At 68.0% G+C, this 88,923-nt stretch carries 69 protein-coding genes, 6 tRNA genes and 1 pseudogene; 35 read left to right on the top strand and 41 right to left on the bottom strand.

What is annotated here, in order from left to right; all coding sequences use genetic code 11:
• Window positions 1-737: 737 nt before the first annotated feature.
• Together AC6EUH_RS15660 and AC6EUH_RS15665 are read right to left on the bottom strand one after the other, a co-directional pair.
• On the bottom strand, window positions 738-1,586 hold the full coding sequence (locus AC6EUH_RS15660; protein WP_056431498.1) for a cytochrome: 849 nt from the start codon (window positions 1,584-1,586) through the stop codon (window positions 738-740).
• A gap of 107 nt (window positions 1,587-1,693) precedes the next feature.
• Window positions 1,694-1,765 (bottom strand) — tRNA-Val (locus AC6EUH_RS15665).
• Between the two features lie 327 nt (window positions 1,766-2,092).
• Here AC6EUH_RS15665 and AC6EUH_RS15670 point away from each other — a divergent pair.
• The 6 genes from AC6EUH_RS15670 (at window position 2,093) to AC6EUH_RS15695 (ending at window position 3,079) form a co-directional block, all read left to right on the top strand.
• Window positions 2,093-2,165: transfer RNA gene (locus AC6EUH_RS15670), tRNA-Gly, on the top strand.
• Between the two features lie 45 nt (window positions 2,166-2,210).
• Window positions 2,211-2,281: transfer RNA gene (locus AC6EUH_RS15675), tRNA-Cys, on the top strand.
• 38 nt (window positions 2,282-2,319) lie between these two features.
• A tRNA-Val gene (locus tag AC6EUH_RS15680) sits at window positions 2,320-2,394 on the top strand.
• 57 nt (window positions 2,395-2,451) lie between these two features.
• A tRNA-Gly gene (locus AC6EUH_RS15685) sits at window positions 2,452-2,524 on the top strand.
• Window positions 2,525-2,562: 38 nt separating this feature from the next.
• Window positions 2,563-2,637, top strand: a tRNA-Val gene (locus AC6EUH_RS15690).
• A 172-nt stretch (window positions 2,638-2,809) separates the two neighbouring features.
• Window positions 2,810-3,079 carry an antitoxin gene (locus tag AC6EUH_RS15695; RefSeq protein WP_056431495.1) on the top strand — a complete coding sequence of 90 codons (270 nt, stop codon included), beginning with the start codon at window positions 2,810-2,812 and terminating at the stop codon, window positions 3,077-3,079.
• Between the two features lie 296 nt (window positions 3,080-3,375).
• On the opposite strand, the gene zapE is transcribed toward AC6EUH_RS15695, so the two are convergent.
• On the bottom strand, window positions 3,376-4,413 hold the full coding sequence (gene zapE, locus AC6EUH_RS15700; protein ID WP_499739223.1) for a cell division protein ZapE: 1,038 nt from the start codon (window positions 4,411-4,413) through the stop codon (window positions 3,376-3,378).
• Between the two features lie 266 nt (window positions 4,414-4,679).
• Here zapE and AC6EUH_RS15705 point away from each other — a divergent pair, with 266 nt between their 5' ends.
• The 3 genes from AC6EUH_RS15705 to ybaK are packed head-to-tail and all read left to right on the top strand — an operon-like array spanning window position 4,680 to window position 6,617.
• Complete coding sequence (locus tag AC6EUH_RS15705; RefSeq protein ID WP_499739224.1) at window positions 4,680-5,597, top strand: sulfurtransferase; 918 nt, start codon at window positions 4,680-4,682, stop codon at window positions 5,595-5,597.
• Between the two features lie 21 nt (window positions 5,598-5,618).
• On the top strand, window positions 5,619-6,077 hold the full coding sequence (locus tag AC6EUH_RS15710; RefSeq protein WP_056431486.1) for a SufE family protein: 459 nt from the start codon (window positions 5,619-5,621) through the stop codon (window positions 6,075-6,077).
• A 42-nt stretch (window positions 6,078-6,119) separates the two neighbouring features.
• On the top strand, window positions 6,120-6,617 hold the full coding sequence (gene ybaK / locus AC6EUH_RS15715; RefSeq protein ID WP_056431483.1) for a Cys-tRNA(Pro) deacylase: 498 nt from the start codon (window positions 6,120-6,122) through the stop codon (window positions 6,615-6,617).
• Between the two features lie 78 nt (window positions 6,618-6,695).
• Here the strand turns inward: ybaK and AC6EUH_RS15720 are convergent, their stop codons facing one another.
• Window positions 6,696-8,051: an alpha/beta hydrolase family protein gene (locus AC6EUH_RS15720; protein ID WP_499739225.1), complete on the bottom strand. Its 1,356-nt coding sequence runs from the start codon at window positions 8,049-8,051 to the stop codon at window positions 6,696-6,698.
• Window positions 8,052-8,238: 187 nt separating this feature from the next.
• On the opposite strand from AC6EUH_RS15720, the gene AC6EUH_RS15725 reads away from it, so the two are divergent.
• The 9 genes from AC6EUH_RS15725 to AC6EUH_RS15765 all read left to right on the top strand — a co-directional run bounded on the left by AC6EUH_RS15725 (window position 8,239) and on the right by AC6EUH_RS15765 (window position 18,755).
• Entirely contained in the window at window positions 8,239-8,727 is a 489-nt protein-coding gene (locus tag AC6EUH_RS15725) for a hypothetical protein (protein WP_056431480.1), read from the top strand.
• Window positions 8,728-8,741: 14 nt separating this feature from the next.
• Window positions 8,742-9,257, top strand: a complete 516-nt coding sequence (gene msrB, locus AC6EUH_RS15730) for a peptide-methionine (R)-S-oxide reductase MsrB (protein ID WP_499739226.1) — start codon at window positions 8,742-8,744, stop codon at window positions 9,255-9,257.
• A gap of 298 nt (window positions 9,258-9,555) precedes the next feature.
• On the top strand, window positions 9,556-10,965 hold the full coding sequence (locus AC6EUH_RS15735) for a DUF6421 family protein (protein ID WP_499739227.1): 1,410 nt from the start codon (window positions 9,556-9,558) through the stop codon (window positions 10,963-10,965).
• Window positions 10,962-11,720 carry an SDR family oxidoreductase gene (locus AC6EUH_RS15740; RefSeq protein WP_499739228.1) on the top strand — a complete coding sequence of 253 codons (759 nt, stop codon included), beginning with the start codon at window positions 10,962-10,964 and terminating at the stop codon, window positions 11,718-11,720. Before AC6EUH_RS15735 ends, AC6EUH_RS15740 begins: the two co-directional genes overlap by 4 nt.
• 88 nt (window positions 11,721-11,808) lie before the next feature.
• Window positions 11,809-12,897, top strand: coding sequence for a threonine aldolase family protein (locus tag AC6EUH_RS15745; protein WP_499739258.1), 1,089 nt, complete (start codon window positions 11,809-11,811; stop codon window positions 12,895-12,897).
• Between the two features lie 72 nt (window positions 12,898-12,969).
• Window positions 12,970-13,617, top strand: a complete 648-nt coding sequence (locus AC6EUH_RS15750; RefSeq protein ID WP_056431465.1) for a DUF3000 domain-containing protein — start codon at window positions 12,970-12,972, stop codon at window positions 13,615-13,617.
• A gap of 86 nt (window positions 13,618-13,703) precedes the next feature.
• A complete protein-coding gene (locus AC6EUH_RS15755) occupies window positions 13,704-15,077 on the top strand; it encodes an HRDC domain-containing protein (RefSeq protein WP_499739229.1) in 1,374 nt (457 codons plus the stop codon).
• A 271-nt stretch (window positions 15,078-15,348) separates the two neighbouring features.
• Complete coding sequence (locus tag AC6EUH_RS15760; RefSeq protein ID WP_499739259.1) at window positions 15,349-16,593, top strand: thiolase family protein; 1,245 nt, start codon at window positions 15,349-15,351, stop codon at window positions 16,591-16,593.
• Window positions 16,590-18,755, top strand: coding sequence for a 3-hydroxyacyl-CoA dehydrogenase NAD-binding domain-containing protein (locus tag AC6EUH_RS15765; protein WP_499739230.1), 2,166 nt, complete (start codon window positions 16,590-16,592; stop codon window positions 18,753-18,755). Before AC6EUH_RS15760 ends, AC6EUH_RS15765 begins: the two co-directional genes overlap by 4 nt.
• Before the next feature lie 112 nt (window positions 18,756-18,867).
• Here the strand turns inward: AC6EUH_RS15765 and AC6EUH_RS15770 are convergent, their stop codons facing one another.
• The 12 genes from AC6EUH_RS15770 to AC6EUH_RS15825 form a co-directional block, all read right to left on the bottom strand.
• Window positions 18,868-19,215 (bottom strand): VOC family protein, encoded by a 348-nt coding sequence (locus AC6EUH_RS15770; protein ID WP_499739231.1) that lies wholly within the window; start codon window positions 19,213-19,215, stop codon window positions 18,868-18,870.
• A 109-nt stretch (window positions 19,216-19,324) separates the two neighbouring features.
• The gene (locus AC6EUH_RS15775) at window positions 19,325-20,908 is read right to left on the bottom strand and encodes an ABC transporter ATP-binding protein (protein ID WP_499739232.1); all 1,584 of its coding nucleotides are present in this window, start codon (window positions 20,906-20,908) and stop codon (window positions 19,325-19,327) included.
• A complete protein-coding gene (locus tag AC6EUH_RS15780) occupies window positions 20,890-21,642 on the bottom strand; it encodes an energy-coupling factor transporter transmembrane component T (RefSeq protein ID WP_499739233.1) in 753 nt (250 codons plus the stop codon). Before AC6EUH_RS15780 ends, AC6EUH_RS15775 begins: the two co-directional genes overlap by 19 nt.
• Before the next feature lie 13 nt (window positions 21,643-21,655).
• Window positions 21,656-22,522: an ECF transporter S component gene (locus tag AC6EUH_RS15785; RefSeq protein ID WP_499739234.1), complete on the bottom strand. Its 867-nt coding sequence runs from the start codon at window positions 22,520-22,522 to the stop codon at window positions 21,656-21,658.
• A gap of 62 nt (window positions 22,523-22,584) precedes the next feature.
• Window positions 22,585-23,616: a nucleoside hydrolase gene (locus tag AC6EUH_RS15790; RefSeq protein ID WP_499739235.1), complete on the bottom strand. Its 1,032-nt coding sequence runs from the start codon at window positions 23,614-23,616 to the stop codon at window positions 22,585-22,587.
• A 72-nt stretch (window positions 23,617-23,688) separates the two neighbouring features.
• Complete coding sequence (locus AC6EUH_RS15795) at window positions 23,689-24,666, bottom strand: aldo/keto reductase (protein WP_499739236.1); 978 nt, start codon at window positions 24,664-24,666, stop codon at window positions 23,689-23,691.
• Between the two features lie 137 nt (window positions 24,667-24,803).
• Window positions 24,804-25,022 (bottom strand): helix-hairpin-helix domain-containing protein, encoded by a 219-nt coding sequence (locus AC6EUH_RS15800; protein ID WP_056431439.1) that lies wholly within the window; start codon window positions 25,020-25,022, stop codon window positions 24,804-24,806.
• A gap of 67 nt (window positions 25,023-25,089) precedes the next feature.
• On the bottom strand, window positions 25,090-25,647 hold the full coding sequence (locus AC6EUH_RS15805) for a hypothetical protein (RefSeq protein ID WP_056431436.1): 558 nt from the start codon (window positions 25,645-25,647) through the stop codon (window positions 25,090-25,092).
• Between the two features lie 124 nt (window positions 25,648-25,771).
• Window positions 25,772-27,745, bottom strand: coding sequence for a 1-deoxy-D-xylulose-5-phosphate synthase (gene dxs / locus AC6EUH_RS15810; RefSeq protein ID WP_499739237.1), 1,974 nt, complete (start codon window positions 27,743-27,745; stop codon window positions 25,772-25,774).
• Between the two features lie 131 nt (window positions 27,746-27,876).
• Entirely contained in the window at window positions 27,877-30,690 is a 2,814-nt protein-coding gene (locus tag AC6EUH_RS15815; protein ID WP_056431430.1) for an aconitate hydratase, read from the bottom strand.
• Between the two features lie 171 nt (window positions 30,691-30,861).
• Window positions 30,862-32,220: a class I SAM-dependent RNA methyltransferase gene (locus AC6EUH_RS15820; RefSeq protein ID WP_499739238.1), complete on the bottom strand. Its 1,359-nt coding sequence runs from the start codon at window positions 32,218-32,220 to the stop codon at window positions 30,862-30,864.
• A complete protein-coding gene (locus AC6EUH_RS15825; protein ID WP_200913058.1) occupies window positions 32,217-34,193 on the bottom strand; it encodes an APC family permease in 1,977 nt (658 codons plus the stop codon). The genes AC6EUH_RS15820 and AC6EUH_RS15825 overlap by 4 nt, the downstream gene beginning before the upstream one ends.
• 224 nt (window positions 34,194-34,417) lie before the next feature.
• On the opposite strand from AC6EUH_RS15825, the gene AC6EUH_RS15830 reads away from it, so the two are divergent.
• On the top strand, window positions 34,418-35,089 hold the full coding sequence (locus tag AC6EUH_RS15830; RefSeq protein ID WP_056431422.1) for a potassium channel family protein: 672 nt from the start codon (window positions 34,418-34,420) through the stop codon (window positions 35,087-35,089).
• Window positions 35,090-35,815, top strand: a complete 726-nt coding sequence (locus AC6EUH_RS15835) for a potassium channel family protein (protein ID WP_056431419.1) — start codon at window positions 35,090-35,092, stop codon at window positions 35,813-35,815.
• Between the two features lie 60 nt (window positions 35,816-35,875).
• Here the strand turns inward: AC6EUH_RS15835 and AC6EUH_RS15840 are convergent, their stop codons facing one another.
• The 4 genes from AC6EUH_RS15840 to dut all read right to left on the bottom strand — a co-directional run bounded on the left by AC6EUH_RS15840 (window position 35,876) and on the right by dut (window position 38,565).
• Window positions 35,876-36,655, bottom strand: coding sequence for a DUF3159 domain-containing protein (locus AC6EUH_RS15840; RefSeq protein WP_056431416.1), 780 nt, complete (start codon window positions 36,653-36,655; stop codon window positions 35,876-35,878).
• Entirely contained in the window at window positions 36,652-37,146 is a 495-nt protein-coding gene (locus AC6EUH_RS15845) for a hypothetical protein (RefSeq protein ID WP_056431413.1), read from the bottom strand. Before AC6EUH_RS15845 ends, AC6EUH_RS15840 begins: the two co-directional genes overlap by 4 nt.
• A complete protein-coding gene (locus AC6EUH_RS15850; protein WP_499739239.1) occupies window positions 37,139-37,867 on the bottom strand; it encodes a DUF3710 domain-containing protein in 729 nt (242 codons plus the stop codon). Before AC6EUH_RS15850 ends, AC6EUH_RS15845 begins: the two co-directional genes overlap by 8 nt.
• A gap of 167 nt (window positions 37,868-38,034) precedes the next feature.
• Complete coding sequence (dut, locus tag AC6EUH_RS15855; protein WP_056431407.1) at window positions 38,035-38,565, bottom strand: dUTP diphosphatase; 531 nt, start codon at window positions 38,563-38,565, stop codon at window positions 38,035-38,037.
• Between the two features lie 120 nt (window positions 38,566-38,685).
• On the opposite strand from dut, the gene AC6EUH_RS15860 reads away from it, so the two are divergent.
• Complete coding sequence (locus tag AC6EUH_RS15860) at window positions 38,686-39,168, top strand: DUF3093 domain-containing protein (RefSeq protein ID WP_056431404.1); 483 nt, start codon at window positions 38,686-38,688, stop codon at window positions 39,166-39,168.
• Here the strand turns inward: AC6EUH_RS15860 and AC6EUH_RS15865 are convergent.
• Window positions 39,165-39,464 (bottom strand): DUF4193 domain-containing protein, encoded by a 300-nt coding sequence (locus AC6EUH_RS15865; RefSeq protein WP_056431401.1) that lies wholly within the window; start codon window positions 39,462-39,464, stop codon window positions 39,165-39,167. The genes AC6EUH_RS15860 and AC6EUH_RS15865 overlap by 4 nt on opposite strands.
• A gap of 357 nt (window positions 39,465-39,821) precedes the next feature.
• Between AC6EUH_RS15865 and sepH the strand changes: the two genes are divergently transcribed.
• On the top strand, window positions 39,822-41,216 hold the full coding sequence (gene sepH, locus AC6EUH_RS15870) for a septation protein SepH (RefSeq protein WP_499739240.1): 1,395 nt from the start codon (window positions 39,822-39,824) through the stop codon (window positions 41,214-41,216).
• Between the two features lie 62 nt (window positions 41,217-41,278).
• Here the strand turns inward: sepH and AC6EUH_RS15875 are convergent, their stop codons facing one another.
• From AC6EUH_RS15875 to AC6EUH_RS15885, 3 genes are all read right to left on the bottom strand, one after another.
• Complete coding sequence (locus tag AC6EUH_RS15875; protein WP_499739241.1) at window positions 41,279-42,529, bottom strand: alkaline phosphatase family protein; 1,251 nt, start codon at window positions 42,527-42,529, stop codon at window positions 41,279-41,281.
• 1 nt (window position 42,530) lies between these two features.
• Entirely contained in the window at window positions 42,531-43,274 is a 744-nt protein-coding gene (locus tag AC6EUH_RS15880; RefSeq protein ID WP_056431391.1) for a DUF5998 family protein, read from the bottom strand.
• A gap of 172 nt (window positions 43,275-43,446) precedes the next feature.
• A complete protein-coding gene (locus AC6EUH_RS15885) occupies window positions 43,447-46,137 on the bottom strand; it encodes a bifunctional acetate--CoA ligase family protein/GNAT family N-acetyltransferase (protein WP_499739242.1) in 2,691 nt (896 codons plus the stop codon).
• A gap of 67 nt (window positions 46,138-46,204) precedes the next feature.
• On the opposite strand from AC6EUH_RS15885, the gene AC6EUH_RS15890 reads away from it, so the two are divergent.
• The 3 genes from AC6EUH_RS15890 to AC6EUH_RS15900 all read left to right on the top strand — a co-directional run bounded on the left by AC6EUH_RS15890 (window position 46,205) and on the right by AC6EUH_RS15900 (window position 50,478).
• Window positions 46,205-48,733, top strand: coding sequence for a DNA gyrase/topoisomerase IV subunit A (locus AC6EUH_RS15890; protein ID WP_499739243.1), 2,529 nt, complete (start codon window positions 46,205-46,207; stop codon window positions 48,731-48,733).
• Between the two features lie 706 nt (window positions 48,734-49,439).
• Window positions 49,440-49,874 carry a hypothetical protein gene (locus tag AC6EUH_RS15895; protein WP_056431383.1) on the top strand — a complete coding sequence of 145 codons (435 nt, stop codon included), beginning with the start codon at window positions 49,440-49,442 and terminating at the stop codon, window positions 49,872-49,874.
• 85 nt (window positions 49,875-49,959) lie between these two features.
• On the top strand, window positions 49,960-50,478 hold the full coding sequence (locus tag AC6EUH_RS15900) for a DinB family protein (protein WP_056431380.1): 519 nt from the start codon (window positions 49,960-49,962) through the stop codon (window positions 50,476-50,478).
• A 45-nt stretch (window positions 50,479-50,523) separates the two neighbouring features.
• Here AC6EUH_RS15900 and AC6EUH_RS15905 read toward each other — a convergent pair whose 3' ends face one another.
• From AC6EUH_RS15905 to AC6EUH_RS15920, 4 genes are read right to left on the bottom strand one after another with little or no spacing between them, the layout of a single operon-like run.
• Window positions 50,524-51,516, bottom strand: coding sequence for a GNAT family N-acetyltransferase (locus AC6EUH_RS15905; RefSeq protein WP_499739244.1), 993 nt, complete (start codon window positions 51,514-51,516; stop codon window positions 50,524-50,526).
• A gap of 21 nt (window positions 51,517-51,537) precedes the next feature.
• Window positions 51,538-55,140 (bottom strand): thiol reductant ABC exporter subunit CydD, encoded by a 3,603-nt coding sequence (gene cydD, locus AC6EUH_RS15910; protein WP_499739245.1) that lies wholly within the window; start codon window positions 55,138-55,140, stop codon window positions 51,538-51,540.
• 6 nt (window positions 55,141-55,146) lie between these two features.
• Window positions 55,147-56,196, bottom strand: coding sequence for a cytochrome d ubiquinol oxidase subunit II (gene cydB, locus AC6EUH_RS15915; protein ID WP_056431371.1), 1,050 nt, complete (start codon window positions 56,194-56,196; stop codon window positions 55,147-55,149).
• A gap of 37 nt (window positions 56,197-56,233) precedes the next feature.
• The gene (locus AC6EUH_RS15920) at window positions 56,234-57,829 is read right to left on the bottom strand and encodes a cytochrome ubiquinol oxidase subunit I (RefSeq protein WP_499739246.1); all 1,596 of its coding nucleotides are present in this window, start codon (window positions 57,827-57,829) and stop codon (window positions 56,234-56,236) included.
• Between the two features lie 356 nt (window positions 57,830-58,185).
• On the opposite strand from AC6EUH_RS15920, the gene AC6EUH_RS15925 reads away from it, so the two are divergent.
• Together AC6EUH_RS15925 and AC6EUH_RS15930 are read left to right on the top strand one after the other, a co-directional pair.
• Window positions 58,186-58,572 carry a BlaI/MecI/CopY family transcriptional regulator gene (locus tag AC6EUH_RS15925; protein ID WP_056431365.1) on the top strand — a complete coding sequence of 129 codons (387 nt, stop codon included), beginning with the start codon at window positions 58,186-58,188 and terminating at the stop codon, window positions 58,570-58,572.
• Window positions 58,573-58,578: 6 nt separating this feature from the next.
• Window positions 58,579-59,568, top strand: a complete 990-nt coding sequence (locus AC6EUH_RS15930) for a M56 family metallopeptidase (protein ID WP_056431363.1) — start codon at window positions 58,579-58,581, stop codon at window positions 59,566-59,568.
• Window positions 59,569-59,670: 102 nt separating this feature from the next.
• Here AC6EUH_RS15930 and AC6EUH_RS15935 read toward each other — a convergent pair whose 3' ends face one another.
• Both AC6EUH_RS15935 and AC6EUH_RS15940 read right to left on the bottom strand, forming a co-directional pair.
• Window positions 59,671-61,191: a M20/M25/M40 family metallo-hydrolase gene (locus AC6EUH_RS15935; RefSeq protein ID WP_499739247.1), complete on the bottom strand. Its 1,521-nt coding sequence runs from the start codon at window positions 61,189-61,191 to the stop codon at window positions 59,671-59,673.
• A gap of 164 nt (window positions 61,192-61,355) precedes the next feature.
• Complete coding sequence (locus tag AC6EUH_RS15940; RefSeq protein ID WP_499739248.1) at window positions 61,356-63,464, bottom strand: DNA gyrase/topoisomerase IV subunit B; 2,109 nt, start codon at window positions 63,462-63,464, stop codon at window positions 61,356-61,358.
• A 238-nt stretch (window positions 63,465-63,702) separates the two neighbouring features.
• On the opposite strand from AC6EUH_RS15940, the gene AC6EUH_RS15945 reads away from it, so the two are divergent.
• Window positions 63,703-63,924 (top strand): DUF7455 domain-containing protein, encoded by a 222-nt coding sequence (locus AC6EUH_RS15945; RefSeq protein WP_082492737.1) that lies wholly within the window; start codon window positions 63,703-63,705, stop codon window positions 63,922-63,924.
• A gap of 158 nt (window positions 63,925-64,082) precedes the next feature.
• Here AC6EUH_RS15945 and AC6EUH_RS15950 read toward each other — a convergent pair whose 3' ends face one another.
• The 4 genes from AC6EUH_RS15950 to AC6EUH_RS15965 all read right to left on the bottom strand — a co-directional run bounded on the left by AC6EUH_RS15950 (window position 64,083) and on the right by AC6EUH_RS15965 (window position 69,704).
• Window positions 64,083-65,420, bottom strand: a complete 1,338-nt coding sequence (locus AC6EUH_RS15950) for an RNA polymerase sigma factor (protein ID WP_056431356.1) — start codon at window positions 65,418-65,420, stop codon at window positions 64,083-64,085.
• Between the two features lie 356 nt (window positions 65,421-65,776).
• Window positions 65,777-67,210 carry a DUF4192 family protein gene (locus tag AC6EUH_RS15955; RefSeq protein WP_499739249.1) on the bottom strand — a complete coding sequence of 478 codons (1,434 nt, stop codon included), beginning with the start codon at window positions 67,208-67,210 and terminating at the stop codon, window positions 65,777-65,779.
• A 187-nt stretch (window positions 67,211-67,397) separates the two neighbouring features.
• Window positions 67,398-68,729, bottom strand: a complete 1,332-nt coding sequence (locus AC6EUH_RS15960; RefSeq protein WP_499739250.1) for an MFS transporter — start codon at window positions 68,727-68,729, stop codon at window positions 67,398-67,400.
• A 36-nt stretch (window positions 68,730-68,765) separates the two neighbouring features.
• The gene (locus AC6EUH_RS15965; protein WP_056431346.1) at window positions 68,766-69,704 is read right to left on the bottom strand and encodes a proteasome assembly chaperone family protein; all 939 of its coding nucleotides are present in this window, start codon (window positions 69,702-69,704) and stop codon (window positions 68,766-68,768) included.
• A gap of 290 nt (window positions 69,705-69,994) precedes the next feature.
• On the opposite strand from AC6EUH_RS15965, the gene AC6EUH_RS15970 reads away from it, so the two are divergent.
• The 4 genes from AC6EUH_RS15970 (at window position 69,995) to AC6EUH_RS15985 (ending at window position 75,571) form a co-directional block, all read left to right on the top strand.
• Window positions 69,995-71,521 (top strand): leucyl aminopeptidase, encoded by a 1,527-nt coding sequence (locus tag AC6EUH_RS15970; protein WP_499739260.1) that lies wholly within the window; start codon window positions 69,995-69,997, stop codon window positions 71,519-71,521.
• Between the two features lie 251 nt (window positions 71,522-71,772).
• Window positions 71,773-73,158, top strand: a complete 1,386-nt coding sequence (gene lpdA, locus AC6EUH_RS15975) for a dihydrolipoyl dehydrogenase (RefSeq protein WP_056431338.1) — start codon at window positions 71,773-71,775, stop codon at window positions 73,156-73,158.
• A 126-nt stretch (window positions 73,159-73,284) separates the two neighbouring features.
• Window positions 73,285-75,072, top strand: coding sequence for a 2-oxoglutarate dehydrogenase, E2 component, dihydrolipoamide succinyltransferase (sucB, locus tag AC6EUH_RS15980; protein ID WP_056431335.1), 1,788 nt, complete (start codon window positions 73,285-73,287; stop codon window positions 75,070-75,072).
• Window positions 75,073-75,220: 148 nt separating this feature from the next.
• Window positions 75,221-75,571 (top strand): hypothetical protein, encoded by a 351-nt coding sequence (locus tag AC6EUH_RS15985; protein ID WP_056431332.1) that lies wholly within the window; start codon window positions 75,221-75,223, stop codon window positions 75,569-75,571.
• A gap of 36 nt (window positions 75,572-75,607) precedes the next feature.
• On the opposite strand, the pseudogene AC6EUH_RS15990 reads toward AC6EUH_RS15985, so the two are convergent.
• A pseudogene (locus AC6EUH_RS15990) lies at window positions 75,608-75,958 on the bottom strand (VOC family protein); the annotation flags it as partial.
• Window positions 75,959-76,120: 162 nt separating this feature from the next.
• Between AC6EUH_RS15990 and AC6EUH_RS15995 the strand changes: the two are divergent.
• On the top strand, window positions 76,121-76,549 hold the full coding sequence (locus AC6EUH_RS15995) for an OsmC family protein (protein ID WP_056431323.1): 429 nt from the start codon (window positions 76,121-76,123) through the stop codon (window positions 76,547-76,549).
• A gap of 95 nt (window positions 76,550-76,644) precedes the next feature.
• Here AC6EUH_RS15995 and AC6EUH_RS16000 read toward each other — a convergent pair whose 3' ends face one another.
• Window positions 76,645-80,304, bottom strand: a complete 3,660-nt coding sequence (locus AC6EUH_RS16000; protein ID WP_499739251.1) for a S41 family peptidase — start codon at window positions 80,302-80,304, stop codon at window positions 76,645-76,647.
• Between the two features lie 74 nt (window positions 80,305-80,378).
• Here AC6EUH_RS16000 and AC6EUH_RS16005 point away from each other — a divergent pair, with 74 nt between their 5' ends.
• A complete protein-coding gene (locus tag AC6EUH_RS16005) occupies window positions 80,379-81,281 on the top strand; it encodes a TIGR01777 family oxidoreductase (protein WP_499739252.1) in 903 nt (300 codons plus the stop codon).
• Window positions 81,282-81,385: 104 nt separating this feature from the next.
• Here the strand turns inward: AC6EUH_RS16005 and AC6EUH_RS16010 are convergent, their stop codons facing one another.
• The 5 genes from AC6EUH_RS16010 to AC6EUH_RS16030 form a co-directional block, all read right to left on the bottom strand.
• Entirely contained in the window at window positions 81,386-83,152 is a 1,767-nt protein-coding gene (locus tag AC6EUH_RS16010) for a serine/threonine protein kinase (RefSeq protein ID WP_499739253.1), read from the bottom strand.
• Between the two features lie 145 nt (window positions 83,153-83,297).
• A complete protein-coding gene (locus AC6EUH_RS16015) occupies window positions 83,298-84,638 on the bottom strand; it encodes a dipeptidase (RefSeq protein ID WP_499739254.1) in 1,341 nt (446 codons plus the stop codon).
• A 3-nt stretch (window positions 84,639-84,641) separates the two neighbouring features.
• Window positions 84,642-85,088, bottom strand: a complete 447-nt coding sequence (locus tag AC6EUH_RS16020; protein WP_056431306.1) for an exonuclease/endonuclease/phosphatase family protein — start codon at window positions 85,086-85,088, stop codon at window positions 84,642-84,644.
• Entirely contained in the window at window positions 85,085-86,533 is a 1,449-nt protein-coding gene (gadC, locus tag AC6EUH_RS16025) for a glutamate/gamma-aminobutyrate antiporter GadC (protein WP_499739255.1), read from the bottom strand. Before gadC ends, AC6EUH_RS16020 begins: the two co-directional genes overlap by 4 nt.
• 172 nt (window positions 86,534-86,705) lie before the next feature.
• On the bottom strand, window positions 86,706-88,007 hold the full coding sequence (locus AC6EUH_RS16030) for an APC family permease (protein WP_499739256.1): 1,302 nt from the start codon (window positions 88,005-88,007) through the stop codon (window positions 86,706-86,708).
• Window positions 88,008-88,175: 168 nt separating this feature from the next.
• On the opposite strand from AC6EUH_RS16030, the gene lipB reads away from it, so the two are divergent.
• Complete coding sequence (gene lipB, locus AC6EUH_RS16035; RefSeq protein WP_499739257.1) at window positions 88,176-88,844, top strand: lipoyl(octanoyl) transferase LipB; 669 nt, start codon at window positions 88,176-88,178, stop codon at window positions 88,842-88,844.
• Window positions 88,845-88,923: the final 79 nt, after the last annotated feature.

The raw sequence follows: 88,923 nt of genomic DNA on the forward strand, positions 1-88,923 counted from the left end.
ACCACCACGTGATCCACAAAGAGCAATGGACCATCCAAATCCGCACCGGTATCCCCTGGTTCATCCCGCCCCCGCACGTCGACCCGCGCCAAAAACCCCGACGCAACAACTACTTCCACCCCGCAAACCTCAACACCGCCGCCTGATACCGGCAGTGGTGTCAGGTGAAGCCGATCTGTCCTCAGGCTCTCCCGCAGGCTTCAGGGACTCCACTTGCGTCGGCACGGCATCAGCTGGGGTCATCAAGGCGTTCTGACGGGGCCAGCAGATCATGCGCGGCACACTCGCACGTGAAATGGGCGGGCCACGAGCGAAGGCCAGTGCGGCACACTCGTACGTGAAATGGGCGGGCCACGAGCGAAGGGCACGACGGCAGCAGGCTGCGTGCGGGCGCCGGGCGGCTTCGTCACGTTAGGAGGCGGCGATGGCGCCCAGCACGGTCAAGAAAAGCGAGCGACCCGTGCGGTCAAGAGACGCGAGCTACCCACCGGGGCCGGGAGCCGGAATGGGATGAGTTTCGCAAAAGCTACGGGCTGCGGCTGAATGTGTTGCAAAAATTGCCCGGGGCTGCGGAAGATTCCCGCCGCTTTGGGATGCCGCCGATGCCGGCACACCCCGCGCCACCCTCGACACGCCTCGTGCCAGTGTTCAGCACTCCGCGCCATGTCCAGTACACCGAGCGCGCATCCTCGGCACGCAGCGTATGGTCTACGGCCCGGCGGGCGGCCGTGTGGGCCCTACCGGGTGAGAGGCGGTGGCGCCAGAGGAAGCAACGCCGTTCCGGCGGCAACGGTGTCGGCGGACATCTCCCACACCCTCCGCAGGGCACAGAACTTCCACCAGTGGTGCTTCAGGACCTCCGGGTTGGCACGCAACGGACGGACCTCGGTCTGCCCAATTGCGACAGCCAGCAAGATTGGGGAATCGCCGTGCTGCCAGGCTTCCCACTCCCCTGCCACCGGATCCACGAGGCTTTCCTCTGCCTTCATTCCGGCCACCAACTGCATGACCACTTTGTCATCCAGCGGTTTGACGGTGCCGTCGCGGCTGGTCCCCTTGGTTTTGTAATCGATAAGGCATATCCGGCCGTTGATCCTGGCGACGAGATCCAAGGTGCCGGCGTACCCGACGGTCTTGTTCCAAACCGTGATCTCCGGGGCGATCGGTTCCACTTGGAAGAGGTCCCACCACTCGTCGAAGCGGGCAGCGAAGGCTTCTTCACCGTTGGCGGCAAGAGCTTCGCGGGTTTCCTTCATCTGATGCGGACGGCCCAACGCACGCAGGGCAACCTGCTCGCAGTAGTTGTGCACACGATCCCCGCGCTTCGCAGCGTCGTCGCGGTAGGTCTCCGCTGCCTTGGCCGCACGGCTCACCGCTTGGCGTACTTTGGCCGGGCTGCCCAGGATGCCAGGGAGTGTGGGGTCCTGGGCCAGGCTGTTGGCGCCCATGTATCCGAACCAACCGTCCAAACCGTGGGGCTGTTGGCCGATCACGGTGGTGATGGAGGGAACGGAGAACTGCTCTGACGTGGAGCGCGCATACATCCGGCCATATTCCGTGGCATGGGCAAGAAGTGGGGCGGTCATGGGAAGACTCTTTCACGGGGGTCTGACAGTGGAGAAAAACGGCAGTCCGGCTGCACTAACAAGAATGGTCCGCCCCGCTCGGTGAGCGGAACGGACCATTTATTGGGTGGGCGATACTGGGTTCGAACCAGTGACCTCTTCGGTGTGAACGAAGCGCGCTACCACTGCGCCAATCGCCCCAATGCCATTGAATGCTAGCCCACCCCGGCGGAATATAGAAATCGAGGTGCCACGCCGCGCTTGCGTCACCAATTGAGTCCTCCGCCCGACGCCCTGATCACCCTGCCAAGCGACTTGGGTCGCCGGAGGACCCCGGTGGCGACGCCCGAAAAGGCAGGCTAATTACAGGGGTGTAGTTTGCAAGAACCGCTAGAACTCAAGGATGCGAGGGTCTCGGCCCCCGCCGTCCTCGCCCCGATTTGTAAGTTCCCAGAACCTCCTATAGAGTTCTTACTCGTTGGAACGCGAGGAAATGCCGATTGCGGCGGGGAATTGCAGACAATATTGCGGACGTAGCTCAGCTGGTAGAGCACCACCTTGCCAAGGTGGATGTCGCGAGTTCGAATCTCGTCGTCCGCTCGCAGGACACTGTCACGGTATGGTTCTTCGGAATCCTATCTACACGGTGGGTTGGCCGAGAGGCGAGGCAGCGGCCTGCAAAGCCGTATACACGGGTTCGAATCCCGTACCCACCTCGGTGAAAACCCTGGTTCCGGTTTAGGTCGGATGCAAGGGGCGATTGGCGCAGCGGTAGCGCGCTTCCCTGACACGGAAGAGGTCACTGGTTCGATCCCAGTATCGCCCACCAAAGTAAGGCAACTTACTTGATGCAGTACCACCGGCCCAGCCGGCATGGACTAAAAATGCGGACGTAGCTCAGCTGGTAGAGCACCACCTTGCCAAGGTGGATGTCGCGAGTTCGAATCTCGTCGTCCGCTCTCTTCATGACAACTCCACACCGGATCCTTCCGGTTGCGGGCGATTGGCGCAGCGGTAGCGCGCTTCCCTGACACGGAAGAGGTCACTGGTTCGATCCCAGTATCGCCCACCACAAAAGCAGCTCCCCCGGAGCTGCTTTTTTGTGCCCTGCGGGTCCTTCTACCCTGTTCGCCTGAAGCGATTTCTTTTACCCTCTGGGCGGACACCCTTGGCACCCCCGCCACGTCCCGCTAGGGTGGAAGACGCTAGGAGCGATCTGGCTCCGCGACCGAAGGGAGGTGCCCGTGGGTTTACTTGACGATCTAAAGGGCAAGGCTCAGCAAGTTATTGGTGGCAACGAAGGAGCCATCAAGGACGGCATCGAGAAAGCCGGCGACTTCGTCGACTCCAAAACCGGCGGAAAGCACGCCGACAAGATCGATGCTGTGCAGCGCGGCGCTTCCGACTTCGTGGACAAGGCGAACGACCGGCCGAACGCGGCCCCCGTCGCCGAACAGCCTCCCGTCGCCGGTGAGCACCCCGTAACCGGGGAACCCCGCCAGCCAGGCCTCTGACCCAGATACGTCAGCGAGGTGCCGGTCCCGCCGAGAGGCGGCGCCGGCACCTCCGGCGTTTAACGGCACGGCACGGCATTTATCGGCACACCGCACGACGCCGAGGATCGCTGAGCCGCGCCTTCAATCAGCCGCCCCGCGCCGCCCCATACGCACCGCCGCCCAGCCACACGAATCCGCTCCGCCTAACGGCATGTCTAACGAAACAACGCGGGGTCACTCATCGTCCATCCGGTGCAGCAGGATGGGCCGTCAGTGACCCCGCGATGTTGTGAACTCCGCGTTGGCTATGAACGTCAGGAGGGTTCGTGGTTCTGGCCCTCACGGGCCAGGGCGGTGAGGCGCGAAACGGCGCGGAAGTACTTCTTCATGTACCCGCCGGTCATCATTTCCTCGGTGAACAGCTGGTCGAACGGCACACCGCTGGCCAGGATCGGCACGTCCTTGTCGTAGAGCCTGTCCGCGAGAACGACGAAGCGCAGCGCGACGGCCTGCTCGGTGATGGTGTGGACGTTCTTCCAGACCACACCCTCGATGCCGTCGAGCAACTGGCGGTAGCGGCTCGGGTGGACGCCGGCCAGGTGGTCGATCAGGGTGCTGAACTCATCGCGCGCCACCGTCTTGCCGTGGAATTCGCTCTGCATGTGGTGCGTCAGCTGCTCGTTTGGCAGCGGCTGCGGCGCGGCGGGCAGGCCGCGGTGGCGGAAGTCCTCGCCGTCGATCCGGACGACGTCGAACTGGTCCGACAGCACCTGGATTTCACGGGCGAAGTCGACGGCGGCAAACCGGCCGTCGCCCAGGGAACCCGGCAGGGTGTTGGACGTGGCAGCAAGCTTGACGCCGGCGTCGGCCAGTTCGCGCATGAGCCGCGACATCAGCACGGTGTCGCCCGGATCGTCGAGCTCGAATTCGTCGATGCAGACCAGCTTGTAGTGGCTCAGGGCCTCGACGGTCTTGCGGAAGGACAGCGCCCCCACCAGGTTGGTGTACTCAACGAAGGTGCCGAAGGCCTTGGGGCCGGGGGCGGCGTGCCACAGCGAGGCGAGCAGGTGGGTCTTGCCGACGCCGAAGCCGCCGTCGAGGTAGATCCCGGCCCGGGAGGTGTCCTTCTTGCCGAAGAGTCGCTTGAAGAGACCGTCTCCGTCGCGTGCACCGACATTTGCCGCGAATCCCTCCAGCGCTTTGACCGCGACGGCCTGGCTGGGTTGGGACGGATCCGGCCGGTAGCTGGAAAACGACACCTCACCGAAGCGCGGCGAGGGATAAAAACCGTTGAGGAGTTCATCCACTGAAACTGCCGGGGTGCGGGCGGCGAGCTGTTCGATCTGTACCAAGGTGGTCCGTTCTGCTGGTCTCTTGTCCCCAGAAAGAATACCGGCAATGCGCGGGCCGCTTGTCGGTCCACCGCCTCGCGGCGTGGACTCGCGGCGTGGACTCGCGGCGTGGACGGGAGGACTTCACGTGACGAAGGCCATATTTCCGAGTGTGAACCCGGTGGAACAATCCGGGCGGGGCGTGGTTAGTGTTGGAGAAGGCCCGGCGCCGTTGTGCGATTCCTCCATGGCCCGGCCTCCTGACCGTTTCAGTGAAAGGCCATCAAATGCCCTACCCCGTCGAGCAGAACGAGAAGTTCGCCGCGTACGCCCACCCCGAGCGGCTCGTGTCCACCGAGTGGCTGGCTGCCGCGATCGACTCCGGCGCCCTCCAGGACGGCAAGCTAGTGGTGGTGGAATCCGACGAGGACGTGCTGCTTTACGAGACCGGCCACATCCCGGGAGCCGTGAAGATCGACTGGCACACCGACCTGAACGACGAGGTCACCCGCGACTACGTGGACGGCGCGGCATTCGCCGCCCTCGCCGCGGCCAAGGGAATCTCCCGGGACAGCACGGTGGTCATCTACGGCGACAAATCCAACTGGTGGGCAGCCTACGCGCTGTGGGTCTTCACGCTGTTCGGTCACGAGGACGTCCGGCTGCTCGACGGCGGCCGGGACAAGTGGATCGCCGAAGGACGGGCTATCACCACGGACAAGACGGCCACCGCGGACGGCGACTACCCCGTCGTCGAGCGCAACGACGCCCCGATCCGCGCCTTCAAGGAAGACGTGCTGGCCCACTTCGGCAAGCCGCTGATCGACGTCCGCTCCACCGAGGAGTACACGGGCCAGCGCACGCACATGCCGGCCTACCCCGAGGAAGGCGCCCTGCGCGGCGGGCACATCCCCACCGCGGCGTCCATCCCGTGGGCGCGTGCGGCTGCCGAGGACGGCACCTACCGCGACCGCCCCGAACTTGAGGCACTCTACCTCGGCGAGGCCGGGCTGAAGGAAGGCGACGACGTCGTAGCGTACTGCCGCATCGGCGAGCGTTCCAGCCACACCTGGTTCGCGCTCAAGTACCTGCTCGGCTTCGAAACGGTCCGCAACTACGACGGGTCCTGGACCGAATGGGGCAATGCAGTGCGCGTCCCCATCGTCAAGGGCGCCGAGCGCGGCACGGTTCCGGCCGCCAGGTAGCCCGGGCGTAAGCTGGAAGAGATGAATACTGTTGCCCTTCCCACCGCACTGGCGGAAATTGTTGACGACTTCCAGGCCGTCACCGAGCCCGAACGGCTCCAACTGTTGCTCGAGTTCTCCCGCGAACTCCCGGAACTCCCGGAACGGCTCAAGGACCACCCGGAGCTGATGGAGCAGGTGGTCGAGTGCCAGTCGCCGCTGTTCCTGACCATTGAAACGGAAAAGTCCGACGGCGGCGCGGCCGACAGCGTCCGGCTCTTCTTCAAAGCACCGCCGGAGGCCCCCACCACCCGCGGCTTCGCGGGCGTGCTGCACGAAGGCCTCGACGGGCTGAGCCCGGCGGAGATCCTGGCCGTCCCGGATGACATGCCGGAACTGCTGGGACTGACCAGGGCCATCACTCCGCTGCGGATGCGCGGGATGACCGCGATGCTGGGCCGGATCAAGCGCAAGGTTGCTGCCCTCCCGCAGCACTCCTGACGGATACCCGGTCACTTAGGCAGCTGGACAAAACGGAACCCCATGGCACGCAAACAGGCGTCACAAGGAACCCCGGCAACCGCCGTACTGGCAGCCGCCGGGGTTCCGTTCGTCGCGCACCCCTACAGCCACGACCCTGCTGCCGCCAGCTACGGACTCGAAGCGGCGGAGGTGCTCGGCGTCGACCCGGCCCGGGTGTTCAAAACCCTGATGGTCGACGTCGACGGCCGGCTCGCCGTCGGCGTTGTGCCGGTGAGCGGGAACCTGGACCTCAAAGCGATGGCGGCCGCACTGGGCGGCAAAAAGGCAGCGATGGCGGACCCGGCAGCAGCCGAGCGCCGCACCGGCTACGTGCTGGGGGGCATCTCACCGCTGGGACAGCGGCAGCCCTCCCCCACCGTCCTGGATGACAGCGCCCTTGGCCTGGACACGATCCTCATCTCGGGCGGACGGCGCGGCCTGGACATCGAGCTGAGCCCGGCGGAACTGATCCGCCTCACCGGCGCACGCACGGCACGGATCGGCGCCGGCAGGAAGTAGCCGGCGGAACTAACAGCCGCCAAGCGCACCGAGTGTGCAGCACACAGCAGTGTTGCCGGAAAACACTGCCGCGAAGTGTCAACTCGGCGAGACAGGGGCCTCGGGGTTCGGCGACTCGGGATCAGGGGCCTCGGGGTTCGGCTGGCCGGGATTCGCGCGGGGTGCCAGCTGCTGACCGAGCCAGGCCGTGACCAGCCGCTCCCAGCGCTCCGGATCCACGTTCCATTCCTTGGTGTGCCGGGCGCGGTCGAAGGTCTCGAAGGTGACCATTTCCGGGTTTTTCTCGGCCAGGGCCGCGGATGGGCCGTAGGGGACGTATTCGTCGTCGACGCTGTGGATGATCAGGGTCGGCGTCCGCAGTTCCACGGCACGGGAAACCCAGTCCATGGCCTTCAGGTCCACCGGCGCGGCGAGGCCGGTCAGCCGCCGGCCCAGCTTGTGGCTCATCATCAGCTGCCCGTACCTGCCCACTGCCGACGGGATCCGGTTGAGCTCGGCGTGGTGCGCCAGCACGTTCACCCAGTTGATGACGGGTGCGTCCAACACCATGGCCCGGATCAGGGGGTGGTAGTGGGACAAATCGGCGGTCTGGAGGCAGATGGCCCCGCCCATGGACCAGCCGAAAAGCACGACTTCCCGGGCACCGTGCTCCAGCGCAAAACCGATGGCCGCCTCGACGTCGCGCCACTCGGTGGAGCCCAGGCCGTAGCGCCCGTCCTGTGCCGACGGCGCGAGCCCGTCATTGCGGTAGGTGATCACCAGGCTGGACATGCCCAGGTCACGGGCGGTCCGGACGGCCCGCAGGCATTCCTGCCGGCTCGCGCCGCGGCCGTGCACCATAATCGCCCAGACGCCCGATTCCTGCGGGGTCCGGACGAGCCACGCCGGTGCGGTCCCGCCGTCGACCTCGATGTCCACGTCCTCCGATGGCAGGCCGATGCTGGCGGGGTCGGGGTACGCGGCCCCGCTCCAGTATCCGCGGCGTGCCGTGCTGAGGTCCCCGCTGTAGACGGCTTCGACTTCGCGCTGGACGGTGCGCTCGGCCGGCGAGTAGGACACGATCCGGCCGATCCGGGCGTGGCCCCGGCCGCCGTCGAAGAAGAACCCGTAGACGCCCTCGACCGTGGCCTCGGGGGTGGCCGCGAGGATGAGCTGCAGCCCGTGCGCGCCCCGGATGACCGCGAGCACTTCCTGGTCCTCCTCCCTGACCCGGGCGGGAGTGATCACCCGGCGGGCAAAATAGAGGGCCAGGGCTGAGGAGCCGGCAGCCAGCAGACCGGCCGCGGCGCTCCCGCCGATGATGCCGGCCACCGCCCACTTGGCGCTGCCCGGAACGGAAACTTCGGCGGCGGAGTTCGCGACGGCGCGGGCGGCCTTTCCATGGGCGGTGGAGATCCGCTGCGGGTCCGGCAGGAGGCGTGAGGAGGAAGCCATGGCACCATTCTTACCGAACACCCGGCCCGGAGTGGCATCCGCGGGCGCCACGGACCCCGGCGGGCAGTTCCTGCTGACGGCCACCGCATGCTCCGGAGCTGCCGTGCGGAGCCGGCAATGCGGGGCCGTGCGGGTAGTCGGCGCCCCAATCCGTGCGGGTGCCCCGGCGCGCGACTAGGCTGGGGGCATGAGTGATCCAATCGTCATTTTGACAGAAGAGCCCCTCGGCGCGGACGACCGTGTCAACATCGAAACCCTGCTTGCCGGCGGTGATGCGCCGCTGGTGGTCCTGGTTCCGGCAAGCACGGAGCGGCACCTCCTGGTGGATTTCCTGGAGAACCTCTCCCTGCTGGAAATCTCCAAGGCCTTCCGTGAACTGACGGCACACTCCGATCCCGCAGGGGAACGCGCCGAAGCCGCTGAAACCCTGGCCGCCTCGCTCGCGGCACTGGCCGGCCTCGGCAGCGGTGTGACCGGCGAAATCGTCGAGGGAAAGGCCGTCGACGGAATGGTCGCCAGGGTACGCGAACTCGGCGCCGGACAGGCCGTCGTGATCACCCGCCCGCACGCTGTTGCGGACACCTTCCACACCGACTGGGCCACCAAGGCCCAGGACAAGTTGGGCCTGCCGGTCCTGCATCTGTACGCCGGTTCGGGATTTATCGGCGACTCCTGAGCGTTAGTCCAACTATGAGCATCTTCAGTAACAAGCCCAAAGTCTCACCCGTAGCCTCCCCCGCCGGGACGGCAGCCGACAGTGCTGCCGGACAGGCGGCTCACCCGCAGGTCGAAAATTCGCCTGTCGAGAAGTCGGAAGAGCAGTGGCGCCAGGAACTGACGCCTGAGGAGTACCGGGTCCTGCGCCAGGCCGGGACGGAGCGGCCCTACACCGGCGAGTACTGGGACACCCACACCGCTGGCGTCTACCAGTGCCGCGCCTGCGGCACAGAGCTGTTCACCAGCCGTGAGAAGTTCGATTCGCACTGCGGCTGGCCCTCCTTCTGGGCACCGCTTGCCGAGGGCACCGTCAAGTACATCCACGACAGGACCCTGGGCATGGAGCGGGTCGAAGTCCGTTGCGCCGCGTGTGATTCCCACCTGGGCCACGTGTTCGAGGGCGAAGGCTACGGAACCCCGACCGATCAGCGCTATTGCATCAATTCCGTCTCACTGAAGCTGGTCTCTGCCGGCGACGCCGGCAAGTAGCATCCGGGCCTGGCGCCCCCGGCGTCCCCGGGCCCGTCCACCGGGCGTCAGGGTGAATCACGTGGAGGGCCCCCGCCGGCGCCGCATCAGCGGCTGCCGCGGGGGCCTTCTGCCGTCCGGACGCAGAACACCCGGAGCGCACCCACGCCGCTGCTGGAGCTGGCACAGGCTGCACAGCCCACTTGCCACAGACCTTCTTATGCTCAGGCCAATTTTGCATTAGGAACCCTGATCTCTTGCTAGGCTCGATTTAGCAACAGACGAGCGACGCTCCCAGCACAGAGAAAGGTGCCCGCTGATGACCACCACCGCTTTCACCACCACCGCCCAGATCCCGGCCAGCTCCGCGGAATGGCTGCAGGTCAAGGCCGCAGCCACCGCCTTGCAGGCACTCCAGGTCCAGGACGGCTCCGTTCCGGAGACCGCCGACCATAAGGCGGCTGACGGGTACGTCCGGACCATCACGGCGGCCATCCAGGCCCTGGCACCGTCCTTCCCGCACGACGCCGACTACCTCTCCCTCCTCGTCGCTGACTTCGGCCGCTGGGCCGACGGCGGGTTCGGCGTGCCCGACTTCCTGGACTCCCTGCAGGCGTTCCAGCCGCAGCGGCACCGGGTGAACGGCTTGCAGCACCTCGTGGTCTTCCCGATGTACACCCAGAACGGCAGCAGCAACCGCCTGGTCGAAGCCGTGCTGATCGAGGTCATCTGGCCCGAGTTCATCGCCGGCCTGGAGGAGGGCGAATACTCCAACAAGCTCTTCGTCCCCATCCGCTTCCTGGACTTCACCCCCGGCTACGACACCAACTCCGCTGTGCTGTTCCCGGAAACCGTCGCCGTGCGCGAAACGCCCACGTTCACGTGGGGCGCTATCTTCGCCGACCGTGAGGCAGCCCGCTTCCGCCGCGTGCTCCGGGCCGCCGCGGACATCACCTCGCTGCAGCTTCCCGAGGACGCTGCCGGCCTGCTCGAGGACCAGGAGCTGACCGAGGAAACCTTCGTGATGTGGGACCTCATCCATGACCGCACCCACATGCGCGGCGACCTGCCCTTTGACCCGTTCATGATCAAGCAGCGCATGCCGTTCTTCCTTTACTCACTGGAGGAACTCCGCTGCGACCTGACCGCCTTCCGCGAGTCCGTCAAGATCGAAAAGGATGAAGACGCCGATCCGGAGGCACGCCGCCACGCGAAGCTGGTCCAGTACGCCGTGATCTTCGACCGGATCTTCCGCTTCGCCATCACCGGCAGCCGCGTCCGCAACTACGACGGCCTCGGCGGCCAGCTGCTCTTCGCCTGGATGCACCAGCACCACGTCCTGCACTGGACCGACAGCAAGCTCAGCATCGACTGGGACGAGGCGGCCGACGTCGTGGTGGAACTCGGCGCAAAGATCGAGGAGCTGTACTGGCGCTCGATCGACCGCCCCAAGATGGCCCACTGGCTCGCCGCCTACGAGCTGATCTCCGGGACCGTCACGCCCAACCCGGCCTCCGTCTGGGCCAAGGGCCCGGACGCACTGCCCCTGGCCGGCCCGCCGCGCGGGCTCACCGACCAGGTGCTCGACGACGAGTTCCCCCTCTCCATGTTCTACGAGGCGCTCGAAAAGAAGATGCGCCCCGTCATCGAATCCACGGCCGGCATCACGGGCACGACCGATACGGGCACGGCGGGCACCGCCACAAACGCCGCAATGAACGCCGGATGAGCGCCGGACGCGCACTGAACGTGGTGGTCACGGGCGGCAGCGGCCCTTCGGGGATCGCCGCCGCCCGGGCCCTGCGCAACGCCGGGCACACCGTTTTCACCGTGGGTTCGGACAGGCCCCGGATTGAGGCCGCCGCCGCGGAAGCCGGCAGCGGCGTCACACCGCTTGTGTGCGACCTCGCCGACCTCGCGGAGGTCCGGTCGCTGCACGCGAGCGTGCATGCCATGCTGGCCGGAACGGGAGGGACCCTCGACGGCGTCATCCACCTGGTGGGCGGCTGGCGCGGCGCCAAGGGCATCACGGACCAGAGCGACGCGGACTGGGAGTTCCTGGAACGCGGTGCCATCACCACGCTGCGGAACGTCACGCGGGTCTTCTTCGACGACCTCGCAGCCTCCGACGCCGGGCGCTTCGCCATGGTTTCCTCCACCGCCGTGAGCAAGCCGACGGCGGGCGGCGCCAGCTACGTGGCCGCCAAGGCCGCCGCCGAGGCCTGGACCCTGGCCGTCGCCGACGGTTTCCACCGCGGGCAGTCGGGACACAAGCAGGATCCCGTCGAACAGCACAGCGCCGCGGTGATCTTCGTGGTGAAGGCCCTCGTGGACCCGGCCATGCGGGCCAAGTCCCCGGAACGGACCTTCCCCGGCTTCACCGACGTCGAGGACCTGGCCGCTGCCGCCGTCGGGCTCTTCGCCTCCCCCGCGGCGGACGTGAACGGCCAGCGGCTGCTGCTGGGTACCGAACCCAAAGGCTGAACCCGGCAACAGACTTAGCCACTGACCCCATGCACCACACTTAGCCGTTGGGCCCGGACCTCCTTAGACTGAAAGCGTGAGCAAATCGATGACAAGCACAGTTGAAACTGCCCCTACCCGCACCGCAGCGCGGCTCCACGATCCTGCCGTCCGCGGCTTTGCCTCGGACAACTACTCGGGCGTCCACCCCGAGGTGCTGGCTGCCCTGGCCGCCGCCAACGAGGGCCACCAGGTTTCCTATGGCGAGGACGACTACACCGCCCGGCTGCAGCAGCTGATGGAGGAGCATTTCGGCGAAGGCATCGAATGCTTCCCGGTCTTCAACGGCACCGGCGCCAACGTGCTCTCGCTGCAATCCCTGCTGCCGCGGTGGGGGGCCGTGGTCTGCGCCTCGACCGCCCACATCAACATGGACGAGAACGGCGCCCCGGAGCGGATCGGCGGCATCAAGCTGCTGCAGGTCCCCACGGCAGACGGCAAACTCACGCCCGAGCTGATCGACAGGGAAGCGTGGGGCTGGGGCGACGAGCACCGCGCCCAGCCGCTGGCCGTGTCCATCACCCAGACCACCGAGCTCGGCACCTGCTACACGCCGGACGAGGTCCGGGCCATCGCGGAGCATGTCCATGCCAAGGGCATGAAGCTGCACATGGACGGCGCCCGCCTGGCCAACGCCGCCGCCCACCTGAGCGTGCCGCTGCGGGCCTTCACCCGCGACGCCGGCGTGGATATCCTCTCCTTCGGCGGCACCAAGAACGGCCTGCTCTTCGGCGAGGTCGTGGTCGCCCTGAACCCGGCAGCAGCCCAGGGGCTGATCTACCTGCGCAAAATGAACATGCAGCTGGCTTCCAAGATGCGCTTTATGTCCGCCCAGTTCATCGCCCTGCTCGAGGGTGACCTCTGGCTGCGCTCCGCCGCACACGCCAACGCCATGGCGGCGCGGCTGCGGGCCGGCGTCGAGTCCATCCCGGGTGTGGAACTGAGCCAGAAGACCGAGTCCAACGGCGTCTTCGCCGTCCTGCCGGCCGGTGTAGCCGACCGGCTGCGGAAGTCCTTCCGCTTCTACGACTGGAACGAGGCGGCCCGCGAGGTCCGCTGGATGTGTTCCTTCGACACCACCGAGGAAGACGTTGATTCCTTCATCGCTGCGATCAAGCGCGAACTCGCTGCCGGCTGAGCACTGCACGGCTTCCCCTGCCCGGCGGCGAGCCTGCCGGGCCGGGGACCGTCCCTTGCATACTCTTCCACTGTGAACGCAATTGACCAGGTTCCGGCAGATTTTCTTTTTGCCTTGGGGACCCTGCGGCAGGCACGAACCAGGAGCGAGCTGCGCCTGGAGGAGATTCCGGCGCCCGCGCGGTTGGCACCGTTCGCCGTCGCGCTCGGGGCGGAGGTTGTCGCCCCCGGCGGACCTGCCCTCTCCGGCGCCGCCCACGGCCCGGCCGCCGCGGCCCTGGCCCGTGCGTCCGGAAGCGACGACGTCGAACTGGCCACCGGGCGTTTCATCCTGCTCCACGACCCCGACGGATCCGAGGTGTGGGAAGGCGAATTCCGGATCGTCACGTACATTCGCGCCCAGCTGGAACCGGAAATGGGCAACGACGCCATGCTCGGCTCCGTCGCCTGGACCTGGCTCGTCGAAGCCTTGCAGAACCACGCCGCGCCGTACCGCTCGGCCGGCGGCACCGCCACGCGGGTGCTGTCCGAAAGTTTCGGAACCCTGTCGGAGCGGCCCGACTCGATCGACATTGAACTCCGGGCATCCTGGACGCCCGCCACGCCGGACATCACCTCCCACCTCGAGGCGTGGTCGGATATGGTCTGCACCTTCGCAGGCCTTCCGCCGCTGCCTGAAGGCGTCATCCCGCTGCCGCGCTGGCGCCGCGGGCTGGCCTGAGCCGGGCCCCGCGAACGCAGACAATCGGCCCGGTTTTGGCGAATGCGCGGCCCGCAACACTGTGTTGTCGCTAAACTAAAGTCATCATGACCCCTCATATTCCGGAAATCACCACCGCGGGCGCGGCCGCCAACACAGCACCAACCAACGCCGAGGCCACGGACGCCACAGCCCACATCGCGGTGGACGGCTTCGACAGCCTGGTCCCCGAGGTCATCGACCTCGACGCCCCCCGTGACGGCGTGCCGCTCGTCATTGAAACCCAGTCCGGCCTGGAACGGTGCGCCGCAGCCCTCGCCGCAGGCCACGGCCCCGCGGGGGTGGACGCCGAACGCGCCTCCGGATTCCGGTACGGCCAGCGCGCCTTCCTGGTCCAGATCCGGCGCGAAGGCTCCGGCACCTGGCTCATCGATCCGGAACCCTTCGGGAACCTGGACATCATCAACGACGCCCTGCGTGGTGTGGAATGGATTCTGCACGCGGCCAGCCAGGACCTGCCCTGCCTGTCCGAACTCGGCATGTGGCCGGACAAACTCTTTGACACCGAACTCGCCGCCCGCCTCGCCGGGCTTCCCCGCGTGGGCCTCGCCGCCGTCATCGAACAACTCCTGGGCTTCGGCCTCGCGAAGGAACACTCCGCCGCCGACTGGTCCACCCGGCCGCTGCCGGAGCCGTGGCTGCGGTACGCCGCGCTCGACGTCGAGGTCCTCACCGAACTGCGCGAGGAACTCATCGAACTTCTGGTCGCCGACGGCAAGCTGGACTACGCCGAACAGGAATTCGCTGCCATCCTCGAAGCCGGCCAGGCGCCTCCTCGCGTCGACCCGTGGCGCAAAACCTCGGGACTGCACCAGATCCGTGACCGGCGCCAGCTGGCTGCGGTCCGCGAGCTGTGGATGGAGCGCGACTCACTGGCCCAGAAGCGCGACGTCGCTCCCGGCCGGCTCCTCCCCGATTCCGCCCTCGTCGCCGCGGCCAAGGCCATGCCCACCACCGTGCCCCAATTGCTGGGCACCAAAGGCTTCCACGGCCGCGCGGCCCAGCGCGAGGCGCCGAGGTGGCTGCGCTGCATCAGCACAGCCCGGGCCTTGGAGGAACTCCCGCCCCTGCACCTGCCCACGAACGCTCCCCCGCCTCCGCGCGTATGGGCCGACCGGGACCCGGAGGCCGCCGCGAGGCTCGCCACCGCCCGGCCCCTGCTGCAGGCCAAGGCCGAGGAGCTGAACATGCCGGTGGAGAACCTGCTGACGCCGGATTACCTCCGCCGTGTCGCCTGGCGTCCGCCGGCCGAGACCAGCGAGGAAGGGATCGCTGAGGAACTGGCCAACCTCGGGGCCCGCCAGTGGCAGATCGAACTGGTCGCCCCGCTGATCGCCGAGGCCTTCGCGAACCCGCAGCCCCTGCCGGCCAAAGAAGCCAAGCCCGCGCCCGCCGGAACGGCCCCGGACACTGCGACCTAAGCCGCCCTGCTCCAACCCCAGGAAGACTCCCCCGCCGGCACGCATCTCTCTGCCGGCATAAGGCTCCAGACGGCGCGGCGCCGGACTCCTTGCCAGCTATGTTACTGACGAGTAACATGGTGTCTGATGTCGCCCGGATCCGTGCTGCCCTTGGCTCCCAGAGCCCTGGGCCCGGAACCGGCACCCATGTCTCGATGAGGAGTACCACGTGAGCGAACGCCCGAGCAGCGGAAGCAACAGCAGCGCAACCCCCAGCAGCGCAAGCGCCAGCATCGGAAGAGCCAGGACCGTGCGCGAGGTCGTCTTCGTCGACGGCGTCCGGACCCCGTTCGGCCGCGCCGGCGAGAAAGGCATTTACGCCGGAACGCGCGCCGACGACCTCGTGGTCAAGTGCATCCGGGAACTGATGCGGCGCAACCCGTCCCTCCCCGCCGATCGGATCGACGAAGTGGCCATCGCGGCGACGACCCAGACCGGCGACCAGGGCCTGACCATCGGCCGCACCGCCGCCCTGTTGGCCGGGCTGCCACGCACCGTGCCGGGCTTCGCGATCGACCGGATGTGCGCCGGCGCCATGACCGCCGTGACGACGACGGCGAGTGGCATCGGCTTCGGCGCCTACGACGTTGTGATCGCCGGCGGCGTGGAACACATGGGCAACCATCCCATGGGTGCCGGCGCCGACCCTAACCCCCGCTTTATGTCCGAACGGATCGTGGACCCGGCCGCCCTGAACATGGGCAACACCGCCGAAAACCTGCACGACCGCTTCCCCGCCATCACCAAGGACCGCGCTGACGCCTACGCCGTTGCTTCCCAGGACAAGCTGGCGGCCGCCTACGCCAAGGACCAGATCCAGCCGGACCTGGTGCCCGTCGCGACAATGAAGCCGGGCCAGGGCTGGACCGTCAACACCGTGGATGAACCGCCGCGCCCGGGCACCTCGGTGGAGGACCTCGCCGCGCTGCGCACCCCGTTCCGCGCGCACGGCCGGGTCACGGCCGGCAACGCCGCCGGCCTCAACGACGGCGCCACGGCCGCCCTGCTGGCCTCCGCCGACGCCGCCAAGGAACTTGGCCTGCCGGTCAAGATGCGCCTGGTCAGCTACGCCTTCGCCGGCGTCGAACCGGAAGTCATGGGTATCGGCCCTGTCCCGGCCACCGAAAAGGCCCTCAAGAACGCCGGGCTCGGCATCGAAGACATCGGCCTGTTCGAAATCAACGAGGCTTTCGCCGTCCAGGTCCTCAGCTTCCTGGACCACTTCGGCATCGCCGACGACGACCCTCGGGTCAACCGCTACGGCGGGGCGATCGCCGTCGGACATCCACTCGCCTCTTCCGGGGTCCGGCTGATGAACCAGCTGGCCCGCCAGTTCGAGGAGGACCCCACGGTCCGCTTCGGCATGACCACCATGTGCATTGGCCTGGGCATGGGTGCCACCGTCATCTGGGAGAACCCGAACCACGCCGACTACGGCACCGAATACACCACCAACAAGACTGGAGCCGCAGCATGAGCGCCGCCGATTTCCACAAGCTTGCCGAGCTGTTTCCGAACGAGACGGTGACGCACTCCTACGTCCAGGACATCCAGTTGCCCGCCGTCAACGGCACGAGCCCCGGCACCTTCGCCTTGGTCACGCTGGACAACGGCCTGGACCACTCCAAGCCCACTACCCTGGGCCCGAACACCCTGATTGAGCTCGGCACCGTCCTGGAAGGCCTGAAGGAGCGTGCAGCGCGCGGCGAGATCGCGGGCGTTGGCGTGACCGGCAAGCCGTACTTCCTGGTCGCCGGCGCAGACCTGTCCACCGTCAAGTCGGTCAGCGGCCGTGAACAGGGCCTTTGGATGGCCCAGCTCGGCCACGACGTCTACTCCACCCTGGCAAACCTGGGCGTCCCCAGCTTCGCCTTCATCAATGGCCTCGCCCTGGGCGGCGGGCTGGAAATCGCGCTGCAGTCCACGTACCGCACGGTGTCCACCGCTGCCGGGGCGCTGGCCCTGCCCGAGGCCTTCATCGGCCTGATCCCGGGCTGGGGCGGCGTGTACATCCTGCCCCGCCTCATCGGCCCGGAAAACGCCCTCAAGGTCATGATCGAGAACCCGCTGAGCAACAACCGCACCCTCACCGGGCCGCAGGCGTTCAAGCTGGGCGTGGCGGACGCCATGTTCGAGCCCGCGGACTTCGTCGAACAGTCCGTCGCGTGGGCCGCGCAGGTCATCGCCGGCGCCGTGACGCCTGAGCGCGCCAACGCCGTCGACCCCGCCGATCCCGGGGTCGCCGCCCGCTGGGCCGCCGCCATCGCTGCGGGCCGGACGTTCGTGGCGGCCAAGACCTCCAACGCCTCCCCTGCACCGGCCAAGGTCCTCGAGGTGATGGAAGCCAACCGCACGCTGACACAGGCCCAGTCCGCGGAGCTGGAATGCGAGACCCTCGCGGACCTCATGCAGACCGACGAGTTCCGCTCCACTGTCTACGCCTTCCTGGACCTCGTGCAGCGCCGGTCCAAGCGGCCCGCCGGCGCCCCGGACCGCAAGCTCGCGCGCCCGGTGACCCGGATCGGCGTCGTGGGTGCCGGCCTCATGGCCAGCCAGCTGGCCCTGCTCTTCGCCCGCCAGCTCAAGGTGCCTGTGGTGATGACGGACATCGACCAGGCCCGCGTGGACAAGGGTGTGGGTTACGTGCACGCCGAAGTGGACAAGCTGCTGCAGAAGGGCCGGATCAGCCCCGATGCCGCCAACCGGACCCGGGCGCTGGTCACCGGGTCGGTGTCGAAGGAGGCCTTCGCCGATGCCGACTTCGTCATCGAGGCGGTCTTCGAGGAGCTCAATGTCAAGAAGCAGGTGTTCAAGGAAGTCGAGGCGATCGTTGCGCCGGAGTGCATCCTCGCCACCAATACCTCCTCGCTGTCCGTCACCGCGATGGCCGAGGACCTGGAGCACCCGGAGCGGCTGGTCGGCTTCCACTTCTTCAACCCCGTGGCCGTGATGCCGCTGCTGGAAATCGTCCGCGCCCCCAAGACCGACGACGCCGTGCTGGCCACCGCGTTCGAGCTCGCCAAAGGGCTCAAGAAGTCCGCCGTGCTGGTCAAGGACGCCCCGGCGTTCGTGGTCAACCGCCTCCTGCTGCGCCTCATGGGCGAAGTGACGGCCGCCTTCGACGAGGGCACCCCGGCCGACGTGGCGGACAACGCGCTGCGCCCGATGGGCCTGCCCATGACGCCGTTTGTGCTCGGCGCCATGGTGGGACTCCCCGTCGCACAGCACGTCCAGGAATCCCTCCACACCGCGTTCGGGGACCGGTTCCCGGTCTCGCAGAACCTGCAGAAGCTCATCGACAACGGGGTGAAATCCATCTGGGATCCGGCCTCGGTGACGGCCGGCAAGCCCGTGATCCCTGCCGAAACCCTGGCGCTGATGTCCTTCGGCGATTCGCCCTCCACCGCCGAGGAGGTGCTGCGCCGCACGCAGGACGCCCTGGCGGAGGAAATCGGCCTGATGCTGGACGAAGGCGTGGTGGCCGGCCCGGAGGACATCGACCTCTGCATGATCCTTGGCGCGGGCTGGCCGATGTTCCTCGGCGGCATCACGCCGTACCTTGACCGGGTGGGAGCCTCCCAGCGGGTCACGGGCAGGAAATTCCTGGCGCCCGGTGTGGCGTCCGAGCCGGCCGCTTAGCAGCCGAACATTGAAGCGCCGCCGTCCCCGCCGCCAGGCAGGGACGGCGGCGTTTTCGTCTATCGGGCCCGTCCCCTTCAGCGCCTGGCACGGCGATGACCCCTGGCCGCGGTCAGCACTCGCAGATCATCAGCACATTGCCGTCGGGGTCTTTGACGTTGAACCACTGGCCGTCCCGGATTTCGGTGACCTCGGAGCCGGCGCCCAGCAGGTGGATGTGGGCGGCCTGGATGTCCGCAGTGTTGAGATGGAACGCGGGAACTTTGAAGACAGCGTCGGCGGAGAAGATCTTGCTGTCTAGGACCAGGCCCGCCCCGTTCATCGGCAGTACATAAAGATGTCCGAAGAGAATTTCGCCGTCCGCCGGGACACCGAGCAGGCCGCAGTACCAGTCCCGGGCACTGGCGATATCGCTGACCGGGACGAAAACGGTTCCAATTTCGGGCGCTATGGGGTTCATTAGCGGCTCCTCCTGATCATCTGCCTGCACGTTACGGGAAACTCCCAGCAATATACCTTCGCCGCCGATCTTCGGTTAGTCACAGGCGACCATCAGATCTCCCGGCGTGTCAGATCTCCCGCAGGCTCCCGCCGTCGAGGGCCAGGACGCGGTGGGCGGTGGCGCGCGCGTAGGCGAGGTCGTGGGTGACCAGGACGATTCCGGCACCCCGCGCCGCCGCGGCGGCAACGGCATGCTGCAGCCGTTCGAGGCCGTTCCGGTCCAGTCCCACGGTCGGCTCATCCAGGGCGAGGACTGCAGGCGTCCGGGCCAGGACCGTGGCCAGGGCGAGCAGCCGCTGCTTCGATGACGGCAGTTCGGCCGGGTGCGTCTGGGCTGCATCTGCGAGCCCGACGGCGGCCAGCGCCTCGAGCGCCCTCCCGGCCGCGGTTTCCCCGCCGGCGAGCCGACGCAATCCGAAGCCGACCTCCCGCAGCACCGTCCGTTCGAAAAGCTGGTCCCGGGGCTGTTGGAACAGCAGCCCGACCGTGCAAGCGACGCGTCCCGTCGGGATGCCGGCGATGCTTTTTCCCGCAAGGAGCACCTCGCCGGTCTGCGGTTGCAGCAGTCCGTTGAGGTGGCGCAGCAGGGTGGACTTACCGGCGCCGTTGGGTCCGGTGACTGCGACGATCTCCCCCGGCCGCACGGTCAGGTTTAGGTTGTGCAGCACAGGTGCCGGCCGCGCCGTCCCGGCAGAGCGCTTGGTGGTTCTTGTGGTGGTTCCGTAGCCAAAGCCGACTCCCCGCAATTCCAGGACCGGGGCGGCGGGGGCTGCCGGGGCGGGCCGCGTTCCCGGCGACGCGGCACCCCTGCCTTCGGCCACAATCCCGGCGTCGCTGAAAGCGGCGCCCTCCTCCACCTCGGCCGGCGGGCCTTCAGCCGTCACCGTGCCGCCGTCCAGCACGATCCAGTGCCCGGCGCTGCGGGCCAGGGCGTCAGCCCTCTGGCTCAGGAGCACAACGGCGGTGCCGGCGTCGAGCAGCCCGTCCACCAGGTTCCGCAGCTGAGCGGCCCCTGCCGCGTCGAGGGAGGCCAGCGGTTCGTCGAGCACCAGCACCCCGGGCTCCGCGATGACCGCGCAGGCCACCGCCAGGCGGCGCAGCTCGCCGCCGGAGAGCTGCGCCGGGTTCCGCCCCATCAGACCGGACAAGCCCGTCCCTTCGGCAGTCCGGGCCGCCTGCCGAATCATTTCGACGCGGGGCACACCACGGTTTTCCAGTCCAAAGGCCAGCTCTTCCGCCACCGTGGAGCGCACGGAGGACAACATGGCACCGGCGTCCTGGGGCACGTAGCCCGCCCGGCCGGACCATGCGGCAGGGTTGATCCGGGGATCATTACTATTGCCGTGGAACTCCACGCGGTCCGCGCCGAGCGCCAGGCTGCCGCGCAGGACCCCGGAGTGGCCGGCCCGCAGCCAGCCTGCGAGCAGCTTGCCGAACGTGGTCTTGCCGCTGCCCGAGCCGCCCAGTACGGCGGTCAGGGTTCCAGGCAGGGCGGAGAGCTGCACATTCCGCAGCGCCTGGCCCGCGTCGCCGTGGAAGCTGAAGCTCGCGATCCGCGCGGCGGCAGCGGGCAGGGCGGCCGCGGGCAGGGCGGCGGTGGCGGGCTGCCGGCTGGGGGCATGGCTGCCGTCGTTCACGAGGCCACCGGCCACGCCGTGATCAACCGGAGCGCAACGGCCGCTGCGGTCAACAGGACAGCCGCCGCACGGAAGACCCGTTGCCCTGACGAATCCTGCAGCTGCCGGTAGCTGGTGCGAGGGCCGGGCGTACCGAAGCCGCGCGCCTCAAGGGCTTGCGCCCGGACGCCTGCATCTTCGACCAGGCCCAGCACCAGCGGCACGGCCTGCAGCCGGACGGCGGCAAGCCGGGACAGCAGCCCGCGCCCGACCACCAGTCCGCGGGCCTCCTGCGCCGCCCTGATGGCGGCGAGCCGGCCGGTCATGGCCGGCAGGAGCGTCAGCGCGGAAGCCAGGACGAAGCCCACCTGCGGCGGCAAACCCCGCGCGGCCAGCGCAGCGACCAGGTCAGGGGCGCTGACGGTGAAGGAGAAGAGCAGCAGCACCAGCACGCAGGCGCCTGTCCGGGTGCCCGCCTCCAGGGCGAAGGACAATCCTTCCGCCGTGACCCGGGCCGGCCCCCAGGCAGCCAGGACAGTGCGGCCCTCCGGGAAGAAGAGCCCGTGCAGCATCAGCAGCGACAAGCCCAAAGGCACCAGGACCGCAACTGCCGCAGCGAGCACACGGCGGCCGACGCCGGCACCGACGGCCAGCAGTGCTGCCGCGAGGGCGACCGCGACGGACAGCGGCCAGTGGCCTGCCGCCGTCGTGATCACCGCGGTGCAGCCGGCCGCCGTCAGCGACGTCAGCGGGTGAAGGGTGGAGGGCATTGTTGCTTCCGGCTCAGGCTTCCGGCTGGGTCTGCGGCTGACTCTCCGGCGTTGCCGGGCTCATACCGGCCAGCACCCGGAACGTGCGGACGAACGCGAACTGGAAGGTGGTGCGCCGCGGCAGCGCATAGACCAGCAGGGCGGCGATGGCGAAGACGATGGCCTTGTCCATGGGGTCCGAGATCAGCGCCTGCTTGGTAATGGCGGCGAGGAGGGTGTCGCCCATGGCGCGGAACGCGCTGACCACTGCTCCAGTGCCAAGGCCCGCGGTGCCGCCGAAGACGAAGGCCGCGATGGGGGCGGAGACGACGCCGGCGAGGATGCCGGTGACGAAGCCGGCCACGGGTGCGAGGTAGAAGCGGCGGAACAGCCCGCCGCGGGCGGCCAGGCCGGCCAGGAAGCCGATCAGCGCCGCCCCGGCGGCGAAGGGCAGCACGGTCGGGTTGAAGAAGGACCACACAATGGTGCTGAGGGCGCCGGTGGCGGCTCCTGCGGCGGGGCCGGCGAGGACGGCGATCAGCACCGTGCCAATTGCGTCGACGTAGAACGGCAGTCCGGTGGCGCCCATGAGCTGGCCCAGGACGACGTTCAGGACCAAGGCCACCGGCATCAGCACCAGCGTGGGCGTGGGGAGGGTAGGAAGCGCCGCCGCGATCAGCAGGACGGCGCCGAGCAGGAACCCGCCGAGCGCCACGAGCGCCGCGAAGCTGGCCGGGCCGCTGGCGATGTCCGCGGGCTGGGTGAGGACCAGGAAGAGGTAGGTGGCCACGATCGCGGCGGCGCCGCCCAGTTCCAGCAGGCGGCGGTTGCGCTGTGCCTTAGTTTTGCCGGCAGCGGAACCGGCGCCGGTGGCAGGGAGGAGCAGGGACTGCAGTGACATGGGGATGGTCCTTCGATGGGAGCTGCAACATCCGCCTATGTCACCTCGGCGCAGCTACCATCCTAACCAGTAGCGGGCGCCCCGGCGGACGTGATCCGCCGCGCCAGTGCGCCGACGGAGGAAATCAGCTCCCCGAAACACTGCTCCGGATCGTTCGAGGCGACGATCCGGGCATTGGGCGGCAGGCCCCAGAGACCGCGGAAGTCCGCCACCGTGGTGCCGATCAGCAGCGGCGAGGCGGTTTCGACGTCGACCGTGGCCAGGCGGGCCGTGAACGGGGTGCGTCCCACGGCGGCGCAGGCCGCGAAGGCGTCATGCATGTGCGCCACGTAACCCTGATCGTAGAGCCGGTGGAATTCCATGTAGAACCGGATGGCGTCGGACAGGCAGGCCACCAGCGGGCTGGTGGAGGCGCTGCGAAGGCCCTCCGGCTGATCCGGCAGGACCAGTTCCGGCCCGGCCCCGGCAGCCTCGCCGAGGCGCCGGAGGTGTTCGGGCAGCATCTCGATGCGCTCCGTCGTTTCCAGCGCGCACACCAGCGGCAGTTTGTCCTCCGGCAGGCCGCGGTACGCGGCGAAGACCTCCTTCGCCGCGTGCGGGTCCACCGAGGTGTTCCATTCCGCCGTCGGCGTCGTGTTGCCCTGGTAGTAGAAGCTCCCGCCCATGATGACGAGGCCCTTGAGCAACCGCGGCAGCTCGGGTTCGCGGCGCAGCGCGAGGGCGAAATTGGTCAGTGGGCCGGTGACGAGCCCGGTGATCTCCCCCGGGTGCGCCCGGACTTCGTCCACCCAGACGTCAACGGCGTGCCGCGGCGAGATGCCGGCGGCCGGTGCCGGCAGCTCGGCGTAGCCGATCCCCTGCGGCCCGTGGGTCTCCTCCGTGGTGACCAGCGGGATTTCCAGCGGCACCTCTGCTCCGACTGCCACTTCGACGCCCTGCCGGCCGCAGAGCTCCAGCAGCGCCAGGTTGTTGAGTGCCACCTGCCGGGCGCCGACGTTCCCGGCCGTGCACGTGATCGCCTGGAGGTGCACCTCGGGCCGGGACAGCACGTAGACCAGGGCCAGTGCGTCGTCGATTCCGGTGTCGACGTCCATCAGGATTCTCCGGCGTGCAGCAGGCACGTCAGGCAGGGCCCCCGGGGTGGGGGCCGTTGAGGACAGCTCCATCTAGAACAGCGCGACCTTCGGCGTGCGCGGAAACAGGTCGTTGAGCTCGGCACGTTCCGCGGCGCTGGGGATCCAGGCCACGGCGGCGGCGTTCTGGCGGACCTGTTCGGGCCTGGTGGCGCCGGCGATGACGCTGCTGACCGAGGGTTGTGCCGCGAGCCAGGAGAAGGCCACCTGGATCTCGTTCAGGCCCCGTTCGGCGGCGAAGGCGCTGAACGCGCCCAGCTGGTCCCAGTCGGCGTCGTGGACCAGGTTGGTGCGGGTGTGGCTGAGGCGCGAGCCCTCGGGCGCGGTGTCCTTGGCGTACTTTCCGGTCAGCAGGCCGTTGGCCAGCGGGAAGTAGGGCAGGACGCCCAGGCCGTAGGCTTCGGCGGCGGGCGTGACCTCGAGTTCAGCGCGGCGGTCCAGCAGGTTGTAGTGGTTCTGGCTGGAGATGAAGCGCGCTCCGCCGCGGGACCGGGCGACGAATTCGGCCTCGGCGATCTGCCAGCCGGCACGGTTGGAGTGGCCGATGTAGCGGACCTTGCCGCTGGTGACGAGCTCGTCAAGGGCGTCGAGGGTCTCCTCGATCGGGGTCAGCGGGTCGGGGGTGTGGAACTGGTAAAGGTCGATCCAGTCCGTGCCGAGCCGGCGCAGCGAGGCTTCGGCAGCTTTGATGATGTACCGGCGGGAGCCGCGGGCGCCGAAGTCGTTGCCGTTGGCCCCGCGCATGTCCATGCCGAACTTGGTACCGATCACGGCGTCGTCGCGGCGGCCCTGGAGTGCCTTGCCCAGCATGGTCTCGCTGAGGCCCGGTTCCTTGCCGTAGGTGTCCGCGACGTCGAAGAAGGTTATGCCGGCGTCCAGGGCCGCATGCACGACGGCGTCGGTCCCCTCCTGCGACTCGGTGGCCGTATTGGCCCGGCCCAGGTTGTTGCAGCCAAGCCCTACGACGGAGACGGTCAGTCCGGAATTTCCCACACGGCGGTATTCAGTCATGGGGTTCAGCCTATAACGGCCGGGAGCAGCTCCCGGGCAGGGCCGGCGCCTGCGGGGCGGGGCCGTTCCGGCAGCCCGCGTTGGGCCGGCAGGCGGCGTTTTTCCGGCTGCCGGACCGGCCGTAGGGTGCAACGCGATCAACCCGCGGGCAGTTCCAGCCCTCGTTCGTCCAGGGCATCCTCGAGTTGGGCAAGGGTCCGCGGGCAGATACCGTGCATCCCGGCAAGCCGGCGCCGGCCAAGCTGCACGAGGTGTTCGAGGGTTTCCACCCCCGCGTGCGCGAGCGACTTGCGTGCCGGCGCCGCCAGCCCCGCCGGGAGCGGAGTACTGCCAGGTTGAGACGATTTGCGCGTCATTGCGTTGCCTTTCAGTCGGTTGCCCCCAAACTGATGCGAGCCGTGCCCGGCTCCTAGCAGGTGTTACCTAGAGCGTGAAGCTGTTGGCCGGCTTCGGTGAGTGCTTGAGCTTGAAGGACGTCTCGCCGAACGCTGCGGCGCCGATGCTCAGCTTGGTGAAGTCGAGGTCCTCGCCGCGGATGCAGACCTTGATGGCGTTGACGGCCTTGTTGACGTCCGGGGTAAGGATGAAGATGTTGAGCTTGGCATCCGAGAATTCCGAGCGGTCCACGATTCCGAGCCCGCGCCAGGCAAGGTGGCTGATCAGCGCGTCCTTGGCCTTCTCCTCGAGGTACCGGTCCCGGGAGGTCCCGTCCTTGGTTTTCAGGGCATACTGGGCCACCACCCAGAACTGTTCCCCCTCTGGAATTTCGGCGTACCCGTCCTCGGCGCACTGCACGGCAAAGGCATCCATGAGCCGCTCCGCGGCCTCGGCGTCGGCGGCGTCGGTCTCTTCCGTTGCGCTCTGATGCCCAACGACGCCGTGATTCATGACGAATTCGTTGAACTCCTCGTCAATCCAGGCTTCCCTGAACTGCAGGGTGCCTTCTTCATCACGCTTATAGACCCGGATAATTCCGCTCATGCCCGTCCTCTCCTGAACCATTCGCGGACTGTGCCGTCGAACGGTGGCTCTTGTGCCTTGACGGCCTGGTAAACCTGGTCCGGTGCCGCGGCGATACGATCCGCCACGTCTGCGCCGGGTGTCCTCACTGAATCGGCAGGCTGCCGGTGCTGGGGTGCGCCTGGCCCGGAAGGGGCCGCGCGAACGGCACCTTGGTCCCCAGGACCTGCGCCACGACGTCGTGCGTGATCTGCTGCGCGGTCAGGCCCACCCGCTCCAGGACCTGGCTGCGGGATCCGTGGTCCAGGAACTCAACCGGGAGGCCCACCTCGTTCAGTGCGGTGTCCACCCCGGCCGCCCGCATTTCCTGCCGGATCCGGGACCCGACGCCGCCGGCGCGGACTCCGTCCTCGATGCAGATGACAAGTCGGTGGTGGGAGGCGAGGGCGACGACGGATTGGGGAACCGGGAGGACCCAGCGCGGATCCACGACGGTGGAGCTGATGCCCTGCGCGCCGAGCCGGTTGGAAACGTCCAGGGCGAGTTCGGACATCGCCCCGACGCTGACGATCAACACGTCGTTGTCGCTGGAGCCAGCCGGGCGGCGCGCCAGCACGTCCACTCCGTCGCTGAGCCGCTCGATGGCCTCCACCTCGGCCCCCACTGTGCCCTTGGAGTAGCGGATCACGCTGGGGGCGTCCTCAATGGCGACGGCTTCACGCAGTTCCTCGCGGAGCCGGCTGGCGTCGCGGGGCGCCGCGAGGTGCAGCCCGGGCACGATCTGGACCATGGCCATGTCCCACATGCCGTGGTGGCTGGCGCCGTCGGGCCCGGTCACGCCTGCCCGGTCCAGGACGATCGTGACGCCGGCCTTGTGCAGGGCAACGTCCATCAGGAGCTGGTCGAAGGCGCGGTTCAGGAACGTCGCGTAGACCGCGACGACGGGGTGCAGTCCGCCGAAAGCCATGCCGGCGGCGGAGGTGAGGGCGTGCTGCTCGGCGATGCCGACGTCGAATACCCGCTCCGGGTGCCGCGCCGCGAATTTATGCAGCCCGACGGGGATCAGCATGGCGCCGGTGATGCCCACGATGTCGTGGCGTTCGTCCGCGATGTCGGCGATCTCGTCGGCGAAGACGGACGTCCAGGACTTCGCGCCGCCGGCCTCGGTGGGTTCGCCGGTCTCGGGGTCGATGATCCCTACGGCGTGGAACTGGTCGGCTTCATGGGCGCGGGCAGGCGCGTAGCCGTGGCCCTTTTCGGTCATGGCGTGCACGATCACAGGACCCGCGTAGTTCTTGGCGGTGGCCAGTGCGGCCTCCATGGCCTGGAGGTTGTGGCCGTCCACGGGACCGATGTACTTCATCCCGAGGTCCTCGAACATGCCCTGCGGGGCCCACCAGTCCTTGACGCCCTTTTTCATGGCGTGCAGGCTGCGGTAGGTGAACTGGCCCGCGGGTCCGCCGTTCTGCAGCTTCCTCCGCCACCAGTCCAGGGTGCCTTCGTAGGCGGGCGCGGCGCGGAAGGAGTCGATGGTGGGGCGCAGCGAGGCGAGGTAGTCCGCGAATCCGCCCACGGTGGGCGCGTAGGAGCGGCCGTTGTCGTTCACGACGATCACAACGCGGCGTTTCTTGTCCGCCGCGATGTTGTTGATGGCCTCCCAGGCCATGCCGCCGGTGAGGGCGCCGTCGCCGACGACGGCGATCACGTACCGGTCGCCGTCGCCGGTCAGCTGCCGGGCGCGGGAGATCCCGTCCGCCCAGGAGAGCGAGGAGGAGGCGTGCGAGCTTTCGACGATGTCGTGTTCGGATTCGGCGCGGTCCGGGTATCCGGACAGGCCGCCCTGCTGGCGCAGGGTGCTGAAGTCCTGGCGTCCGGTGAGGAGCTTGTGCACGTACGACTGGTGGCCGGTGTCGAAGACGATGCTGTCGCGGGGGGAATCGAAGATCCGGTGGACCGCGATAGTGAGTTCGACGACGCCGAGGTTGGGGCCCAGGTGCCCGCCCGTCTGGGAGACGTTGCCGATCAGGAACTCCCTGACCTCGGCTGCCAGCTGATCCAGCTGCGCCTCGGACAACTTGCTCAGGTCCTGCGGATTCCGGATGGTCTCCAAGATTCCCAACGGCCCCTCCTTCGGGTGGTAGACATGCCTTTTAACTCTAACGCCTCCGGAGAAGCCCTGGTGCCGGAACGGGAAAGCCCCGGTCCGTCGGTGACGGGCCGGGGCTTTCTCGTTGGGCTGCTCGGTCTGCGCTAGCTCGCGGAGATCTGGCGCAGCACGTACTGCAGGATGCCGCCGTTGCGGTAGTAGTCCGCCTCGCCCGGGGTGTCGATGCGCAGGACCGCATCGAAGGACGTGACGGTGCCGTCAACAGCAGTGGCAGTGACCTTAAGCGTCTTCGGCGTGGTGCCTTCGTTCAGGGCAGTGACGCCCTCAACCGCGAAGGTCTCCGTGCCGGTCAGCCCGAGGCTGGCAGCGTTCTGGCCGGCCGGGTACTGCAGCGGCAGGACACCCATGCCGATCAGGTTGGAGCGGTGGATGCGCTCGTAGCTTTCGGCCACGACGGCCTTGACGCCCAGGAGTGCGGTGCCCTTGGCTGCCCAGTCACGGGACGAGCCGGAGCCGTACTCCTTGCCGGCCAGGACCACCAGCGGGATGCCGGCTGCCTGGTAGTTCTGCGCGGCGTCGTAGACGTATGCCTGCGGGCCGTCAGCCTGGGTGAAGTCGCGGGTGAAGCCACCCTCGACGCCGTCCAGGATCTGGTTCTTGATCCGGATGTTCGCGAACGTTCCGCGGATCATGACCTCGTGGTTGCCGCGGCGCGAGCCGTAGGAGTTGAAGTCCTTGCGCTCCACACCGTTGGCCAGCAGGTACTGCCCGGCCGGGGTGTCCGACTTGAAGGAACCTGCCGGGGAGATGTGGTCCGTGGTGACCGAATCGCCAAGCTTCAGCAGCACGCGTGCGCCGGTGATGTCCTGGACGGGTTCCGGCTGCGCCTTCATGCCCTCGAAGTACGGGGGCTTCCGGACGTACGTGGACTTCGGATCCCAGGCGAAGGTGTCGCCGGCCGGGGTGGAGAGTGCCTTCCAGCGGTCGTCGCCTTCGAAGACGCCCTCGTAGCCGCGGGCGAACATTTCCTTGTCGATCGAGGAATCGATGACCTGCTGGACCTCGACCGGGTTCGGCCAGATGTCCTTCAGGAAGACGTCGTTGCCGGCCTCATCCTGGCCCAGGGCGTCGTTCTCGAAGTCGAAGTCCATGGTTCCGGCCAGGGCGTAGGCGATGACCAGCGGCGGGGAGGCCAGGTAGTTCATCTTCACGTCCGGGTTGATCCGGCCTTCGAAGTTGCGGTTGCCGGACAGCACGGCGGTGACCGAGAGGTCGTTGGCCTGGATGGCCTCGGAGATCTCGGCGTCGAGCGGGCCGGAGTTGCCGATGCAGGTCGCGCAGCCGTAACCGACGATGTAGAAGCCGAGCTTCTCCAGGTACGGGGTCAGGCCGGACTTGTTGTAGTAGTCGGTGACCACCTTGGACCCGGGAGCCACGGAGGTCTTGACCCACGGCTTAGAGGTCAGGCCCTTGTCGACGGCGTTGCGGGCCAGCAGCGCGGCGGCCAGCATCACGGACGGGTTGGACGTGTTGGTGCAGGACGTGATCGAGGCGATCGAGACCGCACCGTGGTCCAGCTCGAACTCGCGGCCGTCCGCGGTCTTGACGCTGACCTTGTTGGACGGGCGGCCGTCGGACGCCGGGCCGTGCGCGTGCGGGGCCTCGTCCGTGAGGTGGCTAGCGGAGCCCGTGAAGGACGGAGCGTCGGAAGCCGGGAAGCTTTCGTCGATTGCCTCGTCCACGCTTCCGTCGGCCAGCTCTTCCTTCACGTAGTTGCGCAGGTCCTGGCGGAACTGGTCCTTGGACTCGGTGAGGATGATGCGGTCCTGCGGGCGCTTCGGGCCGGAGATCGACGGAACAACCGTGGACAGGTCCAGCTCGAGGTACTCGGAGAACTTGATCTCGCGGGAAGGATCGTGCCAGAGGCCCTGTTCCTTGGCGTAGGACTCGACGAGGGCGACGTTCTCTTCGGACCGGCCGGTGAGGCGCAGGTAGTCGAGGGTGACGTCGTCGATCGGGAACATCGCAGCCGTGGAGCCGAACTCCGGGCTCATGTTGCCGATGGTGGCGCGGTTGGCCAGCGGCACAGCCGCGACGCCTTCGCCGTAGAACTCCACGAACTTGCCCACCACACCGTGCTTGCGCAGCTGCTCGGTGATGGTCAGGACAACGTCGGTGGCGGTCGCGCCGGCCGGGATGGACCCGGTCAGCTTGAAGCCCACGACGCGCGGGATCAGCATGGAGACGGGCTGGCCCAGCATTGCTGCCTCGGCCTCGATGCCGCCGACGCCCCAGCCCAGCACGCCCAGGCCGTTGACCATGGTGGTGTGGGAGTCGGTGCCGACGCAGGTGTCCGGGTAGGCCCGGAGGGCTCCATCAACTTCGCGGGTCATCACGGTGCGGGCCAGGTACTCGATGTTGACCTGGTGCACAATGCCGGTTCCCGGCGGGACCACCTTGAAGTCGTCGAACGCGGTCTGGCCCCAACGCAGGAACTGGTACCGCTCGCCGTTGCGCTGGTATTCGATCTCCATGTTGCGCTCCAGTGCGCCGGAGTTGCCGAAGGCGTCGATCTGCACGGAGTGGTCGATCACCATCTCGGCAGGTGCCAGGGGGTTGACCCGCTTGGGGTCACCGCCGAGTTCCTTGACTGCTTCACGCATGGTGGCAAGGTCCACAACGCAGGGCACGCCAGTGAAGTCCTGCATGATCACGCGCGCCGGCGTGAACTGGATTTCAGTGTCGGGCTCGGCGCTGGGGTCCCAGCCGGCCAGTGCTCGGACGTGATCGGCCGTAATGTTGGCGCCGTCCTCGGTCCTCAACAGGTTTTCAAGCAATACCTTGAGGCTGAACGGAAGGTTTTCTGCACCTTCAACGGAGTTCAACCGGAAAATTTCGTATTCGGTACCGGCTACATTAAGTTTGCCTTTTGAACCGAAGCTGTCCACAATGCTCATCGCAGGACTCCTCTCGCAACAGTTTCATCTTTGTCGCGCCGCAGACCCCTTGCTAGTTAGGGGGTCCTAACTAATGCTTGGCCTTGTTCGCACAAGGATCAGTACAGGGTGCAGGAGGTCAGCCGTGATTACGGAGCGCGACGTCGGACTACTCCGCCCATCCTAGTGGCCTCAGCCCCGGGGAGTCAGCAGCGCCACAGTCTCCATGTGGTGAGTGTGCGGGTACAGGTCAAACGCCCGCAGCCCGTTCAGTTCCCAGCCGGACTGCTGGAAGTAGCCCAGATCGCGGGCAAAGGACGCCGGATCGCAGGACACATAGGCAACGGCCCGGGGGCCGGCGGCGACCAACTGGTTCACAACGGCCTTGCCGGCGCCGGCCCGGGGCGGGTCCAGCAGGACGGCGTCGAACGTGCGTGCCTTGTCGCGCAGGACCCGTTCCACCCTGCCCTGGACGATTTCGACCTGGGACGCGTCATGGAGGTTCTTGCGGGCGTCCCGGCTGGTGCCTGGCGATCCTTCCACGGACAGGACGGACCCGGTGACGCCCACGGCGTCCGCGAGCGGCCCGGTGAAGAGGCCCGCCCCGGCGTAGAGATCCGCCACGACGGCGCCGGCGTCAAGGTAACCGCCGTCCCGCAGGAAGCCGGTGACGGCTCCGATGAGGGTATCCGGGGCGTCCCGGTGGATCTGCCAGAAACCGTCGCCGGTGACGCGGTAGTCGTGGCCGGCGGCGGATTCCTGCACGTAGGTGCGCCCGCGCAGCCGCAGGACTTCGCCCTTGACCGGGTCGAAGCTGGCCACCGAGACGTCGTCGGGCAACTGGGCGAGGACCGCGCTGAGCCGCTTCGCGCGGGTTCCCGCGGCCGGGACCAGGAGCACCAGCGGGCGGGAGCCGTTCGCCGGCGCGGCCACCTCAATGCGTTCGATGCCCTCCAGGTCGATTTCCCAGAGCCCGAGCGCGTTGATCGCGTCCACGGCCAGGGGCATGTCCCGGACCGGGAGGACGGTGTCGGAACGGTGCGCATGCATGCCGAGCTTTCCGGCCGGGGTCACCGCGAAGCCCGCGCGGGTCCGCCAGGCGAGGCCCGCCGCCGCAGGCGTTCCGGGCTCCCCCACCGCTTCCACGATGACTCCCTCCCCCTCCAGGAGGTCGACGCCGGCCAGGCGGCGCAGCTGTTCCGCCAGCACCTCGGCCTTGAGGCTGCGCTGGCGCTCCAGGGAAATGTGGCCGAGTTCGGCGCCGCCCACGGGCGGGTGGCGGTGCGACCAGGAGCGCACGGAATCCGCCAGGTCCCAGAAGTGTTCCACCCGGTCGGGGGAAGCCGCCAGGACTTCCACGACGTCGCCGCGCCAGAACTTGGCGTCCGGGCCGGACTCCGTGAGGCGGACGCGGACCTTTTCGCCGGGGATGCCGTGGCGGACGAAAATCACGCGTCCTTCATGCCGGGCCACGCAGTGTCCGCCGTGGGCGACCGGACCGACGTCGACGGTCAGTTCTGTGTGGGTTTGCGTCTGGGTCTCGGAGCTCATTGGATGTCCTGCAGTCTCTTGGCTTCTTCGGATGATTTCAGCTGCCACGGCACACTGGCCACCATGACGCCCGGCTCGAAGTGCAGCCGGGTCTTGATGCGCAGTGCGGTCTGGTTGTGCACCAGTTGCTCCCACCACTTGCCCACGACGTACTCGGGGATGTAGACGACGATCAGGTCGCGGGGCGAATCGCGCCGCATGTTCTTGATGTACTCCATGATGGGCGTCACCGTTTCGCGGAACGGGCTGGCCAGCACCGTCAACGGTACCGGGATTTCCAGCTTCTCCCAGTCCGCGACCGTCTGCTCGGTCTCTTCGGTGCTGATGTCCACGGTGATGGCGTCCAGCCGGGAGGGCCGCGATGCGCGGGCGTAGGCCAGCGCCCGGAGCACCGGCTTGCGGACGTGCGAGACAAGCAGCACGGCGTGCACGCGGGTGGGCAGGGCACGCGGCGAGGTGTCCTCGTCCACCGCGAGTTCCTTGGCCACATTGTCGTAATGCGCCCGGATGCTCCACATGATCAGGAACAGCACGAACATGGCCAGCAGCGCGATCCAGGCGCCCTGCTGGAACTTGGTAATGAGGACGATCACCAGCACCAGTGAGGTCATGCCGAAACCGATGGTGTTGATGGTGCGGGACTTGACCATCCGCCGTTTCGCTGCCGGGTCCTTCGCGAGTTTCAGCTCCCGGCCCCAGTGCCGGATCATACCGAGCTGGCTCACCGTGAAGGAGATGAAGACTCCCACGATGTAGAGCTGGATGAGCTTGGTGACGTCCGCGTTGAACGCGATGATCAGCACCAGGGCCCCGGTGGCCAGGGCCAGGACGCCGTTGCTGAAGGCCAGCCGGTCCCCCCGGGTGCGCAGCTGGCGCGGAAGGTAACCGTCCTGGGCCAGGATCGAGCCCAGCACCGGGAAGCCGTTGAACGCCGTGTTGGAGGCGAACACCAGGATCACGCCGGTGGCAGCGACAACGATGAAGAACGGGATGGACGCTGCGCCAAAGATGGTCTGGGCAATCTGGCTGATCGCCGGACTCTGGATGTAGCCCTCCGGCAGCGGCTGGCCGTCCAACAGGAACTCGGTGGCCGGGTCCAGCACGATGTGCACTTTCGTGGCGTTGGCCAGGTAGATGATCCCGGCCAGCATGGAAGCGGCGATCACACCGAGCAACAGCAGGGTGGTAGCGGCGTTTTTGCTTTTGGGCTTCTTGAAGTTCGGCACACCGTTGCTGATGGCCTCAATGCCAGTCAAAGCGGCGGCGCCGGAGGAAAACGCGCGGAGCAACAGGAACGCGCCGGCGAGGCCGACGAGCCCCTCGTCGAACCCGGGCGCCGGGACAATCGTGAAGGCAGCCGAGGGCGCCTGGCCCAGCTGGCCGGTGGCGGCCTGGAAGACGCCGACGGCCGTCATGCCGAGGATGGCCGCCATGAAGATATAGGTGGGTACGGCGAAGACGCTGCCGGCCTCCTTGATGCCGCGCAGGTTCACGAGGGCCAGGATCACCACACCGATGGTCGCGATGGCGGCCTGCTGGCCATGCAGTGCCGGCACCGCGGTGGTCAGGTAGGTGGCGGCGGAGGACATCGATACGGCGACGGTCAGCACGTAGTCGACCAGCAGTGCGGAGGCCACGGTGAGCCCGGCGTACTTGCCCAGGTTCTCGTTCGCGATCTCATAGTCGCCGCCGCCGGAGGGGTAGGCGTGGACGTTCTGCCGGTAGGAGGCGACCACGGTCAGCAGCACCACCATGACGGCCAGGCCCACCCACGGCGAGAACGCCACGGCACTGACGCCGGCCAGCGCCAGCGTCAGAAGGATTTCATCGGGCGCGTACGCCACGGACGACAGCGCGTCAGAGGCGAAAATGGGCAGGGCGATCCGCTTGGGCAACAGGGTGTGGGCCAGGCTGTCGTTCCGGAAGGGCCTGCCTACCAGCACCCGCTTCACGGCATTGAATATTGTCGGCACCACACAAAGCTAGTCCCATTCGGAGCCGATGTCATGACGGCGGCCGTCCCTGCCGGCTGGGGCAGACTTGTTGGTGGCCGCGCCCGCTGCCGGGCGGGTGGCCGCGCGCTGCGGCCAAGCAGGTTAAGGCGCAGGTTGCGGGGCTGGCTCCGCGCCCGGCAGTGGCCGGTATTGTTTTACGCAGCAGCAGCTGTTAAGGCAATACAGGAACAAAGGAGGCACGGTTGGCGCACTTCGTGATCATGGGTTGTGGCCGCGTGGGGGCAACCCTGGCGCACACCCTCGAGGACGCGGGCCACTCCGTGGCCATCATCGACCAGGATGACCGCGCGTTCCGGCGGCTCCGCGCGGGCTTCACGGGCCGCAAGGTCACCGGCGTCGGATTCGACCGGGAGACCCTGAAGCAGGCCGGTGTCGCGGACGCTTACGCCTTCGCGGCCGTCTCCAGCGGCGACAACTCCAATATCCTGGCCACCCGGGTGGCCCGCGAAACCTTCCACGTCCCGCACGTAGTCGCCAGGATCTACGATCCGGGCCGAGCGGAGATCTACCAGCGGCTAGGCATCCCCACGGTCGCCGCCGTGCGCTGGAGCGCCGACCAGGTGCTCCGGCGGATCCTTCCCGAACAGCACCTTGCCGGCGACTTCCGGGACCCCTCGGGCCGGCTGGTGCTCGCCGAGGTGGACCTGAACCCCGAGTGGATCGGCCACCCGGTGACGTCGATCGAGAAGGCCGCCGGCATCCGCGTCGCCTACCTCACCCGGTTCGGCGAGGGCATGCTGCCCGTGGCCGGCACCCTGTACCAGGACGGAGACACGGTGCATGCCATGCTCGCCGTGGACCGGAGCACCGAAGTCGCCCACATTCTGGCCAAGTCCCCCGCCAAGGAGTCCTAAGTGAAAGTCGTCATTGTCGGGGCGGGAAGCGTCGGTTCCTCGATCGCGCGCGAACTGTTGGCCCACAAACACGAGATCCTGCTGATCGACCTGAAGCCGGAAGTGATCGGGCGCAGCGGCCTGCGCGGCGCCCACTGGCTGGTCGGCGATGCCTGCGAACTGAGCACGCTCCAGGACGCGAAACTGGAGGACGCCGACGTCGTGGTTTCCGCGACCGGCGACGACAAGGTGAATCTGGTGGTCTCACTGCTCGCGAAGACCGAATTCGGCGTCGGACGGACGGTGGGCCGGGTCAACAACCCCAAGAACGACTGGATGTTCGATGACTCCTGGGGCGTCGACGTCGCGGTTAACACCCCGCAGCTTATGACCGCCCTGGTCGAGGAAGCGGTGGAGATCGGTGACCTGGTCCGCCTGCTGACCCTGCAGACGGGGGTGTCATCCCTCGTCGAATTCACGGTCCCCCATGATTCGCACGTGATTGGGCTGACGGTGGGCAGCATCGACTGGCCGGAGGATTCGACCCTCGTGGCGATCCTGCGCGACCAGGCGCCCATCACCCCGAGCCGCGACGACGTGATTGACGGCGGGGACGAGCTGTTCTTTGTGACCACGATTGCGGCCGAGGATGAGCTGCGCGCCCTCCTCTCTTCCGAATCGGCGGAGGACGAGGAGCCTGACCACGACCAAGCGGCCGTTGCCGCCGACGACGGCTTCGACGGCTGACTCGCTTGCGCTGTCAGTTGGAGTGGTTATTGCACCTTGATGACCACTCCAACTGACAGGTCAACTGGTTTTGGCGGCCGGAGCGGGCCGGGTCAGCAGCCAGGCGACCCAGATGCCCAGGATGTACAGCGGCGCGCCCATCAGGAGCCGCGTCGTGGCGAGGGCCGCGAAGCCCGGCTCGCCCATGAAGTACAGCGGGACCTGGACCACTAGCCGCAGGGCCAGCACCGCGATGATCACCCAGGTGCCGAGCTGGTAGGCCTTGACCCTGGCTGGATTCTTCCGCCAGTCCAGGCCTTCATTCCGGATGAAGCCGAATATCAGCCCGGCGAAGGGCCAGCGGACGGCAATCGAGATGGCCATCGCCACGATGTAGGCGGCGTTGGTGAAGAACCCCGGGACGTAGAAGTCTTCGGCCTTGCCGGTGCTGTTGGCGAGCCACGCGGAGATCCCGACGCCGGCAATCCCCGCCAGTGCCTGCGTCAGCGGTTTGCGCTGGACCAGCCGGACTACGGTGAACACGGCGGCCGCGGCCAGCGACAGGACCAGCGCCAGGGGCAGCTCGCGGGTGATCGTGAAAGCGACCAGGAACACCAGGCCGGGAAGGATGCTCTCGGCAATGCCCTGGATCCCGCCGGCACTTTTGAGCACGTCGATGTTGCCGTTGCTGGAACGGTGCAGCCCGGCCTTGGCTGCGTAGCCTTCGGCGAGCTCCGCGACGGTCGGCTGAGCTGCCGCGGGCTGCTCCGCTGGGCCGTGCCCGGCCGAATCCTGGCCCGCTGGCCCCTGTCCGGCTGAACCCTGTCCGACTGCTGGTTCGGGCTTCTCGGGCAAGGTCATTGCTCCTCCTGGCGGGAGAGTATTTCGTAGCGGGGATTGAACATGGTGGGCAGGCCGTCACGGACGGTGACCATGCCCTGCAGGCGGAGTTCGGTGCCGGCGTCGACTCCGGGGATGCGGCGGCGTCCCAGCCAGACCACCCGGAGCCGGTCTTTGGGACCGGAAGGCCGCTGGCGCCGGGAGCCTGCGGGCTGGGCTGCGCCGGGCTGCACTGCGCCGTTCTGGGCTCCGCCGGCGGTCTGGACTGTTGCGGGCCGGCCGGCGGCTGATCCTGAGGGGACCGCCACTGCCCCGGCGCCGCGGGTCCTGGCCCCTTGTGGCTCGTTGCCCGGCGCATCGTGGTCCACGACGACCGCGGTGAAGGCAGCCACCTGGCTTGCCGGGGCGTAGGTGACCGACTCAATGAAGCCACGGCACACTACCCGGCCGCGGTCCGGGAGCTCCCTCACGGAGACGGAGGAAACCGGATCCTGGCGGGGGGCATCAGCCAATCTGGGTAATCTCCGGTCCACGTTCGGGCCGTTCCAGATCCGGGGCGGACTGCGGCGCGGGCACGGCGTTGTCCTTCGGCAGACGCAGTTGCAGTAGGTCCCGCGGCGGCATCGGGTTCTCCCCGCGGACCACCACGATCTGCCGGAACAGCGCCTCAAGCCCGACGGCCGCGTCGCGGTCCACAGCGGCCTCGCCGCCAAGCACGCCGCGCAGGAACCAGCGCGGACCGTCGACGCCGATGAAGCGGGCCACGCGGTAGCCGTGGCTTCCGTCGGCGCCGCTGGCCGGGAGCTTGGCGAGCAGTTCGGTGCCGAAGCCACCCTGGACTTCCTCGACCTGGCCGCCCTGGCTGCCGACCGACTGGCCGATCTGCTCACGGATTTCGTCCCACAGGCCTTCGGAGCGGGGAGCCGCGAAGGCCTGGAGCTGGAGGCTCGAGCCGTTCAGGTCCATGGTGACGGCGACGACCCGCTGCGTGGCCTCTTCGACCTCGAGCCGGAGTTGCAGACCTTCCGCGGGAGCGATCAGGAGCGCGCCGAGGTCCACGTAGCCGTCCTGATCCTCAATTTCCGACACGTCGAAGGGACCCGTGGCGCCGCGGCCGGGAGCAGCGGAGGAAGTCCCGGCAGAATCATCGACGGTAGCGTCGGCAACTGGCTCCCGGGTTTCCCCGGAGTCCGTCGGTTCCTGCTTGGTTTTCCTGCCACGCCCAAAAACCATGGGGTTCTCTCCTTAGTTGTGATCTTGTGCCGCAGCGTCGTCCGCGACCGCGCGGCGCCTGCCGTTTTATGCTGTCTCTTGCAGCAACAACGGCCGTCCGATACGTCCTGTACTAGGTCCTGCTCATAAGTCCCTGCGTAAATACTGCGGGTGGTGCGGGCTGCCGGTCAGACCGGCGCGCCGAAACCGCCGGTGGATCCGAAGCCTCCGCCGCCGCGAACCGAGTCGCTGAGCTCCTGGACCGGCAGGAAGCGGGCGTACTCCACGCGCTGAATTACCATTTGTGCAATTCTATCGCCGCGCTTGAGTTCGATCGCCTCCCGGCGGTCAGTATTGAGCAGAGTCACCGCGATTTCTCCGCGGTAGCCGGCGTCGACGGTCCCGGGGGCGTTCACCACGGTCAGGCCGTGCTTGGTCGCGAGCCCCGACCGCGGGTGGATCAGGGCCACAAAACCATCGGGCAGGGCAATGGAAACACCTGTGGGGACCAGTCTGCGCTCCCCCGGTTCCAGCACTACGTCCTCGCGGGCGCGCAGGTCCGCGCCGGCGTCGCCCGGGTGCGCATACGACGGCGGTTCCAGGCCGTCGTCGAGCATCTTCAGTTCCACCGTCAGTGTGGCGGTCCCGTATTCCACTTCCGCTGCGGGCGCGGTCTCTTGCTGTGCCGCGGGCTTTGCCGCAGTCGTTTCTTCAGTCACAGTCCCTCACTCTAACGCCAGCACGGAAGATCGGCCTAGCCGCGGCCGGCGGGCTCGGACCCCCGCGGCCGCTTCCGCTGCCAAGGTGAAATAGCCCGGGAAAAGTGGAAAGCTGGGCCTATGCCCGAATCCAGTGCAGCAGTGCCTGCCCCCAACAGCACCCCCAGCGACGCCGTTTTGTACAACGAGAAGCTTTGGCCCAATGCCTGGATCTGGCTGGTGGCGGCGGGACTGTCGGGTGCCGGGATCTTCGTGTTCGCGCCCATCAGCATGACTGCAGGCCTAACAGCGGCCGTTGTCCTGTTCGCGATCATCGCCGTGCTTCTGGTCCTCTCGACCCCCACCATCACTGTCACCGGCTCCACGCTGCGCATCGGCCGGGCCAGCATCGACCGCCGCTTCGTGGGCACCGCATCGGCTTTCCGCGGCAAGGAGGCGACGGCGGAACGCGGCACCCGCCTCAACGGCCTGGCTTTCCTGTGCATCCGCGGGTGGATCGATCCGGTGGTCCGCATCGAAATCACCGATCCGTCCGACCGCACGCCGTACTGGCTCACGTCCTCCCGCCACCCGGACGAACTGCTCGCCGCCCTGAAGGTTTAGCCCTCACAGTCCTTGCAGTACTTGAGGCCGTCCTTCTCGCGGGCGATCTGCGAACGGTGGCGGACGAGGAAGCAGGAGGCGCAGGTGAATTCGTCGGCCTGTGCCGGCAGGACCCGGACCAGCAGTTCCTCCCCGGACAAGTCGGCGCCGGGGAGCTCGTAGCCTTCGGCAAGGTCCGATTCGTCTTCATCGACCACTGCGGACGGCTTTTCCGTGCGGCGCGCTTTCAACGCGTCAAGGGAGTCCTCACTGAGGTCCTCCTCGGTCTTGCGCGGCGCATCGTAGTCTGTCGCCATTATTTGTTGCTCACACTCCGCATTCGTTCCGTTGGATGGCCGCTCCCTGGTAGTCCTGCCGGGCGGTGGCCCTGGACCTCCTGAGGCGGTTCTCCCGTGTCAACGCCGGTCACGCGGTTTTTGTGCCCGATGTCGGGTCATTTTTGCTTAAGCCTCCGGTGAACGCCAGAGTCCTCTGGTCCGTGACGGCAGGCTCCGGCCGCCGTGTCCGGGGACGGGCGCCCGCCGGATCCGCTGATCAGCCGAAAAGCGGCGCAAATTCGCGGAAAATCACGGCGCGCCCTCCCTCCTCACCGGAATTGGCCCGCATCGGTGGCAGAGTTTCGATTGTTAGTAATGCCAGGGTGGAGGATTTGTATGCAGGATCTACGGCTTGTAGGCGTCCACGACGACGGGGAGCATCTCCTGTTGAGCGGCGCCGGCGGCGAGATGTTCCAGCTGCCAATCGATGAAGCACTGCGGGTGGCAGCCAGCCGGACAACGGCCAAGGCCGCCTCCGTCGCGGCCGCCGCGCCCATTGCCATGTCCCCGCGCGATATCCAGGCGCGGATCCGCAGCGGCTCGACGGCGGCAGAGGTGGCGGAGCTCTCCGGGATTCCGCTCGCCAAAGTCCAGCGCTACGAGGGTCCTGTGCTCGCCGAGCGTGAGTACGTTGCCCAGCAGGCCCGCAAGGTGGAGGTGGCCGCCCCCGCCCCCGGCCACGACGTGTACCGTTCGGTGTTCGGTGACCACCCGGCGTCACTCGGCGACATGGTGGCCCACCGGCTCAGTGCGCACGGCATTGAAGCCTCCTCTGTGGAATGGGACTCCTGGCGGCGCCCCGATGGCAGCTGGAACGTCGTGGCGCGCTTCGAGGCCAAGCCTGGCGGCCCTGCCGGAATCGGTGAGGAACCGCCGGCCATGTGGACGTTCAGCCCGGCCCGGAAATCCCTGCAGAACGCGAACCGCTGGGCGCAGCAGCTCAGCGAACTGGAGCCCCTCGACGGTCCCGTCCCCGCGCGCCGGCTCACGGCCGTCTCGGACCGACCCTTTGATTTTGAGACCGACGCCGATGCTGCCGCCCGCACCGCCACCGCGCAGCTCCAAGTGGTCCAGCAGCTGAAGCAGGAGCAGGAGTCCGACGGATTGCTGGACATGCTGCGTTCCCGCCGCGGCCAGCGCCTCGGCGTGGACGAAGACGCCGACGACGCCCTCGCCAAGCTCCTGACCAGCAGCGTACCCGCGGCCCATCCGAGGCCCGCCGAGGTCCTTGCCGAGGTACCGGCCGGCCCGGAAGACGGTGAGCAGGGCAGCGAAGAGCACGGGGCCGACAGTGACATTGACGCAGACGGAGCCAACATCCCGGCCCCGCAGCGCGTGGAGGCAGCGGAGACGGAAACCAGCCCGGTCTCCGATCCGTGGGAACGCCGCCGCGACGGCAGGCCCTCGATCATGTCGCGGCTGACCTTGGCTCCGCGCCATGAAGACGAGCCGGACGACGCCCTGAAACTGCATGACGGTGTCAGCACCGACACCAGGGAAATCACCATTGCGGCGTCGCAGTTGCGGCCCGTCGGCCAGCAGGGACCCACCTCCAGCCCGGGGCTCGACGAGCTCCTGGGCGGCGGGACCTCTCGGCGCCAGCAGCGTGAGTCCCCCGCCCCGGCCCGGGACGACCGCGATGCGGAGCAGCCCGAGCGGCAGCCGGCGAAGTCCAAGCGCTCCAGCATTCCCAGCTGGGACGAAATCGTCTTCGGCGCCCGCGGCGACTAACTAGCCGCGGAGCCCGGGCCCCGGCCGGCAGTCAAAACACGGCTGGCAGCCACCACGCGCCGTCAGGCGCGGGGGGCCCTTTTTCCGTCCGCCTGGAAGCACAGCAACGGGACTTCCCGTTCAGCCCGCGTCAGTGAACCGTGCTGGCCCACGACGTCAAGTGCTGTGGGCCGGACGCGCCGGGTGTCATAGAAAGCCAGCGGCTCCCGGGCAGCGATCATCACGTCGCCGATCCGCGGGGCGACTTCGGCCCGGACCTCGCCGAAGAGCCCTGCGGTGATGGCTTCCTCCCGGGTGAAGGCCCAGATCCGTTCGCCGAAACGGGCCCGCCAGGCGTCAAGCAGCCGGACGCGGCCGGCGTCGTCGTCCTGCTCTTCGAGATACAGGTGAACCATCCGCGGCTCGCCCGCCGTGTGGCGGACCCCGGCAATGAGATCCGGGTCGGCCGAATAGTCGATGCGCTGGGATTCCGGGACGTCGAGCATTCCGTGATCCGCCGTGAGCAGGATGGTGGTGCCCGCCGGCAGGGTGGCGCTGAGCCGTTTCACGGTGGCGTCGAGTTCCTCGAGCTGGTGCTCCCACTGCGGTGACTGGCAGCCGTGGCGGTGACCGGCCTTGTCCAGTTCATTGACGTAGAAGTACATCAGCGAGCCGTCCGCACCGGCCATTGCCTCGGCGGCGGCCGCGGTCCTGGCGTGCGAGGTGGTGGCGGTGACATAGCGGCCGCCCCGGAGCGCGGCCCGGGTCATGGCGGAGTCGCTGAACTGCGGAAGGCTGACGGTGGTGACCTCGACGTGGTCCGCGGCCCGTTCGAAGACGGTGGGGAACGGCTGCCACTGCTGCGGGTCGACGCCGGCGTCCCACCCTCCCAGCATGTTGACCACGCGGTCCTGGTCCGGGTCCAGCACGTCGTAGCCCACCATGCCGTGCTGTCCGGCCGCGAGCCCGGTGCCGAAGCTGGCCAGGGAGGCGGCCGTGGTGGAGGGGAACGCCGAATCCAGGGCGACCGGCACCCGCCCCTGGCCGGACTGCATGACGGAGCGAAGGAACGGTGTGTGCGCCGATTTCTGCTTGAGCAGGTTGCGGCCCAGACCGTCGGCGAGGACCACGCAGACGCGCTTGGAGGCGGGCAGGTGCAGGCGGTTCTCGAAGCCGGGAACACCCAGGCTGGCCGCGGCGCTCGTAAGCACTTCGGCGACGGAGCGGTCCCCGAACGCCGGGGCCGCGGGCAGGCCTGGTGCTGTGGCCTGCGCGGTGGCCTCGGGGAGGGACGGGGCGGAGGACAACGGTTCGGGCACGCGGACCGGCGTCATCTCAGCGCTGGTGGCCGCGGCTGGCGCGGTTTCCGAAGACGCCCATCCGCGGGCGGGGCGGGAGCCCGGGCCCGGTGTGGGGCGTCGGAGCGGAGGATCCGGTGTTTACGGCGCGGAGGGCCCGGGCGAAGAGCTTGGCGTCCTGGACGGCCTGCAGGCCGTCTGCTTCGGCGCTGATCCGGAGCACGATGTCCTCCTGGGCGATGGTGCCGCTGTAGCCGTGGTCGGCTTCGCACTGCGGGTCGCCGCAGCTGGCCGGGCCCATGTCGAGGCGCTGGCCGCCGGACCAGGCGATGGAGAGGGTCAGCTCGCGGACCGGATCCGATGGTTTGTAGTCCTGTGGCTGGGCGTACACGTAGCTGAGCACCACGGAGCGGATCTGCGTGACGGGCACGGATTCGGTGGAGACCTGCGCTACCGTCTGCTCCCCCGCCTCGTCGAGCTGCTGGTCGTCCACGTGGGTGATGACCAGCATGTCCTCAGTCAGGACCAGCACCGTGATGTGGCGGCGGACCTCGGCGCGGTCGAAGTGCGTCTCGAGGTGCACCAGGTGGGCCACGCAGTCGCGCCCGTCGAGGGCGTCGGCAACGACGTCGGCCACCAGCCGGGGGTAGAAGCCGGCCTGCTGGAGGGCGCCTTCCAGGCTCTGGCCCTGCGCGCTGTGGTCATGCAGGCCGTGGTGGTGCGTGCCCGGGCGTCCGGAGACGGTTGCCTGGGGCTTGGGTGTCGGAGACTGAAAGCTCATGGTCTCCATTTTCACAGATCGGTTGGGGACATGCTAACCATTGCCGGCCCGGCAGCGCCCCTCGGCGCCCCTCCGCTCCCTGCAGCCCTCCGTTCCCCGGGGCTCTCAGCTCCCCCTGGCTCTCAGCGCGCCGGGGATCAGCTGCGCCGGGCGATCAGCTGCGCCTGGCGAATCAGCTGCGCATGGCACGGCGGGCACTGTCGGTGCGCTGGGCGGCGTTTGCGATCCGGACGTCGGCGGAGAGGATGGCGGCCCCGTCCGGCCCGGCGAGCACGGGGTTGAAGTCGACGAGGGCGATTTCCGGATGGTTGTCCTTGAGCCGGGTGAGCCGGGCGGCAAGGTCCTCCAGCGCCCCGGCGTCGACGGCCGGCAACCCCTGGTAGCCGAAGAGCTTCCGCGAGGCCCGCGGGGCCCGGATGAAGTCATGCAGGTCGGAGCCGGAGAGCGGCGGCACCCGGTGGGCCCAGTCGTCGAGCAGGTTGACCGCATCACCGGCCAGGCCGAACGAGACCACCGGGCCCAGCAGCGGGTCCTCGATGGCGCGGAACGTGCAGGCCTGTCCCACCGGCGCCATCGTCTGCACTTCCAGCGACGGCGAGCCGTAGCGTTCCAGCGATCTGCGCATCTCCAGCACGTTCCGCCGCAGGGAGTCGGCGTCCTGGATGTCCAGGCGCACCCCTCCGAGGTCCAGGCGGTGCCGCAGCGCGGGGTCGGTGGTCTTCAGGGCCACCGGCCAGCCGAGCCGGTCCGCTGCAGCCACCGCCTCGTCGGCGGTGTCGAAGCCAACGGAGGGAACCACCCTGATGCCGTAGCGGGCCAGCAGGCCCGCGGCCGTCTCCGCGTCCAAACGGACGAGCTGTTCGCCCCCGACCCCGGACAGCAGCCTCTCCAGCTCGTCCCGGGTGCCGTCCGGGTCACAGCCCTCAGGCTCTATGAAGAGGCCCTGGTCCCGGTCCAGCCACTGGGCGTAGCGGACCACGGATCCCAGCGCGGCCACTGCCGCGCCGGGGTTGGAGTAGCAGGGAACCACCGTTGATCCGGCCTCGTCGCCCACCATCCCTTCCACATAGATGGACGGGTCCAGCAGTCCGCTGAACGCCGCCACTACGGGTTTGCCGGCCGCCACCGAACACTCGGCGAGCACCCCAGCGATCTTTTCCACGGTCAGGCCACGGGCGGGCAGCAGCGCCACAACGGCAGAGTGAACGGTGTCTGCCGTGAGGACCTCCTGCAGGCTGTGCCGCAGCGCCGGCAGCGCCAAGGACATCCCGGCGTCGAGATCGACGCCGGTGACGATCCGCTCCACCCCGAGCCCCTGCTTCGCCGCGCTGTCCGCAACCACCTTGCCGAGCGCCTGGGAGTTGCTGAACACGGCGACCCCCGGGCCCTTCGGCAGGGGCTGGCTTGAGACGATCTGGGCGACGTCCATGAGCTGTTCGATGGTCTCGACGCGGATCACGCCGGCCTGGCGCATCATCGCGTCGAGGGCCTCCGGCGGCGCCTGCGTGGTGCGGACGGCGTGGCCGGGCGGCAGCCCCAGGCCCATCGCGTCGGACTTCGCCACAATGACGGGTTTGGTCCGGGCCAGGCGCCGGGCCAGCCGGGAGAACTTGCGCGGGTTGCCGATCGATTCCAGGTACAGCCCGACGGCGGTGGTGTCGGCGTCGTCCTCCCAGAACTGCATCATGTCGTTGCCGGAGACGTCGGCGCGGTTGCCGGCCGAGAGGAACGTGGAGATCCCGACGCGGCGCCGGCTGGAAGCCGCGTAGAGGGAGACGCCGATCGCGGCCGATTGGCTGAACAGGCCCAGCCCGCCGCGGCGCCCCAGCGAGGGCGCCATCGAGGCGTTGAGGGACACGGCCGGGTTGGTGTTCATGATGCCCAGCGAGGCGGGACCGATCACGCGCATCCCGTCCGAGCGGGCCTGCCGGACGAGTTCGCGCTGGCGGGCGAGGCCGCGTTCGCCGTCGTCCGCGTAGCCGGCGGTGGCCACTACGATCCCCTTGACCCCGGCGGCACCGCACTCCTCCACCACCTTGGGGACCTCGGCGTAGGGAACGGCGATGATGGCGAGCTTGACCGGGCCCGGCACCTCGGAGAGGCGGCCGAAGGAGAGCATGCCGGCGAGCTCGAAGGCCTCCGGGTTGATCGCGTAGACCGGGCCGGTGAAGTGTGCCTCGATGATGTGTTCCAGCAACTGGTAGCCCACGGTGCCCCACTTGCGGCTGGCACCGATCACGGCCACGGAGGACGGGGCAAGGAGTTCCTGGATGCTGCGGGCCTCGGCGCGGTGTTCCCGGGATTCCATCACGGCGCGGGACTTGTCCGTGGGGTCGATGTTGAATTCGAGGCTGACCACACCGTCGTCGAAATGCCGCTTGACGTCGTAGCCGGCGTCGGAGAACACCATAAGCATCTTCCGGTTTTCCGGGAGCACCTCGGCGCTGAACTTCCGGATCCCGTTTTCCCGGGCGGCGGCGGCGAGGTGTTCGAGCAGGATGGAGCCGATGCCGCGGCCCTGGTGCGCGTCGGCGATGTTGAACGCGACCTCGGCCTCCGCGGGGTCATCGAGCCGGTCGTAGCGGCCGATGCCCATGATCTCGCCGCCGATGGTGATCACCAGGGCCACGCGGTCCTTGTAGTCCACCTCGGTGAACCGTTTGAGTTCCTTCGAGGAGAGTTTGGACTTGAACGCGAAGAAGCGCATGTAGATGGACTTCTGCGACTGCCCCACGTGGAAGGCCTGGACCGCGTCCGCGTCGGCCGGGTGGATCGGGCGCAGATGTGCCGTCCCGCCGTCGCGCAGGACAACATCGGCTTCCCAATATTCCGGATATACACCGTCCACGGGCTGATCCACCATAGGCTTAGCCTAGTCATAAACTTTTGCAGCACACGTTCAGCACCCCTCAGAAGGACCCACCCGCCTCATGGCCCGCCGCCAGACCCCGTCCCCGGCAGGGGAAGCCAGCCCCGATTCCGCAGGAATATTCACAGAGAATATCGTCGATATCGACGTCACGTCGGAGATGGAAGGATCGTTCCTCGAGTACGCCTATTCGGTGATCTACTCGCGGGCCCTTCCGGACGCCCGCGACGGGCTGAAACCCGTCCAGCGGCGCATCCTGTACATGATGAGCGAGATGGGCCTGCGCCCGGACCGCGGCCACGTCAAGAGCGCCCGCGTGGTGGGCGAGGTCATGGGCAAGCTGCACCCGCACGGCGACACCGCCATCTACGACGCGATGGTGCGCATGGCCCAGGACTTCTCGCTGCGGCTGCCCCTCATTGACGGGCACGGCAACTTCGGCTCGCTCGACGACGGCCCGGCCGCCCCGCGGTACACCGAGGCCAGGCTGGCGGCGGCGGCGCTGACCCTGACGGACCACCTCGACGAGGACGTCGTCGACTTCGTCCCCAACTATGACAACCAGCTGACCCAGCCGGACGTGCTGCCGGCCGCGTTCCCGAACCTGCTGGTCAACGGGGCCACCGGCATCGCCGTCGGCATGGCCACGAACATGGCCCCGCATAACCTGGTGGAAGTGATCGCCGCCGCGCGGCACCTGATCGAGCACCCGGACGCCACGCTCGAGGACATCATGAAGTTCGTCCCCGGCCCGGACCTGCCCACGGGCGGCCGGATCGTCGGGCTGGACGGGATCCGCGACGCGTACGCCACCGGCCGCGGCTCGTTCAAGACCCGGGCCAAGGTGGAGGTGGAGCAGCTCTCGGCCCGCCGCACCGGGCTGGTGGTCACGGAACTGCCGTACATGGTGGGGCCGGAGAAGGTGATCGAGAAGATCAAGGACGCCGTCAACGGCAAGAAGCTCACCGGCATCAGCGACATCGTGGACCTCACGGACCGCAAGCACGGCCTGCGCCTCGTGATCGAACTAAAGAACGGCTTTAACCCCAACGCCGTGCTTCAGCAGCTGTACCGCTACTCTCCGATGGAGGATTCCTTCGGCATCAACAACGTCACCCTCGTGGACGGGCAGCCGCAGACCCTGGGGCTGCTCCAGCTGCTCTCCGTCTACGTGGAACACCGCATCAACGTCGTCCGCCGCCGCACCGCCTTCCGCCTCGGCAAGAAGAAGGACCGCCTGCATCTGGTGGAGGGGCTCCTGATCGCGATTGTGGACATCGACGAGGTCATCCAGATCATCCGTTCCTCGGACGAGGCGGCCGCGGCCCGGACACGGCTGATGTCCATCTACGACCTCTCCGAGATCCAGGCCAACTACATCTTGGAGCTCCGGCTCCGGCAGCTGACCAAGTACTCACGGATCGAACTTGAGAAGGAGCAGGACGAGCTGCGCCGCGAGATTGCCGAGCTGGAAGCCATCCTCGGCTCCAGCGAGCGGCTCCGGGCCCTCGTGTCCGCAGAACTGGCCGAGATCGCGGAGAAGTACGGCACCCCCCGCCGCACCGTGCTGCTCGAATCCGAAGCCGTCTCCCCCACCGTCGCCGCCCTGGCCGCCGCGCCGGGGGCCAAGGGCAAGGCCGTTCCCCTCGCATTGGAGATCGCGGACGACCCCTGCTGGGCGATCCTGACTGCCTCCGGCCAGATCGCCCGCACCGCCAACCAGGACAGCCTCGCCGAGGCCGGCCCGCGGACCCGGCACGACGTCTTCACCTCGGTGGTCAAAACGTCGGCACGCGGCGAGATCGCGGCCATCACCTCGCAGGGGCGCATGCTCCGGCTCCAGGTGATGGACATGCCCGTGCTGCCGCCGACCTCGGGCACCCCGAACCTGGCCGGCGGTGTGCCGGCCAAGGACTTCATTACCCTCCTCAAGGGCGAATCGCTGGTGGCCTTCGCGCCGCTGGATGAGGTCCTGGCGATTGGTACCGCCCAGGGCGTGGTCAAGCGCGTCCAGCCCGACTATCCGCTGAACCGCGAGGACTGGGAAGTGATCGCACTCAAGGACAAGGACACCGTGGTGGGGGTGGCTGCCGCGGGCTCCGACGACGTCGACCTCGTCTTCGTGACGCGGCAGTCGCAGCTGCTGCGCTTCCCGGCCTCCGCGGTCCGTCCGCAGGGCCGGACTGCCGGAGGTATGGCCGGTATCAAGCTGGCCGCCGGGGACCGGGTGCTGTTCTTTGGCGCCGCCAGCCCGGCCGACAGCGATGCCGTCGTGGTGACCATCGCCGGCACGGAAGGGGCGCTGCCCGGCACCGCCCCGGGTGCCGCCAAAGTCACCGCCCTCGCCGAATACCCCGCCAAGGGACGCGCCACCGCCGGGGTCCGGGCGCACCGGTTCCTCAAGGGTGAGGACACCCTGCTGCTCGCGTGGGCCGGTCACGGCCCCGCCAAGGCGTCGTCGCTGGCCGGTGTGGCCCGTTCCCTGCCCGGGGAACACGGCCGCCGCGACGGGTCCGGCATTCCGCTGTCCCAGGCCATCGATGCGATTGGCCCGAGCATGGCCTGGCAGCAGGAGCCCGCGGAGGCCTAGGCCCCCGCGGGTGCTGTTTGGGCCGCGGGCCGTGCTTAGGTCGACGCCCGGGGCAGCCGTCACGCCCACCGCTCACTCATTTGCCACAAATGGCCGTTGTCGCTCACCCATTCACCACGAATGGCCGCTATAGGTCCCCTCATGGCGGCCATCCGTGGTGAATGGCCGGCAGAGGGCGAGCTCCGCAGACCGGAGTGTTTGATAAGGGGTTTTCGAGCAAACGGACATTGGTTTTCGGTCCTGAATTGCGTCGAACTCGGCACGCTCTAAGTCGTGCCCCGCTCGAGGGTGCACACCGTTATGGATGAGAGGCCCGCGGCTGGAACCGAAGGCTCATATCCTTCAGGTTCCACTTGCGGGAAGCATAATCTCCGCTTGGATTGAACCGCAAGGCATTGAACTTTGGTGGCCGATGGCCTAGCCCGGCCCGGACCCGTGCCGTACGATGACCCCAGTCCGCAGGTGTGCTGATATTGGGGGTTACGTGTCGAAACGACTGCGGGTCGGTGCCGTGCTCGTATCTGTGGCGGTGGCCCTGTCCGGATGCTCCGGCAGCCTGCAGGCCGCTCCCTCAACCTCTCCGCCACTGTCATCTGCGCAGCCGTCAGCCTCGGCAGCCGCAGCTTCCGCAGCCGCAGTCCCGGCCGGACAAACGGGACGAACAGGCCCGTCCCATACGCCAACAAGCAGCGCGACCGGAGCAGCCATGGCAAACGTGACGGTCGAACCCCACCTGTTCGACCGGCAGGGCGAGAAGCACGAGGCCGCCCTCGGAAGCGGATGGGAAACCTCACCGATGTTTCTTGTGGTGTCCGACAACCGGGACAAGGCGGCCAAGGCACTGCGGGCGGCTGCAGTTCGCTTCTATTCCGTAGATCAGAACGGCGCGGAACTGACGCGTGAGGAGATGACTGGCGAATTCCCCCAGTACACTCCCAACTATGTTTCCGATGTCTACCTGACCGATTTGGGTCCATTGATCTATGCAGATACAAAAGGCGAACTCTCAACGGGCATGGCCGACGGAATGCTGCGAATCCTTGTAGCCGAACTCCGGTCGCAGGGAATCACCGCGGTTGTGACGGCGCCGCCGAAAAGTCTCTCGTGGGAAGACGCCCCCACGATGCGGCTGTCTCCGTAGTCAACCCGACGCTCCGGCTCCGGCCCGCCGTCGACCACCACCGGCCCATCCGGTGCTCCGGAAGAAATACCCTTAGACTGCTCGCATGCCTATCATCCCGGATATCAAAGACTGGACCTGGGTCCTGCAGCGGACCTGCGCGGAGTGCGGTTTTGATGCCTCGGTGGCGACACCTGCGACAGCGCCGGGGATCGTGGAGAACATGCTCCCCCGCTGGCGGTCCGCCCTGCGGCGTCCGGACGTGGCTGAACGCCCGGACGAAAACACGTGGTCCGTCCTCGAATACGCCTGCCACGTCCGCGACGTGTTCAGCCTCTTCGACCACCGGCTCGGCCTTATGCTGACCGAGGACGACGCCCGGTTCGCGGACTGGGACCAGGACGTGACCGCCGTCGAGAAGGACTATGCCAACGCCGACCCGGCCGAGGTCAGCACGGAACTCACCGCGGAGGGCGAGCAGATCGCCGCCTCCTTCGGGCGCATCCCCGAGGAACAGTGGGGGCGCAAGGGCACCCGCAGCAACGGCTCGGAGTTCACCGTGCTGACGTTCGCGCAGTACTTCCTGCACGACGTCGTCCATCACCTCCACGATGTGGATGGCTGACGCGTGAAGGGGTAGCGCGCGGCCTGATGGCGCCTGAACGGAAAGCTACAGTTCCTTGTCCCACGCCATGCTGCTGTTGACGGGGACATAGCCCATCTTGGCGTACAGGGCCAAGGCACCGGTGGGGTTCTCCGAATCGACATCGAGCGAGGCCTTGTCCATGCCCGCCGCGGCGAAGCGGCGCATCGCGTCGGCAAGAAGGGCCTGCGCCACCCCGCGGCCGCGGAACTCGCGCCGCACACCCAGCAGGTCGGTGTAGCCCTCCTTGTAGCCCCTCGTCCCAGCGCTCACGGCGTCGTGGCTGGCAAGCTGGTAGCCGGCCACTCTTCCGGTGGAGCGTTCGACGGCGACGGCGCTCAGGTCCGGCCGGGCCAGTGGATCATTCACCACAAAGCCCCAGGCCTCCTCGTCCCGGGGCTCGCTGCCCCAGTGATCCCGGAAAGCCTCGTTGTGCGCCAGCCGGACGGGCTCGTGCAACGCGGGTCCAAAGCCCACGATTTCCAGCCCGTCGTCCAGGCGCGCCTCCGGGAGGTGGTCCGTGAGGGGGCGGTGCATCTCGTAGTAGTAGCGGACGATCCGGTAGCCGGCGTCGCCGAACAGGGCGGCCTGGTGGGTGTGCTGCTCTTCCATGTGGAGCCGCAGCCGTGGGCTGGAACCCGGCACGGCGTCCTCGGCGAACCGCTGCCGGGTCCGTGCCTCCATCCAGCCCAGCAGCCCGGCCCCGATGCCCCTGCCCTGCCATACCGGATCGACGCAGCCGTACCCGATCGCCTTCTCACCCTCCGGGTTCTTGGTGATCCGGCCGTAAGCCCTGGCGGTGGCCTGCGCGTCGAAGCCGAGGATCGTGTTCGCCGCGGCCGGGTTCGCCTGCGATTCGAGGACCTGTTCCAGGTCGGCGCGGCGCTCAAACCAGACGGGCCGTTCGACGTCGGCAGTCCGGGCGATGAGCGCCGCCCAGCTGTCCAGGTCGTCGGTCACGGCGGGCCGCCACTGCAGGCGGGTGTCCAGGCTGGCCAAGGGCTCGGCGAATCCGTTCATGGCAACAGGCTAACGTCCGGCCTACCCCCGCGCCAGCAAGGGCGTTGCCTCCGGCGAGGGTGCTGTGTGCCCGGCCGCCGGGCGGTCGAGGTCGAGGCGGCTGTCGTCCGGGGAGATGTCCTCCGGGTTGTGCGTCACGAGCACCACGGTGCGGTCCCGCAGGCCGTGCCGGAGCTCAGCCAGCATCTCCCGGCCGGACTCCGCGTCCAGGTGGGCCGTGGGTTCGTCCAGCAGGATCACGTCCGCTCCGGTCAGGAGGGTGCGGGCCACTGCGAGGCGCTGCCGCTCGCCGCCGCTGAGGAAGTCCCCTCCTGGTCCGATCCGTGTGTCCAGGCCATGCTCCAGGCGCCCGACCAGCGGCCCGAGGCCCACCGCCGCCAGGGCGTCCTGCAACCGCTGCTCCGGCTCTCCCCCGCGGTCGCCCTCCGGGAGCCCCAGCAGCAGGTTGCCGCGGATGGTCGAGTCAAAGAGGTGCGCCTCCTGGGGGCACCAGGCCGCCCGCCCGCTGAGCAGGATCTGGCCGTTGGCTGCCGGGAGGAAGCCCAGGACGACGGCGAGCAGGGTGGACTTTCCGGACCCCGACCCACCGGTGACGGCAAGCCAGCGCCCGGGGTCGGCCGTGGCGTCGAGGCCGGTGAAGACCATCGGCCCGCCCGGCCACGCCGCGGCCAGGTCCCGGAGCTCGATCCCGGGCTTGCCGCCGGGCCGGCCGACAACGGGAACCAGCCCGCCGGACGCGTCGGCATCGGCGCTGTCCAGGACGCCGGCTTCGCCGATGCGTGCCAGCACGGCACGCAGCGCCGGGTACTGGCGGACCGCCGTCGTGATGGCCGCGTAGGGTTCCACGAGCGCCAGCTGCAAGAGTACGACCACCGCGACGGTCGACGCTTCCACGGCTCCGCTAAGAGCCAGCGGAGCGGCCAGCACGGCGCTGGCCAGGGCGGCCGTCCCGCAAGCCAGTACGGTCAGTCCCTGGCCGAGTCCTTCGGCCCATGCCGAGCGTTGGGACGCGGCGGTCGCAGAACGGTCGGCGCGGGTGATGGCGTCGAGCACCGGGCCGGCCACGCTGTTGGCGTGGAGTTCGGCGCGGGCGTCGAGGGCCGCCGCCACCTGGCGGAGCACTCCGGAACGGAGCCGCTGCTCGGTACCGGCGGACATCCTGTCCGCGGCCAGCGCCAGGGCGGGGGCCGCCACGAGACTCACCAGGGCGGCCGCGATGACGGCGGGGAGCGCGGCCGGCAGGAGCCACGCGACGCTGGCGACGGCAGCTGCCGCGACGGCGACGGCGGTCAGCGGCGGCAGGACCACGCGGGGCAGCAGCTCGCGGACCGTGTCGACGTCGTCCACGACGGTGCCCAGGACGTTGCCGCCCTGCAGCAGCCGGCGCAGCGAGAGGGCGCGGCGGCTCAGTGATTCCCAGAGCCTGCCGCGGAGCCGGGTCAGGGCGGCGAAGACGGCGTCGTGCAGCAGGAGACGCTCGAGGTAGCGCAGGACTGCCCGGCCAATGCCGAAGAACCGCACGCCGACGATTGCTGTAAGCAGGTACAGGATGGGCGGCTGCTCGCTGGCACGGATGATGAGCCAGCCGGACAGTCCGGCGAGGGCGACGGCGAAGAGGGCCGCCAGGGTGCCGACGGCGCCGGCCGCGGCGAATTTGGCTGCGACCGGTGCCAGCAGGCGGCGGAGCCGGGCTGCCGTAGAACCGCCTGGTGAGAGTGGTGTGTCCGCGTTTTGCGGCACGCCGGGCTGAGTCGCGCCGGCCTGGATCGCGCCGGCTTGCGGCACGCCTGGGCCCGGGGTGTCTGACGGCAGGAGGTCGTGCATCCCGGATGCGGACGGGTCGGCTTCGGACGGGAGTGCGGCAAGGGCAGCCGTCCCGGCGGCGGCACCCGTGAGTGTGGCGGTTGCGGCGTCGGCATCTTGGACAGCGGCGGCGGTGGCCGTGCCCGCGACGCCGGGTGCCACTGCCACGACGACGTCGGCGAGTTCCCGGGTCTGCCGGTCGTGGGCCACCAGCAGGACGGTGACCCTTCCGCGGAGCGCGGCGATGGCGCCGCTGACGGCGGTGGCGGATTCCCGGTCCAGGTGGGCGGTGGGTTCATCGAGCAGCAACACACGGGCTCCCGCCTCGATCCGGGCGAGACCGCGGGCCAGCGCCACCCGGCGCAGCTCCCCCGGGCTGAGCTCTGCGGGATGCTTGGCGGCGAGATGCTCCGCGGCGCAGGCTGCCAGGCAGCCCAGGGCAATAGCGTCGGCGTCCGCGGCGAGCCCCGGATCGCCGGCGCCGTCGGCCCGCCCCCCGGCAACTCCCAGATACAGCCGGACCTCGTCCAGCACGGTGGGCGCAGCCATCACGGGGTGCTGCGGCACCCAGGCAAGGTCCGCCGTCGTGAATCCTGCGATCCGTCCGGTGACAGTGGTCTTTTGGTCAGGGCCGCCGCCGGTTCCGATGGTGCCGGCCAGGACCCCCAGGACCGTGCTCTTGCCGGCGCCGCTGGGGCCGTCGAGGGCGGTGATCCGGCCGGGTGCGGCGGTGAAGCTCAGGGGCCCGACGGCGGCGTCCGTCCTGCCGCCGTAGCGGACGGTCAGCCCGGCCACGCTGAGGGTGGGCGGGGCCGCGGGCTCCCGGGATCCGGATGCTGCCCCGACAACAGCCGCAGCGGAGGCAGCAGCGGGCACCAAGGGCGCGGCCTCGGGTGCCTCGAGGACGGCGGTGGTTTCGGCGAGCGCCGCACGGCCTTCGTCGCTGGCGTGGTGGGCGGTGCCGAGCTCCCGGAGCGGAAGGTAGCAGTCGGGGGCGAGGATCAGGGCCAGCAGTCCCGCTTCCAGTGCCATGTCGCCGTGGACCAGGCGGACACCGATGAAGACCGCGACGACCGCGACGGAGATGGTGGCGATGAGTTCGAGCGCAAGGGCGGAGAGGAACGCGGTCCGCAGGGTCCCCATGGTCCGGTGGCGGTATTCCTCGGAGAGGTCCTCGAGGGCTTTGCGCTGGGCGGTGGCCCGGCCCAGTCCGACGAGGACGGGCAGGCCCTTGGCAAGCTCCAGCATGTGGCCGGACAGCCGGGACAGGGCCGACTGGGCTTCCCGGACGCGGTCTTCTGTGTAGCGGCCGATCAGCACCATGAAGAGCGGCACCAGCGGCACGGTCAGCACAATGACAGCAGCGCTGATCCAGTCGGCATACAGGATGCGGGCGCCCAGCAGCAGCGGGATGGCTGCACAGTTCACCAAGGCGGGCAGGAACTGGGTGTAGTAGTTGTCCAGGGCGTCCAGCCCCCGGGTCGCGAGAATGGCGAGGCCGCCATCGGAGGGGCCCGCTGACCGGGTGCCGTTGCGCAATGCCCGCTCGAGCAACCGGGAGCGCAGCTCCTCCTTTACCCCCAGCGCGGCCCGGCGCGAAGCCACGGCCTGCGCCCAGACCGTCAGGGACCGGAGCACCACCCCCGAAACGCCCCAGTACAGCTGTGCACCCCAGGCGGGGTCGCCGGCCATCAGCCCGGCAAGCATGGACGCGACGGCCTGCGCCATCAGCACGAGGGACAGGGCCTTCAGCGCCGCGAGGAGGCCCAGCAGGTAGAGGGCGATGCGGTTCGCGGGGCCGGAGGGGAACTGCGGTCTCATCGGGTGCTAGTCCTTGGGTGCCAGTGCCTTGGCGGCGATGGCGGGGAGGAAGTTGTGGGCCTCGGGGATGTGAGCGTGGCTCACCCGGCGCCGGAACACCCAGTACGTCCAGGCCTGGTACGCGAGGACCAGCGGCAGCCCGATGCAGGCGACGATGCTCATCAGTCCCAGCGTGTAGTCCGAGGAGGAGGCGTTGGAGATGGTCAGGTGGAAGTCCGGGTTCAGGGTGGACGGCAGCACGACGGGGAACGCGGCGCCGAAGATCGAGGCGCTGCCGAGCAGCAGGAAGGTCCCCAGGGACAGGAACGCGCGGCCTTCGGCGCCCGTGCGGGCGAAGTTCCAGGCCACGACGGCGGCCACGACGGCGGCGACGACGGCCACCACGGTCCACACTTCGCCGCTGATCAGCTGCAGGCTGACCGCCCAGCCCGCCATTGGCAGCAGCAGGACGGGCAGGAGCCGGACGAACCACCGGCGTGCGCGGTGCCGGACGTCGCCGTCGGTCTTCAGGGCCAGGAACGCGAGGCCGTGCAGCAGCGAGAATCCGACGACGGCGAGGCCCCCAAGCACGGCGTAGGCGCTGAACCAGGCAAAGGGGCCGCCTTCGCGGTCACCGTTCGCGTTGATGGGGAGTCCGGTGGTGGTCAGCCCCAGTGCGGCTCCCACACCGAAGGCCGCCACGAGGGAGCCGAGCGAGATGGCCCAGTCCCAGCGAGCCCGCCACCGAGGGTTGTCCACTTTGCCGCGGTACTCGAAGGCCACGGCCCGGAAGATCAGTGCCACGAGGACCAGCAGCAGTGGCAGGTAGAGGGCGGAGAACAGGGAGGCGTACCAGAGCGGGAAGGCCGCGAAGGTGGCACCGCCTGCGGTCAGGAGCCAGACCTCGTTGCCGTCCCAGACCGGGCCGATCGTATTGAGAAGGACGCGGCGTTCGGTGTTGTTCCGGGCGAAGCCTTTCATCAGCATCCCGACGCCGAGGTCAAAGCCCTCGAGGAAGAGGTAGCCCGTCCACAACACCGCGATGGCGATGAACCAGATGGTGGGAAGCAGTTCCATGCTGAGTATCCTCTGCGTTTCTTGTGCGGGCGAAGGCTTAGTAGGCGAAGGCCAGGACGTCGTCCCCGGGCTTGCCGGGACCACCGCCCTTGGGAGTGGCGTCCTCGTTCTCGTCCACGGGGACGTGCGCGAGTTCCGGCATGGCGGCGACCACCCCGCCGCGGATGTACTTGACCAGCAGCCTGACCTCGACCACGAGAAGCACCGCGTACACGGCGGTGAGCACCACGAGGGAGGTCAGCAGTTCGCCGGCCGAGACGCCGGGTGAGACGGCCGCGGCGGTGAACATAAAGACCTGGTCGATTCCGCTGGGGTCCGGGTTGGGGGCGACGACGAACGGCTGCCGGCCCATCTCGGTGAAGATCCACCCCGCGGCGTTGGCCCCGAACGGCGCCAGGATCCCGAAGACGGCCAGCCGCATGAGGCCGCGGGAGGCGGGGACAGTCCCGTTGCGGGTGACCCAGAGGGCAATCAAAGCGGCCAACGCCGCCAGTCCGCCGAAGCCGATCATCATCCGGAAGCCCCAGTAGGTGACCTCCATGACCGGGACGTACTGGATCTGCTGCCCCGCCCGTTCCCCGTAGATGGGGTTGTCCGGCAGGTGCGTGCCGTAGTCGGCCTTGTACTGGTCGATCAGGCTGTTGACGCCTTGGACCTCGGTGGTGAAATCGCCCTTGGCGAGGAAGGACAGGATCCCGGGCACCTCGATGAGCGCCACGATGTCATCGCAGTTCTTGGAGCCGACGTTGCCGATGCTCAGGATGGAGAAGCCGGTGCCGTCGTGGCAGGCCGCTTCGGCGGCCGCCATCTTCATGGGCTGCTGTTCGAACATGAGTTTGCCCTGCAGGTCCCCCGTGATGGCGGTTCCGGCGAAGGAGATCATGGCGACGACGGCGCCGATCCGCAGGGACCGGATCCAGACGGCGTGGTCGGCGCGGTCCCGACCGGGTATGGCGGACTCCCCGGGGACCACCTTGCCGTCCTCGCCGATCGTGTCGATGCCGTCGTGGCGGCGGCGCCACAGGTGGTACCAGGCGATGCCCAGCAGGAACGCCCCGGCGACGGCGAGGGCACCGAAGATGGTGTGCGGAACGGCGACGAGGGCGGTGTTGTTGGTGAAGACCGCCCAGGCGTCGGTCATCACCGGACGGCCGTCGATCATCTCTACTCCGACCGGGTGCTGCATCCAGCTGTTCGCCACAATGATGAAGTAGGCGGAGAAGACCGATCCGATCACGGCGATCCAGAGGCAGGCAAGGTGGACGGCCGGTTTGAGCTGCTTCCAGCCGAAGATCCAGAGGCCGAGGAACGTCGACTCCACGAAGAAGGCGAGCAGCGCTTCCATGGCCAGCGGCGCCCCGAACACGTCGCCCACGAAGCGGCTGTACTCGCTCCAGGCCATGCCGAACTGGAACTCCTGCACAATGCCGGTGGCGACGCCCATGATGAAGTTGATCAGGAAGAGCTTGCCCCAGAACTTGGTCATCCGGAGGTATTCCGGCTTGCCGGTGCGGTGCCACATCGTCTGGATCACGGCGACCACGAGGCCAAGGCCAATCGTGAGCGGCACCATCATGAAGTGGTAGACGGTGGTGATTCCGAATTGCCAGCGTGCGATTTCCAAGGCGTCCAAGGCAGTCCCTACTTTGCTAGGCGAGCAACTTCTACGTCCCGTAGAAAGATTCTTCTACCGAGTGTAGAACACTTTGAAGGTTCCCTGCACCCCAGAGTCCCACGGGGCGCTCCAGCCCGCAATGGAGGCGCCGCCGGCCACGACACCTCACCTGCTGGCGCCCTCCAACCTCTACGCCCCGGGGCGTAGTCGGGCTGCGGCCCGGCCGCGGCCCCGGTGCGCGACACGCCCGGGCCGCGCAGTTCTACTTCATGTAGAAACTATTCGCAAAACACGGTAAATTTAAGACTGAAGTATTCACTTACCGCCCCGGCAGAGTCGATTCGCCGGAGCGGCACTCACGAAGGACGTACGGAATGGCAAGTCTCGGTGAACTGGAACGGGCAGTGATGGATCTGCTCTGGGCAGGCCATGAGGCTGCCACGGCGAACACACTGCGTGATCTGCTCGCCCAGAGTACGCGTGCGGAAAACGGCACCGCCGGGCATGTGGGCAAGGATCTCGCTGTCACGACAGTACTGACCGTACTCTCGCGCCTGGAGCGCAAGGGCCTCGTGGAGCGTGAGCGCGGCACCCGCCCGCACCGCTACCAGGCCGTCTCCAGCCGTGAAGACCACACCGCCGAGCTGATGCACGAGGTCCTGGGGTCCGCCCCGGACCGCGAGGCCGTGCTGGCCCGCTTTATTGGTTCCGTCACCGACACCGAGGCAGAAACGCTGCGCAAACTGCTGGGACTCAGCTAGCGCCCGATGTTCTGGACCTCATGGTTTCTGGCGGTCCTGGCGATAGTGCTGGCATGGCCGGTGCCTATCCTCCTTTCCCGCGCCCAGTGGCCTGCGCGTTCGCCGTTCACGGCCATGTTGCTCTGGCAGGCGATCGCCCTCGCCGGCGGGCTGTCCATGATCGGCGCCATGCTGGTGTACGGGCTGGAACCGGTCGGGGATAACCTGTTGGCCGGCCTCAGGGCCCTGGCCGGGATGGTCTTCAATAATGCGCCCACCACGGCGCTGGGCTTCTGGCACATCTTCGCCCTCTCGGCCGCTGCACTCCTGACAGCCCACTTGGTGTTCACCCTGCTGCTGACGTACTACAAGATCCAGCGCCAGCGGAGGCGGCACCGCGAGCTGCTGGCACTGCTCGCATCCCCGTCCGCTGACGGCCCGCGGACCATGGTGATCAACGTCGACTCCCCCGTCGCGTACTGCCTGCCGGGTGGTGCCCGTTCGGTCACGGTGCTCTCCGACGGGCTGATGGCGGCCCTGGAACCCGCCGAACTCCGTGCGGTCCTGAACCATGAAAACGCCCACCTGGACCAGCGCCACCATCTGCTGCTCTGGGCCTTTGCGGCGTGGCGCCAGGCGCTGCCGTGGCTGCCCACCACACGCCTGGCCCAGGAAGCCGTCAGCTCGCTGATCGAGATGCTCGCCGACGACGTCGCGCTGAAGACCGAGAGCAAGGCCACCCTGATCAAGGCGATCGCGATTGTGGCCAGCGGCTCCCCCGGTGCCCCGGATGCCCGGATGGCGTTCGGCGGACCGGAACTGTCCGACGTCGAGCCCGGCCAGCCCGGTGCCACCGGCGGCGCGGGTTCGGCGCGGACGACGGCGTCCCGCGTCAGCCGCCTGCTCTCCCCGCAGCCACCGCTGCCGGAACCCGTGCGCGTCGCCGTGCTGGCTGCCTGCCTGCTGCTGCTGGCCGTTCCAACGGCCCTGCTGATCGTTCCAGGCTTACTCGGCTGACACCTGCGGCGACCACCTTCGGAGCCTAAGCGCGCAGGAGCCGGGCCGCCCCGCCCGAGGGCGGAGCGGCCCGGCACCCATTGCACTGTTGCGGCGCGGCGGCTACTTAAGCAGCTTGTTGGCCTTGTATTCGAGGTCCACGTTGCCGGTTCCGCTGCCCTTTGCGGTGCCGTTGACCGCCGAGGTGGTCATTCCAAAGGTGAGGGTGGAGTGGGCGACCGCGTCCGCCATTTCCTCAAGCACTCCGAGGTCGATGTTCTCGATGTCGTCGCAGGCCGCGTGGTAGCACGGGTCCAGCGGGGCACCCGCTTCGCCGCCAAAAATGGCCGCCTCCGCCGCGGTCTTCAGGTCCTCCGCACCGGTGAACAAACCGCCGGCAGGGATGCCGTTGGTGATGAACCCGAAGTAGTCGGACCGTCCGTCGAAGGCCGTGGGGGCAACCGGCAGATTCTGGGACTTGAAGTAGTCCAGGAAGACCTTCTCCACCAAAGCCGAGCCGTTGGGACCCTTCTCGCCGAACGCCGAGCCGTCGCCGTCGTAGACGTAGCGGACGAAGTTGGGCGAGCCGACCATGTCGAAGTTGAGGTTGACGGCATGGTCCTTGAGCTGGCGGGCCGTCAGCTGGGAGACGTAATACTCCGAACCGATCAGCCCGTCCTCTTCCCCGCCCCAGAACGCGAAGCGGATCCGGTTGGTCGGCTTGGCATCCAATTCGGCCAGCTGAATGGCGGTCTCCAGGATCGCGGCCGATCCTGAGCCGTTGTCGTTGATGCCGGGGCCTTCGGACACGGAGTCCAGGTGCGCGCCCACCACGACGGTGCGGTCGGCACGCCCGCCGGTGTCAGCCAGGATGTTGAAGGAGTCGATCCGGCTCACCCCGGCATCGACCGCGAGGCGCATCTCAACGCCGCTGAGCCCGGCGAGTTCGACTCCCGTGGCGTAGCTGGTGCTCACGACGGGGATTGCTGCCTGCGGCAGGTCCAGTGTGCCGCCGAACAGACTGAGTCTGTCATCCCCCGGGACGACGTTGCCCTGGTTGAAGATGATGACGCCGGAGGCCCCGGCCGCGGCGGCGTTGTCCGCCTTGATCCGGAAGGTGCAGGTGCCGCGCTGGATGAGGGCGATGTTTCCCGCCGGGAAATTGGCGAAGTCGCCCGCTTCGCAGCCGCTGGTGGAGGCTCGATCGCCGGCCAGGTTGAGGTCGACGGCGGTCAGGTCGGCCGTGACGTCGCCCGCGCCCGAGTAGGACATGTCCAGGAAGTCGGTTCCATGGGTGTACGTCTCCGGGTTCGGTGAGACGCGCTCCAGTGACGCCGACGTAAAGTCGTAGCGGTCGTAGCTGAAGGGTTGGCGGACAGGTTTGTAGCCCGCGGCGTGGAGGGTGTCGTAAATGTAGTCGAGCGAGGCCGCGTAGCCCGGACTGTCGGCCGCGCGGTTGCCGCCATTGGCATCCGCGATCTCCTGCAGGGCTTCGAGGTGGTTCATGATATTTTCTGCGGAAACCGCGGAGCGCAGGGCGCCCGAGCTGGTTCCGGTTGCTGCAATGGCCGGCGGCGCGAAGCTGACCGCCAGTCCGATCGTGGCGGCGATGGCCGCGCGCTGGATATTCCGAGTTTGCCTCATAGGGGTCTCCTGGATTGCTGCGGAATCCGGCCCCGGGCGTCGTTGCCCGGAGCCGTGAGACGACACTATCGGATGGAGGCATACCCGGTTAGAGGGTATTTCGGCACTGGCGCCGATCCGAACAGGTCCGGAAAATGCGCCCATTTGTCGGCCCCGGCACGGTGTCAGGCGTCGATGCGTTCCCGGTCCAGACTCGCCGCCCCGGCGATGATGAAGTCCTTGCGGGGCGCGACATCCGAGCCCATCAGCAGGTCAAAAGTCTCCTCGGCCTGCTTGGCGTTGTCGATGCCGACCTTGCGCAGGGTGCGGTGCCGCGGGTCCATGGTGGTCTCGGCCAGCTGCTCCGCGTCCATCTCGCCCAGGCCCTTGTAGCGCTGGATCGGTTCCTTGTACCGCTTGCCCTCCTTGGCGAGCCGCGCCAGCAGCACATGGAGTTCCGCTTCCGAATAGGTGTAGATCATCTCGTTGGCCTTCTGGCCGGCGTTGATGACCTCCACCCGGTGCAGCGGCGGGACCGCGGCGAAAACGCGTCCCTCCTCGATCATGGGCCGCATGTAGCGGAAAAACAGCGTCAGCAGGAGCGTGCGGATGTGGGCGCCGTCGACGTCGGCGTCGGTCATCAGGATGACCTTTCCGTACCGGGCCGCGCTGATGTCGAAGCTCCGGCCGGACCCTGCCCCGACCACCTGGATGAGGGCAGCGCATTCGGCGTTGGAGAGCATGTCGCCTACCGACGCCTTCTGGACGTTGAGGATCTTGCCGCGGATGGGCAGCAGTGCCTGGAAGTCGGAGGACCGCGCCAGCTTGGCCGTGCCGAGCGCGGAGTCACCTTCGACGATGAACAGCTCGGAGCGCGCGACGTCGTCCGTGCGGCAGTCCGCGAGCTTGGTGGGCATCGAGGAGGTCTCGAGGGCGTTCTTGCGGCGCTGGGTTTCCTTGTGGACCCGGGCGGAGATGCGCGACTTCATCTCGCTGACGACCTTTTCCAGCAGCAGCGCCGACTGGGCTTTGTCGTTGCGGTTGGATGAGGTCAGCTTGGCGTTGATCTCCTGTTCCACCACCTTGGCCACGATGGCCCGCACGGCGGAGGTGCCCAGGATTTCCTTGGTCTGGCCCTCGAACTGCGGCTCGGCGAGCCTGACCGTCAGGACTGCGGTGAGCCCGGCGAAGATGTCGTCCTTTTCGATCTTGTCGTTGCCGGCCTTGAGCTTGCGGGCGTTGGTTTCGACCGCTTTGCGGAAGGTCTTCAGGAGCGCCTGTTCAAAGCCGGACTGGTGGGTTCCGCCCTTGGGTGTGGAGATGATGTTGACGAAGGTGCGCACGGTGCTGTCGTAGCCGATGCCCCAGCGGAGGGCGACGTCCACCTCGCAGTCCCGCTCGACTTCGGTCAGGTGGCTGTGGCCCTTGTCGTCCAGGACCGGCACGGTTTCCTTGAACTTGCCGGCGCCGTGAAGCCGCCAGATGTCCGTGACGGCGGGGTCGGCGGCGAGAAACTCGACAAACTCGGAGATGCCGCCGTCGTGGTGGAACACTTCCTCGTGCGGGCCGGACTCGCCCGGGGTGCCGGGGAGCTTGCGCTCGTCCCGGACGGTGAGTTTCAGGCCCGGGACCAGGAATGAGGTCTGCCGGGCGCGGGCGGCGAGCTCGTCGTAGGAGAACTTGGCGTCCGGGGTGAAGATCTGCCGGTCGGCCCAGTAGCGGATCCGGGTGCCGGTGACGCCGCGCTTGGCCTTGCCCACGACATCCAGGACGGAGCCGTCGATGAAGGGCGAGAAGACCGACGCCGGGTCCGGCCGGCTGCCGGTGTCCTTGAAGCGGCCGGGCTCGCCGCGGCGGAAGCACATCCGGTAGGTCTTGCCGCCGCGGTCGACTTCGACGTCGAGACGGGCTGACAGCGCGTTCACGACGGAGGCGCCGACGCCGTGCAGGCCGCCCGAGGCGGTATAGGAGCCCCCGCCGAATTTGCCGCCGGCGTGGAGTTTGGTGAAGACGACCTCGACGCCGCTCAGCCCGGTTTTCGGTTCGATGTCCACCGGGACGCCGCGGCCGTCGTCGTGGATCTCCACCGAGTTGTCCGCGTGCAGGATGATTTTGATGTCATGGCCGAAACCGGCGAGGGCCTCGTCCACGGAGTTGTCGATGATTTCCCAGAGGCAGTGCATGAGTCCGCGGGAGTCGGTGGAACCGATGTACATGCCCGGGCGCTTACGGACGGCTTCGAGGCCTTCCAGCACGGAGAGATGCCGGGCGGTGTAATCAGAACTTGGTGCCACGGGGCGGAAACTCCTTCAGGAACGGGGCCGTCGCTACTGGACGGGCAATGCTGTTTGGCGCTCTTCCTAGGGTAGTCGGACTGCCGGCGTGCGGCGTGCTGCCACTCCCCGGCGGCTCTACGCGCCGGAACCCGTTACCGAGACGTGATACGCGTACAGCGAAAGTGGGCCATCCCAGCCATGGTTTCGCTGCGAATGCTGGTTATATAGGTATACCGATCTACCAAGGAGGCCGAACATGACAACAGCAGTTGCGGACCGCACACTCACCACCGTCGACCGGTGCGATCGTTGCGGAGCACAGGCGTATGTCCGGGTTGTTCTCGGCGCCTCCGGAGGTGAGCTTCTTTTCTGCGGCCACCACGCCCGCGCCGTAGAACCGACGCTCCGGCCGCTGAGCTCCGACTGGCACGACGAGACGGCTCGTCTTCACGAGAAGCCGCCGGTCCCGGTCGACTAGAGTCCGGTCGCTAAGACCACATGAGAAAGAGCCCTTCCGATTCCGGAGGGGCTCTTTCCGCGTTAACTGAACTATGAAACAAGCAACGCGGGGTCACCTCCGGCCCATTCCTCCGGGGAAGACGGGCGGGAGGTGGCCCCGCGTCGTTTGGTGCGTGCCTAGTCCAGGTAGTCCCGGAGGACCTGGGACCGCGACGGGTGCCGCAGCTTGGACATGGTCTTGGATTCGATCTGGCGGATGCGCTCACGCGTGACGCCGTAGACCTTGCCGATTTCGTCTAAAGTCTTCGGCTGTCCGTCGGTGAGGCCGAATCGCATCGCGACCACACCGGCTTCCCGTTCGGAGAGGGTGTCCAGCACCGAGTGCAGCTGTTCCTGCAGCAGGGTGAAGCTCACGGCGTCGGCCGGGACCACGGCCTCGGAGTCCTCGATGAGGTCACCGAATTCCGAGTCGCCGTCCTCGCCCAACGGGGTGTGCAGGGAGATCGGCTCGCGGCCGTACTTCTGTACTTCGACGACCTTTTCGGGGGTCATGTCCAGTTCGAGGGCCAGCTCTTCCGGCGTGGGCTCGCGGCCGAGGTCCTGCAGCATCTGGCGCTGCACGCGGGCCAGCTTGTTGATGACTTCCACCATGTGCACCGGGATGCGGATGGTGCGGGCCTGGTCGGCCATGGCGCGGGTGATTGCCTGGCGGATCCACCAAGTGGCGTACGTGGAGAACTTGAAGCCCTTGGTGTAGTCGAACTTCTCCACCGCGCGGATCAGGCCCAGGTTACCTTCCTGGATCAGGTCCAGGAAGAGCATGCCGCGGCCGGTGTAACGCTTGGCCAGCGAGACGACGAGGCGGAGGTTAGCCTCCAGCAGGTGGTTCTTGGCACGCTTGCCGTCATGGATGACGAATTCGAGCTCGCGCTTGAGCTTCGGATCCATGGACCCGTCGTCGGCCGCGATCTTTTCCTCGGCAAAGAGTCCGGCCTCGATACGCAGGGCGAGGTCGACTTCCTGCTCGGCGTTCAGCAGGGCTACCTTGCCGATCTGCTTCAGGTAGTCCTTGACGGGGTCCGCGGTGGCGCCGGCGGACATGACCTGCTGCACGGGGGCGTCGTCGTCGTCGGCGTCTGAGTAGACGAAGCCGGTGCCGGTGGCGCCGGCGGCGGCCTTGGCCGGGACCTCCTCGCCGTCTTCACCGATCTCAACGGCGTCGACCACAACGTCGTCGAGGTCAACCTCGACGTCGTCATCGGCGTCGTCGTCACCGTTGGCGGCTTTGCCGGCTGCCTGTGCAGCGGCCTTAGCGCCGGGCTTGGGCCCGCGCTTCTTGGGTTCAGGCTTGGCGACTGCCGACGCGGTGCCGTCACCGTCGGCCAAGGCAGCGTCTTTGACAGCCTTGTTGGCTGCGCGCGTGGCAGCGCGCTTGGCGCTCGTCGCCGCCTTCTTCTCCTCGGGGGACAATACGGCCTGGTCGGCGGGTTCCTTCTTCGCGGAAGACGGGGTCACAGAAAACCTTTCTAGCGGCGGTCTGTGGAATCACCATACGGGCAACACCACTATGACCCTGTCAAGTCCGTGTTTCACATCAGGTGCAATCACGACCAGCAGAGCCACTAAGTAGAACTCCTGGGGCGACCGTAATGTTCCCTGTTTCCAAGGTCTAGTACGAGCACTTAATACACGGACCCAACCGGGTCTCGGCAACCATTGTCTCACGATTTTCTGAATCGACACCGATCGTCGGCGCGGGGGCGCAATATCCTGCCACGTTCGCCGCGACCCCTCAGGGTCCGGGACGGCGCGGCCCGCCCTCGGCTGCCGGGGTACCACGCCGGGCGTACCTCACTGCACGATGGCTTCCGTCAGGCCACGTCCGGTTTGAACCTTTGCCAGGCCGTCTCCCTCCTGCCCGCCCAGCCGCAGAGCGTCCCGCGGCCTGCCAGCTCGTCCAGCAGTGCAGCCAGGCGGTAGCCCGGGTGTTCCTGGTCCGCGCGGCTGAACAACGCATGGGCGTAGGACCCCTTGCCCCGGCACCATTCAATCCAGCCCCGACCGGTCAGTGCGGCGGCTCCTGCCTCGCCGCCGGCCGTACCCAGTTGCTCGAGAATCCGCTCCAGGCTTGCCATCCTGGTCCAGTCGGGCACCGGTGGCGCCAGACCCAGCAGCACTTCCCCGTAGCCTGCCACCTCCGGCGGCGGTTGCTTCACAAAGGCGCTTCCGCGCCCGGCACCCCGGGGGCGTGGCTCCCGTGGCGGGAATCCGTCCAGCGGCGGCAACGGAACAGGCGCCCGCGCCGCCGGGCCGGATCCTGGCAGCGAGCCGCCCCGCCCGGCGTCGGGCGTCCCGGCGCCCGGTGTGTTGGAGTCCCCCGCACCCGCGTCGGAGGAACGGGAGTCCCGTGCGCCCGCATCCGGTGCACGCGCGCCCGAGGCACCCGCATTCGATACCCCGGGGCCCGAGGCGAAAGTATTCGATGCCCCCGTGCCCGGTGCACCATCGTCGAAAACACCGAACTCCTCGGCGCCGCGCTTGGCGGCCTCCGGCCCGGCGGCAGCCATCACCAAGATGGCGTCGCGCCAGGGCAGAACGCAGAGGGAGGCCCTCAGGTAGCCGGTGAGCGCTGCCGGTAGTTTCGGCAGCGGCGCGGCGGCGTTCAGCACCCGCGACCACACGTCCAGGACCTGGCCGAACTGCACGCTGTCCCGGGCTCGGGCCGAGAACAGCTCCGCCCAGTCCCGTTGGGCGTTCAACACGGCGGGATCCGCCGCCGGTGACATAGGGGGATCGGCACCCGGGGCCGCGCCGACGGTACTGCCCCGGAAGACCATCTCGGCGTTGAGGCGGCTGTTCCGGATTTCTTCCACGGGCCGGCCCGGAGGCGCGCAGCACGACGGGTCGAGGCAGTAGGCATTGCGCCAGTAGTCGGCGCCAACGACCCAGGCGTCCCGGACCGGCAGGCCGGCGTCGTCCAGTGCCTGTTCGAGCTCCGTCAGGAGGTTCGTCCACGGCGCGCCCGCCGCGTCGGTTTCGGTGAAGAAGGCCAGCAGTGAGCCGTCCGCTTCGTTGTCGGCCTCCAAATAGGACGCCACGGTACGCGCGAAACCTGCCGGTCCGGCAGGACCATACGTCCCGGGCGTATCAGCGCCGGGAAGGTCCACCCGCAGGGTGGCTCCGAGCCGCTTCCCCTGCATGGTCATGGCCACGAGGCTGCTGGACGGCCAGTAGCCAAGGGAGTGCGGTATAAACCCGAGGATGTCCTCCGGGCCCGTGATTCTCAGGTGATCTTGAGCTGTCATAAAGCCAGCTTGGCCGGGCCGGCGGACCCCCGTTAGTGGCCGCGTGTCCTATGTGGATAACCAGGATCAATAGCCGGGGTGGACAAACCAGGGTGGCCCCCTCGGGACAACGCTCCGAGGCACCGCCGCGTCACGAGGCAAGGCCCTGTCCCGCGGTCAGGGCGTCCGCCGTAAGGGCGTCCCGCGGTCAGGGCGTCCGGCGCCGCTCCGCACTGAGCCGGCGCTGTTCGGCGAGGGCCGCCAGCAGCGGAGGCACCACCACGCCCTGGGCAGCCATCTGCCGCCTCACTTTCCGCCGGATGACAAGGATGGCTCCGGCCCCTCCTCCCAGCAGGAGGAACTGCACGCTGAGGGCGATCCGGAACGGCTCGAGCCCGTACAGCTCGCCCCGGGAGAATCCGGTGGCATACAAGACATCGAGGACCAGTCCGATCAGGTAGATGGCCATCAGGGCGGCGATGAAGCCTCCCACGTTGACGATCCCGGTGGCGGTGCCGATGCGGTGCGCCGGGTTGAAGGTGCGGGCGAAATCGAAGCCGATCATGGAACCGGGGCCGCCGATGGCGAGCACCACCACCAGCCCGGCCAGCAGCCACAGCGGGGAACGTCCCGGGATGAGCAGGACTGCCGCCCACGCCACGGCAGTGGCCCCGGAGATCAGGAGCACCATGGTGGACCGGCGCAGCGGGTGCCGCGCAACGAAGCTGCCCATCAGCGGCCCGGCGGCGATGGCGGCGGCCACGTACAGCGTCATCAGCCCCGACACCGTGGGGGTGTCCAGGCCCTGCGCCGAGATCAGGAACGGGTAGCCCCAGGTCATCGCGAAAACGGTGCCGCTGAACTGGACGGTGAAGTGGCTCCAGAGTCCCAGCCGTGTTCCCGGCTGGCGCCAGGCGTGGGACAGCGAGACCCCGGTGGCGCGCAGCCCGCTGGACGGTTCCGGCACGGGGTGCCCCGGCGGGTGGTCCTGGAGCAGGACCAGCACGAGCACCAGGGCCAGGGCCGACATGCCCGCCAGCGTCAGGAAGGCGGGGGTCCAGCCGGCGAGGTGCAGGATCATGGCGAACGGGACCACACTGAAGAGCTGGCCCAGCTGGCCGGACATGCCGGTCAGCTGGGTGAGCAGCGGAACCCGGGCGGCGGCGAACCAGATCGGGAGCAGCCGGATGACGGAGATGAAGGTCATTGCGTCCCCGGCTCCCACCAGCACGCGGCCCAGCACACCGCCGGGGATGTTTTCGGCGAACGCCAGCTGAAGCTGTCCCAGCCCCATCAGCAGGGCGCCGCCGGCGATCATGGCCCGCGAACCGAAGCGGTCCACAAGGATGCCGACGGGAATCTGCAGGACAGCGTAGACGAGCAGCTGCAGCACAGTGAAGAAGGAGATTTCGGCCGCACTGGCCTGGAAACGTTCCGTGGCTTCCAGGCCCACGACGCCAAACGACGTCCGCTGGCTGACAGCCACGAGATACGCGAAGACCCCGATGATCCAGATCAGCCAGGCGCGGGGTGCAGTCACTCCCCTATTATGCCCAGCGGGTCCAAAAAATAGTATTTATTCGCCGGGTTCTTTACGGGCGAGGTACGCCTCAACGGCGGCGCCGAGGGCATCGGCGTTGGGCAGCTGGTCGTTCTCGTCGGCGAGCAGGGAACGCCGGACTGTTCCTTCCGCATTCTCGTCGTACCGGGTTTCGAGCCGCGAGACCACCTGCTGCACGTCCTCCGACGCGTCAATCTGCTCGGCGATCTGGCGTCCGACGTCCCGGCCGGCTTCGCGGAGCCGGTCAGTGGGGAGCATCAGCGAGGTTGCCGCCCCGAGGTATTCCAGGCCGGCGACGGCGGCAGTGGGGTATTCGGCCTCGGCCAGGTAATGCGGAACATGCATGACATAGCCGGCGACGTTGCGCCCGGCATCCGTCAGCCGCAGCTCAAGGATGTGCCCGACGGCGGCGGGAACCTCAACGGTGGGCCGCCAGACGGAAATGCCTTCGATGAGGTCCGGCCTGTTGCCGTGCACCGTCACGCCCACCGGACGGGTGTGCGGCACGGGCATGGGGATCGAATGGATCCAGGTGACGAGGTTGACGTCCAGTTCCTCGACGATCCCGACGACGGCGCGCGCGAACCGCTCCCATTGCAGGTCCGGTTCGAATCCGGCCAGGAGCAGGAACGGGCTGCCAAGCCCGTCAACCAGCCGGTACAGTGCCAGTTCCGGCGCCTGGTAGTCCTGCAGGTGGTCCTCGACGAAGCTGATCTGGGGTCGCCGGGTCCGGTAGTCCATCAGCTGGTCGGCGTCGAACTCGGCCACCATCTCGGCATCCAGGGTGTCCAGCAGTTCGGCGGTGATCTGCTTGACGACGTGGCCCGCATCGGCAAACCCGGTAAATCCCATGACGAGGTTCAGTCCGCGCAGTTCGGGGCTGTGGAACAGCGCGTCATCACGCAGGTAAAGCGATTCGGGGTCCAGCAAGGAGCCGGAAATCCGTTCAATCACGGCATGTTCCTTTCGTCGTAGTCAGTGGGAGCGGCCGGAAGGCCCTGCGGGCGGCGGCGCTGTTACCGTCTACAACACGCTGCGGTGCGGGCGCATTCCTGATCGGGGTGTGCTCCAGCTCTCATTCAATTGAACACCCGCGCCGGGGAGAGACTACGATCGGAGCTGGCCTTATGACGGCTTGAAGACACATGGGTTACGTCTCAATCCGACAGTGGCCTGGATTCCATGGCAGGGCGCCGAACATGCAGTTCCTGCCGCAAAAACTCAGAGAATTGAGGACTGTCCTCGTGGTCAAGAACACCGAAGTGAAACTTAGTGCAATCGCTGGGGATCTGAAGAAGTCCCCCAGCGACGCCCTCGTCATCGGCGTGGGGCAGGGCACGGACGGGCCCGTCCTGCTCAGCAACCCCCTGACGGCCAAGGCCGCCGAGGCCCTCGCGGAATCACTCAGTGTTCTTGGCATCACCGGCGCAGCCGACCAGGCCCACCGCCTCCCGGGCCTGGCCGAAGCCGGGGCGAAGGTGCTGGTGCTCGCCGGTGTCGGCAAGGTAACCGCCACGCAGCCGCTCACCGAAGAGGCCCTCCGCCGCGCCGCCGGCTCGGCCGTCCGCCAACTGGCCGGCGTCGGAACCGTCGCCCTGGCCCTCCCGACGTCGTCACTCGGCGACGTCGCCGCCGTCGCTGAGGGCGCTGCAATGGGCGCGTACTCGTTCACCGAGTACCGCTCCTCCAAGGACGGGCTCAAGGACCCGGTGAAGAACGTCGTGATCGTCACGGACTTCGCCGTGGACAAGGGCCTCAAGACGGTCCTGGACCGCGCCGCGCTCATCGGCAAGGCCGTGAACGCCACCCGCTCGCTGGTTAACCAGCCGCCGAGCCACCTCTACCCCGAGTCCTTCGCGGAGGCGGCCAAGGAACTGTCCAAGGGCCTGCCCGTGAAGGTAACCGTCTGGGACGAGAAGCGCCTGGAGAAGGAAGGCTTCGGCGGCATCCTCGGCGTCGGCAAGGGCTCCACCCGGCAGCCGCGCCTGGTCAAGGTCGAATATTCCCCGGCCAGGGCCACCGCCAAGATCGCCCTCGTTGGCAAGGGCATCACCTTCGACACCGGCGGCATCTCGCTCAAGCCGCACCTGGGCATGGGCGACATGAAGTCGGACATGGCGGGCGCCGCCGTCGTCCTCAACACCGTGCTGGCCCTCGCCGGTCTGGGCCTGCCCGTCAAGGCCACCGCCTGGCTGTGCATCGCGGAGAACATGCCGTCCGGCGCCGCCCAGCGTCCCGCCGACGTGATGACCATCTTCGGCGGCAAGACCGTCGAGGTCCTGAACACCGACGCCGAAGGCCGGCTGGTCATGGCCGACGGCATCGTGGCCGCGAGCCAGGAGTACCCGGACGCCATCATCGATGTCGCCACCCTCACCGGCGCGCAGCTGATCGCCCTCGGCGACCGCACCGCCGGTGTGATGGGCTCCGACTCCGTCACCGGCCCGCTCAAGGCCGCCGCCGACCGCGCCGGCGAGCTGGTCTGGCCGATGCCGCTCCCCGAGGAGCTGCGCCCCAGCCTCGACTCACAGGTCGCGGATATCGCCAACATCGGCGAACGCCACGGCGGCATGATGACGGCGGCCGTCTTCCTGCGCGAATTCGTTGGCAAGGGCAAGGACGGCGAGCAGATCCCCTGGGCGCACATCGACATCGCGGGCCCGTCCTTCAACAACGGCAGCCCCTACGGCTACAACCACAAGCAGGGCACCGGCTGCACCGTGCGCACGCTGGTGGCCTATGTCGAGGACATCCTGGCCAAAACCGCCTAAAGGGAATCTTCCGGCGCTCCACGCGGCTTTGTGGCCGGGGCTGATCCCCCGGCCACAAAGGCGCGTGACACTGGACACAAGCGCTCCACAAACGCCACGGCAAGGTGGAGCATGTATTAGTGGTTCGCTAAGGTGAACACCGGTAGTCACAAATGAAAGGGAGCTCGCCTGCTGGCATAATCACGGCAGGGAAGTTCCAAGACCAGATGATGCGTACTCTCGTGTCATCGTTCACGCGAGGGAGCGTTTTAGTGGCCGATCAGGCAACTGCGCAAGAATTCGACATCCTGGTACTCGGCGGCGGCAGCGGCGGCTACGCCACCGCCCTGCGTGCCGTTCAGCTCGGCCTCACCGTCGGCCTGATCGAAAAGGGCAAACTCGGCGGTACGTGCCTGCACAACGGCTGTATCCCCACCAAGGCCCTCCTGCACTCCGCAGAACTGGCCGACCACGCCCGTGACTCGGCGAAGTACGGCGTCAACGTCACCCTCGACAGCATCGACATCACCGCTGTCAACGCCTACAAAGACGGCATCATCGCCGGCAAGTTCAAGGGCCTGCAGGGCCTCATCAAGGGCAAAAAGGGCATCACCGTCATCGAGGGTGAAGGCAAGCTCCAGGGCACCGACACCATCGTCGTGAACGGCACCGCGTACAAGGGCAAGAACATCGTCCTCGCGACCGGTTCCTACTCCCGCACCCTGCCGGGCCTCGAAATCGGCGGCAAGGTCATCACCTCCGATGAAGCCCTCACCATGGATTTCATCCCCAAGAGCGCGATCATTCTGGGCGGCGGCGTGATCGGCGTCGAGTTCGCCTCCGTCTGGAAGTCCTTCGGCGTCGACGTCACCGTCATCGAGGGCCTGCCGTCGCTGGTCCCGAACGAGGACGCCACGATCGTCAAGGCCTTTGAACGTGCCTTCAAGAAGCGCGGCATCAAGTTCTCCACCGGCACCTTCTTCCAGGGCGTCGAGCAGAACAACGACGGCGTCAAGGTCACCCTCGTGGACGGCAAGACCTTCGAAGCCGACCTGATGCTCGTCGCCGTCGGCCGTGGCCCGGTCACGGCCAACCTCGGGTACGAGGAGGCCGGCCTGACCATTGACCGCGGCTTCGTCATCACGAACGAGCGCCTGCACACCGGCGTCGGCAACGTCTACGCCGTGGGCGACATCGTCCCGGGCGTCCAGCTGGCCCACCGCGGCTACCAGCAGGGCATCTTCGTCGCCGAAGAGATCGCCGGCCTGAAGCCGGTTGTGGTCGAGGACGTCAACATCCCCAAGGTCACCTACTCCGAGCCCGAGATCGCTACGGTCGGCTACACGGAGAAGGCCGCCAAAGCCAAGTTCGGCGACGACCAGGTCCAGACCCAGGAATACAACCTCGCCGGCAACGGCAAGAGCTCCATCCTGGGCACGTCCGGCCTGGTCAAGCTGGTCCGCCAGAAGGACGGCCCCGTCGTCGGCGTCCACATGATCGGCGCCCGCATGGGCGAGCAGATTGGTGAAGCCCAGCTGATCGTGAACTGGGAAGCGTACCCGGAGGACGTGGCCCAGCTGGTCCACGCACACCCGACCCAGAACGAGTCGCTGGGCGAGGCCCACCTGGCCCTGGCCGGCAAGCCCCTTCACGGCTAGCAGTTCCGCCCGCACCACCGCAAGACCACAGGGCGTAGTGCACCCGGCCCCAAAAGCCGGGTGCACTAAGCTCGACCAAGGCAGCAATCATCCGCACCAAAGATCAATAAGGAGAACGGGGACGACATGTCTGAATCCGTTAACTTGCCCGCCCTCGGTGAGAGTGTCACCGAAGGAACCGTCACCCGCTGGCTCAAGCAAGTAGGTGACCGGGTAGAGGTGGACGAGCCGCTGCTCGAGGTTTCCACCGACAAAGTCGACACTGAGATCCCCTCTCCGATCGCCGGCGTGATCGAGGAAATCCTCGTGGCCGAAGACGAGACCGCCGAAGTTGGCGCACCGCTCGTGCGCATCGGCGACGGCTCCGGTTCCGCAGGCTCGGGCGAAGCCGCCCCGGCCGAGGAAGCACCGGCCGCCGCGGAAGCACCCGCCGAAGCACCGGCCGCCGAGGCGCCCGCCGAAGCTGAAGCACCCGCCGAAGCGGAGGCACCGGCCGCCGAGGCTGCCGCCCCCGCAGGCGAAGGCCACGAAGTCACGCTCCCCGCCTTGGGCGAGAGCGTCACCGAAGGTACCGTCACGCGCTGGCTCAAGAGCATTGGCGACACCGTCGAGGTCGACGAGCCGCTGCTTGAGGTCTCCACCGACAAGGTCGACACCGAGATCCCGTCCCCGGTCGCCGGCACCCTGCAGGAAATCCGCGTCGCCGAGGACGAAACGGCCGAGGTCGGTTCCGTCCTCGCCGTGATCGGTTCCGGCGCCGCCGCTCCCGCCGCGGCACCTTCCTCGGAAGCTCCGAAAGAAGCAGCAGCCCCTAAAGAAGCGGCAGCTCCGAAGGAAGAGGCTCCCAAGCAGGAAGCCGCTCCGGCTGAAGCACCGAAGCAGGAAGCTCCCAAGGAAGCCCCCGCCGCCCCGGCCAAGGAAGCAGCGCCCGCCGCTCCCGCAGCACCGGCCAAGGAAGCAGCCCCGGCAGCTTCTGCGGCGGAGTCCGGCTACGTGACCCCGCTGGTTCGCAAGCTCGCCAACCAGCAGGGTGTGGACATCTCCTCCCTCAGCGGCACCGGAGTCGGCGGCCGCATCCGCAAGCAGGACGTGCTGGCAGCAGCTGAAGCCAAGGCAGCCCCGGCTCCCGCCGCTGCTGCACCGGCAGCTTCCGGTACTCCGGCGGCGCGTCCGTCCGCCGATCAGTCCTCGCTGCGCGGTACTGTCCAGAAGGCGCCGCGGATCCGCCAGGTCATTGCCCGCCGCATGCGCGAGTCGCTGGACATCTCCACCCAGCTGACCCAGGTTCACGAGGTGGACATGACCAAGGTCGCCAAGTTGCGCGCCAAGGCCAAGAACTCCTTCCAGGCCCAGAACGGTTCCAAGCTGACCTTCCTGCCCTTCATCGCCAAGGCTGTTGCCGAGGCCCTGAAGCAGCACCCGAAGGTGAACGCCTCCTACGACGAGGACAAGCAGGAGATCACCTACCACAACGCCGAGCACCTGGCGATTGCGGTGGACACGGACAAGGGCCTGCTGGTTCCGGTCATCGCCGACGCCGGCAACCTGAATCTCGCCGGCCTGGCCGGCAAGATCGCCGACGTCGCAGGCCGCACCCGCGACGGCAAGATCGGCCCGGACGAGCTCTCCGGCGGAACCTTTAGCATCACCAACATCGGTTCCGTGGGCGCCCTGTTCGACACCCCGATCATCAACCAGCCGCAGGTTGCCATCCTCGGTACCGGCGCGATCGTCAAGCGGGCCGTTGTGGTCGCCGATGAGAACGGCGATGACTCGCTGGCCATCCGCTCCATGATGTACCTCTCCCTGACGTACGACCACCGGCTGGTGGACGGCGCCGACGCAGGACGCTTCCTGCAGACGCTGAAGGCACGCCTTGAGGAAGGCGCCTTCGAAGCCGACCTCGGACTGTAGGGTCCAATAGCACACCGACGGCGACGGCGGTGCGGGCTCCGGTGGGAAACCACCGGAGTGCCCGCGCCGCCGTCGCCGTTTTTGCTGTTCCGTCCCGGGACGGCGGGTCCTACTACAGTGCGTAGAAGGCTCTGGCTACACTGATGCCATGAACATCGTCTATAACATCATGGTTTTCCTGCACATCATCGGCGCCGCCATGATCGTGGGCATCTGGATCGTCCAGATGAAGAAGCCCACCGTCCACCCCCGCCAGTTCGACGGCGCTGCCCTGCAGCTCATCACCGGCATCGTCATGATGGGCCTGATCCCGGCCCTTGACATGGACGCCAACTACATGAAGCTCGGCATCAAGTTCGCGATCGCCGCCGTTGTGGCCGTGCTCGCGTTCATCGGCAGCCGCAAGTACAAGAAGGACGAGCCGGTCAGCAAGGGCCTCGCCCACAGCGTCGGCGGCCTGGCACTGCTGAACGTTGCCATCGCCACTCTCTGGCAGTAGTCCCCCGGAATATACGACGGCGGCGATGCAGAATTCGTTCCCCTCGGGATCCTGCATCACGTCCCAGTGGAAAGCGCCGATATCGTGGCCCTCCACAAAGACAGCACCGAGCGACTCCGCGAGAGCGCGCAGGGCCGTGGGATCGGGACCGTGGATGTCCAGGTGCAGGCGGCGCCTGCCCTCCGTAGGCCGTTCCACCTGCTGGAAGGCCAGCTGCGGCGCTCCCGGGCCGGCGGGCTGGAGCCAGACGAACTGCTCGAGGCGGGACGACACCGGAGTGCCCAGCAGTGCCGCCCAAAATTCCGCCAGGCGCCCGGCGTCCGCGGCGTTGACCATGATCGTCGCGATGCGCGCTGCGGGCGCGGCGCCGGGTTCAGTGATGTCCATGCCGACACTGTACGGATGCAGTGCCCTGGCGGCACTGAACGCGGGTCACAATCCACTGACAGCGGAACCCCCGTGCGTAGTCTGCATCGAATCCCTAGGATGGGACACGGCATGATCCGGCGCACCGCCGGATCGCGGATTCACCAATGACGAGGAGTGGACATGGCAGCTACACGCACCGCACACACTGTATGGAACGGCGACCTGATGACGGGCGCCGGCAACACCACGCTGGACAGCTCGGGCCTGGGCAACTTCGATGTCACCTGGAAGGCCCGCGCCGAGGCCTCCGAGGGCAAGACCAGCCCAGAAGAGCTCATCGCCGCGGCGCATTCGGCCTGCTTCTCCATGGCCTTCAGCCTCGCCGTCGCCCAGGCCGGCCACACGCCGGAGGAAGTCAACACCAAGGCCGATGTCACGTTCGTGCCCGGCACCGGCATCACGGACAGCCACCTGACGGTCAGCGCGCGGATCCCGGGGATCACGGAGGATGAATTCCAGCGGATCGCCGAGGAAGCCAAGGTGGGCTGCCCTGTCTCCGCCGCCCTCACCGGCATCAAGATCACTCTGGACGCCACCCTGGCCTCCTAGCGTTTGACGCGCCAACGGCGAAGGCCCCCGTTCCCTGGCCAGCAGGGAACGGGGGCCTTCGCCGTTGGTGGTTGCGCCCCGGCAGACGCCGCGGGCTAGCTGCCCGGCCGGCGGGCCGGCAGCGGGGCGGGCCGCACCACGCGGTAGCCCTCGCGCAGCGGCGGCCGGTCGGTGGGCAGCTCCTGGATCATTTCCTTGAGCGCACCGATACCGTATTCCAGTTGCGGGTCCATGCCGGCGGCGTAGGCGTGCGGCGGGAAGGTCACTTCGATGTCAGGAGCGACGCCGAAGTTCTCGACACCCCACCCCACACCGCCGGAGAACCATGTGGCGTAGCGCGGCTGGGTGACGCCCGTCCCGTCGGCCAGGGCGAAACGGTTGTCGATGCCGACCACACCGCCCCAGGTCCTGGTGCCGATGACGGGACCGATCCCCCGCAGCTTGGAGACCTGGGTGATGATGTCGCCGTCGGAGCCGGCGAATTCGTCGGTCAGGATGATGACGGGACCGCGCGGTGCGTGGTGCGGGTACGTGCGCGGCCGCTCCCCGCGCGGCATGCTCCAGCCGGTGACTTTACGGCCGATGAGCTCCGCGACGAGCTGGGAGGTGTGCCCGCCCCGGTTGCGGCGGACGTCGACGATCAGCCCGTCGAGTGCCGTTTCGGTGTCAAGGTCGCGGTGCAGCTGCGCCCAGCCGTTGGCCATCATGTCGGGAATGTGCAAGTAGCCGAAGGTCCCCTGCGAGGCCTGCCGGACGGTCCGCCGGTTCGCCGCCACCCATTCCTGGTACCGCAGACGCTCCTCGTCCTTGACCGGAACGACGGCGATACGGCGCTGTTGACCAGCCTGCCCCCGGTGGCCGGCGCCGTTGCGCAGGGTGAGTTCGACGGCGCGTCCCGCGGCACCGACCAGCTGCATGGCGGGGGTGCGCGCTTCGGTGAGCTCGACGCCGTCGATCGCCAGCAGCACGTCGCCTGGTTTCGCGTCGGCGCCCGGCCGGGTCAGCGGCGACGTGGCGAGCGGGTCGGAGGACTCCCCGGCAAGGATCCGGGTGATCTCCCAGCCCTCGCCGGTGAAGGCCAGATCGGCGCCGAGGCGGCCCTGGGAGTTGCTGCCGTTCTCGGTGACGGCGGCGGGACGGACATAGGCGTGCGAGGTGCCCAGTTCGCCGTGGAGCTCCCAGAGCAGGTCCACGAGGTCGTCGTGTGAGCCGAGGCGGTCCACGATCGGGCGGTACCGGGCGTGCACCGAATCCCAGTCCTGCCCGGCCATGTCTTCCGTCCAGAAGAAGTCGCGCTGGAGCCGCCAGGCTTCATCGAAGGCCTGGCCCCAAACGCTGAGCGGGTCGAGCTGCACGCGGATGCGGCCGAGGTCCACTTTGACCAGCTGCCCGGACTCCTCGTCGGCTTTGGCGGTGGCGGGTGAGACGCGGATCTGCTTGTCCTGCAGGATGACCACCTTCTCGCCGTCGCCGGAGAGACGGTAGCTGTCCAGGGTGTCCACGATGGTGGTGGTCTTGCGCCGGGCCAGGTCGAAGCGGACGAGGCACGGCGCCGCGTTCTTGTCCTCGAGGCTGGCGCGGCCCTCGCCGGTGACGCCGGAGAGTTCGCTGTCGAGCCAGAGCAGGGCCCCGGCGGTGGCGGTGAGGGCGGAGTAGTTTCCTTGCGGCACGGGAACGCTGATGACCCGGTTCGCCAGGCCGTCGGCGTCGACCCGGACCGCGGGAACCTGGTCCGCACCGGACGATCCTGCCGGCGCCTCGGCTGTCTCTACCTGCGCGTCTTCCTGCCGGGCGGCCGGCAGGTCGATGCTCGGACCGAAGGGCGAGGGGGTGTCCGCGGCGAGGGCCACGAGGTAGGGCTTGATCGGGCTCGGGAAGGACAGGTCGAAGGAGTGTCCGTCGTAGACCGGATCGAAGCTGCGGTTGGAGAGGAACGCGAGGAACTTGCCGTCGGGGGTAAACGACGGCGATTCGTCGCGGAAGCGTCCGTCGGTGACCTCGACGATGGTCCGCTTCCCGTCTGCTGCCGTGCCGGCGTCGTCCGCCTTGGTCATGCGCAGCCGGCTGCGGGAGCCGAAGGAGGTGACCGGCTCGGACCAGCCCAGCCAGGCCGAGTCCGGGGACCAGCTGAAGCCCTCGATGCTGCCCTCGCCGATGCTGCTGACGAGCGACAGGGTGCCGGTGCGGGTGTCGGCGAGGTAGATGTCGCCGAACGCGGTGCCGACGGCGAGCCAGTTGCCGTCCGGGCTGGCCTCCATGGCGCTGGCCCGGGTGGGCTTGGGGAATTCGATCCTGGTGGACCGGCGGGACTGGGCCTGCCGGGCTCCGGCATTGCCCTCTGCCGGGCCTGCCGGGCCGGCCGTGGCTGCGGTGCCAGAGGTGTCGGCTGTGACGCCGGTGACGGCATCGTCCGCGGGGTGGTGGTCCGGTCCGGCGGCGCTGGGCACCGGGACAGCGGTCACGGCGTCGGGCCGGGTGAGGGCTGCTGCCGAGACGGGGCTCGGCAGGGGCGTGCCGGCGTCGGAATCCTCCTGCGGCCGGGCGGAGTTCTGCTGCGCCGGAGCGGCCTGCTGGGCGCCGGACTGGCCGCCGGGCTGGTCGGTGGACTGGTCGGCGGACTTCTGGCCAGAGCCTGCATTTCCGGAACCTGTATGTCCGAAAATCGGGTTGCCGGCGATCTCCTTCAGGTACAGTGCCTCAACGCCGTCGTGATCTGCGACGTAGGCGATCCTGCCCTCGCCGAAGGGACGGGGCAGGCGGGCCCGGACGCCGGGTGTTGCTTCCAGGACCCGCGAGGGGCCGTCCTTGTGCCGCAGCCAGTGCAGTGTGCCGTGGGCTTCCACGGCACTGGAGCCGCCGGTGCGGTCCGGGACCACATCGCCCAGGTGCCGTGACGGCTTCAGCGGTGTCCCGCGGCGGGCCTGCGAGGCTGACCCCAGGGAAATCTCGAGTTTGACGGCGTCCGAGCCGAGGTCCGGCAGCATCCACAGCTCGCCGGCCGATTCGAAGACGACGCGCTTGCCGTCGGTGGCTGCATGGCGGACGTAGAAGTCCTCGTGGTCCGTGTGGCGGCGCAGATCAGAGCCGTTGGGCAACACGGAATAGAGGTTCCCGTAGCCCTCGTGGTCGGAGAGGAAGGCGATCCGTCCGTCGACCCACATCGGGTCGGTCAGGTTGCCGTCCAGCTCGGCGGCGAGGCGTTCGAACTCGCCGTTTCCGTCGCCGTCGATCCAGAGCTTGCCGGCGGCGCCGCCCCGGTAACGCTTCCACCAGGCGGGCTCGCGGGAAAGCACGCTGGCCAGGACAACGGGCCGCTCGTCGCCGATTACGGGTCCGAACGCGACGGATTCCACCGGACCCAGCGGCAGCTCGGTGGCCCAGCCGCCCCCGAGGGGCAGGCTGTAGGCGTGCGTGAGGCGGCTGTCAGCCTGGCGGAAGGCGCTCGTGACCAGGACATCGCCGTCGGGGGTAAAGCCCTTGACCTTGGTGGTGGCGTGGCCGAAGTAGCTTAGCTGGCGGTAGCCGCCGCCGTCGACGTCCGCGGTGACAACCTCCGGTGCCGTGCCTTGAACCACCGTCCACACCAGCTGTTTGCCGTCCGGGGTGAAGCGGGGGTTGCGGGCCGGCAGCTGCAGCGCGGACACGCGCCAGGCGCGGCCCCCGCCGAGGGGCGCGATCCAGACGTCGTCCTCGGCCACGAAAGTGACCAGATCGCCGTGCAGATGCGGGAAACGGAGGTAACTCGAAGAGGTCATCGTACGATCATAGTCAAGACCGGCCCTCCCGCCCGGGAGGTGTCCCGGCCGTGCCGGGCATGGTGAGATGGATCATGCGAATCATTGTTGCCGGGGCCTCAGGGCTGATCGGAACCGCCATATCCAGCTCCCTGCGCAGCGCCGGACACGACGTCGGCACACTGGTCAGGCGGCCGCCCGCTTCGCCCGACGAGTTCCAATGGGATCCCGGCGAGGGCCGCATCGACGATTCGGCGCTGAAAGGGGCGGACGCCGTCATCAATCTCTCCGGCGCCGGCATCGGCGACCGTCCCTGGACCCGGGCACGGATCAACGAACTCCGCAGCTCGAGGCTGGCGGCGACCGGGACCCTGACGGCAGCCATGAGCCGGCTGGACACTCCGCCGGCGGTTTTCCTCAGCCAGTCCGCATCCGGCTACTACGGCAGCGCAGGTCCCGCGGTGCTCCGCGAAAATGCCCCTCCCGGCAGCGGCGTACTCGCCCGGATCTGCGTCGACTGGGAGGCGGCAGCGCACGAGGCCCCCGCCGGCGTCCGGGTGGTCACGCCCCGCACCGGCGTCGTGCTGAGCCGTTTAGGGGGCGCATTGGGACGGCTGATGCCGTTGCTGCGCCTGGGTGTGGGCGGACCGCTGGGCAACGGCCGACAGTACTGGCCGTGGATCACGCTGCCGGACGTAAGCGGCGCCTTCGCGTTCCTGCTCGACAGCCAGCTGTCAGGGCCGGTCAACGTCTGCGCCCCGGAGAGCGCGGACGTGAACTCGCTGATCGCGCATCTGGCCGGGGCACTGCACCGCCCGGCGGTGCTCCGCGTCCCCGCGCCGGTGCTGCGCCTGGTGATGGGCCAGCTGGCCGACGAACTGCTGCTCGCCAGTCAGCGGATGGAACCGGCAGTGCTGAGCGAGGCCGGCTTCGCTTGGCAGCATCCGTCGCTCGGCCAGGCCGCAGCCTGGGTGGCGGAACGCGGTCCAAAAACCTGAGCAGCCCGTCGGCGGCGGCCGTATTCCGTCAGCCAAGGGCGGCGGCTGGCCGGGAGCTGCGGCGCAGTGCAACGGCGGCGGCGGCTGGCCGGGAGCGTCGGCTGTCAGCCGATGGCGGCCGGAAGGATGTCCTGGATCCGCCAGCGGCCCCCGACCGAAGCCAGTACCAACCGCAGCCGTTGTTCCGGTGCGGCAGCAGCCTTGGCCACTATGGCCCCGGCCACGTCGCGCTCCTGGTAGGCGGACGTGCTGACGGTTACGGCTACGACGGCCCGTGGACGGCTGCTGTCGTCCGTACGTGCCACGTGGGTCAGGCGAGAGGTGAATCCGGTCAGTACCCGCCCGGAGTCCTCAAGGCTGGCGCGGATTTGTTCGTCCGCCCTGGCCGCCGACGACGCCCGAACATTGACCTGATCCAGCAGCCGGAAGTCCCCCGTGCTGAGCGCGCGGGATCGAAGCCAGGACAGTCCGCGGACCGCTTCCTCGGGGTCCTGCGAGGCGAGCTGCGCCTGCACGCCGGGAGGAAGGGCGGCATCATCCCCGGCCGTCGGTCCCGGCTCCGCGGCAGGGGGTACAAGGGTCGTCGCGGGCTCCTTCGCCGCATCGACGCCTGTGACGGCGAAGCCAGGGAATTCCGGAGGCAGCGGCGCACCGGCCAATCCCCACGCCGCAGCGAGGACGCCCAGCAGAGCAAGACCTGCGGCTGCGACACGAATGCCGCGCCGGTTCGCGGATGTCAGGCGGGCGGCGCCCAGGCCTCCGGAATGCAGGCCAGCGAAGTCCTCGCGGGTGTCGGTGCGGGCGGCGTGGCGCGCGCTGTCTCTGCGGGAGGGACGCCCGGTTCCGCGCTGCCCTCCCGGCGGAAATTGCCCCACCACACGGGTCCTGCGGAAACGGAGCGGCAAGGTCCGGAGCCGTTCGACCCGCCGCTCCCGGGCCGTGCGGGGCCGCGAGCGCCGGGTCAGCAGCTGCGGGATGACCGTCGGGTGGACCGAGACCGAAAGATCCACCGGTTCGGCCACCGCGCTGCGGTGGACGGCGGCCGCCAGCCCGGCGGCGGAGGGCCGCAGCCTGCGGTCCTCCTGAAGTCCGGATTCCAACGCTGCGGCGAGCGCCGCCGGAACACCTGCAACCAACAACGGAAGCGGCGGCCGCTGCACGCCCGGTTCAGGGGCGCGTCCGGTCAGGCAGTACCAGCCCAGCGCCGCAAGGGAATACACATCGCGCTCCGGCTGCAGTCCGGCCCGGACGGCGTCAACCGGCGCCGGGTCGCGGAAGCCCTCTGTCCCGGCGTCGGACACCGCAGCGGCGTCGGCCACCATACGGGCGACGCCCAGATCGGACAGGAGTGGTTTGCCGTGGGCGGTGAACAGCACGTTGCCGGGTGAGACGTCACCATGCGTGAAGCCCTGACCGTGCAGATACGCGAGGGCTTGGGCGATCGGAGTCAGGACCGTCACCGTCTCCCCCGGTCCCAGCTTCCCCCTGCCCGCCACGAGCTGCCCCAGCGAGCCGCCGGCTGCGTAGTCCATGATCAGCCCGAGGCCCGCGTCCCACTGACTGAGGTCATCGCCGTCGTCGTCGATCCGCAGACGTACCCGGCTGCCCCGGAGGCGTAGCACCGAGCGGGCCCGCACCAGATGCTCATGATCGAGGACAGACAGAATCCTCACCTCGCGCCGGATCGCTTCCTCCGCGTCTCCTTGGCCGGAGCCGTCCCCGGCGGCGAAACACTTCAGCGCGTACTCGGTCCCGCTCAAGTGTTCGGTCACCAGCCACACGGTGGCGCTGCCGCCGCGTCCCAAACACCGGCCGACGTCGTATCCGGGCACCTCGGGCGCCGCGCTGCTGGTCCACGCGTAATCCTCCATAGCTAAGGAATAGCGGATCCAACGGAATCCTGCAGGAGTTATCCACAGGCACCCGTCGCCATACCCGGCGCGTTCAACCGCTCGAACCGGTCCACTCCGGCTCTAGGCGTTGCACCAAAGGCTCCAGGCGTTGCACCAAAGCAGGTCAGGCGGTCGCGTACCGCTGGAGGAACAGGGCTAGGGAAAGGGCCAGGGCCTGGATCTCGTTCGGATCAACGCTCTCATTCGGTGCGTGGATGAGTGCAAGCGGTTCCTCGACCCCCAAGAGGATGATCTCGGCGTCTGGATAGGTTTCGGCAAACACATTGCAAAGCGGGATCGACCCTCCTTGACCCAAGGTGGTCATCGGCCGGCCGTAGGCCTCCAGCATCGCGGCACTCATGGCTTCGAACGCCGGCCCGCCGACCGCCGCCTGGAATGGGGAACCGATGGCTTCCAGGTCCACTTCGACGTGGACGCCCCAGGGCGCGGCGGCCTTGAGCTGCTCAGCCAACGCTGTGTGGGCGTCGGCGGCGGACATGCCGGGCGGGACCCGCAGATTGAGGCGCGCGGAGGTCCGCGGCACAATGGACGCCGAGGAGCCGGTCACCGGCGGGCAGTCAATGCCGAGCACGGTGACGGCGGGCCGCGCCCAGAGCATGTCGGACACCGTGCCGTCCCCCAGCAGCATGACACCCTCCAGCAGCCCGGCGTCGGTACGGAACTGCTCGGGCGGGTAGGGCGCGCCGGTCCAGGCCTGGGTGTTGTCCAGGCCCGTGATTGTGGTGTTGCCTTGCTGGTCGCGCAGTGAGGCCAGCATGGAGATCAGGGCGGCGAGCGCATCGGGCGCGGCGCCGCCGAACATGCCGGAGTGGAGCTCGGACGCCATCGCTTCCACGGTCACCACCACATTGACCATGCCGCGCAGGGTCACGGTCGCCGCGGGCTGTCCTACGGCGGCGTTCCCGGTGTCGCACACCAGGATCGTGTCGGCACGGAGCAGGTCCGGGTGGCCCGCCACATAGGCCTCGAGTCCGCCGGTGCCCTGTTCCTCCGACCCCTCGACCACCAGTTTCAGATTCACCGGCACGTCGTTGCCCAGTGCCCTGAGTGCGAGCAGATGGGCGAGGATGTTGCCTTTGCAATCGGCGGCGCCCCGTCCGTACCAGCGGCCGTCCACCTCGGTGAGTTCGAAGGCCGGCGTGCGCCACGCCGAATCATCGAGGGGTGGTTGAACATCGTAGTGCGCATAAAGGAGCACTGTCGGCGCATCCGGATCGGGTCCCGGCCTTGAACCGACCACAGCGTCGGAGCCGTCCGGTGTCCGCTCAAGGCGGATATCCGAAAATCCGAGCCCGGCAAACTTGCCGAGTACCCACTGTGCCGCCTTGGCGCACTCCTCCGGGGGGAACTGCCGGGCATCCGCCACCGAGCGGATGGCCACGAACTCGGCGAGTTCCTCCCGCGCCGGACGCATCAGGTCGGTGGCGCGGGAGCGCAGGTCCATGGCTCACGCACCGCCCGAACGGTAGGTCTGGAGGTCGTCGACGAAGTTCTGGAAGTCCTCCAGCTCCTCCGGGCAATAGATCTGGATGATACGGAGCTGGCCCTGGACGAACCGGATGTCCGCGATCACCGGTCGGGTTCCTGGCCCGGCGGCGCCGTTCGCCAGCTGGCTGAAGAGGATGGCCCGGCTCAGCGCGTCGTTCGGGTTCGCACAGACCGCACCGCCGTCGTCGCCGAGCACCCGGGCGATCTGCTCGCGCGAGGGCGCCGTCCCCCCGGCCTCGTTGATCGACGCGATCAGTTGGTCGGCTTTCTCCAGTGACTGCTGGGTCTCCCGCGCGGACCGGAACGTCATCAGGGCGATCACGGCGAGTACCACGAGCAAGATGATGGACACGACGTACACCACAGAGCGTCCCTTTTTGGTGGAGGACTCCATATGTGTGCTCATGATCCGGCCACCTCCGTCTGTGCCTCCTGGTCAGGCAGCTTCCATGAGGGCTTGCGGAACTTGTAGAAGAGGAACGGCACGAGCAGGCCGAGCCCCAGTGCGCCGCCGCCGACGATCAGGAAATAGACAATCGGATCGCCGTTGCCGAACTGCGACGGCGGGACGAACCCGACGAGAAGGGCTGCCAGGGAGGCGGCGAACCCGACGCCGCACAGGCCGATCAGCATCGGCGCGCGGTAGCCACGCGGGTGGTCCGGATCGTTGCGGCGGAGCCGGACGGCTGCCACGAACATCAGCAGGTACATGATCAGGTAGACCTGCGTGGTGATGACCGAGAAAATCCAGTACGCGCTGGAGACATCCGGGATCAGCGCGTAGCCGAGCGCGATCACGGTGGTGACGAGCCCTTGGACCACCAGGAGGTTCTGCTGAATGCCGTTCTTGTTCAACTTTTGCAGGAACGGCGGGAGGTAGCCTTCCTCACGCGAGATCAGCAGCAGGCCTTTGGAGGGTCCGGCCAGCCAGGTCAGCATGCCGCCGAGGGAGGCGGCGACCAGCATGATCCCAAGGATCGGCGTGAGGCCTTGCAAGCTGAAGGACGCCAGCACGGCGTCGAAGGCCTGCATGACGCCCGCGGTGAGGGAGAGCTCCTCGGCCGGGACGATCCAGCTGATCGCCAGCGCCGGAAGGATGAAGATCAGGAGTACGAGTCCCATAGCCAGGAACATCGACTTCGGGTACTCCTTGGCCGGGTCCTTCAGCGAGGACACGTGCACCGCGTTCATTTCCATGCCGCTGTAGGACAGGAAGTTGTTCACGATCAGCACCAGGCTGGCCAGCCCGGCCCACTCGGGCAGGAAGTTGGCCGCGGTCATCGGGGCGGCCGACTCGTTGCCTTGGCCGAGGAACATAACGCCCAGGAAAACGAGCAGCGCGCCCGGGATCAGGGTCCCGATGATCAAACCACCGCTGGCCAGGCCGGCCACACCCTTTGTGCCCCGGGATGAGACATACACGCCGGCCCAGTAGAACACCACAATCACCAACGCGGTCCAGACGCCGTTGCTGGCCAGCTCCGGGTTGAACACATAGGCGAGCGTGCTCGCGACGAAGCCGAGCAGTGTCGGATAGTAGAAAATGGTCATCGCGAACTGGCACCAAACCGCCAGGAATCCCATGGGTTTGGAAATGCCCGTCGCGACCCACTTGTAGATTCCGCCCTTCCAGCCGGACGCCAGCTCGGCGGACACGAGGGAGGTGGGCAGCAGGAAGACGATCGCGGGAACCACGTACAGGAAGACTGAAGCGAGTCCGTAGACGGCCATGGTCGGGGCGGCCCGCAGGCTGGCCACCGAACTGGTGGTCATCAGGGCCAAGGCAACCCAGGAGATCCATACGGCGGTGGGCACCTTCGGACGGGCCATAGTCTGATCAGCGCTGCTCACTGCAGCCCCATCCCAACGGCAGGCTCTGCGCTGTGGGCCGGACGGTGCGACACCGTCCGGGGCGAGGAGTTGAAAATTTGTACATTCCACTGCCCTCGATCACATAGTGTGCGGGATGACTACAGCATGGACCTGGGAATTCACGTGGAATAGTCCCTATTTACTCTTTACTTCATGCTTCTGCGGTGCTATTATCAGCCGTCCGCGAGCGCTTCCAGAGCAGGTCGACAACCACAGCGAGTGCAAGGATGACCAACAGCGCGGTGGCAGTGGCGGGTTCGTTGACGAGCGTGGTGGTGCAAAACACAACAAACGTCCCCAGGGTCGCGAACAGGGTTGCGATGAGCACAATGAGCTTAGCGCCGGTCTGCCTGTACACCTTGAAGTGGGCCAGGGTGACAGCGGAGAAGACCAGCAGTGCTACGGCGCTTCCGAGCGATGCGATGCTGTTCAGGTTGAACGCCACCACCATGACCGCAGCCAGGCCGGCCATCACCAGCAGTCCGACGGGCACCCGCCGTCGCCCTACGGACCTGCCGAACACCGGCGGAAACTGCCCCACGGAGGCCAGGTGCCGGGTCATACCCACCGAAGGGTAGAGGCTGGCGTTCACGGCCCCGGAGGTGGAGAGCAAGGCGGTGATCACCATCAGCACATAGCCGGCCTGGCCAAGGGTGGGCTTGGCGGCCTCGGCAAGCGCTGTGGCGCCGTATTCGACCACCTGGCCGGCGGTCAGGGTGCCGAACACGCCGAGGGATACCGCGACGTATACCGTGGTGGCGACCGCCAACGCCAGATACATGGCGCGCGGCAGTTGCCGGGCCGGGTCCGGCAGGTCTTTCGCGGTGAACGTTATGACGCCGAACCCGAGGAAGGCGAAGAATGTCAGTGCCACACTCGCGATGATCTCCCGTACGCCGGGGTAGCCGGATGGGTCAAGGAGCGTGGGGTCCCAGTTGGCGATTGTCACGATCGCGAACACTGACAGGATGGCCAGCACAATCCTCACGATCACGGACTGGACCCTTGCCACTGCCTTGGAGCCGACGGCGTTCAGGACGGTCATGACCAGGATGAGGGCAACCGCGAACACCTTGGCCCAGCCTGGATCACGGTTCGTCAGTACCGCGCTTGCGTAACCACCGAAGGACGATGCCACCATTGCACCGACGATCGCGCCGGTCACGTAGAACAGCCATGACACTATGCCGGTGACGTGCCCCTCACCGAATCCGCGGGCCAGGTAGGCGAGCATGCCCCCGCCTGAGGGATACGCGGCGCCAAGCTTCGCGAACGAGTAGCCCTGCAGACCGGCGATGGCACCTGCCACCAGAAACGACACCCACACCGCGGAGCCCGCGACGGCGCCCGCCGCTCCCAGCAGGGCGAAGATCCCCGCGCCCACCATGGACCCCACCCCGATGAACGCCGCTTGAACCACGGTCATCTGCTTCTTCGGAACGGTGCTCGACATGGCGTCCCTCCCTGTGGCCGGGCGCTGGCAGGCACCGGCCTCGCAGGGAGAGTACCACCACGTCCCGGCCGGCGACAGCCTTCGACGACGGGCATCCATGAGGGGCCGGCAGTGAGAGCTTAAGCACACAATCGGGACGGATGCGGGACGGGGTCTAAGCTGGATGGCATGACTCTTGAGTTCTCCCGGCTGGGTCTCGCCCCGGAATTCGTCGAATACACCCGCGGCTGGGACATCCAGCGCGAACTCCACGAGAAGGTCGTCGCCGGCGTCGCCCCCAGCACGGTCCTGCTGCTCGAACACGCGGCCGTCTACACGGCCGGCAAACGCACCGAGGACCACGAACGTCCCTTCGACGGCACCCCCGTGGTGCCGGTGGACCGCGGCGGGAAGCTCACCTGGCATGGTCCCGGACAGCTGGTGGGCTACCCCATCATCAAGCTCAGGAACCCTGCCGGGATCCGCGACTACGTGGAGCGGCTCGAGGCCGTGATCATCGCGGTCCTGGCGGACTATGGCATGGCAGCCGTCCGGATCAAAGGACGCGCCGGCGTCTGGATCGACCAGGACGAGAAGGGCCCCGCGCGAAAGATCGCCGCGATCGGCATCCGCGTCCACGAGGGCGTCACGATGCACGGCTTTGCGATCAACTGCAACAACGATCTGGCCCCCTACGCCCAGATCATCGCGTGCGGCATTACCGATGCCGGTGTCACCACCATCTCCCACGAGACGGGCCGGGACGTCACCCCCGCCGACCTCGTTTCGCGGATCGTCGAAGAACTGCGCAACAATGAAGAAGCGCTAGTTGCAACCCATGAAGGAGCTCTACTGTGACCCTGGCACCAGAAGGCCGGAAAATGCTGCGTATCGAGCAGCGCAATGCGGCCACCCCGGTGGAACGCAAGCCGGATTG

This window comes from Arthrobacter sp. 001422645, from assembly GCF_059816125.1.

Coding starts and splice junctions, on each gene's coding strand:
- AC6EUH_RS15660 (WP_056431498.1), bottom strand. CDS start 1,586: ATGACCGCCCCACTTCTTGCCCATGCCACGGAATATGGCCGGATGTAT.
- AC6EUH_RS15705 (WP_499739224.1), top strand. CDS start 4,680: ATGCCCTACCCCGTCGAGCAGAACGAGAAGTTCGCCGCGTACGCCCAC.
- AC6EUH_RS15710 (WP_056431486.1), top strand. CDS start 5,619: ATGAATACTGTTGCCCTTCCCACCGCACTGGCGGAAATTGTTGACGAC.
- ybaK (WP_056431483.1), top strand. CDS start 6,120: ATGGCACGCAAACAGGCGTCACAAGGAACCCCGGCAACCGCCGTACTG.
- AC6EUH_RS15720 (WP_499739225.1), bottom strand. CDS start 8,051: ATGGCTTCCTCCTCACGCCTCCTGCCGGACCCGCAGCGGATCTCCACC.
- AC6EUH_RS15725 (WP_056431480.1), top strand. CDS start 8,239: ATGAGTGATCCAATCGTCATTTTGACAGAAGAGCCCCTCGGCGCGGAC.
- msrB (WP_499739226.1), top strand. CDS start 8,742: ATGAGCATCTTCAGTAACAAGCCCAAAGTCTCACCCGTAGCCTCCCCC.
- AC6EUH_RS15735 (WP_499739227.1), top strand. CDS start 9,556: ATGACCACCACCGCTTTCACCACCACCGCCCAGATCCCGGCCAGCTCC.
- AC6EUH_RS15740 (WP_499739228.1), top strand. CDS start 10,962: ATGAGCGCCGGACGCGCACTGAACGTGGTGGTCACGGGCGGCAGCGGC.
- AC6EUH_RS15745 (WP_499739258.1), top strand. CDS start 11,809: ATGACAAGCACAGTTGAAACTGCCCCTACCCGCACCGCAGCGCGGCTC.
- AC6EUH_RS15755 (WP_499739229.1), top strand. CDS start 13,704: ATGACCCCTCATATTCCGGAAATCACCACCGCGGGCGCGGCCGCCAAC.
- AC6EUH_RS15765 (WP_499739230.1), top strand. CDS start 16,590: ATGAGCGCCGCCGATTTCCACAAGCTTGCCGAGCTGTTTCCGAACGAG.
- AC6EUH_RS15770 (WP_499739231.1), bottom strand. CDS start 19,215: ATGAACCCCATAGCGCCCGAAATTGGAACCGTTTTCGTCCCGGTCAGC.
- AC6EUH_RS15780 (WP_499739233.1), bottom strand. CDS start 21,642: ATGCCCTCCACCCTTCACCCGCTGACGTCGCTGACGGCGGCCGGCTGC.
- AC6EUH_RS15785 (WP_499739234.1), bottom strand. CDS start 22,522: ATGTCACTGCAGTCCCTGCTCCTCCCTGCCACCGGCGCCGGTTCCGCT.
- AC6EUH_RS15790 (WP_499739235.1), bottom strand. CDS start 23,616: ATGGACGTCGACACCGGAATCGACGACGCACTGGCCCTGGTCTACGTG.
- AC6EUH_RS15795 (WP_499739236.1), bottom strand. CDS start 24,666: ATGACTGAATACCGCCGTGTGGGAAATTCCGGACTGACCGTCTCCGTC.
- AC6EUH_RS15800 (WP_056431439.1), bottom strand. CDS start 25,022: ATGACGCGCAAATCGTCTCAACCTGGCAGTACTCCGCTCCCGGCGGGG.
- AC6EUH_RS15805 (WP_056431436.1), bottom strand. CDS start 25,647: ATGAGCGGAATTATCCGGGTCTATAAGCGTGATGAAGAAGGCACCCTG.
- AC6EUH_RS15815 (WP_056431430.1), bottom strand. CDS start 30,690: ATGAGCATTGTGGACAGCTTCGGTTCAAAAGGCAAACTTAATGTAGCC.
- AC6EUH_RS15820 (WP_499739238.1), bottom strand. CDS start 32,220: ATGAGCTCCGAGACCCAGACGCAAACCCACACAGAACTGACCGTCGAC.
- AC6EUH_RS15840 (WP_056431416.1), bottom strand. CDS start 36,655: ATGACCTTGCCCGAGAAGCCCGAACCAGCAGTCGGACAGGGTTCAGCC.
- AC6EUH_RS15850 (WP_499739239.1), bottom strand. CDS start 37,867: ATGGTTTTTGGGCGTGGCAGGAAAACCAAGCAGGAACCGACGGACTCC.
- AC6EUH_RS15860 (WP_056431404.1), top strand. CDS start 38,686: ATGCCCGAATCCAGTGCAGCAGTGCCTGCCCCCAACAGCACCCCCAGC.
- AC6EUH_RS15865 (WP_056431401.1), bottom strand. CDS start 39,464: ATGGCGACAGACTACGATGCGCCGCGCAAGACCGAGGAGGACCTCAGT.
- sepH (WP_499739240.1), top strand. CDS start 39,822: ATGCAGGATCTACGGCTTGTAGGCGTCCACGACGACGGGGAGCATCTC.
- AC6EUH_RS15875 (WP_499739241.1), bottom strand. CDS start 42,529: ATGACGCCGGTCCGCGTGCCCGAACCGTTGTCCTCCGCCCCGTCCCTC.
- AC6EUH_RS15880 (WP_056431391.1), bottom strand. CDS start 43,274: ATGAGCTTTCAGTCTCCGACACCCAAGCCCCAGGCAACCGTCTCCGGA.
- AC6EUH_RS15885 (WP_499739242.1), bottom strand. CDS start 46,137: ATGGTGGATCAGCCCGTGGACGGTGTATATCCGGAATATTGGGAAGCC.
- AC6EUH_RS15890 (WP_499739243.1), top strand. CDS start 46,205: ATGGCCCGCCGCCAGACCCCGTCCCCGGCAGGGGAAGCCAGCCCCGAT.
- AC6EUH_RS15895 (WP_056431383.1), top strand. CDS start 49,440: ATGGCAAACGTGACGGTCGAACCCCACCTGTTCGACCGGCAGGGCGAG.
- AC6EUH_RS15900 (WP_056431380.1), top strand. CDS start 49,960: ATGCCTATCATCCCGGATATCAAAGACTGGACCTGGGTCCTGCAGCGG.
- AC6EUH_RS15905 (WP_499739244.1), bottom strand. CDS start 51,516: ATGAACGGATTCGCCGAGCCCTTGGCCAGCCTGGACACCCGCCTGCAG.
- cydD (WP_499739245.1), bottom strand. CDS start 55,140: ATGAGACCGCAGTTCCCCTCCGGCCCCGCGAACCGCATCGCCCTCTAC.
- cydB (WP_056431371.1), bottom strand. CDS start 56,196: ATGGAACTGCTTCCCACCATCTGGTTCATCGCCATCGCGGTGTTGTGG.
- AC6EUH_RS15925 (WP_056431365.1), top strand. CDS start 58,186: ATGGCAAGTCTCGGTGAACTGGAACGGGCAGTGATGGATCTGCTCTGG.
- AC6EUH_RS15930 (WP_056431363.1), top strand. CDS start 58,579: ATGTTCTGGACCTCATGGTTTCTGGCGGTCCTGGCGATAGTGCTGGCA.
- AC6EUH_RS15935 (WP_499739247.1), bottom strand. CDS start 61,191: ATGAGGCAAACTCGGAATATCCAGCGCGCGGCCATCGCCGCCACGATC.
- AC6EUH_RS15945 (WP_082492737.1), top strand. CDS start 63,703: ATGACAACAGCAGTTGCGGACCGCACACTCACCACCGTCGACCGGTGC.
- AC6EUH_RS15955 (WP_499739249.1), bottom strand. CDS start 67,210: ATGACAGCTCAAGATCACCTGAGAATCACGGGCCCGGAGGACATCCTC.
- sucB (WP_056431335.1), top strand. CDS start 73,285: ATGTCTGAATCCGTTAACTTGCCCGCCCTCGGTGAGAGTGTCACCGAA.
- AC6EUH_RS15985 (WP_056431332.1), top strand. CDS start 75,221: ATGAACATCGTCTATAACATCATGGTTTTCCTGCACATCATCGGCGCC.
- AC6EUH_RS15995 (WP_056431323.1), top strand. CDS start 76,121: ATGGCAGCTACACGCACCGCACACACTGTATGGAACGGCGACCTGATG.
- AC6EUH_RS16000 (WP_499739251.1), bottom strand. CDS start 80,304: ATGACCTCTTCGAGTTACCTCCGTTTCCCGCATCTGCACGGCGATCTG.
- AC6EUH_RS16005 (WP_499739252.1), top strand. CDS start 80,379: ATGCGAATCATTGTTGCCGGGGCCTCAGGGCTGATCGGAACCGCCATA.
- AC6EUH_RS16010 (WP_499739253.1), bottom strand. CDS start 83,152: ATGGAGGATTACGCGTGGACCAGCAGCGCGGCGCCCGAGGTGCCCGGA.
- AC6EUH_RS16015 (WP_499739254.1), bottom strand. CDS start 84,638: ATGGACCTGCGCTCCCGCGCCACCGACCTGATGCGTCCGGCGCGGGAG.
- AC6EUH_RS16020 (WP_056431306.1), bottom strand. CDS start 85,088: ATGAGCACACATATGGAGTCCTCCACCAAAAAGGGACGCTCTGTGGTG.
- AC6EUH_RS16030 (WP_499739256.1), bottom strand. CDS start 88,007: ATGTCGAGCACCGTTCCGAAGAAGCAGATGACCGTGGTTCAAGCGGCG.
- lipB (WP_499739257.1), top strand. CDS start 88,176: ATGACTCTTGAGTTCTCCCGGCTGGGTCTCGCCCCGGAATTCGTCGAA.